This window comes from Kitasatospora sp. NPDC018058 (assembly GCF_044327205.1).
Lineage (GTDB): Bacteria > Actinomycetota > Actinomycetes > Streptomycetales > Streptomycetaceae > Kitasatospora.
Window position 1 is genome coordinate 1 of sequence record NZ_JBIRFA010000021.1, and the last position, 113,743, is coordinate 113,743.

Genomic DNA, 113,743 nt, shown 5'->3' on the forward strand with positions numbered 1-113,743 from the left:
ATTCCGGCAGCGCTGCGAACCCTGTCGTGTGACCTGCCGGAACCCGATCACGCCCTGTGCGGCGGACTGCCGATTCGGCGGCTCCGGCGAATGGGGCGACAGCGTCATCCGCACCAGCAAAGGAGATCAGTCATGGCACCCTTCATCAGCTCCATCTCGCCCACCTCGGGCCACTCGGGCCAAACGATGACCATCACCGGTACCGGTCTGGGGAGCCTGAGCACCACCAAGGTGAACATCGGCAGCACGACGGTCACGCCCACCGCCGCCAGCAGCACCTCCGTCACCTTCACCATCCCGCCGGGGTGCAGCGGGCAGGCCAACATCATCGCGACCGTCTCCGGCGTGAGCAGCAACAGCAAGACCTTCTTCTACGTCGCCGCCCCCACGTGCACGTCGGTGAACCCCAATACCGGTCCTGCTGCACCCGGCGCCGTCGACGTCTTCGGCACCGGTTTCGCGACCGCGACCTCGGTGGCCTTCGGCACGGTCGGCACCGCCGTTCCCACCGTCCTGTCGGACGGCCACCTGACCGTCACCCCGCCGCCCCACGGCGCCTTCAGCGACTGCACCGACGCGGCGGACGTCCTCGTCATCAACACCGGCGGCACCAGCTCCCCGATCGGCGCGCAGGGTCATTTCACCTACTACGATCTGCCGGCGGTCACCGGCGTGACGCCCGGCACGGGAGCGGCGGGCACCACCGGGGTCAACGTCGCCGGCACCTGCTTCGTCGACGTCAGCTCCGTGACCTTCACCCTGACCACCGGTGGCCCGTCCACCCCGGCCGACAACGTCAACGTCACCGGCGTGGGCAGCCTGACCCTCGACGTGCCCGGCACCCTGGCCGCGGGCACCTACGACATCCAGGTCATCAACCCCGGCGGCACCAGCACGGCCGTCGCCGCCGACCAGTTCGTCATCTCCTAAGCCCACCCGTACCACCAGCAGGTTCTGGGCACGACACCGGCCCTCAAGGAGCTGGTGGACCCGGGCTCCGGGGACTCCACCAAGCTCATGGCGTATCCGGGCGGCCTGAGCGGCGGCGAGCGGAAGAAGATCGTGTGCTCGCTGCTGGCCGACGACGCGACCTTGCGTACGTCGGTCCGCCGGGGAAGGATCCACGGCCTGACCGGAGGCCCGCCACGGCGGCCCCACCACAGCACCACGGGGCCGCCGAGCAGAGCAGCCGAGCCGCGGCTCGGCGCTGCTTGCCGGCCCCCCTCCGGCCGGGCCCCGCGGAACACCCCCCTGCTTCCCCGGGACCCGGCCGGGCTTGCGCTCCGTTCCTGGACGCTCGGACACAAGGCACGGGTCTACGGGGCGGTGTGCCTGTGGCGGCGGGAGCGTGCGGCCCGCCGCATCTCGGCCTCGAAGAACCCCGTCTGGACCGAGGGCGACCGGTTCGACTTCCACGACCGGGACTCCACGGTCGACGGGGTCGCAGCCCTCGCCGCCCGCCGCACCGGCCGGGGGCACGTGCCGTGCCTGCCGGCCTGCGAGGTCAACGCCGCGTCAAGGAGACGGGAATGATGCGTCAAGGTCACCACCACGGGCCTCCGACGCGGCGCGTCGTCCGTGCCGACCCGCTAGCGTGGGCAGCTTCCTTTCCCGAGATCCGACCGAGGAGCACAGCGCCGTGTCCGCCAGCTTCACACACCTGCACGTCCACACCGAGTACTCGATGCTGGACGGGGCGGCGAAGAACGGCAAGCTGTTCGCCGAGGCGGAGAGACAGGGCATGCCCGCCATCGCGATGAGCGACCACGGCAACATGTTCGGCGCGTACGAGTTCTTCCACGCGGCCGCGAAGACCGGCGTGAAGCCGATCATCGGCATCGAGGCGTACGTCGCGCCGGGCTCGCGCTTCGAGAAGAAGCAGGTGTTCTGGTCGCCCGGCGGCCAGCGCCCGACCGGTGCCGACGGCGAGGGCGGCAAGGACGTCTCCGGTGGCGGCCGCTACACCCACATGACGATGTGGGCGCGGAATCCGACCGGTCTGCGGAACCTCTTCCGGCTGTCCTCGCTGGCGTCGATGGAGGGCTACTACATGAAGCCCCGGATGGACCGCGAGCTGATCGCCACGCACGCGGACGGCATCATCGCCACCACCGGCTGCCCCTCCGGCGAGGTGCAGACCCGGCTGCGGCTGGGCCAGTACGAGGAGGCGGTCAAGGCCGCGGCCGCCTACCAGGACATCTTCGGCAGGGAGAACTACTTCCTGGAGCTGATGGACCACGGCCTGGACATCGAGCGCGAGGTCCGCGCCGACCTGCTCCGGCTCGCGAAGCAGCTGAACATCCCGCTGCTGGCCACCAACGACTCGCACTACGTGACCGCCGACCAGGCCGACGCCCACGACAGCCTGCTCTGCGTCGGCGTGGGCAAGAACAAGGACGACCCGAACCGGTTCAAGTTCCAGGGCACCGGCTACTACGTGAAGACCGCCGCCGAGATGCGCGAGCTGTTCCGTGAGCTGCCGGAGGCCTGCGACAACACGCTCGCGATCGCCGAGCGGGTCGAGTCGTACGAGGAGGTGTTCACCTACGTCGACCGGATGCCGCAGTTCGACGTGCCCGAGGGCGAGACCCAGGCCTCGTTCCTGCGCAAGAAGATCGAGATCGGTCTGAAGCACCGCTACGGGGACAGCCCCAGCCAGGAGGTGCTGGACCGGATCGAGCTGGAGATGGGCGTGATCACCCCGATGGGGTTCGACGCCTACTTCCTCGTGGTCGCCGACATCTGCCAGTACGGGCGGGACAACGGCATCCCGGTCGGTCCAGGCCGCGGTTCGGCGGCCGGCTCGATGGTCGCCTACCTGACCGGGATCACCCAGCTGGACCCGCTGGAGCACGACCTGCTGTTCGAGCGCTTCCTCAACCCCGAGCGGATCAACCCCCCGGACGTCGACATCGACTTCGACGACCGCCAGCGCGACCAGATGGTCCGCTACGTGACCGAGAAGTACGGCGCCGCTTACACGGCCCAGGTGAACACCTTCGGCACGATCAAGGCCAAGGCCGCCGTGAAGGACGCCAACCGCATCCTCGGCTACCCGTTCTCGATGGGCGACCGGATCACCAAGGCGATGCCCCCGGACGTCATGGGCAAGGGCGTGCCGCTGGCCGACCTGTTCGACGAGAAGCACCCCCGCTACAACGAGGGCACCGAGATCCGGGCGCTGTACGAGAACGAGTCGGACGTCAGGAAGATCATCGACACCGGGCGGGGCATCGAGGGCCTCATCCGCGGCACCGGTGTGCACGCTGCCGCCGTCATCCTGTCCTCCACCCCGCTGCTCGACCTGATCCCGCTGCACATGCGGGACAAGGACGGCGTGATCATCACCGGCTTCGACTACCCGTCCTGCGAAGCCATGGGCCTGATCAAGATGGACTTCCTGGGCCTGCGGAACCTGGGCATCATCGATCACTGCATCAAGATCATCAAGGCCAACCGGGGCATCGACGTCGACATCGAGAAGATCCCGATCGACGACCCCACCACCTACCAGCTGCTCGCCCGCGGCGACACCCTCGGCGTCTTCCAGCTCGACGGCGGGCCCATGCGCGCCCTACTGCGCCTGATGAAGCCCACCGAGTTCGCCGACATCTCCGCCGTCTCGGCGCTGTACCGGCCCGGACCGATGGGCATGAACTCCCACACCAACTACGCCCTGCGCAAGAACGCCCAGCAGGAGATCGTCCCGATCCACCCCGAGCTGGAGGCCCCGCTCGCCGAGGTCCTCGGCCCCACCTACGGCCTGATCGTCTACCAGGAGCAGGTCCAGCGCGCCGCCCAGGTGCTCGCCGGCTACTCGCTCGGCCAGGCCGACCTGCTGCGCCGGGCCATGGGCAAGAAGAAGAAGGAGGTGCTGGAGAAGGAGTTCGTCCCCTTCCACGCCGGCTGCAAGGAGCGCGGCTACTCCGACGAGGCCATCCAGGCCGTCTGGGACGTCCTGGTCCCGTTCGCCGGCTACGCGTTCAACAAGTCGCACTCCGCCGCCTACGGCCTGGTCTCGTACCAGACCGCCTACCTGAAGGCCAACTACCCCGCCGAGTACATGGCCGCGCTGCTCACCTCGGTCGCCGACGACAAGGACAAGATGGCGGTCTACCTGGCCGAGTGCCGGCAGATGGGCATCAAGATCCTCTCCCCCGACGTCAACGAGTCGGTGGTCGACTTCACCGCCGTCGGCAGCGACGTCCGCTTCGGTCTCAAGGCGGTGCGCAACGTCGGCGTGCCGGTGATCGAGTCCCTGGTGCGCACCCGCGAGGAGAAGGGCAAGTACACCTCCTTCGCCGACTTCCTGGACAAGGTCGAACTGGTGGTCTGCAACAAGCGCACCGTCGACTCCCTGGTCAAGGCGGGCGCCTTCGACTCGCTCGGCCACACCCGGCTCTCACTCAGCACCGTGCACGAGAGCGCGATCGACGCCGTCACCGGGGTGAAGAAGCAGCAGGCCATCGGGCAGGACGACCTGTTCGGCGCGCTCGACACCGGCGACGACGGCGGGCCCGGCATCGGGCTGGACTTCCGGCTCACCGAGAACGAATGGCCCCGCCGCCAACTCCTCTCCCTGGAACGCGAGATGCTCGGCCTCTACGTCTCCAGCCACCCGCTCGACGGCGCCGAGCACATCCTCTCCCAGAACCGCGACACCTCGATCGCCGAACTCCTCGGCTCCGGCCGCTCCGAGGGCGAGGTACGGCTGTCCGGCCTGATCACCGCGGTCGACCGGCGGATCAACAAGGCCGGCAACGCATGGGCGATCATCACCGTCGCCGACCGCGACGGCTCGGTCGAGGTGCTGTTCTTCCCGGCGACCTACAACCTGATGGCCGAGCAGATGATCGAGGACAACGTGATCTCGGTCCGCGGCCGCCTCAACGAACGCGACGGGTCGCTGAGCGTCTTCGGGCAGGAGATCACCACCCTCGACGTCTCCTCCGCCGAACTCGGCACCAAGCCACCGGTCCAGATCACCGTCCCGGCCGCCCGGATCACCCCCGAGACGGTCGCCGAACTCAAACTCGCCCTCCAGGCCCACCCCGGCGACGTCCCGGTGCGGCTACTCACCACCAACTGGGACAAGAACACCCTCTACGAGCTCGGCTTCCGGGTGAACCCCGACAACGGGCTCGCCTCGGACATCAAGACCCTCCTCGGCAACCGCGCCTGGGCGGGCACGGCCGTCCGCTCCTGACCGGGGCCGGGCGCACCGGCGCCTCCGGGCTCGTGACGTCGGCGCGGCATCGTGCGAGGGCCCACCGGCCCCGCCCCGGGGCGCCGAACGGCGTTGCGGCCCGGAGCCGCGGAGGGAGACGCTGGTGACGGGACCGTTCACCACCCGACCGCACGATGCGGAGTCCGCCATGCCGACCAGGATCCTGCTGGAGGGACGCCCCGGCAGCGGGAAGACCACCGCGGTCCGCCGCCTTGCCGTGCTGCTGCGTGCCCGGGAGACCGCCGGCTTCACCACCGAGGAGATCCGTACCGGCGGTGCCCGGGTCGGCTTCGCCCTGGAGACGCTGTCGGGCGAGCGGGCCGTGCTCGCCCATGTCGACCTCCCGGGGCCGCCCCGGGTCGGGCGGTACGGCGTCGACCTGCGGGTCATGGAGCGCCTGGCCCTGCCCGCCCTGGCCTGGTCGGCGCGCACCCTCCTGCTCATCGACGAACTCGGACGGATGGAACTGGCCCACCGCCCGTTCGAGGACGCCGTCCGGGCGCTGTTCGCCGCCGACGTCGACGTGGTGGCCACCGTGCAGGCGCAGCACGGCCCGTTCACCGACACCCTCAAACGCCGCGCCGACGTCGAGGTGCTCCAGCTCACCCGGGCGAACCGGGACAGCCTCCCCGGACAGCTGGCGGCACGCCTGGGGCACTGACCGGACCGTACGGGAGGAGAGGAGGCATGACGATGGCGACCCGCCGTGACCGCTGGAGCGCCGCGCTGCTGAGCGCCTCGGCCCGCTGGTCCGAACGCGCCGAACGCCGCGCCCGCTGGACCCGCCGGGGCGTCGCGCGGTGCCGTCGCTGGGCGACCGAGGGCGCCCAGCGGCCCGGTGAGTTGGCGCCCCCGTCGTGGTTCGCCATCGCCCTCCCGTTCGGCATCGCGTGGTACCGGGCTCTCGGCGGCACGGCGCGGGCCTGGTGCCGGGTGGGCAGCCGGTCGTGCCGGGTCCTCGCCCGTGCGCTGGGCGGCCCGGCGCGGACGGGTGGCTGAGCGGGGCGGCAAGCGCGTCAGCGACGCGGTGCGCAGACTGGAGGCAGGCCAGTCGGCACGGAGGTCACGTCGTGGCACCAGATCTACCGGCGGGGTACCCCGACATGCCGGACCCGTGGACGCTCCGCTACCAGGGCTTCGACCCGGACGAGGAGGGGCTGCGGGAGGCCTTGTGCGCGGTCGGCAACGGCTACCTGGTCAGCCGGGGCGCCGCGCCGGAGGCGGTCGCCGACGGCGTCCACTACCCAGGGACGTACCTGGCGGGCTGCTACGACCGGGCGGAGTCGACGGTCGCGGGGCGGGTGGTCACGAACGACGACCTGGTCAACTGCCCGAACTGGCTGCCGCTGACCTTCCGGGCGCCCGGCGGCGCGTGGTTCGCCGGACCGCCCGCCGAGCAGACCGTGGAGCTGGACCTGCGCCGGGGTGTGCTGACCCGCAGGGCGCTGGTGGTCGACGAGCGGGGGCACCGGACCCGGCTGGTGCAGCGCCGCCTCGCCAGCCAGGCCCGGCCGCACCTGCTCGCGCTGGAGAGCACCTTCACCGCGGAGAACTGGTCCGGCCCGCTGGAGGTCCGCTCGGGTCTGGACGGCGATGTCGCCAACACGGGCGTCGACCGCTACCGGGGGCTGACCGAGCGTCATCTCGTCCCGGCCGGTCAGGGAGTGGACGCGGCGGGGCTGCTCCGGTTGGAGGCCGACGCGGCCAGGTCCCCGCTGCGGATCGCCCTGTGCGCCCGGGTGAGCGCGTCCGCGGCGCGGGTGGCGACCGAGTGCCGGGAGGGCTGGGCGGCCCACCTCCTCACCCTGGACGCCGAACCGGACCGACCCCTCACCGTGACGAAGACGGTCGCGGTGCACACCTCCCGCGACCGGGCGATCGAGACCCCGCTGCGCGCCTCCCGCCAACTCGCCGCCGAGGCCGGGAGCTTCGCTGAGCTGCTGGCCGAACACACTCTGCGCTGGGCCGAGTTGTGGCGCCGCTGCCGGATCGAGGCCGACTTCGACGGCTCCGGCCCGCTGCACCTGAACCTGTTCCACCTGCTCCAGACCTACTCCGAGCACTCCGTCGACCTGGACGTCGGGATCCCGGCCCGCGGGCTGCACGGCGAGGCGTACCGGGGGCACGTCTTCTGGGACGAGCTGTTCGTGCTGCGGCTGCTCAACCTGCGCTTCCCCGAGCTGGCCCGCGCGGTCCTGCGCTACCGCCACCGCCGCCTCGACGCCGCCCGCCGCCAGGCCGACGAGCTCGGGCTGCGCGGGGCGGTCTACCCGTGGCAGAGCGCCGCCGACGGGCGGGAGGAGTCCCAGCAACTGCACCTCAACCCGCTGTCCGGCCGCTGGCTGCCCGATCACAGCCACCTGCAACGGCACGTCGGCTCAGCGGTCGCGTACAACATCTGGCAGTACTACCAGGCCAGCGGGGACCGGGAGTTCCTCGCCGAGGCCGGCGCCGAGACGCTGCTGGAGATCGCCCGCTTCTGGTCCTCGACCGCCTCCTACGACCGGGCCCACGGACACTGGTCGATCCGCGGCGTGCTCGGCCCCGACGAGTACCACGACGCCTACCCCGGGGCGGCCCGGCCCGGCCTGGACGACAACGCCTACACCAACGTGCTGGCCTCCTGGGTGCTGGCCCGCGCCCAGGACGCCCTGGACGCCCTGCCCGGCTACCGCCGCGACGAACTGCGCGAGCGTCTGGATCTCGAGGACCTGGAGCTGGACCGCTGGCAGGAGGTCGGGCGGCACCTGCACGTCCCCTTCCACAACGGTGTCCTGAGCCAGTTCGACGGCTACGAACGGCTCGCCGAGCTCGACTGGCGGGCCTACCGGCTCCGCTACCCCGACCTGCGCCGGCTCGACCGGATCCTGGAGGCCGAGGGCGACAGCGTCAACCGCTACAAGGCCTCCAAGCAGGCCGACGCGCTGATGCTCTGGTTCCTGTTCTCCGCCCGCGAGGTCCGCGACCTGCTGCGGCGCCTGGGCCACCCGGCCGGCCACGAGCTGCTGCGCCGGACCACCGACTACTACCTGCGGCGCACCGTGCACGGCTCGACGCTCAGCTCCGTGGTGCACGCCTGGGTGCTCACCCGCTCCGACCGCCGCACCTCCTGGCGGTACTTCCGCGACGCCCTGGTGGCCGACCTTCGCGACACCCAGCACGGCACCACGGCGGAGGGCGTCCACCTCGGCGCCATGGCGGGCGCGGTGGACCTGCTGCAACGCTGCTACACCGGCCTGGAGGTCCGCGCGGACGCCCTCTGGCTCGACCCGTGTCTGCCCTCCGCCCTCGGCCGACTGGAACTCGACCTGCGCTACCGGGGCCACTGGGGTGTCACGATCGCCGTCGACCGCCGTACCGTCACGGTCAGCCTGCGCGAGGACCGCCAGGAGCCGGTCCGGATCCGTCTGCGCGGCACCGAGGCGACGATCCGGCCCGGTGAGACCCGCCGCTTCCACCTGTGAGGGCGCTCACCGGTTGCTGGGGCCGCTCACCGGCGGCCCGGTGCTTGGGCCGGCGGGCCCGCTACCCGGGGACCGTCCGGCCCCTGCCGGGCGCCGTCCGGGGTGGTGCCATGGAGGTACGGGCATGGAAGTGCGGACGACCGGGCGCACCCCGGCCCGGCACCGACCCAGGGAGGACGGCATGAAAGCCGCCGTGGGAGACCGCATCATCGTCCGGGGCATCCGGCCGGGCGCAGCGCGCAGGGACGGCGAGATCGTCGGCCTGCACCATCCGGACGGCAGCCCGCCCTACGACGTGCGCTGGTCCGGCAGCGACCGGGTGACCGAGTACTTCCCCGGCCCGGACGCCCTGATCCACCACTACCACCACGCACCCGAAGACGCCGCGGCGACCCTACCGCCCCACCCGCACCTCTTCGTCGACTGACGGGTCACCGCCGTGCCCGCCTCACGACGTCGATCCGGTCCACCCGACGGCCCGATCCGGGCCGAACGGCCCGTGCGCGGGCCGCGGGCACGGAGCGAGCCTGGGAGTGACGAAAGGTGGAGACCATGCACACCGTGATCGTGTACGAAAGCATGTACGGCAACACCCGGGAGGTCGCCGAGGCGATCGCCGAGGGCGTCCACCAGGCCGACCCCGAGGCGGCCGTCGACTGCCTGCCGGTGGCCGAGGCCGACGCCGCCCTCACCCGGTCCGCGGACCTGCTGGTGGTCGGCGGACCGACGCACCTGCGCGGCATGTCCTCCGGGCTCAGCCGCCGGATGGCCGCCGTCTCCGAGGGCCACAAGGAGGGCCACGAGGACGCCGCCGCCGAAGCCCGGGAGACCGCCGAGGGGCCGGGCCTGCGGTCCTGGTTCCACGACCTGCCGAAGACCGAACCGGGCACCTATGCCGCCGCCTTCGACACCCGGGCTGCCTGGCCAGGGTCCGGCGGTGCCGCCGAGGGCATCGCCCACCGGCTCTCCAGCCACCACTACGACGTGGTCGCCGAGCCCGAGGGCTTCATCGTGGAGGGCACCGACGGCCCGCTGCGCACCGGCGAGCTCGACCGCGCCCGTGCCTGGGGCGCGGGCCTGGTCTGACCGGGGCCACCGGGGAACGCACCACGCGGCGCCCCGGCGCCGAGCCGCCGCGCCGTCGGGCGGGGCCGGATCCCGAGGGGGCCGACCCCGCCCGCTGGAAGGGCCGCCCGCTCACCGCGCGGCGGCGTTCTCCCGTCCGCGTCGGACGTCGAACGCGAAGAACGGGCGGACCGCACGGCCGAGTTCCTCCGGCCCGGAGAATCCCCGTCGGACCATGTCGACCTGCGGGGACGTACCGGGCCGGCGCCAGTGCCGGAGGAAGAGCTTCGCGCACACCGCCGGCGGCGGGACCACGAGGCGGTGCCGGGTCTCCTCCGCGGCCGCGTCCGCGCGGGCGACCAGGTGGCACCACTCGTCCCAGCGTCCGGACCCGCGCAGCCGTGCCAGGACCGCCGGCCTCCAGTCGACCGACTGCCACACCGGCCACACCCGCACCATCAGGAGCCGGTTCCGGTCCGCGGCGGTGAGCCCGGCCGGTTCCGATTCCGTGAACCAGCGGGTGAGGGCTTCCGGCAGCGGCGAGCGGTCGTCGAGTCCCAGCCGGGCCCGCGCGTACGCGTCGGTCGTCGTGCCCTCGGCGCCGGCGAGGTCGTCCAGCAGAGCGGTCAGGACGTCCTCGTGCAGTGCCGGGTAGTCGTCGTCGAACAGGCGGACCGCGTCCAGCACGTCGAGGTCGGACATCCACCGGCCGGGCGCGTGCTCGCGCCGGGTCCGCCGGGCCAGGGCCTGGGTGCGGCTGATGCCGGTGAAGGGCGCGTCCGTCGTGACCGGGCCGGGTGCCGTGGTGCCGCCGCCGCGGACCGCGCGCAGTGCCGACACCGCGTCACGCCGCTTGAGGTCCCAGACCCCCGAGCAGATCATCTCCTCCAGCGTCCGCAGCGCGTCGTGGTCCTCCTCGCCCACGGCCCGTTCGAGGTCCTTCCAGGCGCGGTGGGTGAACGGCAGGGCCTTGGCCGCCGCCACGATCCGCCGCCCGGCCGCCGCCGGGACCAGATCCCCCTCGGCCCCCTCCCGGCAGCCGTGGCGCAGGTTCACCAGCGCCACGGTGCGCGCCGGGTACCCCACGGCGGCGGGCCCGTGCAGGACGCCCACCTCGTCGTCCCCGTCGATCTCGCCCGAGGCGTACATCCCGTAGACGGTGCCGATGCCCCGCATGCCGCACGGGGCCAGTTCGGCGGCCCGCAGCGCGCCCATGCTCGCGGCGCCGATGACGTGCGCGCCCTCGGCGATCACCTGGAGGATCTCCTTGTGGCCGACGGACCTCCGTTCCCGGAAGTAGCCGTCGATGATGACGGCGACGTCCCCCGGGCACCAGCGGTCCGCCAGAAGGTCGCCCCGTCCCGCGGGCGGCCGCACGTCGGCGTCCGGGAGCACCGCGTGGACCTCGGCCGCGGACAGCGTCGGCCCGGTGTAGACCACCACCCTCGATGCGCTCACTACAACACCTCCGGGCAGACGCGGCTTCCGGGCGCCACGACCTTGACGACCGGGACCCCGATCTCCTCCCGCGTCAGGTCGACCAGGAGGGGCGGGTTGGAGAACGCTTCGGCCGCCCGCTGGACCGCGTACCGGAGGTCGTCGACCAGGCCGGCGCGTTCCACGGGCTCCGCGACCAGGTCGCCGATGTCGGCGGCCGGGCCCGGGTCGCGGCTCAGACGGCGGACGTCCACGTGGTCGAAGTCGTCCTGGAGGTCGTCCCGCGCTCCCGAGATGTACGCGAGCCTGGCCTGCGCCGCTTCGGTGATGGCGCGGGTCAGCGCGATCGAGGGGCTGACGTGACAGCCGAACCCGAACATCGCGGCCGGGTAGTCATGGCAGGCGACCCAGGACAGGAAGCAGGGCAGCCCGGTGGGCGACGGCACCAGGCGGACCTCCAGGGTGACGCCGGCCCGTTCGATCAGCGTGCACAGTTCCTCGGCCACCGCCGACCCCGACGTCCTCGGGTCGACTCGCACGCCCCGCTCGCCCCCGGCGGCCACCGCCGCCGTCATCGCGTCCCGCTCGACCACCTCGCACAGCGCGTGGAGCGCCGCCTCCACCAGGGTGTTGCCGCTGGCCAGGCCGTTGGTCGACTCGAAAAAGGCCGGCGGGTTCCAGCCCGCGCGCTCCACCAGCGTCAGCCCCACCACGTCCACGGGGACGAGCGTCCGCGCGCCGTCGACCAGCGATCTGGCCTCCGTCCAGGCCAGGGGCAGGCCGTCGTGCAGCACGCTCGGTTCCGAGGGCGCCAGGGCGTGGACGTCGTAGCCCAGTTCCCGGCCGACGTCGCGGGGTGCGGCCGTCAGGACGGGTTCCAGGGGCTGCTCCACGTGCCAGGTCTCGACGGATTCCATCACCGCCGACAACCGCGCCAGCTCGGCCGTCGCCCCTTTGCCCTGGGAGACGGCGAGGGTCCGGGACAGCGGCCGGACGGCCTGGAAGGTCGGGATGCCGATGGTGTCGAGCCGGGTGATGTCGGCGATCCGGGTGACGCCGACCTTCGCCGCCGCCCGGCGCGCCATCTCCCAGGTGGCCTCCGGGGGCTGCGCCCGGTTCGTCCCGGGCAGCCTGAGCACGGCGCGGTCCTGCCGCGAGGCCGCCCGGAACAGGGGCGAGTCGTCGGTGCGCGCCGTGGCGGCGGCTGCGTCGTCGGTGTGCACGGTGATGGGCCTCCCTGTGGGTCAGAGGTTCTGGGTACGGCGCAGCAGCGCCCGGCCGGCGACGGCGTTGGCGACGAGGGCGACGGCGGCCAGCACCACCAGAGCGGGCCAGGCCTTCCCGAAGCCGAAGATCGCGGCGTCGCGCATCCCGTTGACCGCGTACGTCACCGGGTTCACCGTCGAGATCCACCGGAGCACCTCGGGGAGCTGCTGCGTGGTGGACAGCGACGGGGCGGAGAACACGAGGACCGGTACCGACACGCTGGTGAGCACCATGAAGGTCCGGTAGTCGCTGATCAGGATCGCCGTCGCGAGGTACAGCCCGTTGAAGGCCACCGAGGAGAGCACCAGCGCCACCAGCAGCCAGATCCACTGCGCCGCGTGGAACGGGTAGTCGAAGATGACCGCGGCGACGACCAGGGCCAGCAGGCTCTGCGCCAGGACGAGCGAGACCCCGGCGAGCAGCTTGCCGGCCAGGAAACGCGATCGGCGCAGCGGCCAGCTCCACAGCTGGGTCGACACGCCGCTCATCTCCTCCTGGAACATCGCCATGCCGGTCGTCCCCGACGCGCTGACCACCGACATCGCCAGCACCATGGGGAGGAGGAAGACCGAGAACGGCAGCCGCTCGCCCCGGTAGGTGATGTCCCCGACGACGTTGCCGAGCGAGGTGTTCACCAGCAGCAGGTACACGAGCATGGGTGTCAGGCCGAGGATGAGGTTCACCCGGTTGCGGGCGAGGAGCGCGTACTCGCGGTAGAAGACCGCGGTGAAGTCGGCCGTCCTCCTCGTCGCGACCGGTGCGGTGTTCTCGAATGCGGGCACGGTCACGGTGTCAGCCCTCGCTCCCGGTCATGCGCAGGAACACCTGCTCCAGTGAGTCCGTGACGGTGGAGACTCCCGAGATCGCCACTCCGGCGTCCTGGCAGTGCTTCGACAGTCGCGGCAGCACGTTCCGGACCTGCGCGTTCTCGATGCGCACCTCGGTGTCCTCGACCGCGGCGGTCAGCCCGGCCGCGTCGGCCCACTCCTTGACGACCTTCGCCCCGACCGCGTCGTCCGCCGTCACCAGCACGTGCGCGGCGCCGAACTCCCGGACGAGCTCGCTCGGTTGGGCGAAGCGGACCACCGTGCCGCGGTTGACGACCAGGACGCGCTGGGCGTTTCGCTCCAGTTCCTCGATGATGTGGCTGGTCCAGATCACGGTCATGCCGTTCTCCTCGCGCAGCCACCGCACGAAGCGCTCGATCTGGTGGCGGCCGGCCACGTCCAGTCCGGCGGAGGGCTCGTCGAGGATCAGGAGTCGGGGAATCGTCAGCAGCGCCCGTACGAGCTGCAGGCGCTGGCGCTGACCGCCGGACAGCTGGAAGACGAGCTGCGACAGCGCGTCCTTCAGGCCGAGGTACTCGGCCACCTCCAGCGCCCACGGCCGGGCGGCCCGCCAGGGCAGGCCCCTGAAGCGGGCGGCGATCTGCAGGTTGTCCAGCGCCGACAGCATCTCGTCGTACGGGGCGGACTGGTGCATCGCGCCGATGCCGCTCTTGGCGGCGACCGGGTCGCGGGTCGGGTCCGCGCCGAACACCCGGATCTTCCCGGTGGTGGGAGGGGTGACGCCGCAGATCATCTTCATCAGGGTCGTCTTCCCGGCGCCGTTGGGGCCCAGCAGCCCGATGGTCTCGCCCTCGGCGATGTCGAACGATATACCGTCGACGGCCGGTGTCTTTTTCCCCCGGTAACACTTGGTCAGTTCTTCGGCGTGCACCACAGCATTCGCCACGATCCCTCCCTCCGCATTCCTCACATCGCGCCTCACATTGCGCTCGATCGCTTTCGGGATTGTCGGCCGAGGTGTTCCCGGTGGACCCTACGCCGCCAGGAGGGCACCCAACCGGCTTACATGGAAGCTGCCTTGGAGCTGCCTCCGATCTGCCGCACCGTTCCCGGTCCGGGTGGCTAGCATTCACAGCGTGAGCCGTTCAGGACAGGTGGAGAACCACGACGGAAATGCCGCCGTGGTGCTGGTGGATTGCGCGGGCGGCCGCGAATTGGAGATCGTGCGCGAGATATTGACGGGGCCGCTGGAAACGCCGACGATACTGATCCGGCAGACCGACCTCCCCGCAACGCCCTTGGCGCTCGACGTGGACACCGGCCTGCTGGACGTCGCCGGCCGCCGGGTCAGGCCGGCGGTCGTCTGGGTTCGCCACGTGTCGGCCTGCGCGATGCTGGCGCAGGCCCGGCCGGCGGGCTCGGTGACACCGCTGCAGGCGGCGACCTGGTCCGGGTTCCTCCAACAGGTGGCGTCGACGGCGACCGCCGCCCTGCCCGGTGGCGCGCTCGTCGGGCCGGCCCAGCTGGCGCAGGCCCGGCGGCTGGGCGTGCGGACGCCCCGCACGGTCGTCACCAACCACGTCCCGACGGGCACGCGCGGGCTGGGCGCGCCGAGCGTGATCGTCAAGACGCAGGACTTCCGCCTGTTCGAGCCCGACCGGCGGAACTGGCCGGAGTGGCTGCCGACGGTCATCGGTCCGGAGGCGGGCACGGAGGGCTCCACGCCCGTCGGCGCCGCGGCCGCCGACCATCCGGTCGTCGTCCAGGAGTACCTGGGCGGCACCCGGGAGCTGCGTGTCTACCACCTCGACGGCGCGATCTGCGCCTTCGAGGTCGGCAAGCCGGATCCGTCGAGCCCGATCACGGACCCCGGCCGCGTCACGGTGGGACGGATCGAGTGCCCGCCGCCCGCCGCCGACGCGGTGCGCACCCTGTGCGCCGCGTGGAACCTGCACTACGGGGCGTTCGACCTGCTCGTCTCCGACACCGGGGACCCGGTGTTCCTGGAGGCCAACCCGGACGGCGACTGGCTCTGGTTCGAACGCAGGGCGCGTTGGCACGGCGTCTCGTTCACGGCCGCCGTGATGGTCCGTGAGCTGTTCCTACGGAGTACGTCGTAAGGAGGCCGCGCCGATGACGGCGATTCGGGGTGACGAGGTCTCCGCCCGGGACTTGGTGCTGGTGGCCATGCTGGCGCGGGGGCACACGACCGACCGCGTGGCCCGCGAGCTGCGGCTGAGCAGACACACCGTGGGCGAGGAGATCAGCGTCCTCCTCGGGCGGTTCAACTGCCGGAACCGGGCGGAGCTGGTGGCCTACTGCTACGTCCACCGGTTGTTGCCGATCGGGATCTGGCCGCCTCCGTGCGGCCCTCGTGAAAGGGATGAGTGACATGTTCGATCCGCTGGCCAGCCTGCGCGAAGCGGGGCTCCCGGTCGACCAGTTGAGCGCCGCGCAACGCGAGGTGCTGGCCGGTCTGACCGAGGAGGAGACGGCCGTCGTCGCGTCGGTCCAGCGCCGACTGGCCCGGGCCGAGGCCGAGCCGGACGCCGAGGTGTGGGCGCACGATCTGAAGCTGCTCTGACCCCTGTCCACCACCCGCATCGCCGACCCGCACCACGACCGAGCCCCTGGCGGAGGACCCCGCATGAGTCGCAGGTTGGTGGTCGTTCTCTTCCTCGACCTCGTCGGATGGACGCGACTCGCCGAGCGTGTCGATCCGGAGCCGCTGCAGCAGCTCCTCGACCAGTACTACGAGATCTGCTCGGCCACCGTGGAGGAACACGGCGGAACAGTGGAGAAGTTCATCGGCGACGCCGTCATGGCGGTCTTCGGGGCGGACACCTCGCGGGAGGACGACGCGCTGCGGGCGCTGCGCACGGCCGTGCTGATCCGCACCGAGGTCGGCCGGCTGCGCGCACCGGCCGCCGGCGCCGTACCGGTGGAGATCCACTGCGGCATCGCCGCCGGCGAGGCCCTGGTGACGCGCTCGGCCCGGGCCGGCCTGCGGATCGTCGGCGACGTGGTCAACCTCGCCGCGCGCCTGCAGTCCTCGGCGGTCGCCGGCGAGATCATCGTCAACGAGACCGTGGCCCAACTGGCGGGCCCGCGCTACGCGATGGACCCGGTGCCGCCGCTGACGCTCAAGGGCAAGGCCGAACCCGTCGCCGCGCTGTGCGTGACCGGCGAGGCCGCCCTCGACGGGAGCGGTGACGAGCCGCGCATGGTGGACCGCCGCACCGAACGCCGTCGGCTGCGCCGGATCTACCACCGGGTGGCCGGGGATCGGCGGCCGGCGGTGGTGTCGGTGCTGGGGCCGGCCGGCATCGGCAAGACGCGCCTGGTCAGGGAGACCGTCGAGGGGCTCGTCGCGGCCGGGGCCGGACCAGTCGCCGTGTTCGGCAACTGTCCGTCCTACGGGGCGAAGGGCACGTACGCGGCCCTCGTCGACGTCCTGGACGGGCTGGAGCGACAGGTACCGGCCTGCGCGGAGTTGCTGCGGACCGACCAGCGCATCGCCGGAGTGCTCGCCGGCCTGCGGGAGGCGTCGCCCGCCCGCCCCGCCACCGCCGGACCGGGCCCGGGGGTGGAGGAGGTGTCCTGGGCCGCGCGCGAGCTGCTCGCCGCCGCCGCGGCCACCCGCCCGCTCGTCGTGGTGTGGGACGACCTGGAGTGGGCGGGGCCGTCACTCCTGCAGCTCATCGCCGAGCTGACGGGCGACCTGCGGGACGTCCCGCTCCTGACGCTCTGCGTGGCCGGCCCGGAGATCGACGGGCCCGACGGGCCCCCGTTCCCCGACGGCGAGGTGATCGACCTCGGCGCGCTGGACCCGGTCGACAGCGCCCGGCTGGCGGTCTCGCTGGCGGCGGGCCACGGCCCCGGCGAGGTGCAGCTGCACGACCTCGACCTCGACCTGGCCGACCGGGTCGCGCTGGACAGCGCGGGCAATCCGAGGTTCATCCGGCTGATGGTGGAGTGGCTGGGCACCGGCCGAACCGTCGACGAGGTGCCGCCGACCATCACGGCCATGGTGGGCGCGATGATCGACCGGCTCCCTCCGCCCGCCCGGCGGCTGCTGGGCGCGGCCGCGGTGATCGGTCCCTCGTTCACCCTGGAGCAACTCGCCCTGCTGGACGAGACGGTGCCGGAGCAGACGGTGCCGGCCGCGACCGCCGCCGCGCTGGCGCGGCAGCGGTTCTTCCGTGCCACGACGGACGAGGGCGGATACCGCTTCGTCCAGCAGCCGGTCCACGAGGTCGCGTACGGGCGACTGGAGAAGCAGCAGCGCATCGCGTGGCACCGGCGCCTGGCCGAGCGGGGCTTCAGCCCCGGCTTCCACTTCGAGGCCGCCGCACACCTGCTCGGCGGTCTGCGCCCGGACGACGAGGAGCTGCCGCGGCTGGCGCGGCGGGCGGCCGAGGCGCTGCTGGCCGAGGGAACCGCGGCGCTGCGGCAACGCGATCTGCCGACCGCGATCGAACTGCTCGAACGCGCGCTCGTCCTGGCGGGACGGGGGCCGGGCCGGTGGCGGCAGGTCGCGGCCATCCGCCTCAGCGACGCCCTCATGCTCTCCGGGGACACCCGGCGCGCGCAGGAGGTGGTCGCGGACGCCCTGCGGCACGGTCCCGACGCCCCCGGGCGACGCCTCTGCCTGGTGCAGCAATCCCTGTTGGCGGCGCGCCTCGGTACGGTCGCCGAGGCGGGCGTCGAGGAGCTGCGGGCCGAACTCGACGGCGACGGGACCGACCGGCTCGCCCGGTGCCGGTTCGAGCAGTTGCGAATGCTGCTCCACCTGGCGCGCGGCCGGTTCGGGGCCGCCGAGGAGGCGGCCTGCGCCGCGCTGGAACACGCCCGGGCCGACGGTGACGCGTACGAGGAGGACCGGCTCCTGGTGGCCCTGTGCGAGGTCCGGCAGTGGTCGCCGACCCCGGTGCGCGGGAAGCTGGCGGGCTGCGCCGAGCTCGTGGAGCGGTTCACCGCCGACCGGTTCCTGCTGCTGCCCGCGCTGGCCGCCCGGGCCCGCTGCCTGGCGTTGACCGGGGACGACGCCGGCGCCCGCGCGGCGCTGGCCGAGGCCGGGTCCGTCGTCGAACAGCTCCGGCTGACCATGGGAGGTGTCCTGGTCGACCAGGTGGCCGGGATGGCCTGTTCGCTGCGCGGTGACCACGCCCGGGCCGAACGACACTTCCGCCGCGCGGCCGACGCCCTCGAAAGGGCCGGCTACCTGTCGGTCTCGCTGGGCATGCGGGTGCAGGCGGCACGCGAGTGCGCCCGGCGCGGCCGCCTGGACGAGGCCGCCGGGCGGATCGCCGAACTCCTCGGCCGACGCGGGGAGATGGACGTCCGGGGGCGGATCCTGTGCCTATCGGCGGCGGTCCTGATCGCCGCCGGGTACGGCCGCGCCGATCCGGTGCTCGCCGAGCTGCCGGCCCTGCTCGACGGCGTCGACGACCCGTGCCTGCACGGCGAGGTCCGCTTCGACCTGGCCCGGGCCGCCCGGCTGCTCGGCGACGAGACCGGGGCCCGCACCATGGCCCTGGCGGCCGTCGACAGCTACACCGCCGTCGGTGCGACGAAACCCCTGGAAACGGTGCGGCGATGGATCTGAACGGCGCGCCCTGGCGGCGCGAGCGGCCGCAGCACTTCTCCGGCATGCCCGCCTGGAGCATGCCGACCGACAGTGATCTCGGCGAGCCCGTGCCGACGACCCTGTTCGACGGGATCGACGCCCGGTGGGCGTGGGAGGGCGCGAGCGGTGCGGGCGTCCGGGTCTGCGTGCTGGACAGCGGCGTGGACGCGACCCATCCGCTGGTCGGGTCGGTCGAGCGGGCGTGGCAGGTGGTGACGGCCGAGGGCCGGGCGCCGCGGGTGGCGCAGTGCGAGCCGAACGACGGCGCCGGGCACGGTACCGCGTGCGCGGGGATCATCCGCGCGATCGCGCCGCAGGTCTCGCTCAGTTCGCTGAAGGTCCTCGGTGACGGGCGGTCCGGCAGCGCCGCCGCGCTGGTCGCCGGGCTCGCCTTCGCGATCGAGGAGGGGTTCGACGTGATCAGCATGAGCCTGTCGACGAGCCGGCTGGAGTTCCGCGGCCGGCTCGGCGAGCTGTGCGACCGCGCCTACTTCCGCCGCACGACGGTGGTGGCGGCGGCGCACAACCTGCCGATCGAGAGCTTCCCGTGGAACTTCGCGTCGGTGATCTCGGTCGCCAGCCACGCCGAGCCGGACAGCATGCGCTTCTACTACAACTCCGCGCCGCCGGTGGAGTTCCGCGCCCGGGGGGTGCGCGTCCCGGTGGCCAGGCCGGGCGGCGGCACCGTCCGGAGCACCGGCAACAGCTTCGCGGCACCGCACATCGCCGGGATCGCGGCCCTCGTGCTGAGCAAGCACCCCTGGCTCACGCCGTTCCAGCTCAAGACCGTCCTGTATCACTGCGCAGCGAACCTCTCGGCCCCAGGAGGCGGCGAATGAAGCCCTTGCCACCCGATCCCGCCAGCAGAGCGACCGAGCGTCAACTGCTGCAGTCCGTCGTGTCGGTGGCCCGTTACGTCTACGGCGCCGCCGCGTCCTCGGTCTTCATGGTGAGTCCCGACACCGGTGAGCTGGTCTTCGCGGCGGTCGCCGGCGAGGGCGAACAGGGCCTGGTCGGCAAGCGGTTCGAGCCCGGCACCGGCATCGCCGGCTGGGTGGCGGCCAGCGGCCAGCCGCTGATCACGGACAACGTGGCCGAGAGCGACCGGTTCGCCCACGACGCCGCGGCGTCGACCGGGTACGTCCCCACGAGCATCCTGGCCGCCCCGCTCATCGCGGGCGGGGAGTGCATCGGCGTGATCGAGGTGCTGGACCGCCATGTCCGCGTGGCGAACGATCCCAGCCGGGAGCTCGACGACATCGAGCTGCTGGGCCTGCTCGCCACGCAGGCCGCCCTGAGCCTCGCCCTACTCCGGCGCGGCGAGCGGTCTGCGGACGCCGTGCCGCGGCTGGGCGACCTGGTGGCCCGGCTGTCGGAGCACGCGGTCATGGACTCGTCCGACCCGTTGGCCTCCGCGCTGCTGGGCATCTCGCTGGAACTGCTCGACCGGCGTGCCCACCTGGCCCCGAACTCGGGGTGACGGCCGACGGAGACGGAGTGCAGACGGGCCGGCGACGAACCGGAGACGCGGACGGAACGGGCCTCACCTACCGTCCTGCCCCATGGTGCACAGTGCCGAGTCCGAAGCTCCGTTTCCCGAACTGCTCCGCCACAAGCGGGTCCAAGCCGGACTCACCCAGCGGACGCTCGCCGACCTGTCGACGATCAGCCCGCGGACGATCCGGGACCTCGAATCGGGCCGGGCGCACGCGCGGATGCAGACCGTCCGCCTGCTCGCGGACGCCCTGAGGCTCCACGGCCTGGCCCGCGAGCTCTTCATCAGCGCGGGTGCGGGCGGCCGCCGGGGAAGACCGGAGGCAGCCGACCCCGGCCTCGCCGCGCCACGGGCCGTCAACGCCCTTCTCGGGCGCGAGACCGAGGTGCGGGCGATGGTCGAGGCCCTGGAGTCGGGCCACCGCCGGGCCGTCTCCGTCTCCGGGCTCCCGGGCGTGGGCAAGTCGCGGGTGGCCGCGGAGCTGGCCGCCCGGCTCGGCTCGCGCCGCGGCTGGCCGGTGCTGTGGATCGGCGCGGGCGAGCGCGCCCGGGACGGGATCGGGACGGCGTTCGGCCCGTTGACGAGGTCGCTGCGCCTGCTGATCGAATCGGGGGCGCGGGACGTGTCCGCGGTCTGCCGGCTGATCGGCCACCACGAGGCGCTGCTCGTGCTCGACGGGGTCGCCGACGCCGGGCCCCCGGCCGGGGTGGAGGATCTGCTGACCTACTGCCCGGGCATCCGGGTGGTCAGCACCTCCCGGGTGCCCTGGCCGGTCGCGGGCGTCCAGCCGACGGTGCTCCCGCCGCTGGCCGTGCCGGGAGCGGAGTGGGATGCGACGGGATCGCCGGACGTGCTCACCGCCGTGCCGTCGGTGCGGCTGCTGGTGGACCGGCTCTCGGAGGTCCGGCCGGGGTTCTCGCCCGACCGCGCCGATGCGGACGCGGTGGTCCGCATCTGCCGACGGCTGGACGGCCTGCCGGTCGCGTTGGAGGCCGCGGCCGGGCGGTTCGGGGTGCTGGGCCTGCGTCAGCTGGCGGAGGAGCCCGCACGCAGCCTGCTCGGCCTGCCCGTTCCGACCCGGTCCGCCGGTGTTCCCGGGACGCTCGGCGGTCTGCTCGGGGCCGAGGTCGAGCGACTGGACGCCGCCCATCGCGCGATCCTGCGGGAGCTGGCGAGCTCCGACCGGGCGCCGACCGTACCCGAGGCGGCCGCCGCCGTGGACCGGCCCCGGAACGAAGTGGTCGACGGCGTCGGTCTGTTGATGGGCTGCGGGCTCGTCCGCGCGTCGTACGAGGAGTCGGGGACGCGCCTGCACCTGCCGAACCTGCTGCGCATGCTGCTGCGGGCTCCCCTGGACCTTCGTGGATCGCTGTGACGGACGCCCTCGATCCCACCGCCCCGGAGCACTGCGGCGACCCCTACCCGCTCCTGCACCGGATGCGCGAACTGGCGCCGGTCCACCGCCGGGTGGACCCGGTGCGCGGCCGCGTCTCCTGGTACCTGACCCGTTACGCGGACGTGCAGCGCGCCCTGCTCGACCCGGACCTCGGCCGGCAACTCGACCGGCTCCCCGCCGAGTTGGCCGCCACCCGGCGACGGTGGGACGTCGACCCGCTGGCGATGGCGCGGCGGAACGTCTTCAACCTCGACCCCCCTGATCACACCCGCCTGCGCCGCCTGATCGCGCCCGCGTTCGGCGCCCGCACGGTGGCGGCGGTCCGACGGCGCGTCGAACAGGTCGTCGACGGGCTCGTGGCCGCGGCCCGGGACGCCGGGGACGTGGTCGACGTGATCGAGGCGCTGGCCCTGCCGCTGCCGGTCGTGGTCGTCGCCGAGCTGGTCGGCTTCCCCGTCGACGACCTGGCCGGGCTGCGCCGGTGGAGCGACGAGATGCTGCGGACCGGGGACCCGGTTCGCGTGCGCCGCGCGGGTCTGGAGTTCATCGCGTACGTGGAGGAGAGGATCGACGAGCGGCGGGGCCGTCCGGGCGGGGACCTGCTCTCACGGCTCGTCGCGGAGGAGGACGGCGGCGGGATCAGCCGCGCCGAACTGGTCTCCAGCGTGTTCCAGTTGCTGCTGGCCGGTGACGAGACGACGGTCAACCTCATCGGCAACGCCGTGCTGGAACTGCTGCGCCACCCCGATCAGCTGGCCCGGCTGCGCGAGCGACCCGCCGTGCTGGACTCCGCGGTCGAGGAGGTGATCCGCTTCAACGGCCCCGTGGGGCACACCCGGCCGGTGTACGCCCTCGCCGACGTGGAGATCGGCGGGGTGGTCGTCCCGCGCGGCGACACCGTCGTGCCCGTGCTGTTGGCGGCCAACCGGGACCCGGCCGTCTTCGCCGACCCGGACGCCTTCGACATCACCCGCAGTCCGAACCGGCACCTGGGGTTCGGCCACGGCATCCACTTCTGCCTCGGCGCGGCGTTGGCCCGGCTCCAGGCCCGGGCCGCCGTCGGGGCCCTCGTGCACCGCTTCCCCCGGCTGGCCCTGGCCGTCGACCCGGCCGAGCTGGAATGGACGCCGGATCTGTTCCTGCACGGGGTGCGCCACCTACCGGTTTCGCTGGGAAGGGGATGAGAACGTGATCGATCCGAAGGTGACCGGGGACCTCTCCCGGATGGCGTTCGGCTATGCCACCTCGCAGATCCTCCACGCGGCCGTGCGACTCGGGGTGCCGGAGGCGCTCACGGGCGGGCCGCTGGGGATCGGGGAGTTGGCGCGGGCGGTCGACTGCGACCCGGACGGGCTGACCAGGCTGGTCAGGGCCCTGGCGGTGCTGGGGGTGCTCGACGAGGCCGCGCCGGGCCGGTTCGCGCTGGCCGAGTCGGGCCGGCTGCTGTGCGCGGGCCATCCGCGGTCGATCCGCTCCAGTGTGCTGCTGCTGGGCGACCCGGTGACGTGGCGCGCGTGGGGCGCGCTGACCGACGGCGTACGGACCGGAGGCACGGCGTTCGACCAGGTCCACGGCCGTCCGCTCTTCGACCACCTGGCCGACGATCCCCGGCTGTCGGGCCTCTTCAACGCCGCCATGGGCGAGGGCACCGGGTGGACCGCCCGGGAGGTTCCCCGGGCGTACGACTTCACGGGCGCCCGCACCGTGGTCGACGTCGGCGGCGGGAACGGCACCCTGCTGGCGGCCGTGCTCCGGGCCGTGCCCGACGCCCGGGGGATCCTGTTCGACAGTGCCCAGGGGGCGGCGGCCGCCCCCGAGACGTTCCGGCGCGCCGGGCTCGCCCCGGACCGCTGGTCGATCGAGGCGGGCGACTTCTTCGAGGCGGTGCCGGGGGGCGACGTGCTGCTGGTGAAGGGGATCCTGCACGACTGGGACGACGAGCGCTGCGCCGCGCTGCTGCGCAACTGCCGTGCGGCGCTCGCTCCGGACGGACGCCTGCTGGTGGTGGAGCCCGTCCTGCCCGACCGGCTGGACGCCCCGGAGGCCGCCGGAGTCGTCCTGAGCGACATCGCGATGCTGGTCTACACCGGGGGCCGGGAGCGGAGCCGGGCCGAGTTCCGGGCGCTGCTCGCCGACGGCGGTTTCCGACTCGTCGACGTCACGGGGCGGTTGGCGGCCACGGCGGTCCGGATCCTGGTCGCGGCCCCGGACTGACCGGGGCCGGCGGTCCGGCTGAACGAACCGGCCGGACCGTCACTCCAGGTGCTCGGCGAGGAAGCGTTCCACCGCCGCGTAGTAGGTCTCGCGGTTGCCGGGCCTGGCCAGGCCGTGGCCTTCGTCGGGGAACAGCAGGTACTCGTGCGGCAGCCCCTTGGCGGCCAGCGCCGCGACGATCTGCTCGGCCTCCTCCCGGGGCACCCGGACGTCGTTGGCCCCCTGGGCGACCAGGACGGGGACGCAGATGTCGTCGACCCGCGAGAGCGGGGACCGAGCCCACAGCATGTCGCGCTCGCTCTCCGGGTCCCCGACGTTCGCGGACATGAACGCCCGCAGCGGAGTCCGGTACGGCGCCCCGGCCGCCAGCATCGTCAGCAGGTTCGACGGGCCGCACAGCGCTATCGCGCAGGTGAAGACCGAAGGTGTGAAGGCCGCGCCGACGAGAGCCGCGTACCCCCCGTACGAGCAGCCCATGATCGCGACCCGGCCGGCGTCGATGCCGCCGTCCGCGACCAGGTGGTCGACCGCGTCGAGCAGATCGGTGTGCATCGCGGCGCCCCACTGCTTGGCGCCCAGGTTGCGGAACCGCTTGCCGTAGCCCGTCGAGCCCCGGAAGTTGACCTGGACGCACGCGTAGCCGCGGTTGGCCAGCAGCTGCGCCTCCTCGTCGAAGGCGAAGGTGTGCCGGGCCCACGGTCCGCCGTGCACGTTCACCACCGCCGGCAGGCGCCGGCGGTCCGCACCGGGCGGCCAGGTGACGTAGCCGTGCACGGTGACCCCGTCGCGCGCGGAGAACTCGAAGGGCTCCATCCGTGCGAGCCGGTACCGTTCGAGCTCCGGCTGGTGGCTGAAGAGGTACCGCAGTCGGCCGCCCGCCCGGTCGTAGACGTAGTAGAGGACCGGGCCGGCCCCGGTCACCACCGACACCGTCCACAACCGGTCGGAGCGGTCGGTGCGGTCCACGTAGACCTCGCCGTCGATCGCCTGGAGCGCGAGCTCGCCGCGGATCCGTCCGATGTCCTTGCCGAACTCCTCGTCGAGGAACACCCACTCGTCGCGGTCCTTGGCGAACAGCACCGCCTGCGGTGTCCGGCTCAGCGGGTCCGGCTCCACCTGCTTGACGTCGTAGGTGGGATCCTCGGCGAGCGCCGTCCGCCGCCCGGTCGCGACGTCGACCGCGAACAGCCGGCTGCTGTTGGCCCCGATGGAGGACAGGAGGTAGCAGGTGGCGCCGTCCCGCGCGAAGCCGAGGACCCGGGTCCCCACGACGTCCTCGTAGGGCACGTCCAGCCAGGGCTCGGCGCCGTCCGGACCGCCCGGCGGGTCCAGGTAGACCGCCGTGCCGCCGTCGGGCTTCATCGCCGAGCCGCCGCGGACCCGCAGGTCCGTGTCGACGATCCAGCTCAGGTAGCCGGGGTTCTCCGCGACCTTCGTGAGCAGTCGCGTCGCCAGGTCCAGACGGTAGACGTCGTGCAGGTCGCGCCGGTCCTTGTTCAGCCCGATCAGCATCGTGGTCGGATGCCACCGGTTGTGGGCCAGCACGCGCGCCTGAACGCCCTCGAAGGGTGTGGCGCAGCGTTCCTCGCCGGTGACGAGGTCGAGCAGGTGCAGCCGCCAGCTCTCGTCGCCGTTCTCGTCCCGCAGGGAGAACAGCGTGCGGTCGTCGTGGCACAGGCCGTAGGTCCGGATGCCGCGCCCGCGGTCCCGGGTCAGCGCCCTCGCCTCGTCCGGACGGTCCACCGGGGCAGCCCAGACGTTCATCACCCCGTCGTCCGGGGCGAGGAAGAGCAGTCGGGTCCCGTCGGGTGAGATCCGGGGCAGGAGGTACGACGGGTTGCCGAACAGGACGGAGCGCGGGATCAGGGGTACGGATTCAGCCGTCACGGCTCACTCCCCGGGTAGCTGGCTGGCGTGGGCGCCCGGAGTGCCACCATTGGGAGAGCCCCGGGTACTGCGCGACCGCCTCGTCGGTGTCACGCGGCGGGGTCGGGTCGGCGAACGGCCCCCGCGGGTGGGGCGGGTTCGCGCTCCGCGGCGAGGGGACCAGCGTCTGGGCCCGGAAGAGCTCCGTCATGAGCGCCGGGTCGCCGAGCACGGCCCGGGACATCCCGGCCCCCGCCCGGTGCCCGGGCGCGGAGCCGACCCGCGGCCGGTCCTGATCGGTCGCCATCCGCCACGCCCGCTCGGCCACCTCGGCCATGGCGGCCTGGAGTCCGGGGAAGACGGACGGATCGGCGCCGTGCCGTGTCAGCTCGCGGTCCAGGCGCACCGCGCTGAGCAGGGCGATCGACATCCCGTGCGAGTAGACCGGGTTCATCGCCGTCAACGCGTCGCCGACGGCCAGGAAGCCGTCGGGCCGGGGCCCCCGTTCGAAGAACCGCCTGCGGTTCGCGGTGGCCCGGAACGGCCGGACGCCGCCGAGGGGTTCGGCCGCGGCCATCAGCTCCGCCACGATCGGCGAGCCGAGCCCGTGGGCGCAGTCGGTGAATCCCCGCTGGTCGGTCGGCGGTGCCGCGGCGCGCGTGCCGGTCAGGGTGACGATCCACCGGCCGCCCTCGATGGGGAACAGCGTCGCGCCGTACCCGGGCCGGCCGGCCGCCGGCCGCGGGTGCACCATGATCGCCGGGAGGTCGGCGGCCAGGTCCTCGGGCGCCCGGTAGATCCGCGTGGAGTACGCGAGCCCCGGGTCGACCGTCTCCTCCTCGACGCCGGACCCGGCGATCGCGGCCAGCCACTCCCCCGCCCGCGAGCGCCGGCCCGTCGCGTCCACCACGACGTCGGCGCGGAGGGTCTCGCTGGAGCCGTCCTCCCGTCCGACCACGACTGCGGTCACCCGCGAGGCGTCACCGACGAGTCGCAGCGCACGGGTGCGCTCCCGCACCGCCACCGCGCCGTCGGCCAGGGCCCGCCGCCGGATGACGTGGTCCGTGAGCCACCGGCTGCAGGAGACCAGGAAGGCGCCGGTGTCGTGGCGGCGGAACCAGCCGCCCGACGTCAGGATCAGCGCGTCGCCCGGGAGTCCCCGCCGGTGCGCGCCCTCGGCGAGGAGGTCCTCCAGGGTGCCCGGGAGCACCGTGTCCAGGGCCTGGGCGCCCGCGGTCACCAGCACATGGCTGTGGAACGCCTGGGGCAGCCCCGACCGGACGCCCGGGCCCGCCGGGTACCGGCCGCCCTCGACCAGGGTGACGTCGTCGACGTGCCCGGAGAGCACCTTGGCCATCAGGACGCCCGCGAAGCCCCCGCCGAGGACGACCGCCCGCGTCACGGCCGCGCGGCCGGCGCGGCTCCGGTCTCCTGGAGCAGACCGGCCTCGACCATCGCGCTGATGAACGAGTCCACCTCGGCGCGGATGCGTTCCCCCAGCACGGCGTTGTGACCGGCGAACAGCAGGGACAGCCGCTCGATGACCTCCTCCCGTTCGCCGGCGCTCTCCACCAGCGCCCAGATCTGGGCGGCCGTCTCGTTCAGGGTGCGGAAGTCCCCGGACTCGGTGTGGTAGAGCGAGATCCCGCCCGCGCTCTCCTGCCAGATGACCGCCTCATTGATGTGCAGGGACAACGCCCGACCTCCTGTTCACCGGCGTGATGGGAATGAGCTCACCGACCGTGATCCCGGGCTTGGGTGCCGGGACGTAGGTCTTCCACTGCTCGTGCACCGGGTGCACCTCGCCGGTGGCGACCAGCCGGGGAACCGTCATGTCGAGGCTCCGCTCGGCGAGTTCCGCTCGGCCGACCCCGGCCTCCTGCCACAACTGCGAGGTGACGCCGTGCCGCAGGATCCGGCACAGGTGGCGGCTGTTGCGCCGGACGTCCCCGGACTCCGACAGGTGCGAGGCCCGGCAACCGCCGCCGCAGTTCGCCTTGATGTAGCACTGCTCGCAGTCGGCGTGGAACTCCCCGCCGAACACCGTGCTCCGGCGCATCGCGGCCAGCACCGGACTGGCGAAGACCTCCGCCAGCCGCTGCCGTCTGACGTTGCCCGCGTGCTCCGCCTTGCCCGTGACGAGCTTGCACGGGTAGACGTCGCCGAGGGAGTCGATGTAGATCTCGTTCCCGCCCATCCCGCAGTTGCCCTTGACCGAGCACGGCGTCACCGGCCGCGGCCCGTCCGGCTGGAGCTTTCCGGCCACCGGCGAGGTCCAGACCAGCCGCTGAACCCGCAGGTGGTCCCGCCATCCGAAGTCGTACGCGTCGCCGACGCCCCGGCCGAGGTCGTTGTGGTTCATCAGGCGGATGCTGTGGACCTCGAGCCCGTCGACGAACGAGGCGAAGTCCTCCAGCTCGTCGATGTTGTCCGAGGTGACGATGTGATTGATGGACGGCGCCACGCCGGCGTCGTTGAGCAGCCGGATCGCCTGGTGGGTCCTGGCGAACGCGCCTTTGCCCCGGGTGCGGTCGTGCGTCTCGGCGGTGCCACCGTCGAGGCTCACCGTGACGGCGTTGAACAGCTCGGCGAACCGCCTCGCCGTCGCCGCCGTCCGGATCATCGTCGCGTTGGTGATGATGTTCGCGTTCAGGCCGCTGCGGTTGGCGTGCTCGACGACCTGGAACAGATCCTTGCGGAGCATCGGTTCGCCGCCGGTGAAGACGAGGGTTCGGGCGCCGAGGTCCGCGATCTGCGAGACCAGGTCGAGCGACTCGGCGGTGTCGAGCTCGCCCGGGAGGCATTTCTCGGACGACGCGTAGCAGTAGGGGCAGCGGAGGTTGCAGCCGTCGGTGATGGCGTAGTACACGAAGTTCAGCGGGGCCTCGGCGACCCTGACCGCGGGCCTGTTGCCGTTGTAGTAGACGATCCAGTTCAGGACGAGCTTGGCGAGGACGCGCTCCGTCTCGTCGTCCGGTTCCAGCGTCCGTTCTCCGCGGGCCCGAACGCCGGCCAGGGCTTCGAGGACGCGGAACTCGCGTCCGTCGAGGACGCACCGGGCGCCCACCTCCGGATTGACCACGAGGTGGTCCTCGTCATGCACGAAGTACGTCAGGCCCGTCGGCACCTCGAACAACGACAGGTTCCGGACCAGCTGCCCTCGCATCCCGCCTCCTATCCGGGCTGGCACAGGCGCAACCCGAGACGCCTGAACGCCGGGCCGCGCCTGTGGACTGTCGGGACTACTTCTGCGTCGCGCCGGAGCCGGACCAGGCGCCGCACGCACACAGCATCGCGGCGTCGAAGCCCTCCTGGGTGGACTCGGGCGAGGACCACTCCTGCGAGTGCGCCACCACGTCCGGCAGGACGGCCATGAGACGGGTCTTGGTCGAGATGAGGACCCGGGTCTCCTCGGGCGTCAGGCTCGCGTAGAACTCCTCGAGCTCGGGCGCCATCGTGCCGCCGAGGATCCCGGCTTCACGAAGGGCCTCCAGGGAGTTGAAGGTCATGCCTCCACCTTTCACTGTCGCGGGCTAGCTGGGCTGTCACCGAGACTGCTGCGTGGCGGACTTGTGAAACAACCCCACGATTGTGGGTTGTCGTGGCACCTGCGGGCAGATACTACGCACGGAGTGTGAAGCCCCGTCAACGGTTCGGAATCGGCGTCGCCCCGGCGGCAGGCCCCGTCGTGGGTGTTGACGATCTCGGGCGCGCTGCGGTCTCATCTCTACTCAGAGTTGAGCTGGCATGACACCAAAACCGCTGTGTACAGCGGAGATCGATGACATGTCCAGCCTGACGGTCCCGTCGGACAACCCGAGAGGTGCGATGAGACCCACCGACTTCGGCACCGTGCACGTATCACTCCTGCCGGACTTCGTCTGCCGCATGGACCGGCGAGTCGTCGACCTCAGCGACATCCAGCAGCGGCTCGTCGCGGCTGTGGTGCTCGACGACCGTCCGGTGGGACGCCACGACCTCGCGGCACGCCTGTGGCCCGATGTCCCGCCCGCCCGGGCCTCGGCCCGCCTGCGCCAGACGCTCTGGCGGCTGAACCAGGTGACGGTCGGGGAGCTGTTACGGACCTCGCACACCACCGTCGCCCTGGCCGAGCACGTCGAGGTGGACTACCGGACGGCGGCCGGGCTGGTCTCGGCGGTGTCCCGGGCCGGCGGGGAGGCGTTCTCGGGGGGCGACCGGCTGCCGCAGGCGTGGAGCGTGCTCCGGCATCCGCTGCTGTACGGCTGGGACGACGACTGGCTCGCACCGTTCCAGGGGAAGTGGGAGCTGCAGCGCGTGCAGGCGCTGGAGAACCTCGCGGAGACGTTCCTGCAGCGCCGCCAGCACTCCGCGGTGCTCGAACTGGCCGACGCCGCGGCCCAGGCCGACCCGCTGCGCGAGGGACCCCGGCGGATAGCCGTCCAATCCTGCCTGCGCGCCGGCGAGGTCGCCGACGCGCACCGCCGGTACCGCCGCTACCGGGAGCTGCTCTCGTCGGAACTGGGCGTCTCGCCGAGCAGCGCCATCCCCCGGCTGCTGAAGCAGGACCGCGAACGCCAACTCGCCCTGGCCGCTGACTACTGACCGCGTCTGCCCCCGCGTCCCCGTCGGGCCGGGCCGACGGGGACGCCCGCAGTCCGCTGCACCCGTCGCCGGCCGTCGCGGCCGCGACGGCCCGCGGTGGCGGAGGGACACTGGTCGAGGGGCCGGAGGACGGGAGTGGACGCGATGCCTGACGGCGCGGGCGGCGGGTACCGCGCCCTGCTCGGCGAGCTCGCCGGCCTGGTACGGCTGGCGCGCACCGCGCTGGGCGGCGCGACGACCGCGCTGACCGGTGCGGCGGGCGGCGGCGAGGGGATTCCGGGCGCCGAGAAGGCCCTGGCCGAGCTGCGGGCCCGGATCGAGGAGGACGCCGCCGGGACGCTCGGCGGCCGGGCCGGGATCGTCGTGGGCGTCCACGTCGGGTGCGAGGTGGAGGCCCTCGGGCAGCTGGCGCAGCGGCTGCTGGAGGCGGCCTGGGCGCGCCAGGGGCGCGAGCCGTTCGAGGATCGGCTGCTGGTCCCGCTGCACGGGATCGCCGACGCGGCGCTGGACCTGGTCGGGCGGGCGGCGGACGCCCTGGAGTCCGGGGCGCCGGAGGCCGTGGCGGACGTACTCACCGAGCTGTACGAGGTCGCCCAGCGGCAGCGCCTGCTGTACGAACTGCTGCTGCGCGAGGAGGAGACGGACCCGGTCGACACCGCCGACCTGGTGCTGCTGTCCTGCTGCTACCGGCGGTGTGCCGACCACGCGGGGGCGATCGCCCGTCACGCGGGGCTGTTCGCGCACGCCGCGGTCTGAAAGCCGTCCGTTCTGAGAGCCGTCCGGGTCTGGAAGCTGACAGCCGTCCGGGACCGGGCCCGAGGCGCTACGGCAGGCCGGCGACAGCGGTCACGTCCTGCAGGAACCGCCGGGTGGGCTCGTGCCGCACCGTGCCCCGGTCGGTCACCACCATCGGTCCGAGCACCGGGTCGGCCGCGGGCTCCCCGCCCCGCAGCAGGCGGTCCAGCAGCGCGAGCGCGTTGTGGGCGTACGCGAGCGAGGCGGTCGCGGGCACCTGGGCGGCGAGCTCCCCGGCGCCGACGGCGATCACCCCGTCGCCGACCAGGGTGGTGGTGTCCGGCCGGACACCCTCGATGGTGCCGCCCTCCGGGCCGGCCGCCAGGTCCACCAGCACCGAGCCGGGCCGCATCCGCGCCACCGCCGTCGTGTGGAGCAGCACCGGGGGCATCCGGCCGGGCAGGTCGAGGGCCGTCACCACCATGTCGTGGTCGGCGACGGCCTCGGCGAGGCCGGCCACCCAGGCCAGGCGTTCACGGTCGACGGTCTCCCACAGCTCCGGGTCGTCCGCGACCGGGTGCAGCCCGGGCAGGTCCAGCAGCTCGGCGCCCAGCGCGGCGACCGCCGCACGCTCGCGGTGGCGCAGCTCGACCGCTCTCACGGGTGCGCCCAGGCGGCGGGCCGTGTCGATCGCCTGCAGGCCCGCGTGGCCGGCGCCCACCACCAGCACCCGGACCGGGTCGAACAGCCCGTCCGCCGTGCCCCAGGGTGGCAGGCAGCGGTCCATTCGGGCGGCGGCCAGCAGGACCGCGCGGTAGCCGGCCAGCCTGCTCTGGGAGGCCTCGGCGTCCAGCGGGTAGGCGGCGGGCAGGTCCGGCGCCAGGTCGAGGCCGATCGCCGTCACCCCGTGGTCGGCCCACTGCCGGACCAGGTACGGGATCCGGTGCGGGCGCACCAGCGCGGCCAGCACCTGGCCGGGGCGCAGGTCACGCACCGGGTCGACGTTCGGCGGGTGGATGCCGAGCAGGACGTCCGCGCGGCGGAGCAGCTCGGCCCGTCCGACCACGACGGCGCCCGCTGCGCGGTAGTCGGCGTCGTGGTGGCCGGCCAGGGCGCCGGCGCCGGGCTCGACCAGGGCGGTCGCGCCGAGTCGGCCGACGGCCGGTACCAGCCGGGGCACCAGGGCCACCCGGCGCTCGCCGGGTGCGGTCTCGCGGAGCACTCCTACCGTCGTGGCCGTCATCGCTGCCTCCGTGCCCCCCAGGTCGGCCGACATGCCCAGTATGTCCCGTTTGCCCGCTCACTTCGCCCGGTCGGATACTCGGTCCCAGGACTCGGGGCCTCCCGCGCGCGGGGCGCCACGCGGCACGGCGGAGGGAGCCGGTCATGGCCTCCAAGGGCTGGCAGTTCTGGGTGGACCGGGGCGGGACCTTCACCGATGTGGTCGCGCTGGCCCCCGACGGCCGGCTGCTGACCCACAAACTGCTCTCGCACGACCCGGCCCGCTACCGCGACCCCGCCGTGGCCGGGATCCGGGCCCTGCTCCCCCCGGGAGCGGGCATCGACTCGGTCCGGATGGGCACCACGGTGGCCACCAACGCCCTGCTGGAGCGCACCGGGGAGCCGACCGCACTGTGCATCACCCGCGGTTTCGCGGACGCGCTGCGGATCGGCTACCAGAACCGGCCGCAGATCTTCGCCCGCGGGATCACGCTGCCCGAGCCGCTGTACGCCCGGGTGGTCGAGGTGGACGAGCGGATCGCCGCCGACGGCGAGGTACTGCGCCCGCCCGACCTCGACCGGCTCGCCGAGGACCTGCGCGACTGCCTGCGCGAGGGCATCCGCTCGCTGGCGGTGGTCTGCCTGCACAGCTACCTGCACCCCGCGCACGAACGGGAGATCGGCCGCCTCGCCGAGCGACTCGGCTTCGACCAGGTGTCGTTGTCCAGCGAGACGAGCCCGCTGATGAAGCTGGTGCCGCGCGGGGACACCGCCGTGGTGGACGCCTACCTCGACCCCGGCCTGCGCCGCTACGTCCGGCGGGTGACGGACGAGCTGCCCGGCGTCCGGCTGATGTTCATGCAGTCCAACGGCGGCCTGGCCGAGGCCGGGCACTTCCGGGGCAAGGACGCGATCCTCTCCGGTCCGGCCGGCGGCATCGTCGGCATGGTGCGGATGTCTGAACTGGCCGGCCACGACCGGGTGATCGGCTTCGACATGGGCGGCACCTCCACCGACGTGTCGCACTTCGCCGGCGAGTACGAGCGGGTGGTGACCACCCAGGTCGCCGGGGTGCGACTGCGGGCGCCGATGCTGGCCATCCACACCGTCGCGGCGGGCGGCGGCTCGGTGCTGCGCTTCGACGGCGAGCGCCTGCGGGTCGGACCGGACTCGGCCGGCGCGGACCCCGGCCCCGCCTGCTACCGGAACGGCGGGCCGCTGACCGTCACCGACGCCAACCTGCTGCTCGGCCGGATCCAGGCCGGGCACTTCCCGCACGTCTTCGGGCCGGACGGCGACCAACCGCTCGACACCGAGCTGACGAGACGTCGGTTCACCGAGCTGACCGAGGAGATCGGCGACCGGACCGCGGAGGAGGCGGCGGAGGGCTTCCTGCGGATAGCGGTGGGCAACATCGCCAACGCGATCAAGCGCATCTCCGTCCAGCAGGGCCATGATGTCACCCGCTACGCCCTGACCACCTTCGGCGGCGCGGGCGGCCAGGCCGCCTGCCCGGTGGCCGAGGCGCTGGGCATCCGTACCGTGCTGGTCCCGCCGATGGCCGGGGTGCTCTCCGCCCTCGGTATCGGCCTGGCCGACACCACCGTGCTGCGCGAGCACGCCGTCGAACGGCCGCTGGCGGAGGGGGAGATGGCCGCCGTACGGGCACTCGCCGAGGAACTGGCGGCGGCCGCCACCGCCGAACTGCTCGACCAGGGCACCCCGCCGGAGCGGATCCGGCTGACCCACCGGGCCCGGCTGCGGTACCGGGGAACCGACACCACGATCGGCGTCCCGCTGGGTGAACCGGCCGACATGCGGGCCGAGTTCGAGCGGCGGCACCGGGCCACCTACTCCTTCCTGATGGACCGCCCGCTGGTGATCGAGGCCCTGGCCGTCGAAGGCACCGGCCTCACCGAGCAGCCGGAACTGGACGCCCTCTCCCCCGCCCCCGAGGAGCCGCCGGAGCCCACCGATGTGCCGCTGTACACGGGCGGCCGATGGCGCCGGGCCCCACTGCTGAGACGCGAGTCGATGCGACCGTCCGACACCGTGACCGGCCCGGCCGTGATCGCCGAGGCCAATGCCACCACCGTCGTGGACGACGGCTGGCGGGCGGGGATGACGGACGCCGGGCACCTGCTGCTCGAACACACCGGGACGCGCACCGAGGAGGCCGTCACCACCGCCGCCGACCCCGTCCTGCTGGAGGTCTTCAACAACCTCTTCATGGCGATCGCCCAACAGATGGGCGCCCGGCTGGAGTCCACCGCCCAGTCGGTCAACATCAAGGAGCGGCTGGACTTCTCCTGCGCCCTCTTCGACCCGGACGGCAACCTGGTCGCCAACGCCCCGCACATCCCGGTCCACCTCGGCTCGATGGGCACCACCGTCAAGGAGGTGATCCGTCGCCGCGGCCCGCAGCTGCGCCCGGGCGACACCTACGCGGTCAACGACCCGTACCACGGCGGCACCCACCTGCCCGACATCACCGTGGTGACCCCGGTGTTCGACCCGGACGGCCGCGAGGTGCTGTTCTTCGTCGCCTCGCGCGGCCACCACGCCGAGATCGGCGGCATCACCCCCGGCTCGATGCCCGCCGGCAGCCGGGAGATCCACGAGGAGGGCGTGCTCTTCGACGACTGGCCGCTGGTGGTGGACGGGCGGCTGCGCGAGGAGGAGACCGTACGGCTGCTCACCGGGGCGCCCTACCCGTCCCGCGACCCGGACACCAACCTGGCCGACCTGCGCGCCCAGATCGCCGCCAACCGCAAGGGCGTCGACGAGGTCAACGCGATGATCGACCACTTCGGCCTCGACGTCGTCCAGGCCTACATGCGGCACGTCCAGGACAACGCCGAACAGGCGGTGCGCCGGGCCGTCGACGGTCTGAGCGACGGCGGCTACCGCTACGAGACCGACTCCGGCGCCGTGATCGCCGTCGAGGTCAGGGTGGACCGCGAGGACCGCAGCGCCACCGTCGACTTCACCGGCACCTCGCCCGAGCTCGGGAGCAACCTCAACGCCCCCTCCGCCGTGGTCACCGCCGCCGTCCTGTACGTCTTCCGCACCCTCGTCGCCGACGACATCCCGCTCAACGACGGCTGCCTGCGCCCGCTGCGGATCGTCGTCCCGCCCGGCTCGATGCTGGCGCCGGAGTACCCCGCCGCCGTCGCCGCCGGGAACGTGGAGACCTCACAGGCCATCACCGGAGCGCTCTACGCCGCACTCGGCGTCCAGGCCGAGGGCTCCGGCACGATGAACAACCTCAGCTTCGGCAACGAGCACCACCAGTACTACGAGACCATCGCCTCCGGCTCCGGCGCCGGCCCCGGTTTCCACGGCGCCGACGTCGTCCAGACCCACATGACCAACTCCCGGCTCACCGACCCCGAGGTCCTGGAGTGGCGCCTGCCCGTCCTGGTCGAGGAGTTCGCCGTCCGCCCCGGCAGCGGCGGCGAGGGCCGCTGGCACGGCGGTGACGGCGCACTGCGCCGGTTGCGCTTCCGCGAACCGATGACGGTCAGCCTGCTCTCCAGCCACCGCAGGGTCCCCCCGTACGGCCTGGACGGCGGCTCCCCCGGCGAGCTCGGCGCCAACCGGATCCTGCGCGCCGACGGCACCGTCGAGGATCTGCCCGGCTGCGGCAGCGCCGAGGTGGCGGCCGGGGACGCCCTGGAGATCCGCACCCCCGGCGGGGGCGGCTACGGCGGCTGACTCCGCCGCAGCCCCGACGTCAGGCCGTCGGCCAGGTGCGCAGCAGGGCGTCGAGGGCGTCCAGGATGCGCGACCAGGTGTCCTCCGTGGTGCGCGGGGTGTGCTGGAAGCTCCCCGCCCGCTCCAGGGCCACGTAGCCGTGGAAGGTGCTGCCGAGCAGGCGGACGGCGTCGGTCTCGTCGGGCTCCGCGAGGTCGTAGCCGCGCAGGATCGCGCGGGTCATCTGGGAGTGCCGGACGGCGGCGCTGTTGCGCGCGGTCTCGTAGTCGAGTTCGAGCTGTGCGGCGGCGTAGCGGCCGGGGTGTTCGCGGGCGTAGTCGCGGTAGGCGTTGGCGAAGGCGGCCAGGGCGTCCTTGCCGGCGCGTCCGGCGAGGGCGACGGCGACCCGGTCGGCGAGTTCCTCCAGCGCGAGCAGGGCGATCCTGGTCTTGAGGTCCTGGGAGTTCCTGACGTGCGAGTACAGGCTCGCGTCCTTGACGCCGAAGCGGCGCGCCAGCGCCGAGACCGTGACCTTGTCGAAGCCGACCTCGTCGGCCAGCTCCGCCCCGGCCCGGGTGAGTCGTTCCGCGTTCAGCCCTACGCGTGCCATGTGCATCCCTTCGATCGCCTGGAGCCATTATACGTTTGCCTAATACCTCTAGGTTATTTACTGTGCCTCCTATGAAGCCATTGACCGAGCAAGAGATCCGCACCGCTTTCGTGAACTGCAGCAAGGGCGAGGCGAAGCGCCTGCACATCCCCCGCGACCTGGTCGAACAGCCGTGGGACGACCTGGACTTCCTCGGGTGGCGCGACCCGCAGGCCCCCGATCGCTCCTACCTCGCGGCCGAGCTGGACGGCCGTACGGTGGCGGTCGCGCTGCGCTCCTCCGGGGCCGCCTCCTGGCAGGCCCGCCGCAGCATCTGTTCGCTCTGCGTGACCACCCACACCGGGGGCGTCTCGCTGCTGGTCGCGCCGCTGGCCGGGAAGGCCGGCAAGCAGGGCAACTCCGTCGGCGCGTACATGTGCAGCGACCTCGCCTGCTCGCTCTACGTGCGCGGCAAGCGGGAGGTCGGCACCCGGCTCCACGAGTCGCTCACCGTCGAGGAGAAGATCCAGCGCACGGTGGCCAACCTCGCCGCCTTCGTCGCCAAGGTCACGGCTTGACCGGGGTCGGGGTCTCGCCCTGGGACCTCGCCGTCACCCTGGGCTGGCTCCTGGCGCCGCCGGGCGCCGAGCGCCGCCCCGCCGGGTCGTCACCGCCGGGCCTCCACCGCCCGGCGCACCTCGGCGGCGACGCGCGGCACCGCGTCGGCGACGGCCGGGCTCAGGCCCTCGCCGACGGAGAAGTCCGCGCCCTCGACCGCGAGGATCAGCAGCTCGCGCGGCAGCTTCCCCAGGGCGGCCGCCAGCGCGACTCCGTGGCCGAGGCCCAGGCCGTGGGTGCCGGCCGCCGCCTCCTCGTCGGCGAGGGGGTCGGCGAGCAGGTGGTCGGCGTCGACGGTGATCTGGTGGATCCGGCCCGGTTCGCCGGGATGGCCGTGCACCGCGTCGACCACCACGGCGAGGTCGGCGTCCTCCCAGAGCTCCATCAGCCGGGTGGGCTCGCCGTCGCACAGAGTGAGCCGGTCGACGTCGGGGCCGTCGGCGGCGAGCCGCGCGAGGACGGCCACGGCGGCGCCGTCGTCGTGGCGGTACTCGTTGCCGACGCCGATGACGACGACGCGTTCGCCGCCCATGATCGTCACCTCCGGTCCATGGTGAGGGTGAGGAAGTGCGCCGCGCAGGAGATGCACGGGTCGTAGTTGCGGATCGCCCGCTCGCACTGGCGGGTCAACTCGGCGTCGTCCAGGTGCAGTCGGGACTGGACGAAGGCCCGCAGAGACACGGGGTGCCATGGGCGACGGTGACGCAGGTGGTGCCGCGCAGCTTGCACTCGAAGCAGACGCTGTGGGTGGGGATGTCGGGTTTGCGGTCGGCCAGGTAGGCGGTGATGACCTCCAGCAGCTGCCGCTTGTCGATCGGGCAGCCGCGGAGTTCCAGGTCGACCGGCACGTGGGCGGCGATCGGGGTGGAGTGGTCGAGGCTGTCGATGTACTCGGGCCGGGCGTAGACGACGGCCTGGTACTCGGGCAGGCTCGCCAGGTTGCGCAGCGCCTGGACGCCGCCCGCGGTGGCGCAGGCGCCGATGGTCACCAGGTACCGGGACTGCTCGCGGACCCGCCGGACGCGCTCCAGGTCGGCGGCGGCGATGGAGCCCTCGACCAGGGAGAGGTCGTAGGGCGGCGGCAGTTCGCGGCTGGAGGCCTCCAGGAAGTAGCCGATCTCCACCCGCCCGGCGAGCGCGAGGAGTTCGTCCTCGCAGTCGAGGAGGGTGAGCTGGCAGCCGTCGCAGGAGGAGAACGTCCAGACCGCCAGGCGCGGGGTACCGGCCATGGCGCTCACCGCTCGGGAGTGGAGAGCAGGCCCTCGGCGTGGTCCCAGCCGAACACCGGGCCGTCCCGGCAGACGAGGACCGGGCCGAGCTGGCAGTGGCCGCACCAGGCGGTGGCGCAGCGCATGTTGCGTTCCAGCGAGACCCGGATCCGCTCGGCGGCCACGCCCCGGCGCAGCAGTTCCCGGGCGGTGGCGCGCATCATCACCTCCGGGCCGCACAGGTAGGCGGCGCAGCGCTCGGGCCGGAAGTCGGCGCCCTCCAGCAGGCGGGTGACCAGCCCGACGGCGCCGCGCCAGCCGGGCTCGGGACGGTCCACCGTGGTCCGGACGTCCGCCCGGGAGCGCCAGCGCGGCAGGTCGTCGAGGAACAGCTGCTCGCCCGGGTCGCGGTACCCGGTGAGCACCGAGACCGTCCCGAACTCCCCTACCCGGTCGAGCACTTCCTCGATCAGCGGGCGCAGCGGGGCGAGTCCGATGCCGCCGGAGACGATCAGGACGTCACTACCGGCGGGCGGGGTCTGCCACACCGTGCCGTACGGGCCGCGGGAGCCGACCCAGTCGCCGCGCTCGGCCCGGCAGAGCGCCTCGCTGACCTTGCCGACGGCGCGAACGGTGTGGCCGAGCACGGCGCCGTCGATCCGGCTGGTGGAGAGCGGGATCTCCCCGGTGCCGAAGGCGTACAGCATCGCGTACTGCCCCGGCCGGAACGGGCGCAGCGGGGCGGCGCCGGCGGGCACGAGGTCGAGGGTGACGGTGTCGGCGGTCTCCCGGCGGCGGGCCAGCACCCGGTACGGGGCGGGGGTCATCGGGTGCATCACGGTGCTCCCTCGGGTGGTACGGCCTCGGGTGCTGCGGCCCCGGATGCTGCGCCCTCGGCGCGCAGGGCGGCGAACTCCTCGGTGAGGTCGATGCCGACCGGGCACCAGGCGATGCAGCGGCCGCACCCGACGCACCCGGAGGAGCCGAACTGGTCGTGCCAGGTGCCGAGTTTGTGGGTGAGCCACTGCCGGTAGCGGCTGCGTGCGGAGCTGCGGACCGGGCCGGTGCCGTGCAGGTGGGAGAAGTCGAGGTCGAAGCAGGAGTCCCAGCGGCGCCACCGCTCGGCGTGGTCGCCGGTGAGGTCGGTGGTCTCCTCGGTGGTGGTGCAGAAGCAGGTGGGGCAGACCATGGTGCAGTTGCCGCAGGTCAGGCAGCGGTTCGCGACCTGGTCCCAGCGCTCGGCGGTCATCGTGCCGGCCATCAGCGCACGCAGGTCGGTGGGGTCCGTGGTCCGGCCCATGCGCCCGGCGGCCTCGGCGACGGCACGGCGGGCGTGCTCGCCGTCGGTGGGGCGGGTGGGGAGTGTCGCGAGGACGTCCTCGCCGTCGGGGCTGCCGGCACGGACGGTGTAGCGCGGCCCGCCCCCGGCCTCCGGCCCGGCGGAGCCCCGTGGTTCCACCGTCTCGGTGAGCGCCAGGTCGTACGACGATCCCTGCGGCAGGCCCGGGCCGGTGCCCATCGAGGCGCAGAAGCAGACCGCGCTCGGCTCGGTGCACTCGGCCACGACGACGAACGCGCCGGCCCGTACACCGGATCGGCGTACGCGCCGCCGGTCAGCACCCGGTCCTGGACGGCGATCGCGCGCAGGTCGCAGGGGCGCACGCCGAGGAAGGCGTAGCGGGGCGGCGGGTCGTCGTCCTCGCGGACGGTGACGGTGCCGTCCTCGGCCCGGTCCGCCTGCCAGAGCCGGGCCCGGGGCGGGTGCAGGAAGGTCTTCCAGGACTGCGGCCCGGCGGAGTGGGCGAACGCCGCCCGGTCCTGGCGCCGGTGCAGCCGGTAGGTGCCGGCCTCGGCCGCTATGCCCCACCCGTACGGCAGCTCCTCGGCCGAGGCCAGCTCGGCGAGCACGATCGCGCCGTCCCGCACGGTGGGCCCGATCACGGTGTACCCGCGCTGCCGCAGGGCCTCGACGAGCGCGGCGAGGCCCTGTTCGTCCAGTTCCACGAGCGGTGCGGTGGTGGTGTCCATCGGGCTGTCCTCGGGCCGGTCCCGGGCACCGCCCTGGGTGGGCGGCCCGCTACGTTCCACTGTCCGCCGCGTCCCGGGATTCCGCATGGGCCGCCCGGCCCCACCCCCGGGGGCCGTCGGGGCCGCCCGCGGCCGTGGCCGCACCCGGACCGACCGGATCCGGCGCCCACGCGGCCTGCGCCAGGACCTTCAGTGGGAACTCTCCCGACTCGGCGACGGCCGTCCCGACGACGAGTCGAACGGTGCCGCATCCTGGCCACACACCACCGAGCCGAGAGGGAGACGCCCTTGCGCATCACCGACGCCCGCACCGGGCAACGCACCGAGGTCCACCCGCACCGGGCCGGACTCCTGCACGTGACCGTCGACGTCGGTGAGCAGGGCCACCCGTTCGGCCTCGGGGATCTGCGCGCCCTGGTGGCCGGTGACGTACTGGCCCGCACCTGCGAGGCCCAGGGCCTGCAAGTGATCGTCGAACTCGTCGTCCCGGACACCCCCGGCGAGGAGGCCCGGGCCCTGCTGAAGGCCGCCGACCGGCTCGGCGTCCACCCGCCCGCCCAGCTCAGCACACGGCACGACGGCGACGGCGACGACCGGATGGCGGCCGACCTGTCGATCACCAGCCGCTCACCGTCCCGTCCCGGCCCGCCGTCCGCATCGCTCCTGGTCACCGGTCCGGTGACGGCGCCCCGGCAGGCCCGTCCGGATTCCGGAGCCGAACCGCTCGCCTCGATCACCCTGGACGAGCACGACCCCCTCGCACTGCGCCTCACCTTCCTCGAACACGCCGTCACCGCCCCGATCCGGCTGACCGACGACGACCTGGCGAACGCCGCCGCGCGGCTGGCCCGCTGGCGTGCACTGGTGGCCTACCTCGCCTGCGAGCCTTCCCGCCCGCCGGAAGCCGACATGGTCCAGGGGGGCTTCGACGGCCTGAACGAGGACCTGGACGCCCGGGTCGCGGTGCAGGCCCTGCACGCGCTGGAGGCCCGGGCAGCGCTGCCGGACGGCGCCCGCTTCGAAACCTTCGTGCGCCTTGACCAGATCCTCGCCCTCGAACTCGGCCGCGACATCGGCCGGCCGCCGGGCTGAACCGGCCGGGCGCGGCAGCCGCACCCTCCCGACGGCTGAACCTCCGCCGGACATGCCGGCCCGCCCCGGCAGGCCTGGCCGGTGGACTCGTGCCGCAGCAGGGTCCTCGCCATGCTCGTGCCCGGCGTTCGGGCCGTGCACGGGGGAGATCGACCACAGCGCACCGCAGCACCTCAGAAGGCCGCCCCGCAGAACCCCCGGGCCGGTCGGCCGCTGGGATATTCCGATTGGTCGCGTTCCGTTCAAGCTCCGCTTACCCCATCATGGAACGGTGTCCAGCGCGCCTACGCGCGTAGCACCGCCCCCTGTACCCCCACGGCACAAGGAGCTTGACCGATGCTCAGACACACCCACGCCCTCCGCCCGCTCGCCCTGGGCGCCGTCGTCCTGACCGTGCTCGCCGGCGCGAGCGCCGTACCCCACCGGGCCGCGGCGACTACCGTGACGTCCGCCCCCACCACCACCCAGCACCGCGTCCTGTTCGACAACAGCAAGGCGGAGACCGCCGGCAACGCGGACTGGATCATCAGCACCAGCCAGCCGGACCCGCTCGGCGAGAACGCCGACCCCCAGTCCGAGACCGACTGGACGGGTGCCATCTCCAGCTGGGGCGTCGCTCTCCAGAAGACCGGCCAGTACAGCCTCAAGACCCTGCCGAGCGGCTCCACCATCACCTACGGCACCGGCGGAGCCCTGGACCTCGCCAACTTCGACGAGTTCGTCCTGCCCGAGCCGAACATCCGGCTGAGCGACTCCGAGAAGACCGCGGTCATGACGTTCGTTCAGAACGGTGGCGGGCTGTTCCTGATCTCCGACCACACCGGCAGCGACCGCAACAACGACGGCTGGGACTCCCCCGCCATCATCAACGACCTGATGACCACCAACTCGGTCAACAGCAACGACCCGTTCGGACTCTCGGTCGACCTGCTCAACATCCAGACCGACAACCCGACCGCCGTCAACGACGCCACCGACCCCGTCCTGCACGGCCCCTTCGGCACCGTCACCGGCAGCATCATCCGCAACGGCACCACCTTCACCCTCAAGCCCGCCGACAACCCCTCCGTCAAGGGCATCGTCTACCGCACCGGCTCCTCCGGAACCACCGGCGCCTTCTTCGTCACCAGCAGCTTCGGCAAGGGCCGGGTCGCCCTCTGGGGCGACAGCTCGGCCATCGACGACGGCACGGGCGAACCCGGCAAGACCGTCTACAACGGCTGGAACGACCCGGCCGGCACCGACGCCGCGCTCGGCCTCAACGCCACCGCCTGGCTCGCCGCCGGCAGCGGCGGCAGCACCACCGGCAGCGTCACCCTCACCAACCCCGGTGCCCGGACGGCCACCGCCGGAACCGCCACCAGCCTCCAGCTCTCCGCCACCGACACCGCCGGCGGAAGCCTCGGCTACACCGCGTCCGGCCTGCCCACCGGCCTGAGCGTCAACGCCACGACCGGTCTGATCAGCGGTACCCCCACCACCGCCGGGACCTACTCCGTGACGGCCACCGCGACCGACTCCACCGGCCCGTCCTCCTCCGTCACCTTCACCTGGACCGTCCAGTCCACCGGCGGCGGCTGCACCGCGGCCCAGCTGCTCGCCAACCCCGGCTTCGAGGCCGGTTCGACGGCCGGCTGGACGGAGACCAACACCAGCGGCACCAGCACCGTCAACAGCAGCTCCAGCGAGCCGCCGCACTCCGGCACCTACGACGCCTGGCTGGACGGGTACGGCACCACCAACACCGACACGCTCGCCCAGACGGTGACCCTGCCGGCCGGCTGCAGCAGCTACACCTTCAGCTTCTGGCTGCACATCGACACCGCCGCGAGCAGCACCACCGCCTTCGACACGCTGAAGGTGACCGCGAACGGCACCACCCTGGCGACCTACTCCAACGTCAACGCGGCCGCCGGCTACCAGCAGCACAGCTTCAACCTGTCCGGCTACGCCGGCCAGACCGTGACCCTCAAGTTCACCGGAGCCGAGGACTACACCAAGCAGACCTCCTTCGTCCTCGACGACACCGCCGTCACCATCGCGTGAACCGACGCCGGTCGCCCTCCCCGCGCGGGGAGGGCGACCGGCGTGCCCACGCGGTGAGGCGGCTCCGTGCGGGAGGATCGCAGCGATGACGTCCGGGGCCCGCCCATGGCCCATGCGGCGCAGAGCCGATCACGAGCGGACGGTACGGCGACGGACCGACGTACCGGCCGGCGCCCGCTCAGGCCCAATCGACCGTCAGCCGTCCGTCCCGCTCGCCCACCGGGGTGCCGAACTCGGCGCACGCGTCGGTGAACCGTTCGCGGACCCACTCCCACTCCTCGCCCCGGGCGGGGCGGGTGTGGCAGAACTCCAGGGCCAGCGGCAACGCCTCCAGGCCGACCGGCGCCAGGTGCGCCCGGTCCGGTCCGTCCAGCGTCACCAGGAAGAGCAGTCCGAGATCGTTGCGCAGCACCGGGTCGACCGCGTAGTCGTCGACGAAGTCGCCCAGGTCGTACAGGACGCGGTCGGCGACACCGTGGAAGACGTGCGCGGAGTGCCCGGCGACCAGCGTCGCCCCGGCGGCCAGCAGCCGCGGGGCCGCCGCGCGCACGTGCGAGGGCGGCCGGGACGTCATGTTGGGGCCCCAGTGCGGGGTGACCAGCACCGCGTCGGCCTTCCGGGCGGCCCGGGCCACCAGCGCGGTGAGCCAGCCGGGCACGCCCGCCCACAGGTCGGCCCAGGCCACTCCGGGGCGCCCCGGCCCGGCCGCGTAGTCCCTCGGGTGATCGGTGACACCGACCACCGCCAGCCGCACCCCGCCGGCCTCCAGCACGGCGAACTCCCGTGCCGCCGACACGTCCCGCCCGGCTCCGACCGCGCGGACGCCGGCCTGCGCCAGCAGGGCGCCGGTGTCCACGAGGGCGTCGAACCCGTGGTCCAGGGCGTGGTTGTTGGCCAGCGTCACACAGTCCACCCCCAGCTCCGCGAGGACGGCGGCGGCCGAGGACGGGGCGCGGAAGAAGAACGGCTTGTCCGGGTCCGGCCACCGCTCCCCGCGGTCGGAGACGCAGCACTCCAGGTTCAGCACGACGAGATCGGCCGCCGCCAGTGCCTGCCGCACCTCCGGGGAGAGCAGCGTCCCCGCCGTCGGCGAGCGCCGCAGTTCCTCGGCGACGCCGCGCCCCAGCATCGTGTCGCCGGCCAGTGCCACGGTGAGCGCCATCCTCCGGGGCCACCTCCACTCACGCATGCGGATCGCCGACCACGCCCCGCTCCTCCAGGCTCGGCCCGCACCCCGCCGGCGGCAACCCCCTCCCCCGCGACCACCCGCCGTGACGGCCCTCAGCAGGCGTGGTCACGGCCCCAAACAGCGGCTGCGACTTACGGCCTGGGGCCCTGCGGTGCCGGGTTTACGGCAGGTAGTACATCGGGTTGGGCAGCTTGAAGCCCTTGTCGGCGTGGCCGCCGGCCAGGTCGCTGTTCTGGTCGCCGAAGTTGCCGACGATGTCGTAGCCGAGGCTCTCGATGTGGGCCCGCGTTCCGGACTTGTACTCGGTCACGGTGCAGTCCGCCCCGCAGGGGAGGTAGGGCGCGGGTGCGGTCTTGTTCTTCATGAACAGGTGCTCGCCGTCCGCGACGGGGAATCCGACGGCGGCGAGGTTGGCGGCCGTGGCGGTGCGCTGGGTCTCGGGGCGGCCGGTGATGTAGAAGACCGTGTAGCCCTGCTGCTGGGCCCAGTTCGCCAGGTCGTTCATGCCGAAGACGGCCGGCATGGTCTTGGTGGCGATGTACTGGGCGTTGCCGGTCGGGTTGTAGACGAAGGTGGTCTCCAACTCGTAGTTGTACGTGGACAGCGTGGTGTCGTCGACGTCGAGGACGATGGCCTTCTTGCCGGAGTGGTCGTGCTTGGCGCGCTGGGCCAGGTACTTGCGGGCCTGGGACTCGATGCCCTTGACCTGGGCGGCGTAGTTGCTGTCCGGGGAGGGCCAGTGCTCACCCTTGGCGTCGACGGTGTCGCCGTAGTACGCCTTGATCTTGGCCACCTCGTCCGTCATGTTGGTGATCTGACGGTCCGTCCTGGGCGCGGAGGCGTCCGCCGCGGCCAGTCCGCCGCCGGCCACGACCGCGCCGACGACGACGCCGACGGCGAGGGTGGGAATCTTCCGCGCACGGGACGTCAGGGTCTTTTCGAGCATGAGGGGATCGCTCCTTCTGCCGCAGGCCGGGAGGGCGTGACTCGCCCGTCGAACCGGCGTGGGGGACTGCTGATCCCCCGAACCGTAGGGGCGACCAACCCCACAGGTCAAGCATGGTCTACGCGCATGGTCTACGCGCGATGCCGCTGGGGGCCCACAGGCCCGTCCGCGCCCCGTCGTTCACCACCCGTCACATGCCGAGCGGCCCGGCTGCCGTCGAGGGCGGCCGGGCCCGCTGGAGATGTACCAAGCGGGGTACGCGAAGATCGCCGACAAGATCCGCGAGACCGAGCAGTTCGACGACCCGGAACAGTGGCGGTTCGACTGGGAAAAGCCCTACACGCGCGACCAGTGGCTGGACCTGCTCCCCACTACCGGCGGCCTCACCCGACTCCGTCCCGATCAACTGGCCGACATACTGGGCGCGGTCGGCCATGCCATCGACGCCCTGGGTGGCCGCTTCACGATGCACTACACCACTCTGGCGACCACCGCCGTACGCGCCGACACCCCTTGATCCGCTGGCGCGCGGTCGCGCGGCCCCGCGCATGTCCTGCGAGTTCGCCGGGCCACAGTGGCCGGCAGCGACGACGGCTTCCACGGCTGCGGCTCGGTCGGCTCCCGGGCCCCCAGGACGCGACCCAAGGTCGCGGCAGCGGCTCGCCGACCGAGTGGCACTCCGGGTCCGGGGTGGCGGCCGGACGCGCCACCATCGCCGCCGGCGGCGAGCGTCCGGAGAGGCCGGGGCCTACCGGACGACGGACGTGCCGCCGCGCCGTTGCCGGAGGATCATGAGGACGGCGAACGAACCGGCACCAGCGTCTCCCCCGATCGTCCGGGTCCGCCGGATTCGCCGGATTCGCCGAGCCGGACAGCCCGCTGTCAGCCGTACCTCCTGGAGGTCCCCGTGAACACCACCCCCGCGTCTGGTCCCGCCGCTCCGATCGTGGTCGGTACGGACTGCTCGGAGTCCGCCCGCAGGGCTGTGCTCTTCGCTCTTCGCGAGGCGCAGCTGCGCGGGGTCGGCGTGCGGGCCGTCTGCGCCTACGGCGGCGGACACACCGAGCCGCCCGGCACGGCCCTGACGGGCTGGCGCACGAGCGGCGAGCCGTCGCCGCATCTGCAGGACGCCGTCGCCCGCGACGTGACCGACTCGATCGAGGAACTGCGGCAGCAGGTCGGCGAGCCGTACGTGGAGGTCGAGGTGCGCTGTGACCGCGGCCGGCCCGCTCAGGTCCTGCTGGAAGCGAGCCAGGACGCCAGCCTGCTGGTGGTGGGCACCCGCGGCGCCGGCCTCTGGGGCCGGCTCACGCTCGGCTCGACCAGCACCGAGATCGTCCACCACGCCCACCTCCCCGTCGTCGTCGTGCCGCCTCCGCCCGAGGGTGCCACCGGGTGAGCCCTGTACCCCGCGAACCGGCGGACCTCCCGAGGCGAGCAGGCCGTGCGGTAGCGAACCGTCCAGGACGTCATGACGCACGAGGTCGTCGTCGCCGGCACCTCGACCGGGGCCCGCGATCGCCGTCGGCCACACCGGCGCGGCGCCCGGCGGGCGGCGGCACGCGGGCCGGGCCGAACGTGGCGGGCCGCGCCGGCGGGCCCGTCAGCCGTCGGCCGGGTCGAGGACGTCCTCCACCGGGCGGCGCGGGCTGGCGGCTCCGGACGGACCGTAGCCGAGACGCAGGACGAGCTGGACGTGGGCGGGGCCCTCGGCGGGGTCGCGCAGGCGCCAGCGGGTGTCGGGGATCTCGACGGCCTGGTGCAGGACGGAGGCGCGCAGGCCGTGGACGGTGGCGAGCAGCCAGGCGCGCTGCATCGCCTGTCCGGTGCGCAACCAGTCGGCCTGGCCGTCGAAGTGGGTCTCGAGGATGGCGAGTTGGGGCAGGGCCTCGAAACGGCCGGCCGGAGTGGTGTGGCGCGGCGGGTGGCCGGCGAAGCCGCGCATCGGGACCCGGGCGTCGCGGTCGTGAGAGCCGAGGGCGGCGAGCGGAATGCCGTCGTAGGAGGGTTCGAGGCGCAGCCAGCGGCGGGTCTCGGCCTCACGGGTGACATCGGCGGCGATCCGGGCCTCGGCCTCGGAGGTGAGGGTGAGCACCCGGCGCACGCCGTGCTCCTCCAGCACGGTCAGGGTGACACCTTCGTCCTGGGCCGCTGTGATGAGGTCGGCGACGAGCGCTTCGGGGACGTCCCGGTTGGTGAACGGGTGGCGGCTGGAGTGGCGCTGGGCGATGGCCGGGTAGAGGTCGGCGCCGAAGGGGCGCGGTGAGCGGGCCTGGGCGGAGAGGTCGAGCACGGCGCGCGGCTGCGTGTCTTCCCCTGCGGGGAGCAGTCGGACGGCGGCCTCGCGGCCGAGACGGGCGGCGGCCACCCTCAGGTTGAAGACGGCGGCGCCGATCGAGATGTGCATCGCCCTGCCGTCGGGGTCGGCGGCCGGGACGGCCCGGCCCGGGTCCGCGTGCACCTCCAGGCCGAGCAGGTCGGGGGTGGGGCGGAAGCGCCAGGGCTGGCTGTTGTGCAGCGAGGGTGCCAGGCCTCCGGCTTCGGCCAGCAGGCGCAGGTCGGCGGCGGTGAGGGCGGTTCCGGTGGTCATCGAGATTCACTCCCTGCTGCCTGTTCACTGCCTGCTACCGGCGGGGAGCGCCGGTGATTCAAGGATCCGCCGCCTCGGCGGTGCCCGGCGAGGGCCCAACGACCCGGGTTCGCCGGCCGGGCGGCCTGCCGTGTCGAGGACACCGGTTCCTGGGGCTCTCCGCGGGTCCCCGAGCGCCCGCGCCGGCCCCGTCGGCTCCCGTCGGCCCGCGCTGGCACGGGCGATGGGGACCGCTGGAGGGCCGAACGGCCCTGCCGCCGCGCGCCCGGCGGCGGTCTGCTGGTGGTGGAGGTCCGGCTCACCCGGCCAGGCCCTGAACACCGGAGGCACGGCCGTGCTGACCGACGACTCCCGCACCACCACCCAGCAGCTGATGCCCACCGCCTCCGGGCGGACCCTCGCGGTGTCCCGCTACGCCCCGGAAGTCCTGCCGGACGCCGGTCGCATCGTGCTCGACACGGCCCTCGAACCGTACGACGCCAACCAGGTCTGGATCTCGCTCACCCCGGCCGAGGCCCGGCTGCTGGCCGGGATGCCGCTGCGCCAGGCCGCCGTCCTGGAGCGACCTCAGGCTCCGCGGCCCGGACGGATCGAGGTCGAGCCATGAGGGCCGGAGACCTGATGACCACACCGCCGGTCACCGTCGGTCTCGGCACGACGGCCTTCGAGGCCGCTCTGGTCATGGAGCGGGAGGCCGTCGGCTGCGTCCTCGTCATCGACCGGGGCCGCCTGCTGGGCATCCTCACGGACCGCGACCTCACCGTCCGCGGGCTCGCCCACGGCCCCCACCCCGCGCAACCGGTCACGGACCTCATGACCACCCCGGTCACCACCGTGGAGGCCGACGACGACCTCGACACGGCGTACCGCGTCTTCCGTAACGCCGACGTACGCCGCCTGCCCGTCCTTGACCAGGGCCGCCCCGTCGGCATGCTCACCGTCGACGACCTGCTGCGCGACGTCGTCCAGCGCCTCTTCGACCTGCTCGTCCCGGTCTCGCACAGCGCCCTGCGCGAGACCGCACCCTGACCACACCCCGGAAACCGCACGACCCGTCCCACAGGAGGACACCATGGCCGGCGACCTGCTCAGAAGATTCCCCTTCGGCTACCGGTGGCCATCCCTGCCGGACCTCTTCGAGGACTTCCCCGTCGACCTCCGCATGCCGGTCGGCGAGCACATGATCCGCATCGAGGAGTCCGAGGCCGACGACGTCTACCAGCTCAAGGCCGAACTCCCCGGCGTCGACCCCGACAAGGACATCACCATCAGCGTCGACGACGGTGTGCTGACCGTCCAGGCCCAGCGCAGCGAGGAGAAGAAGGACAAGCAGCGCTCCGAGTTCCGCTACGGCTCCTTCACCCGCAGCGTCCGGCTGCCCGCCGGTGTCCGCGACGAGGACGTCACCGCCGCGTACGACCGGGGCGTCCTGACCGTCCGCGCGCCCATCGGCGAAGCCAAGAAGCCCGCCCGCACCATCGAGATCACCGAGGGCGACTGACCACCGCCACCGCCCGGCCCGGGGCCGCCGCCCCGGGCCCGCCGATCCGGGAGGCCCGGAGATGACCACCCACACCAGGACACCGCTGCGCACCAAGCGGTGGACCCTGCGCCTCGACCTCTTCGAGGAGGGCGACACCACCAAGGTCCATGCCGTCCTCGACACCGGCGACACACGGCTGGAGACCCGCGCCGACGCCCACCGCAACCCCCACGACCCGCCCGTCCCCGAGATCGGCGACGAGTACGCCGCCGCCCGCGCCCTGATCGACCTCGGCCACCGACTCCTGCGCGCCGGCCGCACCGACTCCGCCGCCAACGAGCCCTCCCCGACGGCCTGAGACCGGCGCTCCGCCACGCATATGAGGACTCCGAAGCGGCCGGCGGGCACGGCCGGAGGCCGGTGATCAAGGCGGCGATCTGCACCGCTGGTTCGTCGACACCCGTACGGTCGGCCGGCTGGGCCGGCAGGTTCTGCCGCCGAGGAGGCCACCAGGCCGTCTGCGAGGCAGGCTGAAGGTATGGCGTCGTTCTTCCGCTCACCCTCTCGACCAGGAGCGGGCGGTCAAAGCAGGGGCCTGCTCGCACTGGCGCAGTGCGTGCCGTTCGTCATCGCGCTGGCTGTGCTGATCATCGAGTTGACCCCTGCCCACTTCATCTATACCGGCCCCTTTCTCACGGCGGTGCCGGCGCTGGCGGCGGTGACGATGGAACCCAAGGGCACCGCCATGGCGGTGGCTCTCGCACTCGCGGTCAGTGTGACCACGGCCACCTACAACCAGGCATGGGGCACCCTGCAGGTCTATACCAACTTCCTCGCTCTGGCTCTGGTCTCCGTGGCCGGTTTCATCACGAGCAGCGTCGTGCGTGCCTACCGGAGGAGCGAGCTCGACCAGATCCGCCGGATCGCCGTGCGCGCGCAGGAGGTCATTCTGCGACCGGTCCCCGAGCGCCTGGGCCCGGTGCGGGCGGCCAGCCTGTGTCTCGCGGCCGGGACCGGGGCGCAGGTCGGCGGTGATCTGTACGAGGCCGTGCAGACGCGGTACGGCGTCCGGATGATCGTGGGGGACGTCCGCGGCAAGGGGCTCAACGCCATGCGCGCGGTCGCGGTGGCGCTGGGCGCGTTCCGGGTGGTCGCGCACTATGAGGACGACCTCGTGGGGGTCATGAACCACTGCGCGGCCGCGCTGCGCCGGGAGGCCACCGTGCCGGGCGCCTTCCCCGAGGAAACCCTGATGGAGGGGTTCACCACCGCACTCATCGCCCAGGTGTCGAACGGCGAACCCGTGGTGCGGCTGGTCAACCGCGGCCATCCGCCCCCGCTGCTCCTCCACGAGGGCCGGACTCGGGCTTTGATGCCCACCTCGCCGCGTCCGCCCCTGGGCCTGGAGGACCTGGTCACCGGCCCTCCCGAGACTCCGGAGGGCTATCCGTTCGTACCGGGCGACCGTCTCCTTCTCTACACCGACGGCGTGATCGAAGCCCGCGACCCCGGCAACGGCTTCTTCCCTCTGCCGGAGACCATGGAGTCGATCGGCTTCAACACCACCCCGCAGGAGTTCCTCGAGCAACTGCACCAGGCATTGATCCGCCATACCGAAGGCCACTTGGCGGACGATGTGGCGATGATCATTGTCGACCGGCTCGACGAAGGGGCCGCCATGTCGGTCATCTGAAACCTTGGCCAGTCATCGGGCCGCGTCGTCGGCGGGCTGTGGGGCGGCCGGGCGGGCCGGGGGTCCGGGACGGCGGCGGGGCGGCTGCCGGCGGCCCTGGGCGCCACCGGTACCCGCCGGACGGTTCACGCTGCCCCGGGAGGAATCGCAGAAGCTCGATCCCGGAATCCATCCCCGCCGGCCGGTTCGTCGTGGGTCAGCCGTAGTGGGCGAACACCCGGTCCCTCTCCATCTCCCAGCTCCACCCCGGTTCGTCCCCGCGCCGGAACGGCGCGGTCTTGGCGAGCACCTCGAACTGTTCGGATGGCCGTCGGCTCCGCCTGTTCACCACGATGGCGGTCAGCACGACCGGAACGCCTCTGTCGGCTTCGACCCGGCACGCGGCCTCCAGGAGGTCGCTCATCAGTGTGCCCCGAGGCGGGACCGAGAAGCCTGCGTCTCTCAGCGACCCGCTCAGCGTGCCGTAGTAGTCAGTGCGGCCTTCGGCCGCCCAGCCCTTGATGATCTCGACCATGCTGTCCCGGGCCGCGCACCAGGCGTCGGAGCCGTGCTTCAGCCGGGGGAATTGAGTGTCAGTCATCCCGGTATGGCAGCACAGGAACAGCCCGGGGCGGAAGGGCGCCGGCCGGGCCGGCTGGCGGGGTCTTCCTCCAGCCACCAGGCGCGGGGACCGCGCCCGGCCCGCGCCGCACTGGCGACAGTGCGGCGCGGGCGGTTCCGGCAGACGGGCTGCGCGCTGTTCAGGACAGTGCGCGGACACCGAGTTGCTGCACGAACAGCAGGCTGTCGGCGTTGGCCCAGTACTCGGCGAGCATGCCGTCCTTGATCAGCAGGGTGTCGGTGCCGGTGAAGCGGACGCGGTTGCCCACGGCGTCGTCGGACGCGCCCGGGAAGCCTCCGGCGTAGGTGCCCTCGGCTGCCCAGCGGACCACCAGGTAGTCGTCAGTGGCGATCGGGCCGACCGTGATCTCGAAGCTGAGGTCGCGCAGGATGGTGTGGATGCCGGCCACCCAGCCGTTCAGGCCCTCGCGGCCGTGCACGGTGTCGTCGCCGGAGCCGGTGATGGGGGCGGCGTGTGCGACGAAGTCGGGGGCGATGATCTTGTCGGTCTGGGACAGGTCGTTGTTCCACAGGGCCTTCCACGGCTCGGCGAGCAGGGCGTTGGCGGAAGCGGACATGACGGTTCTCCTTCGTGGTCATGGGTTTCTTGCGGGACATGCGGCGCGCGGATGCGCCGGCAGGGTCAGGCAGGCAGTTCGGCGTCGGGGATCCAGTGGCCGTGGATGCCGGCGGGCACCCTGCGGGGGAGTTCGACGGCGGCCACGGTGCTCAGGTCGCTCGCGTCCAGGACGAGCAGCTCCGAGGCGTCGGACGTGAGGTCGCTGACGATGGTGAGCAGGTAGCCGTCGTCCTCGGCGGTCCCGCCCTCGGCGGGCGCGAAGACGGCCTCGCCGGGCATCCGGCCCTCGCCGTGTGCAAGCAGCTTCTGCCCGCCGGTCCGTGAGTCCAGCTTGACGGTGTGGTAGCCGGCCAGGCCCGCGCCGGGGAAGGCGATGGCGTAGCTGTAGCGGTAGTCCGAACCGGTGTGGGCGTCGTTGATCGACGGGAACTCGGTGACCAGGTCGTTGAGGGACTCCGTGGTGACCGTGCCCTTGGCCGGGTCGATGATCCAGCGGTGGAAGGTCGAGCCGGTGGCGGGGCTGGTGCCGTAGCCGGGAGCGCCGACCCACCACTTCCACGAGCTCTCCCAGGCGGAACGGTCGAAGCACGGCGCTTCGAGGACGATCCGGCCCTGCGCGTCGGTGTGAGCGTTGGTGACGTGCAACAGCGCTGCCTGGTCGGCCACGTCGAACCAGGTGGTCCTGCTCCCGGCGCGCGGCATCACGCCGATGCGCAGCGGGACGTCGTCGTGCCAGCGGTAGGGGATGCCGGAGTGCTCGGCGTGGTCGAAGACCACCGGCGAGTTGATGAAGACGACGTGCTCGCGGGTGATGGCGAAGTCATGCATGAGCGACGGGCCGGAGCCATCGATGACCTCCGACCTGACGATGTCGCCGGAGGCGTCGGCCACGTAGTAGGTCAGGTACGGCGGGAAGGGGCTGTAGCTGAAGAAGTGCAGCTCGCCGGTCTCCGGGTCTTCCTTGGGGTGGGCGGTCATCGCGCTGGTGAGCTTGCCGCCGAAGTCGTGGACGCCGATCGTGTCGAGGTCGGCGCTGACCTCCCAGGGCAGGTTGGCCTCCTGCAGGGCCAGATAGCGGCCCCCGTGGAAGATGATGTTGGTGGCGGCGGCGCTGACCTCGAGCTCGGTTCCGGTGAACGGCACGCCGTCCAGGAAGGGGGTGCGCACCCAGCGGTTGCGGTACCACTCGGCCCGGCCGCCGGTGAGGCGGACGCCGTGGATCATGCCCTCGCCGCGGAACCAGTGGGTGGGGGTGATGCCCGGCTTGGGATTGTGACCGTTGCGGAAGTAGCGGCCGTTCAGCTCGGGCGGGAGGGTGCCGCGCACTGTCAGCTCGCGGCCGGTGATCTCGTCGGTGACGGGGGTGAAGTGGCCGCTGATGTACGGCTTGTCCAGGGTCATGGTCATGCCTTTCGCGTCGAGAGAGCCGAGATGAGCAAGGTCAGGGCGGCGCAGGCCAGGAAGGCCGTGCCGGAGGAGGGGAGCAGGGTCAGGAAGGACAGGCCGACGGCTCCGCCGATCTGCCGGGTGGCGTTGACCAGCCCGCCGGCCAGACCGTTGTCGGCTGCCGGGACGCCCGTGGAGGACATCGCGGTGAGCCGGACGAACGCCACCCCCAGCCCGATGCCGATGAGGAGCGTCGGGCCGAGCAGGTCCACCGGGAAGGTGCCGTCGGCCGGGGTTCGGGACAGCCAGGCCAGTCCCCCCGCGAGGACCAGCAGGCCCCCGGGGAGCACACGGCGGCCGGCGACTTTGCCGGTGGCCCACGACGAGAGGGTGATCATGAGGGCGAGGGGAAGCTGGGTCAGCCCGGCCTCCAGGGGCGAGTAGCCAAGGACGCGTTGCTGGTAGAGGGGCAGGAAGTAGAACAGACCGAGCCAGACCGCGCCGAGCAGGGCCATCAGCACGTTGGGCACCGCCACCACGCTCATGCGCGCAGGCAGCAGCGGGTCGGCGGTTCGGCGCTGGAGCACCACGAACAGGCCGAGCAGCGCCAGACCGATCACCGCCAGCGGCAAAGGCCCTGACAGGCCGTAGGTGAGCGAGACCAGCGCCGCCGTCACCGTCACTGCGCCCGGCGCGTCCAGGCTTCCGCCGCGCGGCCGGTCGGCGCCGACCAGCAGCCGGGTGGCCACCAGGACGGCCAGGGCGAGGGGCACCATCACGACGAACACCGCGCGCCAGCCGTACAGGCTGGTGAGCATCCCGCTCAGCAGCACGCCCGCCGCCCCGCCGGCCCCGGAGACCGCGCCCCAGACTCCGAGCGCGGTACCACGCCGCTCCCTGTCGGGATAGACCGTCAGCACGAGGGCCAGCGCCGTGGGCGCCAGCAGCGCGGCGCCGAATCCCTGCACCGCCCTGCAGGCGATCAGCACGATCGCCGTGGGCGCCAGCGCCGCACCCAGGGAGGAGAGGGCGAACAGGCCGATGCCGAGCAGGAACACACGACGAAGGCCGTAGACGTCGCCTGCGCGCCCGCCCGGCAGCAACAGCGCGCCGAAGACCAGTACGTAGGCGTTGACCGTCCACGCCTGGCCGGTGTCGGACAGGTCGAGCCCGGCCCGGATCTGCGGCAGGGCGACGTTCACGATCGACGTGCTCAGCACGACCAGGAACTGGGCCGTGGCCAGAACCACCAGCGCTGTCCAGCCGGTGGTGATCGGTTGCCTTGCGGTGCGGGTCATGGCTCGACACTCGCAGCGGGCGCCCGCCGCTCGCGTCGGTAGTCATCGCCTATACGGCTCCCGGTGGGACGGCCTTCCGGTCGGCTGGGGTCCGTTCCGGATTCCCCTGCGGCGCACAACCGCATAGGTTTTCGGACATGCCCGAGACATACACGGATGAGCTGATCGGTCGTCATGCCGAGATACGGCGGCTCGACGCCCTGCTCGAAGCGGCGCGGGAGAGCCGGGGCGGCGCCCTGGTCCTGCGCGGTGAGGCGGGCATCGGCAAGAGCGCGCTGCTGCGGCACCTGGACGAGGCCGCGACCGGATTCCTCGTCATGCGGGCGTCCGGCGCGGAGTTCGAGACGGAGCTGCCGTTCGCCGCGCTGCACCAGTTGCTCGCGCCCGTCACCGACCGGCTGATCGCGTTGCCTGCGCCGCACCGCAAGGCGCTGGAGATCGCCTTCGGCCTCGACACCGGCACCCCCGATCCGTTCCTGGTCGGCGTCGCGTCGCTGGGCCTCCTGGTGGAGACCGTGCGGGAACGCCCGCTGCTGTGCGTCGTCGACGACGCACAGTGGCTGGACCGGGCATCGGCCAAGGCGCTGGCCTTCCTGGCCCGCCGGATCCCGGCCGAGTCGATCGCCCTCGTGTTCGCGGTGCGCGAGCCGAGCCGCCTTCCCGAGCTGGACGGACTGACCGGCCATTCGCTTCAGGGCCTCGGCGCATCGGATGCCCGGACGCTGCTGGCCGCGGCGGTCCGCGCCCCGTTGGACGAGCGGGTGCGCGACCGAATCCTGGCCGAGGCGCGCGGCAATCCCCTCGCGCTGGTGGAGCTTCCCAGGACCGCCGGACTCGCCGGAATGGCGGGCGGTTTCGCCCAGCCCGACTCGGTACCCGCAGTGATCGAGCAGAGCTTCAGGTCCCGGCTGGAACTCCTGCCGCCGGCGGCCCGGCTGCTGGTGACCGTCGCCGCCGCCGACCCGATCGGCGACCCCGGCCTGCTGTGGCGCGCGGCCGAATTCCTGGGCATCGACGCGGCCGCCGCCGCGGAGTCCTCCGCGCTGGTCGAGTCCGGCACCCGGATCCGATTCAGCCACCCCCTCGCCCGCTCGGCCGCCTACCACGCCGCGACGCCGCAGGAGCGGCGCAGGGCGCACGGGGCGCTGGCCGCCGTGACCGACCCGGTCGCCGACCCCGACCGGCGGGCCTGGCATCGCGCCCAGGCCAGTGCCGGCCCGGACGAGCAGGTCGCCGCCGAGCTCGAAGCCTCCGCCACCCGCGCCCGGGAACGTGGTGGTGTCGCGGCGGCGGCGGCCTTCCTCGAACGCTCGGCCGCGCTCACGATCAGCCCGGTCCAACGCGCCGAGCGGGTCCTCGCCGCGGTCCAGGCCAAGCTCTCGGTGGGCGACTTCGACACCGCGGCCGACCTGCTCACCACCGTGGCGACCGACGATCCGAGCCGTGCTGCCAGGGCCGACCTGCTCCGCGGCAGGCTGTCGTTCGTCCGCCGCCGCGGGGACGAAGGCCCCACGAAGTACCTCCTGCGTGCCGCAGCCCGGCTGGCGGCCACCGACCCCGGCTGGTCGCGGGAATGCTATCTGGACGCCTTCGAGATGGGCCTTCTGCTCGGCGGTCTCGACCACGTGGTGGAGGCCGTCGGAAAGGCCCCGCCGTCGGGTGAGCCGGTATCCGGCGCGGCGGCGGTGCTGACCGGTCTGATCGACCTGGTCAGCGACGGGCACCGGGCGGCGGCGGAGAGCCTCGGGCCGGTCGTCGGCGACGCCGACGACGAGGTGTGGGCCAGGCGGCCGTCACTGGGCTTCATGGTGGCCACCGAGCTGTGGAACTTCGACGCCATGAACGGCATCGCCGCGCGTGCCGTCGCGGCCGGGCGAGAGTCGGGTTCCTTCCACGCGCTGCCCATCGGACTGGCCATGCAGGCCGCCGTGACCGTGCACACCGGCGACTTCGGTGCCGCGATGGAGCTGATCTCCGAGGAGGAGGCGATCGCCGATGCCACCGGCGCGGCACCGTTGGTCTATCCGCGCCTCCACCTGGCCGCGCTGCGCGGGCGGCGCGAGGAGGCCGTCGAACTGTTCGCGTCGGTGGACCAGCGGATGAGCCTGAGTGTGCACTGGGCGACGGCCGTGCTCAGCAATGGCCTGGCCGACTACCCGGCCGCGTTGAAGGCGGCGAGGGAAGCGGTCGAGTACGGTGCCGTCGGCACGGCAGGCCTCGCCCTGCCCGAGCTGGTCGAGGCGGCCGTGCGGTGCGGCGAGACCGAGGTCGCCGTCGCGGCCCTCGCGTCCCTCCGGGAACGTACGCAGGCGGGCCGGCAGGCGTGGGGTCTTGGCGTCGAGGCCTACGCGCGGGCCCTGGTGACCGAGGACGAGTCCGCCTACGAGGAGGCGATCGGCCTGCTCGACGACGGCGCACTGGTCGTCTACCGCGCCCGGGCCCATCTGTTGTACGGGGAGTGGCTGCGCCGCCAGGGCCGACGGCGTGACGCCCGGTCGGCGCTGCGGCTCGCGCACGAGTCGCTGTCCGACCTCGGTGTGGAGGCGTTCGCCGAGCGCGCCGCCGGCGAGTTGCGCGCCACGGGCGAGCAGGCCCGCAGCCGCACGTCGAAGGCGTCGGACCGGCTGACGATGCAGGAGGTGCACATCGCACGCCTGGTCGCCGACGGCGCCACCTCCAAGGAGGTGGCGGCGAAGCTGTTCCTCAGCCCGCGGACTGTCGACGCGCACCTGCGCAACATCTTCCGCAAGCTCGGACTCACCTCACGCAGGCAACTGCGAGACCTGCCCGACATTCGTTAGCCGCATGGTGGTGGCCGCGGACTCGGGCCCGTTCATCGACTCCACGGGGCCGGGCCAGCTCAACCCGTACTTGGCCCGGTAGGCACCGGAGACGCGCTGCACGAGCTCGGGGTCGTCCACTGGCCGGAGGGTGGCGGACAGCCGGACCCCGGCCGCCTCCACCTCCGTGTCCGCATGCCGCAGGACCCGGCGGTACCAGGCACTGCGTCGGCCGAAAGCCGAGCGGACGTACGCCTCCCCGTCGAGCACCACCACCCAGACCGTCCTGGCCGACCACCGGCCGTCCGCATGCCGTACCCACAAAACGATCTCCGCGCGATCCATGGAAGCGTTCATGGACCAACTTTCACCGCGGCGGCACTACGGACGCGTCGGTGGTCTTCACCTAGATAGGCGGGCTTCACCGACGCGAGAGCGGCGCTCTCCCGACAAGGCTGAGCGTCATGACGACCATCGACGCGAAGAAGCCCGAAACCACAATCGACGCCGACACCGACACACACACCCTTGAGGCGGCCACTGCCGCAGCGGCGCCTCACCACAAGGGTTCCAAGAAGAACAAGGGTACGAAGAACAAGGCCAAGCGCCGCGTCGCCAAGGCGCTGGCGTACTTCGCCCTGCTCTTCACCGGGCTCCTGGTCCTGGCCGAGCCGTGGCTGCTGATCCCGGTCGTCGCCCTGGTCCTGGCGATCTCCCTCTGGGACTGAACCCGGCGCCGCCGACACCTACCGCGCGGACGCCGAGGCCTCCGGTGGCGCCCTCGCGGTCCGGGGCACCTTCACCCTCACCCGCTGACGCCGCCGTCGAAGAAGCTGCGGCTGTCCGGAAGAAATTCACGCGTGCACGGCAACCTTCCGCCGCGCAGCGGCAACTGATGGGCGACCGGGCCTGCTGCCCGCAGGCCGACGCTCCAGAAGGACAAGCCGTTGCCAGACCAGAACCACCCCACCCATCGCCGCCGCCCGGCGACCCGCCGGGTGCTCGCCGCCGCTGGAGTCCTCGCCGCCGTGGGCACCGCCGTTCCGCTGATCGCCCAGGCCGCCCAGCCCGCGAAGGCCCGCACGCTGACGGTGGCCGCCGACGGCAGCGGCCGGTACCGCACCGTCCAGGCGGCCGTGGACGCCGCACGCCCCGGCGACCGGATCCGGATAGCCAAGGGCACCTACCACGAGGTGGTGCGGGTGCCGGCCGGCAAGAACGGACTGACCGTCACCGGCGCCACCGGCAACCCCGCCGACGTCGTCATCAGCTACGGCAACTCCGCCGGCACCGCCAAGCCCGGCGGCGGCCAGCTCGGCACCGAGGGCAGCGCCACCGCCACCTTCGCCGCCGCCGGCCTGACGGTCGAGAACCTGACCGTCGAGAACACCTTCGACCGGGCCGCCGCACACGGGCAGACCGGCACCCAGGCCGTCGCGGTGGCGGCGGAAGGGGATCGCCAGGTCTACCGCAACGACCGCATCATCGGCCACCAGGACACCCTGCTCGCCTGGTCCCCGAACGCCACCGCGCAGACTCGCCAGTACTTCACCGACGACTACGTCGAGGGCGACGTCGACATGATCTTCGGCAACGCCACCGCCGTCCTCGACCACGGCACCATCCAGCTGGACGACGACGGAGCCCCCGCCGGCGGCCTCAACGGCTTCCTCACCGCCGCCAACACGGAGGCCTCGCACAAGTACGGCCTCCTGATCACCGACAGCACCGTCCGCTCCACCGCGAAGGACGCCACCTACCACCTCGGTCGGCCCTGGCACCCCACCGCCTCAGCCGTCGCCCAGGTCGTCATCCGCGACACGGTGCTCCCAGCCGCGATCAAGAGCGCCACCCCCTGGACCGACATGAGCGGCTACGCCTGGCGCTCCGCACGTCTCACCTCGTACGGCAACACCGGACCCGGCGCCGACACGAGCGCCGACAGTCCCCAGCTGCCGGCGGCCCAGGCCGGCGACTACACCGCGCAGGCGTACCTGGCGGGCACCGACGGCTGGAACCCGGTCGCCCCCTCCGCCCAGCACGGCGACAGCCCCGGTGCGACCTCCTCGGTCCCGGCCACCGGCGACACCCGGCAGGTCAGCGAGCCCCGCCTGCCCGCCACCACCTGCGCCACGGTCCCGGCCGGCCTGACGATGCCCTCCCGCACCGCCGACCCGGGCGCAGAACACACCCCACCGGACACCGCCCGCATCCAGCACGCGCTCGACACCTGCGCCCAGACCGGCGCCGGAACGGTCGCGGTCAAGCTCACCGCCGACAGCGCCCACGACTCCTTCCTCACCGGACCGCTGACCATCCATCAAGGCGAAACGCTGCTACTCGACAGCGGCGTCACCCTGTACGGCTCCCGCAACCCCGCCGACTACCAGCTCACCGGCAAACCGACCTGCGGCACCCTCGCCACCTCCTCCGGCGGCTGCAAACCGCTGATCGGCGTCGCCGGGGCCAACGCCGGCATCGAAACCGTCCGCGCCGCCGACGGCGGCCAGGGCCGGATCGACGGCCGCGGCGACCAGAGCATCCTCGGCACCACCACCAACTGGTGGCAGCTCGCCACCGACGCCCAGAAGACCGGCTCCAACCAGAACAACCCCCGCCTGATCCAGGCCGACAACTCCGACAACTTCACCCTCTACCACGTCGACCTGCTCAACTCCCCCAACTTCCACGTCGTCTACAACGGCGGCAACGGCTTCACCGCCTGGGGCGTACGGATCAAGACCCCGGCCACCGCCCGCAACACCGACGGCATCGACCCGGCCGGCGCCACCAACGTCACCATCACCGACTCCTTCATCATGGACGGCGACGACGGCATCGCCATCAAGGCCGGCAACAAGCCCAGCAGCAACATCACCGTCAGCGGCAACCACTTCTACGGCACCCACGGCATCTCCATCGGCAGCGAGACCAGTGCCGGCGTGACCAACGTGCTGTTCCGCGACAACACCCTCACCGGCACCGACGCCCTCGGCAACGCCAGCGGCTCCAGCACCGGCATCCGGATCAAGAGCTCGCCCGCCAACGGCGGCAAGGTCACCGACATCGGCTACCAGAACACCTGCCTGGACGCCGTCCGCGCCCCGCTCGTCCTCGACACCCACTACGCCTCGGGCAGCGGTTCGCACATCCCGTGGTTCACCGGCATCGTCATCGACGGCGTCACCGCCGTGCACTCCCCCAACGGCGCCAAGTCCACCCTGGTCGGCTGGGACAGCGCGCAGCCGCTCGGCCTGACCCTGCGCCAGGTGAACCTCGACGTCACCACCGTCACCGCCGCCGACGCCCACCTCACCGTCGCCGGCGGCAGCCTCCTCCCCAGCGGCCCCGACGTCACCGTGACCAAGGCCGCCCCCACCGCAACCTCCCCCAGCTGCACCTTCCCCGCCTACCCGACGCTGTGATCCGTCGCGTGCCCTCCCGATCCCACCGATCCGGAGGGCACGCTCTCTGTGGCGGAGCGGTCAATCGACGATGACCGCCATGTCGCCGTAGCTGGCGTACCCGGCCTCGAAGTCCGCCCCGCTCATCTGCAGCTGCCCGCGGGCCGGGTCGTTGACCAGATACTGTCCGTCGCTGACCGCGGTCACGACGACGGTGTGCTCGGACGGGCCGGCGTAGGGCACCACGCGGCCGTCGTACGCGGTGTACGAGCCCGCCGCGACGTCACGCCAGTTGTAGTCGACCCAGACGATCGCCAGGTGTCCCGCGGCGACCGCGCTGCGCAGCTGGGAGGGGGAGATCCCCTGTCCGGCCGCCGCCACGGACAGGCCGTAGAACTGCGCGGCCTGGGCGATCGGCGGATAGTACACGCCGAAGCCGGTCCCGGCCGCTTCCGAGCCGTCGGGGTCTCCCACGAAGGCCTGGAACGGGTCCCCGGACAGCGCCCCGGAGACCCCTGCCTGGGGATGTGCCAGGTCGACGCCGATGTGCCCGAGCACGTCCTGGTCCGACGCCTGCACCCCCCGTGCGGCCAGCACCATGCGCAGGGAGGACGCCTCGCAGTCGTTGCCCAGTTGCTGCTGGTAGGCCGGGACAGCGGCGGAGACGGCGCTCGACGAGGGCGCGCCGACCACCATGACAGCGCCGGTCAGGACGGCGGTGACGGCCGCTACCAGCCTGCCGCGCCTCTTCCTCGGCAGCGGGCCCGGCACTGGGCGCATCCCGGCGCTCGGTGCGGTTGCGGGTGACGAGGCCTCGGGTGGAACCGGCCGTCGCGGGCTCGGGTGCGGGCACCGCCCGCCGTTCAGGACCTCCTCGTGGCTCTCCATGGCTCATCTCCTTCCCATGGCAGCTCATCGCCTGAGGACCGGACATCCGCCGCCGGCCACCGTCGGCCTGGACGCGGGCCGGCGGCGGCCCCGGACGTCCCCTCCATCGAACCTCGGCTTCGCCCGCTTCGCCTCCGGTGACGCCAGCGCTGGCGGAGCCGGCCGTCATGGTGTAGGCGGCAGGAGTCGCCCGGACGACTGCGGTCCGTCAACTCCCCGCCGCCCGGGCGCAGCTGCGTCACTGTGGGCGGCCACGGAGCCGGAATCCACGGTCCGGGCGGTCGTCTCCCACGCGAAGAGATCGCGGCCCCGGCCGCGCAGTGGTTCACCGCCCACCTCGCACCGGTGTCGGACCGCGCACGCTGAGCCCGACGTCCCGAGGCCGACCCGACGGAGGGCGCCGGCGGCGGGAGAACAGCACCAGCAGGAACCCGCCGACGTACAACGCGAGGACGCCCCAGGCCAAGCGCCCGTCCGGGGCGAAACCGCCGATGGCCAGCCGGGCGAGCGCGGGCAGGACCACGGCCAGACCGCAGACGAGCGGAACGGCCGACCTGCGCCCGCCGTCTCCCGGGTCGGCGGCAAGGCGGCGCAGCGGTCGCTGCGCCCGTTGCACGGCCAGGGTCAGTGGGGCGAGCAGAAGGGCCAGGACGGCGAGCCAGAGCGGGCGCAGTGCCCACCACTGCCAGGAGCCGACGGCGGGCTGGGGCACGAGCCCGGGCGGGTAGAGCGTGATCGTGACGATCACCACCGGGACGGGGTGCCACAGGTAGACCGTCATCACCGACCGGTTGAGGCGGGCGAGCCGGTTCTGCCGCTTCGCCGTGGCGAGCAGACGCCGCCCCGAGGGCTCCGCCGCCAGGAGGAGGCCGCACTGGGTCGCGGCGAAGGCGAGCAGGGCGATGGACGGCGGCGTGGTGTTGCCGGCGCGGCCGCCGGTACCGACCATGTCCATCGGGAACGGGCCCCAGGCCAGCAGGCCCGCAAGGAGAGCCGCACCGGCCGCGACCATAACGAACGGGCGCCGGCCGCCGGTGAGTTGACCGTCGTGCCAGGCGAATCCCCACTGGTGCACGGAGCCCCACACCAGCAGGTAGTTGGCGAAGCCGACCGCTGGCAGACGCGGGCCGAGTACCGCGAGATCCACGGCCGCGGCGGCGATCGCCATCGCGAACGGCAGCCGGAGACCCCACCGGTGATGCGCGGCGAGGAGCACGGGAGTGAGGGCGATCAGCAGCAGGTAGACCGGCAGGAACCACAGGTGCAGGGCGATGTACCAACCGGTCCGCGCCAGTTCACTCGTACCTGCGCCGCTCGCCCGGGCCGTGGTGACCCCGAGGAAGGCCGCGGCCAGATACACCGTGGTGGGCCAGAGCAGCCGGAGGGCGCGTCGGCGCAACCAGCTCACCCAGTCCCCGCCGTGGCCGCGGTGCTCGGTCCACGAGGCCGCGTTGGCGAAGCCTCCGACCAGGAAGACGACCGGCATCACCTGGAACAGCAGTGTCAGCCAGCGCCCCCAGCCGACGTACTGCAACGCGTCCTGGCCCGAGAGCCGCCCGTCGCGGTAGCTGGGGTTCGTCAGCAGCCAGTGGCCGAGGACGACCGTGCCGATCGCCCCCACGCGTAGCAGGTCCGCGTAGCGGTTGCGTTCCACGGTTCGGCTCTCCCGGCTGGAATGTTCGGGGTCCTCCGCGCGAGGTCAGGTCCTAGGCACCGACGTAGAGACGCGGGAGATCGACCAGGATCAGCTCGCCGTGGGCTTCGGCGGACCGCAGGCGCGCGCTGAATCCGGCCGCTCCGTACAGGGCGGGCCGGGTGCGGCTCACGTCCTCGCCCAGCTCGGCGAGTGCGGCCACGATCCGCTGGACTTCGTGGAGGTGGGGCAGATCCAGTGTCTCGGTCCAGCGCGCCAGCCCGACCGACAGCAGCGCCTGCCGGCGGCCGTGGGCCGCTCCGGCCGCTCCGCGGACCACCACGTCGGCCACTGACGGCCCGAGGCCACGTGCCACGGGCACGGTGCCGGGCGAGACCGCCGCCGGGACCGCGCCGAAGGTGTCGGGGGCCGCGAAGCCGAACGCCCACTCCCGGCACACCTGGGCGAAGTGCCGTTCCAGCGTGGAGGAGTGGAAGGCCGCGCGGGCGGAGCGCCACACCTCGGCGGCCTCCCGCCGTTCGAGGGCGTCGTGGTGGGGCCGGATGACGGTGTGATCGAAGGCGAGCAACGGTTCGGCGATGCGGTGGTGCGTGACGCCGGGACGGAAGGCGTCCGGCAGGCCCGCCACGAGACCGCTCTCGCTCAACCTGGTCAGGACCCGCAGGACGTCGGTGGCGGGACGGGCCAGCCGGTCGGCGATGGCCCCGGTGGTCGAGCAGCCGTCGGCGACGGCGGTCACGGTGGAGTGACACAGGGCTCGGTCCCAGCCGTCGGGCTCCCGCTCGATCAGGTGACCCGCCCGCCAGAACAAGGGCAGCCGGGGGTTGAGGACGGTCCGGCACACCCAGGAGTCGAACTCGTCCCGGTGGACGGGCCTGTCCTCGCCCGCCGCGTCGTACCGGAAGACCGGGCTCGAACCGACGACGGCATGGACCAGCAGGGCGAGACCGGGGTCGTCCAGGCCCCACAGCAGCGCGCCCTGCCGATGGTCGAGCCGCCTGACCTCGAGCTGGAAGTCGATCGCCGTCGAGGCGCTCCCGAGCAGCCGGCGCATCACCGACATGGCACTGCCGCACAGCAGCAGCCTCGCCCGGTTCGACCGGTTCCCACTGCGGAGCCGGTGACAGGCGGCGACGACGGCCGCCGGTAGCGCGGGGCTCTGCCGCACCAGTTCCGGGAACCCGTCGAGCACGATCGGAACGGGACGGTCCGCGCCGAGGGCCAGCAGAGCGTCCAGGGCCTCCCCCCAGCCCTGCCGGCGAACGGGTGGGCCTTCTCCGGCGTGGTGGGCCAGCTCCTCGGAGAGCCGGCGCAGGGACTCCGCCTCCACCGCCTCCGGCCCACCGAAGTAGAAGCCGCCGGTCGCCCGGACGATCTCCTGGAGCAGGTGGGTCTTGCCCTGACCGCGCGGCCCGGTCACCATGCCGACGGCAGGGCCCGGACGCGCGTCGCCCGCGAACGCGACGAGTGCTTCCCATGCGTCCGCGCGGTCGAAGAGCGTCTTCGGCCGGATGACTGTGGCAGTGGCGGTTCGCACAGCTGCACCGTCCATTCGCTCGACGGCCCCAGCCCCAGTACACGTCCGAACGGGCCGGTCCGCCTCCCGAACGGCGGGGCTCGTCGGGCAGTGGCCGAGCCCCTCCCGGCCCTCGGCGCTCGACCGCGGGATCCAGCGCTGCCGCAGGATTCACGGATGCGTGACTCCGCCCGCACGGTGCAGAGGCCGGGCGCGGGCGACGAGGAGTGCGACGTCGTCGTTGCCGCTCAGGTGGTACAGGGCGCCGAGGAGGAGGTCGCAGGTCTCCTCCGGGGAGCGGCGGGGTCGGCCGAGGAGGTCGGTGAGGGCTGCGAGGCGGGTGTCGATGTCGTGGTCGCGGGTCTCCACGAGCCCGTCGGTGTAGAGGACCAGTTCGTCACCGATCGCGAAGTCGAGCGGGGTCTCGTGGAAGGCCACGCCGCCGACGCCCAGGGGCGCTCCGGCGGGCAGGTCGAGCAGGACCGGCACAGCGCCGGGGCGGGTGTGGACCGGGGGCAGATGGCCGGCCGTGGCGATGAGGCAGCGGTGGCGGCGGGGGTCGTAAACGGCGTAGACACAGGTGGCGATGGACTCGCCGAGGCTGGCGGCGATCCCGTCGAGGTGGGTCAGCACAGCGGCCGGATCCAGGTCGAGGACGGCCAGGGTTCGTGCCGCGGTGCGGAGTTGGCCCATGGTGGCGGCCGCGTTGATTCCGCTGCCCATGACGTCACCGACCACCAGCGCGGTCCGGTCGGCGGTCAGCGGGATGACATCGAACCAGTCGCCGCCGACCTCGCCGACGCTGGAGGCCGGCTGATAGCGGGAGGCGACCTCCAGCCCGGGCGGCTGCGGGGTCGGACCGGGCAGGAGGTGACGCTGGAGGGCGAGCGCGGCGTGGCGCTGACGCTGGTACCAGCGGGCGTTGTCGATGGCGACGGCCGCGCGGGCGGCGAGCTCGCCGGCCAGTACCAGGTCGTCGTGATCGAACGGCTGATCGTTGCGGGCACGCTTGAGGTCGAGCGCGCCGAGGACCTGGCCGCGGGCGCGCAACGGTACGGCGAGGTAGGAGTGGATCGCGGCCTGCCTGAGCAGTTCGACAGCCTGTTCGTCGCGGGCGATGCGTGGCAGGTCGAGGTCGGTGACGTGGGCCAACAGGATCGGGCGGCCGGTGCGGGCGCAGCGGGTGACCAGGCGGGTGGCGTCGTAGCGGGTGATCCGGCCGACCTGGTCGGCGGCCTCGGTGGCGGGGGTGGGGTAGGCCGCCTTGACCGCGAGGGCCCGGAACACGGCCGGGCTGCCCTTGGTGTCCTGGGGCGGGGTGTCGGTGAGGACGGCTTCGAGAACGTCGACGGCGGCGATGTCGGCGAATTCGGGGACCAGCACATCGGCGAGTTCGCGGGCGGTGGTGTCGAGGTCGAGGGTGGTGCCGATGCGTTCGGAGGCGTCGGCGATCACGGTGAGGCGGCGGCGGGCCGCCCCCGCGGCGGTGGCGGCCCGGTGCTGCTCGGTCACGTCGACGACCGAGATGGCGACGCCGATCACGCGATGGGCGGGGTCCTCCAGACGGTAGAAGGACGCCGACCACGCGTGCTCGGTCTCGGGGTCGGCGTGGGTGCGTCCGGTGGTGAACTGGTTCAGCAGCGGGGTTCCGGTGGCCAGTACCTCTCGCATCGCCGTCTCGATCGCCTCGGTGTCCAGGGACGGCAGGGCCTCCGGGACGGTGCGGCCCAGGCACTCGGCGGCGGACAGTCCGTTGAGGCGCTCCAGCTCCGGGTTGACCAGGACGTAGCGCAGGTCGGTGTCCATCACCGCCAGTCCGATCGGGGACTGCTCCACCAGGCGCAGCGACAGGGCGAGGTCCCGTTCGAGGCGCCGAAGCGTGGCCTGGTCCAAGGCCAGGCCGAGCGCGTAGTACTGGCCGCTCTCGTCCTCCAGGCGCATGTTGCGGAACTCGGCCAGCAGCGTGGACCCGTTCTTGTGCCGCACCGGGAAGACCCCGGCCCAGGCCCCGCCCCCGGACATCACCTTCGTGAACAGCGACACCACCAGCTCCAGGTGCTGCTCGTCGACCAGCACCTGGGCGGCAGGGCGGCCGAGGGCCTCGCTCGCGCGGTAGCCGAACAGGTCCTCGGCCTGCGGGCTCCACAGCACGATCCGCCCCTGCGCGTTCAGCACCACCGCGGCGACGCCCAGGACGTCAAGCAGTCCGCCCGGCTCCATCGCGGGATCCCGGCCCGACGAGACCGCTCCCGACGGCACCGCGTGCCCGGCCTCCATCCGGCCACCTCCTCCCGCCGACGCACGCCCACCCGCGGACGACGGCGTCGGTTCACTCCATCGTCCCGCCCCGGCCCGATGCCGCCAGCCGAGCGGCCCCGCGCCCAGCGGACCGTCGATCATCCGGATCGCGTGCGGCGGATGCCACGCCGTCGCCCCTCCTGGCGATCCCGGCAACGGCGGCGACGGCGTCGGCAGGAGAGCTCCGATTCAGCCTCGCGAAGGACCTTGGCCTGGCAGATGGGGTCGAAGGGCCCCAGACGCAGCCGGTCGGGCAAACCTACGCTTGCGTAACCTACGCAAGCGTAGGTTCTGTCACTCCGTTCGGAAGCTGGAGCACGTGAGCACCATCGCCGCCCGCCCCCCGTTGACCGATGCCCGTTTGCTGCACGACCTGGAGGAGGTGGTCGAACGGGAGCTCAACCGCCACCTGCGGGTCTTCAAGGAGTGGATGCCGCACGAGTACGTGCCCTGGAGCCGGGGGCGGGACTTCGACGGGCCGCTCGGCGGAGACCCCTGGTCGGCCGAGCAGTCCCCGCTCACCGACGTGGGCCGCGTGGCGCTGGTGGTGAACCTGCTGACCGAGGACAACCTGCCCAGTTACCACCACGAGATCGCCACGCTGTTCGGCCGCGACGGCGCCTGGGGCACCTGGGTGCACCAGTGGACCGCCGAGGAGGCCCGGCACTCCATGGCGCTGCGCGACTACCTGGTCGCCTCGCGCGCGGTGGACCCGGTGGCGCTGGAGCGCGCGCGCATGACCCACATGAGCGGCGGCTTCGTCTCCGACAACCGGCACTCCCCGCTCCACACGGTCGCCTACGTCGCGTTCCAGGAACTGGCCACCCGCGTCTCGCACCGCAACACCGGCCACGAGTCCGGGGATCCCGTCTGCGACCGGATGCTGGCCCAGGTCGCCAACGACGAGAACCTGCACATGATCTTCTACCGCAACCTGCTCAAGGCCGCCTTCGAACTCGCGCCCGACCAGGCCATGCAGGCGGTCAACGAGGTCGTGACCGACTTCCGCATGCCCGGCCACGGCATGCCCGGCTTCGAACGCGCCGCCGTGCAGATCGCCCTCGGCGGTGTCTACAACCTGCGCGTCCACCACGACGACGTCCTCCAACCGGTCCTGCGCCACCTCAAGATCATGGACATCGGCGGGCTCGGCCCCGACGGGCTCAAGGCCCAGCAGGAACTGGGCGCACACCTCGCCGGCCTGGCCGCCCAGGCCGGCAGGTTCGACGAGCGCCGGGCCGCGATCCTCGCCCGCCGCGCCAAGGCCAACGGCTGAGCATCACCTCGGTGCGGCACCCGACGGGACATCGCCGGGTGCCGCACCTGAGTTCGCAGGCCCGGGTGTCAGCCATCACCGGGTGGCTCGCGCCCGGCGTCGCGGCGTTCCGTGCCGGCCGCCCGGGCGCGGGTTCGGGCGACGTGGGTCGCGATCGAGACCGCCAACTGCTGGGGGCGGCGCACGTGGACCAGGACCAGGGGCTCCGGCTGGTCGCGGACCATCAGGGCCACCGCCGCGTGATGGACCGTCACCTGGCCGCGACCGGCGCCGATCCGCCGATCCTCGACGCGGCCGGCGACATGGGCGACGTCGAGGATGTCGGCCCAGCCGAACACGACCGACCCCGGCACGTCCGCGTACCGCAGCCGCAGACCCTCCGGGCGCACCTCGACGGCCCGCAGGCCCGAGCCCGGCGGGAGTCGGCCGACGGCCAGCTGGCCGCCGATCGCCAGCGCATCCACGACCAGGCCCTGCCACCAGATGCCCTTCGCCATCAGCGCCCAGAAGAGCACCACCAGGGCGACGAGGGTCCACTTCCACACCACCATCGGTACGTAGCGGTGGACCCGGTGCACGCTGACATCCCCGTCGCTCGGCCCCGCTCCTGCCATCGATGCCCCCAACCCAAACGTTTGGCCCAATCGTTTGGGTTGGATGATAGGCACGGCCCGGCCGTGGCACCATAGGGCAGGAGCAGGCGGGATCAGAGAAGTGACGGACCGACGGGGCGGCCGCTGGAGGCCCGCTCCACCAGCTCGGGCGCGAGCCGCCGGGACCGGGCCGGCTCACCGGCGATCCGGCGCAGCAGTTCCCGCACCGCGACCCGGCCCTGCTCCGCCATCGGCGACCGGACCGTGGTGAGCGCGACCGGCAGCTCCGCGGCGACCGGGGTGTCGTTGAACCCCGCCAGCGCGAGGTCCCGCCCCGGGCCCAGGCCCAGGTCCCGGGCCGCGCCCAGGACGCCGATGGCGGCCAGGTCGTTGACGGCGAACAGGGCGGTGGGGCGGCGGGCGGCGGTCAGCAGAGCCGTCGCCGCCCCACGGCCGCCCGCGGTGTCGAAGGCGCAGTGCCGCACCAGCTCGGTCGGCACCGGCAGACCCGCCTCGGCGTACCGGTCGACGAATCCGGCGGTGCGGTCGGTGCCGGTGCTGGCGAAGGGCTCGCCCGCGACGCAGCCGACCCTGGTGTGCCCCAGCCCCAGGAAGTGCTCGGCCACCAGGCGCCCGCCCTCGTAGTCGTCGCAGGTGACGGCCGGGCGGTCGCCCTCCGTACGGCGGTTGACCAGGACGTGGGGCGTGCGCTGGAGCGCCGGGTCCGCCAGGGCGGCGCCGTCCAGGTGCGCGTCGCCGATGATGATGCCGTCCACCCGCCGGCCGAGGACCATCGCGATCCGCTCGCGCTGGCGGGCCGGATCGTCCTGGGTGTTGGTGACGAAGGCGGCGAGCCCGTGCCGGGCGGCCTCCTCCTCGATGCCCTCGTAGATGGTCGCGACCACGATCTCGGACAGCCGGGCGAACACGACCCCGATCAGGTTGCTGCGCCGGGTGCGCAGGCTCACGGCGGCGGGGTTCCGGCGGTAGCCCAACTCCGCCGCGAGTTCCCGGACCCGACGCGCCGTCGGCCCGGACGCGGCACGCCGTCCGTCACCGTCGCTCCCGTTCAGGACCCGGGAGACGGTGGAGACGTCCAGCCCCAACTGGTCGGCGATCGCCCTCAGCGTCACCGGGCGGCTCTCGATACCCACGACCGACTCCTTCCTCCACGACCGCCCATTGTGCGCCACCGCGCCCGTCCGGTCGTTCAGGGCTGCGGTACGACGGCGACCGCGCACTCGGCGTGGTGCAGGACGGCGTGGGCCACCGGCCCGAGCCGTCCGACGGGTGCGGGCCCGCGTCGGCCCAGCACCAGGGACCGGGCCTTCGCGGACGCCTCGACGAGCAGCTGCCCGGCGCTGCCGGGTTCGCTGTCCTGGATCAGCGGCACGTCCGGGTGCGCGGCCCGCCAGGGGGCGAGCGCGGCGGCCAGCAGTTCGCCCTCGGTGCGCCGCTGGCGCCCTGCCCGGCTCGGTTCGGCGGGCGGCCAGGCGTGCAGCGCGCGCAGCGGCAGGCCGTGCCGACGGGCCAGGTCGAAGGCGAAGTCGAGGGCGGCCTCGGCCGGACGGCGGGCGTCCACGCCGACCAGGACGTGGTCCCGCGGTGCCGGGTCCTCCACCACCGGCGACACGATGACCGGGCAGCCGGCCCGGGCCGCGACGTGGAGGGCGGTCGCGCCCACGCGCAGCCCGGGGAAGCCGCCGTCCCCGCGCGCGGCCAGGACCAGCAGTTCGCTCTCCTCCCCCGCCGCCACCAGCGCCGCCGTGGCGAGGTCGTGCGCCTCCTGCGTCCGTACGGGCAGTTCCGGATGACGGACGGCCAGGGTGTGCCGCACCTCCGTCAGCGCGCTCCGCCCGCCGCACCGCGGGCGGGTGTCCCGGCCGGCCAGTAGGTGCGGCATGAGCGGCAGCGCGTGCAGGACGCGCAGGTCGCACCCTCTCAGCAGCGCCTCCTGCGCGGCGAGGTCGGCCGCCCGCAGGCTCGCGGAGGAGCCGTCGACCCCGACCGTGACGGGGAGTTCCATGACCACCATCTCCTTCAGGCCCGGCGAACCGGCTCGGTGTGTGCGCACCGTCCATCGTCCGGTCGGCGGCCGGCCGGCGACAGGACCGGGCGGGCCCGTCGGGCCGGGACCAGCGGCCCCTGAACGGGGGCCGCCCGTCCCGGCCGGGGGCTCCCTCTCACTCCTCCGCGGGGGTGATGAGCCCGTAGTGGCCGTCGTAGCGGTGGTACAGGACGTTGCCCCGCCCGGTCGCCGTGTCGGTGAAGAAGACGAACGGGCCACCGGCGAGGCCGAGGCGGTCGGCCGCTTCGGCGACCGTGAGCTCCGGCACGGCCCCGGTGCACACCGCGAGTCCAGGTACGGGCTCGGCCAGCACGCCGACCGAGGTGATCCGGTGGGCTCCGGTGGCCTCGTCGCGGTGGACCACGCTGTCGCGGCCGGTCGCGTCGTCGGTGAACAGGTGGAAGGCGTAGTCCATGGTCTCCAGGTCGAGCACCGCCGCCAAGGGGCTCTGCCGGCGCAGGCCGTAGGACTTGCGCCGCACGATCCGCCGCTCCTGCGGCGGTCGGTCGGCGTGCTGCGGACGGTGGTCGTCCCGGACTCGCTCGACCCACGCGCCGTGCGGGGCGTGGTGGCGCTGCCGGGCCTTGGCGAGCCGGGCCAGGAGGCGGTCCTGGAGCAGGTCGACGGCCTCCTGCATGGTCGCGGCGGCCACGTGGGCGCGCACCGGGCGGCCGCCGAGGTCCACCACGGCCTGGGCGGCGGACGGACGGGCGACCGAGTGGTGGGATTCCTGGGTCAGCTTCACGCGGGCCGCGAGCACGGGTTCGTGGATCCGGCCGAGCACGGCCGCCAGCTTGGCCCGCGCGTAGTCGGGCGCGGCGAGGCTCACCGCGCCGCGCGTCGTCACCTCGACGTCGACGGCGGGGGCGGGGGCGGGGGCGGTCTGCAGCGGGTTCATGGGGGTGGTCCTTTCAGGAGGTCCGGCCGGGCGTCGCGGCGGCGGGTACGACCGCCGCCACGGTGGTGCCGGTGGTGCCGAGGAGGATGCCGAGGGCGTTGTCGAGCGGGCCGATCGCCGCGAGGCCGCCGGTCCGTTCGACGAAGGAGGCCGCGGCCTCGGCCTTGGGCCGCATCGAGCCCTCGGGCAGGTCCAGCGCGCGCAGCCGCGCCGGGGTGGCGGTGAGCAGCGGGCGGGGGCGGGAGGTGCCGAAGGCGGTGAACACGTGGGTGACGTCGGTGAGAATCAACAGCGCGTCCGCGTCGAGCTGTTCGGCCAGCAGCGCGGCCGTGCGGTCCTTGTCGACGACCGCCTCGACGCCGGTCACCAGGCCGGTGACGGGGTCGCGGACGACCGGCACCCCGCCGCCGCCCGCGCAGATCACCACCGTCCGGCCGCCCAGGAGTTGGCGGACGACCGGTGCTTCGAGCACCGCCCTCGGCTCGGGCGAGGGGACGACGCGGCGGCGCACCGGCCCGTCCTGTGCGGTGGACCAGCCGAGTTCGCGGGAGAGCCGGACGGCCTGGCGGTCGGTGAGCGGCTGCCCGATGAACTTGGAGGGGTGGGTGAACGCCGGGTCGTGCGGGTCGACTTCGGTGTGGGTGACGACTGCGGCCACCGCCCTGCTCGGCAGGCGGGCGATGAGTTCCCGGGCGAGCAGGGTGCCGATCATGCCCTGGGTCTGGGCGCCGAGAACGTCCAGCGGGTAGGGCACGGTGAGGGCCGGGTCGGTCTCGCTCTCGACGGCGAGCAGGCCGATCTGCGGGCCGTTGCCGTGGGTGACGACCACCTCGTGCCCGGCCTCGACGAGTTCGGCCAGCGACCTGGCGGCCTCGCGGACGTGGTGCAACTGGACGTCGGCGTCGGGGTGTTCGCCCCTGCGGAGCAGGGCGTTCCCGCCGAGTGCGGCGACGATGCGCATGATCAGTCCCTTCCGAGGGTGGCGACCAGGATCGCCTTGATGGTGTGCATCCGGTTCTCCGCCTGCTCGAAGACCAGGCTCGCGGGCGACCGGAAGACCTCGTCGGTGACTTCGAGGCCGTCGAGCCCGTGTTCCTCGGCGAGTTCCGCGCCCAGGTCGGTGCGGCGGTCGTGCAGGGCGGGCAGGCAGTGCAGGAAGGCGGTGTCCGGATTCCCGGTGGCCGCGAGGGTCTTGGCGTTCACCTGGTAGGGCAGGAGCAGTTCGACCCGCTCCCGCCACTTCGCCGGCTCCTCCCCCATCGAGACCCATACGTCGGTGTAGAGGTAGTCGGCGCCGCGCACGGCCTCCGCGACGTCCTCGACGAGGGTGATCCGGGCGCCGCTGTCCAGCGCGAGCCGTCGGCTCGCGGCGACCACCCGCGGCTCCGGCCACAGCGCGCGCGGTGCGGCGATCCGCACGTCCATGCCCAGCAGACTCCCCATGGTGAGCAGGGAGTTGGCGGTGTTGTTGCGGGCGTCGCCCACGTAGCAGAAGGAGATGTCGGTGAGCGGACGGCGGCTGTGCTCACGCATGGTGAAGACGTCGCACAGGCTCTGGGTGGGGTGGCAGGCGTCGGTCAGGCCGTTGTACACGGGCACGCCGGCGTGGTCGGCGAGTTCGGTGACGGCGTCCTGCTCGAAGCCCCGGTACTCGATGGCGTCGTACATCCGGCCGAGGACGCGGGCGGTGTCGGCGATGCTCTCCTTGTGGCCGATGTGCGAGCCGTCCGGGCCGAGGTAGGTGGTCATGGCGCCCTGGTCGGCGGCGGCGACCTCGAAGGCGCAGCGGGTCCGGGTGGAGTTCTTCTCGAAGATCAGGGCGATCCTGCGGCCGGTCAGCCGGGGCGTCTCGGTGCCCGCCCGTCGGGCGGCCTTCAGCTCGGCGGCGAGGTCGAGGAGGTGGTGGATCTCGGCGGCGGTGAAGTGCGGTTCGCTGAGGTAGTGCCGGCCGCGCAGGTCGATGCTCATGGCTGTTGCTCCTCGGGTGGGTTGCTTCGCGGACGGGGTCAGCGGACGGCGTCGCGCTGGATCGGGCAGCTCATGCAGCGCGGTCCGCCCCGGCCGCGGCCGAGCTCGGAACCAGCGACGGTGACGATCTCGACGCCCTGCTTGCGCAGGTAGGTGTTGGTGGTGGTGTTGCGCTCGTAGCCGACGACGACGCCGGGCTCCAGGGCGAGGAAGTTGCTGCCGTCGTCCCACTGCTCGCGTTCGGCGGCGCGGACGTCCTGGTCGGCGGAGAGGAACCGGACCCGCTCCAGGCCGAGGCCCTCGGCGAGGGAGCGGGCGAGGTCGGTGTCGGGGCGGGCGTCGAAGCCGGTGGGCCGGTCGGGGGCGGGCACCAGGGTCCACGACCGCAGCGGCTCGGCCAGGCCGGGGTAGCGGGCGAAGGTGTCCCGGTCGATCATCGTCAGGACGGTGTCGAGGTGCATGAAGGCCCGGCTCGCGGGCAGGCGCACGGCGATCACCCGCCGCGCGGCGCCGTACTGGAACAGCTTCTGGGTGAGCTGTTCGACGGCCTGCGGCGTGGTCCGCTCGCCCATGCCGACCATGACCACGCCCTCGCCGACCACGTGGACGTCGCCGCCCTCGATGGTGGTGCCCGTCTCGGGGGCGGTGCCGTCGAGCATCGGAGGGGCGGTCTCGGCGAACAGCGGGTGGAAGCGGTAGATCGCGGCGGTGTGCAGGGTCTCCCGGCGCCGGGCCGGGTGGGCCATCGGGTTGAGGCTGTACCGGGCCCCGATCCAGCAGGAGTTGTCGCGCGGGAAGAGGTGGTTGGGCAGCGGCGGGAGGGCGAAGTCCTGCTCGCCGAGGGTGTGCCAGCGCAGGCTGTGCGGGTTGCGCAGCGGCAGGTCGTCCTTGAGCACGCCGCCGATCAGGTACTCGGCCAGCGTCCGGCCGTCGAGTTCCCCGCACAGCTCCCGGACCGGGTCGACCAGGGCCGGGCCCACGGTGGCCGGGGTGACCACCTGTCCCAGCAACCAGGCCCGGGCCGGCGGCAGTTCGAGGGTCTCGCCGAGCAGGTCGGCGTAGTGGTGGACGCGGACGCCGTGGTCGCGCAGCGCCTGGGCGAAGGCGTCGTGCTCCTCGCGGGCGCGCTTGGCCCACAGGATGTCGTCGAACAGCAGCTCGTCGACGTTGCGCGGGGTCAGCCGGGACAGCTCCAGGCCGGGGCGGTGCAGGATCACCTGGTGCAGGCGGCCGGTCTCGGAATCGACTCGCAGGGCGGACATGGGCGGTACTCCTTCGTACTCGGTGCGGGTGGCGCGTTCCCGCCGGTGGCGCGCACTCAGTGCAGGTGGCGCGGGGAGAGCGTGCGGCGCAGGGCGGCGGCCAGGCCGGTCGGTCGGGGGGCGGCGGCCCGGTCCGTACCGCTCGGGGCGGCGTGCGGCCGCTTGAGCCAGATGTAGCCGGGGATGCCGAGCAGGACGGTGAACAGGCCGTAGTAGACGGTCTGGTAGCCGCTGCCCTGGATGGACCAGTACGAGAAGGCCAGGGCGAGGAGCGCGACGGTGACGTCCCGGGCGAACCTGCGCCGGTCGAGTTCGGCGCGGCCCTGGCGGACCAGCCAGTACAGCTGGGCGGCGGCCGACACCAGGTACGGGATGACGGCGGTGAGCACGCTGAGCAGCACGATCTCGGTGAAGACCTGGGTGAACCGGGTGTAGCTGACGACGGTGAGCACCGAGGCGAGGACCGTCGCGGAGACGATGCCGAAGACGGGCACCTCGCGCCGGGTCCTGGTGAAGGCGGCCGGGAAGAGCCCGTCCCGGGCCGCCGCCATCGGCATCTCGGCGCAGATCAGCGTCCAGCCGTTGAGGGCGCCGAGCCCGGAGATGATCGCCGCGGCCGCGACCAGGTTCCCGGCCCAGGTGCCGCCGGCGATGTTGTTCACGGCGTCGGTGAACGGCGCGGTCGAGCCGACGAGCCGGTCGTGCGGGACGGTCCCGAACACCGCGAGGGTGCCCAGCAGGTAGATGCCGGCGCAGGCGAGCGTGCCGTAGAGCGTCGCGCGCGGCACGTTGCGCCGCGGATCCCGGACCCGGCCGGCCGCCACCGAGGCGGTCTCCAGCCCGATGTAGCTGAACAGGGCGATCGCCCCGGCCGCCGAGACCGCCCCGAGCGCCGAGGTGCCCGAGGAGTTGAAGGCGCCGAAGTTGCCGGAGCTGATGAACAGCAGACCGGCCGTCGCCATGAACGCCAGCGGCAGGAACTTCAGGACGGTGGTGACCACCTGGAAGGCCCCGATGCTGCGCACGCCGGCGAGGTTGACGGCGGCGGGCACCCACAGACCGGCCAGCGCGATCGCCACGGACCCCCAGGTGTGGTGGCCCTTGTTCACGAACACCTCGACGTAGCCGACCCAGGCCACCGCGATGGCCGCGTTGCCCGCCCAGGCGGTGATCCAGTACGACCAGGCGGTCAGGAAGCCCGTGAACTCGCCGAACGCCTCGCGGGCGTAGACGTACGGGCCGCCGCTGCCGGGGGTCCGCTCGGCCAGGCGCCCGAACGTGGCCGCGAGCGCCAGCGCGCCGACGGTCACCAGCGCGAACGCCACCAGTGCGACCGGTCCGTAGGGTGCCAGGGCGGACGGCAGGGCGAACACCCCGGTGCCGATGATGCTGCCGACGACGAGCGCCGTCGCGGCCGGCAGTCCGAAGGATCCGCTCTGCCGCGGCGGCCGGTCGGCCGGCGCTCTTCTGTGCTCGGCTGTGGACATGAGGGGGCTCCTTCGTGACGGGCCAAAGGACTGGAGCGACTGCGGTTTCCGCGTTCGCTGAGGTTGATCCTCGAAGGGCGGGGCCTCGCGCAGCAGGGGTCAACGGTCCCTCCCGTGGTTGCCGCACGTCCCGGTGTGGACGTCCCGAGAGTCCCGGCAGGGCGCGCCGGACGACGGTGTACTCCCGGTGCTCGACGTGTGCGCCCCGCGCTCACCACCGTGTCTCGCGCCCGCTCGGGACCAGTGGCCCCGCCCCGGGTCCCGTCGGGCCCTGGGCCGCCGTCACATCCGGCCGCGAGAGTGGCGTCCGGCCACCCACCGGGCGGCGACCGTCCCCGGGACCCGGTCCCCCACGAAGGAGTTGACGGACATGCCCAGCACTTCCGGACTCGTACGGCCCGTCAAGCGCGCACGGTCGCTGCGCCACCATCTGCGCAGCGCCTGCGGCTCCGCGCGCAACCCGCTGAGCCGCCCGCTGGACCGGGCCCGGAGCCGCGCACTGCTCCTGGCCGCGCTCGCCCTGGTGGTGGCCGCCCTCGCGGGCACCGGCGTCGCGCTCACCGACCTCGCGGCCGGGCAGCGCGGGGCCGCGCTGGCGGCGGCGCACCACCACCGGCCGGACGCCGTCCTGCTGGCGCCCGCGTACCAGGTGGCCGGTCTGCCCGACGGCATCACCCGGGCCCGGTACCAGGCCTTCGCCGAGTGGACCGCACCCTCCGGGCAGCGCGTCAGCGCCACGGTGGACGTCGACCGGCCGACATCCGCCGGCAGCGTCACCCGGATCTGGGTGGACGACGACGGCCGCCCCTCCGCCGCCCCGCCCGGTGCGGTCGACGTCACCGCCCACGCCGTGCTCCTCGGGCTGTTCGTCCTCGCCGCCCTCGCCGCCCCGACCGGCACGCTCCTCGGCATCCGTCTGCGTGCCCTCGACCGCCGGGCCGACCGGCTCTGGCAGCACTCCTGGACCCGGCTCGAACCGCTCTGGACCGGCCGCACCGCCCACTGACGTCCACCAGGGCTTCCCGGCGCCGGCCGGGCGCACCGCCACCCTCGAGACCGGCCGGCTTCCCCACCCCGCGGCGCCCCACGACCGTCCTCCTCGAACGGCCCGGAGTCCTGGCACCCGCTCGGTGACCGGTCGGCCACCGTCCGGAACAGTGGGGTCGTTCGGCCCTGGCGGAAGCCCGGCCCGGCGCCACAGACTGGCCGTCGGCCCCGTCCGCCCCGCTCCCGCAGCGGGTCCAGGATTTCGGAGAAGTCAATGGCGGAAACCGCTCCGGCCCCGACACCCACGCCCGTCCGCGTGTTCCTGCTCGACGACCACGAGGTGGTCCGCCGGGGTGTGCGCGAACTCATCGACACCGAGCCGGACCTGACGGTGATCGGCGAGGCCGCCACCGCCGAGCAGGCGCTGGCACGGGTGCCCGCGCTGCGTCCCGACGTCGCCGTGCTCGACATGCGCCTGGGCGACGGGGACGGCGTCACCGTCTGCCGCGAACTGCGCACGCGCATGCCGCGCTTGGCCTGCCTGATGCTCACCTCCTTCGACGACGAGGACGCCCTCCTCGACTCGATCATGGCGGGCGCCGCCGGCTACGCGTTGAAGCAGATCAGCGGGACCGACCTGGTCACCGCGATCCGCACCGTCGCCGCCGGCCAGTCCATGCTCGATCCCGGCGTCACCGGCCGCGTGATGGCCCGACTGCGCCGCGACCACGCTCCGCTGGAGCCCGGCCTGCCGGAACTCACCGAGCGGGAACGGGAGATCCTGGCCCTGGTCGGCGAGGGGCTGACGAACCGGCAGATCGGCGAGCGGCTGTACCTCGCCGAGAAGACGGTGAAGAACCACATCTCCCGGCTGCTCGCCAAACTCGGCGTCGAGCGGCGCGTCCAGGCCGCCCTGATCGCCAACCGGACCCTCACGGCCGCGTAGCGCCGGGCCCTCGGCCCCCCGGTCCCGGTCCGCTCGGCGGTCGGGCAGGGACCGAACGGCCCTCCCCCGTTCCGCGTGCGACGCGAACAATCGAAGGCATGGAACCCGACCGCATCCCCACCGCGCACGCGGCCCTGGACGAGCAGCACTGCTTCCGCCTGCTGGCTGGCAGCTCGGTCGGCCGCGTGGTCTACACGGTCGGCGCCCTACCGGCCGTCCTGCCCGTCCCCTACCGGATCGGCGGGGACGGCAGCGTGCTGCTGCGCGTCGCGGCCCGCTCCGAGCTGGTCCGCGCGGTCTCCGGGGCGCTGGTGGCGTTCGAGGCGGGCGAGATCGACGGAACGGACGGAACCGGCTGGAGCGTGACCGTGCTGGGACGGGCCGACGTCTCGGAGGTCTCCGACGAGGAGGCCCCGTCCCACGAGGAGGCCCCGGCCGACGACAAAACCCCGTCCGGCGAAAGGACCCCGTCCGGCCGGGAGGTTCGCGTCACGGAGGTGCCGTCCGCCCCGGCGGTCCGACTGTCGCGCCAGGTCTCGATCCGGATCCGGCCCGAACTGGTCACCGGCCGCCTGCTGCCGGACACCCGGCCCTGACCGCCGGAACACTACGGCCGACCGGTCAGACCGGCAGCGGGACCGACCAGACCACCCGGGTGCCACCCTCCGCCGGGCGGACCAGCTCGAACGACCCGCCCAGCGTCTCCGCCCGCTCCGCCAGATTCCGCAGCCCGCTGCGCCGCCCCTGCTCGGGAACGCCGACCCCGTCGTCCTGCACGGACACCACCACCCGACCCGCCGCCGCCTGGAGCGCGACCTCGACCCGGCCCGCCCCCGCGTGCCGGGCCGTGTTACTCAGTGCCTCGGCCAGGACGGCGAGGACGTGCTCGGCCACCTCCGACGGGACATCCGTGTCCAACAGGCCCTCCATGCTCAGCCGCGGCGCGAACCCGAGCACCGCCTGCGCCTGCTCCACCGTACGGACGGCCCTGGCCCGCAGGCCGTGGCCGGTGGCATCCTCCCTGGCCCGGAGGCCGAAGATGGTCGACCTGATGATCTTGATGGTCTCGTCCAGGTCCCCCACCGCACGCAGCACCCGGTCCGAGGCGGTGGCGTGATCGATGAACCGGGCGGCGCTCTGCAGCGTCATCCCCGTGGCGAACAGCCGCTGGATGGCCAGGTCGTGCAGGTCGCGGGCGATCCGGTCGCGGTCCTCCAGCATCGCCAGCTGCTCGGCGTCCCGGCGGCGTTCCGCCAGCTCCAGGGCCAGCGCGGCCTGGTCGGCGAAGCCCAGCAGCGGGCCGATCTCCCACTCCGTGAACTCGGGCCGGCCCGCCTCCCTGGCCAGCATCAGCACGCCGTCGATCTGCCCCTCGGCCCGGCCCAGCGGCACCGCGACCGCCGGTCCGAGCCCGGCGAAGCGGCTCGGCCCGGCGGAGAGCCGGGGATCGCCGGCCAGGTCCACCGTGGTCACCGGCACCCCCGAGGCGCAGGCCGCACCCGACAGCGACCCCTCCAACGGCACCACCAGGCCCGACCGGCCGGCCGCGTCGCCGCCGAGCGCCAGTTCCACCCGGACCGTTCCCGTCCCCGGCACCGGAACGGAGACGTCCGCCAGGTCCGCGCCGGTGATCTCCCGCGCCCGCTGGGCGATCAGCTCCAGCACCTCGGAGCGGGATCCGCCGGACAGCAGGGCACGGGTGATCTCCGCACTCGCGCTCAGCCAGTGCTGCTGGCGCTGGGCCTCCTCGTACAGCCGGGCGTTGTCGACCGCCACCCCGGCCGCCACGGCCAGCGTGGAGATCACCGCCTCGTCGTCGGCGTCGAACTCCTCCCCGCCCTGCTTGTCGGTCAGGTAGAGGTTGCCGAACACCTCCTCCCGCACGCGCACCGGCACCCCGAGAAAGGTCCGCATCACGGGGTGGTGCGCCGGGCAGCCCACCGACGAGGCGTGCTCGGAGAGGTCAGCCAGCCGCAGCGGCGCCGGGTGGCGGATCAGCTCGCCGAGCAGGCCCCGGCCGGTCGGGTAGGGGCCGATCCGTTCGATGTCCTCGTCCGACAGGCCGACCGTGTGGAACTGCGAGAGGGTCTCCCCATCCGGCCCGATCACCCCGAGCGCCGCGTAGCGGGCGTCCACCAGGACGGCCGCGGCCTCCACGATCCTGCGCAGCACCTGCGTCAGATCCAGCTCCCGGCCGACCGACAGCACCGCCTCCAGCAGGCTGTGCACCCGGTCCCGGGTGCCCCGGGCCGCGTCGATCCGGGCCTGGAGCTCCTCCAGCAGCTCGTCCAGCCGCAATTGCGGCATCCGTGACCGAACCGTCTCGCTGCTCACGGGCACCCTCCTGATCGCCGTGGTCGCCGCCGATTCTCGCAGATGGCGCCGACCGGCGGGTGGCCAGCACACCACTTCCGCCCCCTCCCCACGGCCCCTGGTCCCGGGACCTTCGGTTCGCGACCGGGGCTGGTCGGCCCCTGTGCCCGGGCACCGACCCGGCGGGAGTCTGGTCGCCGGACGGGACCGCGGCCGCCGGTGCCGCGGCCGTCCGCTGACCAGGGAGGTCACTGACATGCCGCACGACGTGGTGGTGGGGATCGACGGCTCGACGCAGAGCGCGGCGGCGGCCGGATGGGCCGCCCGGGAGGCCCGGCGGAACGGGCTCGCGCTGCGGATGGTCCACGTCGCCGGGGGCGAGGTCGACGCCCTGGAGTGCGACCTCGGCGGCGGGAGCGCACTGCCGCGGCCGGTGGCCGCGATCCGGGACCGGATCACGGCCGCGCTGCCGGAGCTGGCGGTCTCCTGCGAGATCGTCCCCGGGAACCCGGCCTACGCACTGGCCGCCACGTCCCGGCGGTCCTCGGTGCTGGTCCTCGGGTCGCGTGGCCTCGGCGGCTTCACCGGGCTGCTGGTCGGCTCGGTCGGGCTGCGCGCCGCCGCCCGGACCGACTGCCCGGTGGTGCTGGTCCCCGCAGGAGCGGGCGGCCCCGCCGAGTCGGGCGGACCCGCCGGGCCGGACGTGACGGACGAACCGGCCGCAGCGCCCGGCGAGGTCGTCGTCGGCGTGCAGGGCGACCGGCCCTGCGACGCCGTACTCGCCTTCGCCTTCCAGCACGCGGCCGCCACGGGCGCCCGTCTGCGGGTGATGGAGAGCCGCGACACCTACCACGGCCCGTACACCACCGAGGCGCCAGTGGGCGTGCGGGAGATCGGGGAGTCGCTGGCGGCCTCCGAACAGGTGCGGCTCCAGGACGCGCTGGCGCGTTGGCGGGACAAGTTCCCCGGGGTCCGCACCGAGGCGCAGGTGTGCGCCTGGAGCCCGGGCCGGATGCTCGTGGAGGCCTCCCGCACCGCCTCGCTGGTCGTGCTCGGGCGGCGCGCGCCCGCGCACCCGATGGCCGGGCCCCGGCTGGGGGCGGTGGCCCAGTCGGTGCTGCACCACACCCACTGCCCGGTCGCCGTCGTACCGCACCGGTGAACCACCGATCGCACCCGGGTCCCTGACACGGGACCAACCGCGCAGCGGACCCGGGACCTTCGGCCGCGAGCGGGTCCCATTGGGCCGATCCCCCGGCGCCCCGCACGAGGAAGCCTGGAGGGGACGGCGCGCACGGCACCCGCCCGGCGCGCCCTGACATCGGACGATGATCCGGAAAGGCAGTCCAGCATGGCCCGTCGACCGCAGCACGAGTCGAAGGCGGCTCCCGAGAGCAGCAGCCTTCCCACCCCCGAGCCGACCGCCGTCGACCGCCTGGTGCGCAACGCGCTCGACGCGCTGGCCGCGTACGCCTCCTTCACCCAGGAACAGGTCGACCACATCGTCAAGAAGGCCTCGCTGGCCGCGCTGGAACGGCACACCGCGCTCGCGGTGCTGGCCGTGGAGGAGACCGGCCGCGGGGTCTTCGAGGACAAGGCGGTCAAGAACGTCTTCGCCTGCGAGAACGTCACCCATGTGATGGCCCGGACCAGGACGGTCGGGGTGGTGCACCGGGACGAGATCGACGGCATCGTGGAGATCGCCGAGCCGGTCGGCGTGGTCGCGGGCATCACCCCGGTGACCAACCCGACCTCGACCACGATCTTCAAGTGTCTGCTGGCCCTCAAGACCCGCAACCCGATCGTCTTCTCCTTCCACCCCTCGGCCCAGCGCTGCTCCGCCGAAGCGGCCCGGATCGTCCGGGACGCGGCGGTGGCGGCCGGCGCGCCGGAGCACTGCATCCAGTGGATCGAGGAGCCGTCGATGGCGGCCACCGAGGCGCTGATGCGCCACCCCGGTGTGGCCACGATCCTCGCCACCGGCGGCAACGCGATGGTCCGGGCTGCGTACTCGTGCGGGAAGCCCGCGCTCGGCGTGGGCGCGGGCAATGTCCCCGCGTACATCGAGCGCAGCGCGGACCTGAGGCGGGCGGTCAACGACGTGGTCCTGTCCAAGTCCTTCGACAACGGGATGATCTGCGCCTCCGAACAGGCGGTGATCCTGGACGCGGACATCCGCGACGCGGCGCTCGCGGAGTTCCGCCAGCTGAAGGCGCACCACGCGAGCGCTGAGGAGAAGGCGCTGCTGGAGCGGTACCTGTTCGGGGTGGGCGGGGGGACGTCGTGCGCGGGTGCGAGGCTGAACGCCGCGGTGGTGGGCCGCTCCGCCGCCGAGATCGCGGCAGAGGCGGGCTTCGAGGTGCCCGCGGACACCTCGGTGATCCTGGCCGACTGCGAGCGGGTCGGGCCGGCCGAGCCGCTGACCCGGGAGAAGCTGTGTCCGGTGCTCGCCGTGCTCACCGCGCACTCCCGCCGCGAGGGCGTGGAACTGGCCTCCGCGATGGTGGAGTTCGACGGCCTCGGCCACTCGGCCGCGGTCCACACCGAGGACGCGGCGTTCACCGAGGAGTTCGGGCACGCGGTGAAGGCCTGCCGGATCATCTGGAACGCGCCGAGCTCGCAGGGCGGGATCGGCGACGTCTACAACGCCTTCATGCCCTCGCTGACCCTCGGCTGCGGCAGCTACGGGCGCAACTCGGTGTCCGGGAACGTCTCGGCGCTGAACCTCGTCAACATCAAGCGGATCGGGCGGCGGAACACCAACATGCAGTGGTTCAAGGTCCCGCCGAAGATCTACTTCGAGCGCAACTCGATCAGGTACCTGGCGAGCATGCCGAACCCGCACCGGATCGTCGTCGTCACCGACCACACGATGGTCCGGATCGGGCACCTGGAGCGGATCCGCGGCGTCCTGGACCGGCGTCGGGAGCCGGTCGAGGTGCGGGTGGTCGACTACGTCGAGCCGAACCCGAGCATCGACACGGTGCGCCGGGGTGCCGCGCTGATGCGGGAGTTCGAGCCGGACACGATCATCGCGGTGGGCGGTGGCTCGCCGATGGACGCCGCCAAGGTGATGTGGCTGATGTACGAGCACCCGGAGGTGGAGTTCGCCGACCTGAAGGAGAAGTTCTTCGACATCCGCAAGCGTGCCTTCACCTTCCCCGACCTCGGCGAGAAGGCGAAACTGGTGTGCGTCCCGACCACCTCGGGCACCGGCAGCGAGGTCACCCCCTTCGCGGTGATCACCGACACCGCCACCGGCCAGAAGTACCCGCTCGCCGACTACGCGCTCACCCCGAGCGTGGCCATCGTGGACCCCGCGCTGACCACCGGGCTGCCGAAGGACGTCACCGCGGACACCGGCTTCGACGCCCTGACCCACTGCATCGAGACCTACGTCTCCGTCTACGCCAACGACTTCACCGACGGACTCGCCCTCCAGGGCATCCGGCTGATCTTCGACCACCTGGAACGGGCCGTCACCGCGGGCGCGGACGACCCCGTCGCCCGGGAGAAGATGCACAACGCCGGCACGATCGCCGGGATGGCCTTCGGCTCCGCCTTCCTCGGCGCCGTCCACGCCATGGCCCACACCCTCGGCGCCACCTTCCACGTCGCCCACGGCCGCACCAACGCCCTCCTGCTGCCGCACGTGATCCGCTGGAACGGCACCGCCCCGGCCAAGGTCACCGGCTGGCCCAAGTACCAGTACTACACCGCCCCGGAGCGCTACCAGGCCGTCGCCCGGATGCTCGGCCTGCCGGCCGCCACCCCCGAACAGGGCGTCGAGTCCCTCGCCTCCGCCGTGGAGGAACTGCGCGACAAGGTCGGCATTCCGCGCTCCTTCAAGGCCGTCGGCGTGGACGAGGAGGCTTTCCTGGCGGCCCTGCCGCAGCAGGCGATGAACGCCTACGAGGACCAGTGCGCCCCCGCCAACCCCCGCATGCCGATGACCGCCGACATGCAGCAGCTGATGCGCCGGGCCTACTACGGCGACCAGGCCTGAGAAGAGGACACCGACATGACCACCTCGCAGCAGGAAAACACCACGAGCGCCTGGGCCGGCTTCAAGGGCGGACTCTGGCGGGACGCGATCGACGTCCGCGACTTCGTCCAGCACAACTACACCCCGTACGAGGGCGACGCCGCCTTCCTGGCCGGCCCCACCGAGCGCACCCTCGCGGTGTGGCGGCGGATCACCGACCGCTTCCCCGAGGAGCGCGCCAAGGGGGTCCTCGACATCGCGTACGACGTCCCGTCGAGCATCACCGCGCACGCGCCCGGATACATCGACCGCGAGCGGGAGCTGATCGTCGGCCTGCAGACCGACGCCCCGCTCAAGCGCGCGATCATGCCCAACGGCGGCTGGCGGATGGTCGCCGGAGCCCTGAAGACATACGGCTACCCGGTCGACCCGGTTCTGGAGAAGGTCTTCACCGAGTACCGCAAGACCCACAACGACGGCGTCTTCGACGCCTACACCCCCGAGATCCGGGCCGCCCGCAAGGCCGGCATGATCACCGGCCTGCCGGACGCCTACGGGCGCGGCCGCATCATCGGCGACTACCGCCGGGTCGCCCTCTACGGCGTGGACCGGCTGGTCGAGGCCAAGCTCGCCGAGAAGGCCGAACTCGACCCTGCCCCGACCGACCCGGCGCGGCTGGAGGAGACCATCCGCGAGCGCGAGGAACTCGCCGAACAGATCCGGGCGTTGGGCGAGCTCAAGGAGATGGCCTCGGCGTACGGGTACGACGTCTCGGGCCCGGCCGCGACCGCCCGCGAGGCGATCCAGTGGCTCTACTTCGCCTACCTGGCGGCGGTCAAGGAGCAGAACGGCGCGGCGATGTCGCTCGGCCGCACCTCGACCTTCCTCGACGTCTACCTCCAGCGCGACCTGGCCGGTGGCATCCTGACGGAACGCCAGGCCCAGGAGCTGGTGGACGACTTCATCATCAAGCTGCGGATCGTCCGCTTCCTGCGCACCCCCGAGTACGACGAGCTGTTCTCCGGGGACCCGACCTGGGTCACCGAGTCGATCGGCGGCATGGGCGCGGACGGGCGGACGCTGGTCACCCGGACGTCCTTCCGCTACCTGCAGACCCTCCACAACCTGGGCCCGGCGCCCGAACCCAACATGACGGTCTTCTGGTCGCCGCAACTGCCCGCGGGATTCAAGGAGTTCTGCGCCCGGGTGTCGATCGACACCTCCTCGGTGCAGTACGAGTCCGACGAGCTGATGCGCCCGCGCTTCGGCGACGACACCGCGATCGCCTGCTGCGTCTCCGCCATGGAGGTCGGCAAGCAGATGCAGTTCTTCGGCGCCCGGGTCAACCTCGCCAAGACCCTCCTCTACGCGATCAACGGCGGCCGGGACGAGCTGACCGGCGCCCAGGTCGGCCCGGCCACCGAGCCGGTCGGCGGAGCGGTGCTCGGCTACGACGAGGTACTGGCCCGCCTCGAGGAGCAGTTGGAGTGGCTGGCCGGGACGTACGTCCACGCGCTGAACGTCATCCACTACATGCACGACAGGTACGCCTACGAGCGGATCGAGATGGCGCTGCACGACCGGGACGTCCGGCGCACCATGGCCTGCGGCATCGCCGGACTCGCGGTGGCCGCCGACTCGCTGTCCGCGATCAGGTACGCCGAGGTCAGGCCGGTACGGGACGAGACCGGCCTGGTCACCGACTACCTGGTCGACGGCGACTACCCGGCGTACGGCAACAACGACGACCGGGCGGACGAGATCGCGGTCCGGCTGGTCGAGGACTTCATGGCGAAGGTGCGCAAGCACCCCACCTATCGGGGCGCCGAACACACCCAGTCCGTCCTGACCATCACCTCCAACGTCGTCTACGGCAAGAAGACCGGCAACACCCCGGACGGACGGAGGGCCGGCGAGCCCTTCTCCCCCGGCGCCAACCCGATGAACGGGCGTGACGCCCACGGCTACGTGGCGAGCGCGCTGTCCGTCGCCAAACTGCCGTACGAGCACGCCGAGGACGGCATCTCGCTCACCAACACCGTCACCCCGGACGCGCTCGGCCGCACCCCCGAGGAGAGGATCCGCAACCTGGTCGGCGTGCTGGACGGCTACACCACCTGCCACGGCTTCCACATGAACGTCAACGTCCTCGACCGGGACACCCTGCTGGACGCCATGGACCACCCGGAGAAGTACCCGCAGCTCACCATCCGGGTCAGCGGCTACGCGGTCAACTTCGTCCGGCTCACCCGGGAGCAGCAACTCGACGTGATCGGCCGCACCTTCCACGACGCCCTGTAGTCCTCGCCCCCGCTCGCGGTGCCGACGCCTCCCCGACCGAGGGCGTCGGCACCGCGCCCCCGCAGGAAGAGCCCCCATGCCCCCCACCGCCAAGCCCCCGGTCACCGGCGTGCTGCACTCCTGGGACCTGTCCACCGGCGTCGACGGCCCCGGCACCCGCTTCGTCGCCTTCCTGGCCGGCTGCCCGCTGCGCTGCCTCTACTGCCACAACCCCGACACCCGGTCGATGCGGCACGGACGGCCCTGCACGGCCGACGAGATCGTCCGGGAGGCCGCCAAGTACACCGCCTTCATCCACGCCTCCGGCGGCGGCGCCACCATCAGCGGCGGCGAACCGCTGCTCCAACCCGCCCTCACCGGCGAGCTGTTGCACCGCCTCAAGCACGAACTCGGTCTGCACACCGCGCTGGACACCTCCGGCTTCCTCGGTGCCCGTGCCACCGGCGCGCTGCTCGCCGACACCGACCTCGTCCTGCTCGACATCAAGTCCTGGGACCGCGCCCGCTACCGCCACCTGACCGGGCAACGGCTCGCCCCCACCCTGGACTTCGCCCGCCGCCTCGCCGACCTCGGCACCGAGGTCTGGGTCCGCTTCGTCCTCGTCCCGCACCTGACCGACCTCGCCGCCGACGTCGAGGGCGTCGCCGCCTTCGCCGCCTCGCTCGGCAACGTCACCCGGGTCGACGTCCTGCCCTTCCACAAGCTGGGCGCCCCCAAGTGGCGCGCACTCGGCCTCGACTTCCCCCTGGCCGAGACCCCGGTGCCCACCCCGGCGCAGGTCGCCGAGGCCCGATCGGTGTTCGCCGCACACGGACTGCACGCGGTCTGAACATCGGTGCCGGCCCGGAGCCCGCGCGGCGCATCGCCGCTCGCCGTCCTCGTTCACCCCGACGTGGCCGGGCGCAGGCGCCTGCGGATGTGGCGAGGAACTCGACGCCCGGATCGACGCCGACGGCCTCACCCCGCCGCAGGCCGCCGACCGCTACCTCACGGCCCGCCCGTAGGCGGCGCGCCGACCGGGCGGTCCGAGACGAGACCCGCTCTGCCGCAGGTTCCGTCGGGGCGCCTACGACGACAGCGGTGGGGACTGCGCAGGAGCGTCGGCACCTCCGTGGCGCAGCGTCTCCAGGGACGAGCCGCGTCGGCGCCGGACCAGCTCGCGCAGGGTGCTGACGTTGCGGTAGCCGACCCGGCCGGCGATGGCCTCGGCGCTGAGCGTGGTGGTGCGCAGCAGGAAGGTGGCCTCGTCCAGTCGGATGTCCTGGACGAAGTCCAGGGGTGATCTGCCCAGGACGGTCTGCGCGGTGCGCTGCAGGGTCCGCTGGCTCACGCCGAGCGTGCGGGCGGCTTCGGCCAGCGGGGGCGGATCGGCCAGGTGTGCGCGGGCCCACCGTTCGAAGGCGGCCATCAGCGGGTCAGCCTGGGCCAGCTGGGTGGGGAGCGCGAAGGCGGCCTGCGACGGCCGGTCCCCGATCAGCAGGTACCGGGCGACGAGGGCGGCGAGGGCGGGGCTGTACCGCTGCACCGCCCACAAGGCGAGGTCGATGTGGGCGAAGGCCGCACCCGCGGTGGTGACCGGGCCGTCCTGGATCAGCGTCCGTGAGTCCTCCAGCACCACACCGGGGTACCGGGCGCGGAAGGCGGGGCCCAACCACCAACTCGTCGTCGCACGCTTGCGTTCGAGCGTGCCCGACTCGGCCAGGAAGAACGCTCCGCTGCACGCGGCGGCCAGCGGGGTTCCGGCGGCGGCGGAGGCGGCGGCGAGGTCGAGCAGCCAGGCGTTGGCGGGCTCGCGGACCGCCGCGACCACCCGGTCGGGGGCCTGGAAGCCCACCGCCGGCATCAGCAACAGGTCCGTCCCGTGCGGGAGTTCCCCGACCGGAACGGTCGCCAGGCTCAGCCCGTTCCCGGTGCGGACCTGCGGTTCGCCGCCGACCACGGTCATCGAGAACGGCGGCGCGCCACCGTCCCGCGCGCTCAGCGAGTTCGCCGCGCCGAGCACGTCCATGATCGCCGAAAGCCCCGAGTCGAAGACACCGTCCACCGCCGCCATCACAATCCGCATGGCGCAAACGGTACTCGAAACGTCGTTTCCGCCGCTCGCGGCAGATCGACCGTGGCCATAGCGTCTTTCCCGGGCCGGAATTCCACTCTCCGGCCCGCCACCGCGAAGCCACCCGAGGCATCGCGGACTCCCACCTCACCATGGAGATCCCGTCATGACCCTGAAGCTCGGAGTCCTCGCACTGCTGACCGCCAAGCCGGGCAAGGAAGCGGACCTGGCCGCCTTCCTGGACGCCGGCCGCGCCGTCGTCGAGGACGAACCCGGCACCCGGGTCTGGTACGCGTTCCAGGTCGACGGCGCGACCTTCGGCATCTTCGACGCCTTCGCCGACGAGGACGCGCGCCAGGCCCACCTCACCGGTCGCATCCCCGCGGCCCTGTCCGAGGTCGGCCCGGAGCTGCTCGCCGCCGCGCCCGACATCCGCCTGGTCGACGTCCTCGCGGTCAAGAACGCCTCCTGAAGGCGCTGCCGCCGCGGCCGGCCCCTGCGCCGGGCGCGGCGGCGACCCGAAGGCCCGTGCGACGTCCCGCGCCCGGCCGCGACGGTGACTTCCCGGCCGGGAGCGGCTACACGGATCGCGGAGGTGCGGCCGTCGGTCACGGCGCGATGCCGGCACCGGAGCCGTCGGCAGGCAACGGCTGCGACACCACCCGTTCGCTCAGCGGGAGTTCGACGCCGCAGGAGTTCGGCACTGCGACGTCGGTGGACGGCTTTGCGGCGACCGTCGCCCCCTCGCGTGCCCCTCGCGCGAGACGGTTCATGCGCTCTTGAGGTGCGCCAGCGTGGCGATGAGGCGGTCGGCGATGTCCGGAGGCCACGGGAAGGCGACCGTCACGGCCCTCTGGTGCGCCAGTCCGTGCAGGCCCAGCCAGAGGGCGACGGTGTCCGCGTGGACGTCGGTGCTGGCGGCCTGGCCGGCGGTGACGCACGCGCCCAGGGTCTCGGTGAACAGTTGCAGGGATGCCTGGCCGACGGCTTCCACGTCGCCCGCCGTCACGGTGGTGCCCTGCAGCGCGGGCACCCAGAGGCCGCCGAACATGGTGCGGTACCGCTCGGGGTGGTCCTGGGAGAACCCCAGGTAGGCGCGGCACACGGCGAACAGTCGCTGCCGGGGGTCGGCGCCGGCCGCGTCCAGGGCCGCGCGCAGCTGCGCCTCCAGTTGATCGAAGGCCTGCCTCACCACGGCCAGCATGATGGCCGGTTGATCGGGGAAGTGCCGGTAGATCGAGGGCGCAGCGATCCCGACGCGGCGGGCGACGGCTCGCAGGGTGACGGCGGTTTCGCTGCCGGCCTCGTCGAGGAGTTCGACCGCCGCGGCCACGATGTCGTCGCGCAGGCGGGCGCCTTCCCCTCGGCGGTTGCGGGGGCGGGTGGGTGTCGCGCTCGGTTCGTTGCCCATGGCGTGAGCTTACAGGTGAAAACTTACAGAGCCAAGCTCTTGTACGACCTAGGATTACATGTGTAACTTTACGGCCGTACCCACAGTTGAGCCGATACGGAGCACGTCATGAACCACACTGTCGTCACCCATGCCACCGAGGTCGTCCTGCCCGGCACCGTCGACGCGAGCGGCCTCCGGGTGCGCACCCGCGACCTCCCGCCGCCCGCCGCGGGCCGGGTCCTGCTGCGGATGGACGCGACCGGCGTGTCCTTCGCCGAGCAGCAGATGCGTCGCGGCAAGTACTACGACCAGCCGCCCTTCCCCTTCGTGCCCGGATACGACGTGGTCGGCACGGTGGTCGCCACCGGCCCGGACGTCGACACCGCGATGATCGGACGGCGGTTCGCCGCCGTCACCAAGACCGGCGCCTGGGCCAGCTTCCTGCTGCTCGACGCCGCCGATCTGGTGCCCGTGCCGGACGGCGTGACGGCCGCCGACGCGGAGACCGTCGTGGTCAACGGGGTGACGGCCTGGCAGATGCTGCACCGGACCGCGAAGGTGCCCGGAGGCGCGACGATCGTGGTCCTCGGCGCCAACGGCGGAGTCGGGTCGACACTCGTGCAACTGGCCCGGCGCGCGGGGATCACGGTGATCGGCACGGCGTCGGTGCGACACCACGACACGGTCCGCGCGTTGGGCGCGATCCCGGTCGACTACCGTGACCCGTCCGTGTACCAGCGCATCCGGGAGCTCGCGCCGCACGGCGTGGACGCGGTGTTCGACCACGTCGGCGGCGCCGGACTGAAGGACTCGTGGCGGCTCCTTCGCCGCGGCGGGGTGCTGGTGTCCTACGGCACCGCCGCCACCAAGGACGAGGACGGCAACTCGCGGCTCCCGGTGCTGAAACTGTTCACCCGGCTGGCACTGTGGAACTTCCTGCCCAACGGCAAGTCCGCGCACTTCTACAACTTCTGGGCGGGCAAGCGGCGCCCGGACGCCTTCCGCACCCGACTGCGCGAGGACCTCACCCAGGTGCTGGCGCTTCTGGCCGACGGTACGCTCACCGCGCAGGTCGCCGCGCGGTTCCCGCTGGACGAAGCCGCGGCGGCGCTCGCACTGGCCGAATCACGCACCGTCGCAGGCAAGGTCGTCATCGTTCCGTAGGTATGCCGGTCGCGGACGCGCCGCGGCCCCGACGGGCGGACGTCCACGTTCCGCCCCCCGGGCCCGCGCGCGGGATCGCGCACTGTCCCGATCCCGGCCTCCTACGCCGCGACGGGGTCGCCCAGCGGTCTCCCGCCACAAGTCGCCTTCTACATGCTGAGACCTGCCCTCGCCGCATGGACGAGCAACCCGGCGAACCCATGCGGTCACAGCACCGACCCCTGTCAGGCCTTCAGGGCGCCGAGCGGCAGGTACCGGGCCGACCCCTCCTCGGCGAAGAAGTCCAGCAGCAACCTGCTGACCAGCTCGGGCTTCTCGATCGGCGCCGCGTGCGAAGTGCCGGGCAGCACCGCGAGTTGGGCGTCGGGCAGCGCCTTGACCATGGCGGCGCTGTGCTCGATCCGCACACCGTCGTCGTCACCCTGCATCACCAGCACCGGCATGGGCAGCCCGGCCAGGGCGTCGAGCCCGATGTCGGGCTCCTCGCGCCACATCTGCAGCCACTTCTCGAAGACCACCGGGAAGTGCCCGGGCCCGTCCGGCGAGAGCGGCTCGTACTGCGGGCGGAACATCGACTCCAGCAACCCTGTGTTGGCCTCGTCGACCAACGCCAGGTCCGCCTCAGTCCCGCCGTCGCGGCAGACTCCGGTGCTGATCAGCACCAGCTTGCGGACCAGGTCCGGGCGGCGCAGTGCGAGCCGCAGAGCGACCGTGCCACCGGCGCTCCAGCCGACCAGATGCACCGGCCCGACACCCAGGGCCGCCAGCAGGGCCTCGGTGTCCTCGGCCATCAGCTCGCTGCTGACCGGCCCCGGCAGGTCGTGGGTCCGCCCATGCCCGCGCCGCTCGGGCGCGTAGACCCGGTACCGCTCAGCCAGCGCGGCGAGTTGACCGAACCAGCTGTCGGCGGTCACCCCGCCGCCGTGCAGCAGCACGACGGGGTCGCCCTCGCCGAGCACCTCGCAGTAGGTCCGCAGACCGTTGACCGTCACGTACTCCCCCATGCCCCGCGCCCTTTCCCGGTGACCACTTGAGCTTTGCTCGGGTACAGCCTACTCAAGACACTTGAGCTAAGCTCAAGTCCCGTGCGACTCAATCGGGAAGACGTCATTCGCAACGCGGTCGAACTCCTCGACGAGGTCGGGCTGGATCGGCTGACCACGCGCGCCCTGACCACCCGGCTCGGTGTGGCCCCCGGTGCGCTCTACTGGCACGTGCGGAGCAAGGCCGAGCTGCTGGGCGCGATCGCGGCCGAGATCATGCGGCCAGCGTTCACCGATCCGCATCGAGGGCAGGGTGATTGGGCGGAGCAGACCGCCGCGTTCGCACACCGCACCCGCCGAGCCATGCTCGCCCACCGTGACGGCGCCCGGGTGGTCGCGGGCCATCTCCCGCTCACCCCGGATTCCCTGGAAGCCACCGAGGCGGGCCTGGCCCTGCTGCGCGCCACCGGCCTGCCACTCGCCCGAGCAGCTCACTTCGGGCATACCGTGGCCTGCTACGTGACCGGCTTCGTCCTCCAGGAGCAGGCCGCACCGCCCATGGCAGCCCCGATGCCCGAGATCACCAAGGAGCACCACCCCAACCTGGCGCGGTGGACGGCCGAGAAGCCGTCTGACAGCGAGCAGTCCTTCATCGCCGGCCTTGACCTCATCCTGGGCGGCCTGCGGGCGAGCGGTTCAGCTCGGCCGCAGGAATTCCCGGATCCGGGCCAGGGTGTCGCTGGTGCTCGTGTGCACGTGACCGGCCATGCCGAGTGACCGCGCGGTCGCGACGTGTCCCGGAGTGTCGTCGATGAAGAGGGTCTGGGTGGGACGGGTGCCCAGTCGGCAGGCACTTCACCTGCCCGTCCGGCGTCGGGCTCCCTCGGCATCCTGCGTCTCGGCTCCGGCCGGCCGCCCCTTCGTCCCGTCCCCGGCGGCGACGGCTTCAGGCCGGGTCTGCGGGGGTGTCCGCGAGGCGGGACTCGATCTCTTCCAGGATCGGCCGGTAGGCCTCCTCGGCCGCCCGCATCCGGGCCCGGCACTCGGCGAACAGCCGCCGGGAGCGGGTCTTGCGGCCGGGCATCAGGTCCTAGCGACGCAGGCGCACCGTGCGGTGGTCCACCATGAAGCCGACCTTGCAGCACCCCGCGACATCGCCGGTTCAACCTCGGCAGTCGGCCTCCGGCAGCGGGGATTCGCCGTGCCGACGTCGTGCGGAGGCTTCCGTGCCTGGTTTCCCGGGGCGGTTTCGCTCGGCCCATGCGGCCACCGGAGGCCCGGCCGCGCCCAGGCCCGCGAAGAACGCTCCGAGGAAGAGCCATCCCGTGTGTCCGAGCGCGAGGACCGCTCCGGTCAGGATCACCGGGGCGAGGGCTTGGCCGGCGTCGAAGCCGATACCGAAGAGGCCCTGGTATTGCCCTTGGGCGTGGTCGGGTGCGAGACCGAAGCCGAGCGCGAAGCCGCCCGACGACTCCCACACCTCTCCGACGCTGTGGACGCACACGGCGAGGACGGCGAGCGCCGGTGCGACCCACGCGGGAACATCGGCGGTCAGTGCCATCAACGGACAGCTGATGAGGAACAGCAGCCCGGCGAGGCGGAAGGCGCGGCCGCCCTGCCGTGGGGTCTCCACCTTGGCGCCGAGTCTGCTCTGGAGCAGCGCGCAGACGCCGCTGTTGATCGCGTAGACCGCTGCCACGGTCCAGCGCGGTGCGTCGGTGTGGGCGGTGAGCCAGATCGGCAGCAGTAGGGAGACGGTCTGGTACTGCAGGCCCATGGCGCTGTAGAGCGCGACGAAGGACAGGTACGGCCGGTCGGCCAGGACGGACCACTGCCGGTGCTCCTCGGGCCGGGGCAGAGGCCGGTAGTCCGGGACGCCCAGGAACGCGATCAGTCCGGCACAGGCGAAGCTGGCGGCGTTCGCGAGGATCAGCCCGGTGTAGGCAGGGCGCGTGTTGATCTGGATGGCGCAGGCCGCGCCCAGGGTGCCCACGACGACGCCGAGATTGACGAAGGTCCGGAGTCTGGCCCGGAAGGCGGCGGGGCGTTCACCGCCGGCTCTCGCGATGAGCGCCCCGCCCGCGGCGCCGCCTGCCGTGGCAGCCAGCCGGTCCACAGTGGCGACGAGCGTGAACGCGAGCCAACTGTCGATGAGGACGAAAGCCGCCATGGTGGCGGCCTGCAGGGCGAGGGCCGTCAGCCAGATCGTGCGTGGCCCGTACCGGTCGGCCAGATTCCCCGCCGGTACGCCGGCCGCCAAGCCGCTGAGGCCGGCGATCGTCAGACCCGCTCCCACCTGTGTGGCGGGCAGGTGCACCACGCACGTGAAGTAGAGGACGGCAGCGGTGTTGAAGAGACCATTGCCCACCCTGTTGACGAAACTGGCGGTGATCAGCGCTCGCTGCGGACCGAAAGTCGGCTCGCCGCGCACCCGCCGCCCGGACCCCCTCCTGATCATGTCGCTCAGGCTAGCAGGGGCACATCGTGTGCGGTCGACCTGACCCGGCCCGTGTGTCCGCTCCGCACGATACGGTTCATAGTCTCGCAACTGGAGGTGGGGCATGGGTCGTTGGGGAATCGGGACGGGGCACGCCAAGCTGCGCCGGCGTCGGGCCGAACGGCAGCGTCTGGCCGCCGAACAGGGCTGGGACTTTCGCGAGGAGAGCCCGGAACTGGCCGAGCGCTGGCGCGGCGCGGTGCTCTCCGACGGCCGCGACGCCGTGCCCCGGGCCCGGTTCGCGGTCAGCGGCACGCTCGACGGCCACCGGGTCACCGTGTTCGACTGGGTCGACGGTCAGCCCGGCCAGGACACACGCGCCGTCTCCTTAGTCGAACTCCCCTGCCCGCTCCCCCTGGTGGTGGTCTCCCGCCACACGCTGGGCGTCGACACACTGCTGCCGCTGCTGCGCCGTCAGGTCCGGGAGACACCCGGCCACCACCTGTACGAGAGCGGCGACCCCGAGTACGACGCCGTCCACCTGGTCGACACCACCGACCTCGACGTCGCCGGACGCCTGCTGACCCACGCCGTCCGGGAGTTCGCCGACGACCGCCGCTGGCTGGAGTGGCGTGTGGACGACCGCTGGCTCTGCCACGTCGGCAGCCCGGGACTCGCCGCGGAGACCGAGCAGCCCCTGCCCGTCCTGCGCTCCCTGATCCGGCTCGTCGAACTCGCCGACCCGGCCTTGTGGGGGGAGCACCGCCTTGCGCGGACGCCCACCGCCTTGACCACCCCGACCGACGAAGCGCCCCGGCCCACGGTCACCGGCCCGACCGCCATGTACCTCGGTGGGCCCGCCCACACCGGCGTCTACCCCGAGGCCGCGACCCCGCCCGGCTTCCGGCCCTGGAGCGTCCGCCTGCCCGACCGCCCCAGCTCGGCCCCCGCCGTCTGCGCCGGGACCGTCTACCAGACCGCCGGCCAGCACTGCTACGCCCTGGACGCCCTCACCGGCGAGCTGCGCTGGAGGCATCACGTACCGGACCGGCTGATCACCACCCCGGCCGTCGCGGGCGACACCGTCTACCTGGTCGGCGAGGACGGCCTGCTGCGTGCGGTCGGTACGTCCGACGGCGTCGAGCGCTGGAACACCCGCGTCGGCGCCTCGTCCGCGCCCACCGTCGCCGACGGCGTGGTCTACACCGTGACCACGTCGGTGTTCACGCTCCGTCACACCCCCTCCAGCACGCTGGTCGCGACGGACGCGCGCACCGGCCGGCCGCGGTGGCAGCAGCACCTGCGGGACGGCTCCTGCTCCGCGGCCACGGTGGCCGAGGGCCGGGTCTACGTGACGGGTGTCAAGGGGCAGTTGGGCGCCTTCAGGGTGGAGGACGGCGAGCGGGTCTGGTACGACGACAACGCCGAGCGCTACCTGGCCTTCTGCGCACCCAGCGTCGCGGACGGCACCGTGTACATCGGCACCGGCGCCGGCCTGGCCCACGCCTTCGACGCGGCCACCGGCAAGCAGCGCTGGGGTATGGAGGTGGGTGGCAGCGCGATCGACCGCAGCCCGGCGATCACGGACGACCTGCTCCTCATCGGCGACTTCCAGACCGGCGTCCACGCCCTGGAGAGGGCCACCGGCATCCGGCGCTGGTACCTCCCGGGACCGCACGGGGCCTCCGCGGTCACGGTCAGCGGCGCCAACGCCTGGGTGGTCAGCTCGGCCCGCAACCGCGGGCTGCTGCGGATCGACCCCGCCACGGGCACGGTGCGCTGGCGACGGACTCTGGACGCCACGGCCAGCAGCCCGGTCTACGCGGACGGCGTGGTGTACGTGGCCACCGTCAAGGGCACGGTCCTGGCGGTCGACGCCCTGACCGGCCGCCGCCCCGCCCGGCGGCAGCGCAGGCGGCGGATCGCCTGACGACTCCCCGACCTCCTCGACGCCCTGTCCGCACCGGCGAGGCGGGCGCCCCGGCGGCGCCGGTCACCATGCGCTGATGACCGGCGCGTCGGGTTCGCGCTGCCGCCAGGCCTCGTTGAGGCGCGCGAGCCGGTCCGCGGCGGCGATGCCGCGGAGGGACGCGACCTTGCCGTCGCTGACGTCGAACACCACGGCGCCCACGACCCGGCCGCCGACGACGGCGAGGACGGCCGGGGAGCCGTTGACCAGTGCGATGTGCATCGCGGGGGAGCCGCCGGCCAGCCGCCGCTTCGCCGGAGTCGGCTTGAAGCCGGCGCGCACGCACACGGCGACGCGCTCGCGCGTCTCGTACCGCAGCAGCCGCCTCGCCAGTCCGGCGCCGTCCGAGACCATGGTCACGTCGGTGGTGAGCATCGCCACCAGTCGTTCGGTGCGCCCCGACGTGGCGGCGGCGAGGAACTCCTCGACGATCCGACGCGCGGACGCCGGGTCCACCTCGTCGCCGCCGCGGCGCTCGGCGGCGACCCGGCGTCGGGCCCGGTGGACGTGCTGCTGGCTCGCGGACTCGGTGATGCCGAGGATCCCGGCGATCTCGGCGTGGGGGTACGAGAACGCCTCGCGCAGGACGTAGGCGGCCCGCTCGACCGGCGAGAGGCGCTCCATGAGGGTCAGTACGGCCAGGGACACCGATTCGCGCTGCTCGAAGGTATCGGCGGGGCCGAGCATCGGGTCGCCCGCGAGGAGGGGCTCGGGCAGCCAGTCTCCGACCGCGCGCTCATGGCGCGCCTGCGCCGAGCGGAGCCGGTCGAGGCAGAGGTTGGTGACGACCTTGGTCAGCCACGCCTCCGGCACCTCGACCCGGTCGCGGTCCGCGGCCTGCCAGCGCAGGAAAGCGTCCTGCACGGCGTCCTCGGCATCGGCCGCCGAGCCGAGCAGGCGGTACGCGAGCGAGGCCAGCCGGTCCCGGCCGGCCTCGAACCTGTCGATGGCTGCACTGTCCATGCGGAACAACCTACGCGGCGACCGTCACACCGGCCCGGCCGGGCACGATGACCAGGCGGCGCCTGCGAGTCGGGATGCCGAAGGTCGGGTGGGCGACGCTCCATCCGGACCCCTTGAGCACACCCGACTTGAGCCGCGCGGCCGTCCGCCCGCCCAGGTACCAGGACTTCGACCGGACGTCCCCGTCCACCATCTGGAAGATCGCGTCCCGCCGCCCCAGGCTGATGTGGTTGCCGTAGTACTTCAGCCCGACGGTCGGGACCTTGCTGTCCGTCAGGCGCGCGATGATCGCGGCTGTCGCCTGCATGTTGGTGAAGCCGGCCGAGGCGCAGGACATCGGCAACGGACGGCCGTTCTCGCCGATCGCGTAGGCGCAGTCGCCGGCGGCGTAGACGTCCGGGTGCGAGACCGAGCGCATGGTGCGGTCGACGACGATCTGGCCGGTCCCGGCGACCTCCAGGCCGCTGGCGGCCGCGATGGGGTGCACGGCGAATCCGGCGGACCACACGGTCACGTCGGCCGGGATGGACCTACCGTCGGCGGCGATCGCCCGTGTCGGCTCGACCGCTTCGACACCGGTGTGCTCGTGGACGACGATGCCGAGCCGGTCGAAGGCCTGGCGCAGGTGACGGCGGGCCTTCGGGGAGAGCCAGGCGCCCAGCTCGCCGCGGGCGGCGAGCGCGACCGAGAGGTCGGGCCGGGACTCGGCGAACTCGGCGGCGGTCTCGATGCCGGTCAGCCCCTCGCCGACGACCAGCACGGTGCCGCCCTCGCCCAGTTGCGCCAGACGCTCGCGCAGACGCAGTGCCGAGGAGAGGCCCGTCACGTCGAAGGCGTACTCGGCCACGCCGGGGACGCCGTGGTGGGCCACGGAGCTGCCGAGCGTGTAGAGCAGCGTGTCGTACGCGAGCTCGTCGTCCCCGCCCTCACCGCCCTCGCCGCCCTCGTCCGTCACGGCGACGGTCCTGGCGTCGGAGTCGACGCCGGTGACGCGCGCCAGGCGCAGCCGCACCCCGGTGCCCGCGAACACGTCGGCGAGCTTGCGGAACGCGAGGTCCTGGCCGACCGCGAGCTGGTGGAGCCGCATCCGCTCGACGAAGTCGGGCGCGGCATTGACGACGGTGATCTCGGTGTCGTCGGGCAAGAGCCGGCGGGCCAGGTTTCCGGCGGCGAAGGCCCCGGCGTATCCGGCGCCGAGGACGACGATGCGGTGCTTCATGGTGTTGCTCCTGTCTCGTTCGCGTGCCCCTTGAGTTCGCGCGCCCCTTGAACGAGACAGCGCCCCGATTGCTGACAGGGGCCGGGTGTGACGCCGGTCACCGAACTGGGACGAGCGGCCGGGGGTTACGGCCGGTCGGCCCAGCGCGCCGGTGAGCCGTGGGCCCGGCCGGGTGGCGCGCCTATCGTGGGCTGGTGACCGATCATCGCGCTGTTCGGCCCGTTGCCGCCCGGACGGACTACCTCCTGGCCGCCTTCGCCTTCGCCGTCTGCATGATCGGCACCACCCTGCCCACTCCGCTGTACGGGCTGTACCAGGAACGGATCGGCTTCTCCGAGCTGACGGTGACGGTGGTGTTCACCGTCTACGCCTTCGGCGTCATCGGTGTCCTGCTGCTGGTCGGCAATGTCTCGGACACCGTCGGGCGCCGCCCCGTCCTGCTCTGCGGGCTCGTCTTCGCGGCCTGCAGCGCCGTCGCCTTCCTGGCCGCGGACAGCGTGCCGCTGCTCTGCCTCGGCCGTCTGCTGTCCGGCCTGTCCGCGGGCCTGTTCACCGGCACCGCCACGGCGTATGTGCTGGAGCTCGCCCCGCCACGGCACCAGGGCCGCGCGGGCTTCGTCACGACCGCCGCCAACATGGGCGGCCTCGGCTGCGGACCGCTGCTGTCGGGTCTGCTCGCCCAGTACGCGCCCCACCCCCTGGTGCTGCCGTTCGCCGTGCACCTGGTGCTGATCGCCGCGTCCTTCGGTCTCCTCCTGGTGTTGCCGGAGACCGTCGCCGGCGCCCGCCCGCTGCACACCGCGCGGCCCGACCGGCCCGACTTGCCGCCGGAGGTCCGGCAGGTGTTCGTCCCGGCCGGGATCGCCGCCTTCGCCGGATTCTCCCTCCTGGGCCTGTTCACCTCGGTCAGTCCCGCGTTCCTCGCCGAGGGCCTGAACATCCACAACCGCGCAGTCGTCGGTCTCATCGTCTTCGTGACCTTCCTCGCCTCCACCCTCGGCCAGCTCCTCGTCCCCCGACTGGGCACCGCACGGGCGGTCCCCCTGGGCTGCCTGGTGCTGATCGCCGGGCTGGCGCTGCTGGCGAGCTCGCTCGCCTGGGCCACTCTCCCGCCCCTGGTGCTCGCTGCGCTGGTGGGCGGCGCCGGCCAGGGCATGGGCCTGCGTGGCGCGGTGGGCGAGGTCGCCGCCGCGAGCCCCGCCGAGCACCGCGGCGGCGCGCTCTCGGCACTCTTCGTGGTCGCCTACTTCGGCATCTCGATCCCCGTCATCGGCGTCGGCCTGCTCGCCGCGCCGCTCGGCCTGGCCGACGCAGGCCTGGTCTTCGCCGCCTGCATGGCCCTCCTCGCCGCCGCCTCCGGCGCCTACCTGCTGCACCGGGCGAGCACCGACGCCTGAGCCGCGACCTGAACCGTGGCCGCCGGGAGTCCCCCACCGGGCAGCGAGGCGGACTGTTCATTTTTCAACTATACTGCGGCGAGTCACCGGCCAGGCGATACGCCGCATCCGAGGAGGAACCATGGAGCAGTCCGTCACCGACAACACCGAGAAGTCCCGCTTCGAGATCCACGACGCCGGAGAACTCGCCGGTTTCGCCGAGTACCACCGCTCCGAGGGCGAGATCGCCTTCATCCACACCGAGATCGACCCGCGCTTCGAGGGCCGCGGACTGGGCGGCCGACTCGCCCGAGCAGCCCTGGACACGGCCCGCGACCAGCACCTCGCCGTCCTGCCCTACTGCCCCTTCATCCGTGGCTGGATCACCAAGCACCCCGAGTACACCGACCTCGTCCCCACCTCCCACCGGGCCCGCTTCGGCCTCTGAGCCTCGTCGACCGGCCAACCGCCCCACCGGTTCCGGGAGTCGGGCCTCCCGACCGCGCATCGCCCCGACGTGCGGGGCGAGGGCGGCGGGGGCCGAGCCGATGGGCGGCGGACCCTCGACCCCGCCGGGGACGCTCACCCCCGGCAGGGTCGTCGTTCCTTGCGACATCCATGGAGGCGGTGCACTGGAACGGCCCTGCGTGGCTGATTGACTCCCCCTGGGCGGACCCGGAGGCTGAGTCGATCTGACATCACGTCAGATCACTTCGCTGAGGAGGTTTGCTGTGGGACAGAGGTCCACTCCCCGACGCACCGGACTCCTGCTGGCCCTGCTCGGAACGCTGGCGTACCCGTGGTCGTAGGCGTAGACGTGGTTGAAGCGCACGTCGGTGAGCGTGCCCGCGCGGGCCAGTTGCACGGCCGCGTCGGTGATCGCCTTGTGGGTGTCGGTGGCCTCGAGCCAACCTGCGGTGAACTTGTGCGAGGCGCGCACACTGCACAGACGCGATCGGGTAGCCCGTCGGGCTGGTCTGAGTACCCGTACTCAGGCCGGCCCGGCCGTGGCCGCCGGAGCATGGGGGCATGCAACCAGCAGCGACACCGAGGATCGGCATCACCGCCGTCGGCTCCCACCTTCCGGCCCGGCGGATCACCTCCCAGCAGCTCCAGGACGAGGTCACCGCGGGCGGCCGACTCGCCCTGCCGGAGCGGATGTTCGAGAAGGCGACCGGCATCCGTACCCGGCGCTTCGCCGCCGAGGAGGAGTACGCCTCCACCCTCGCCCTCGGCGCCGCCCGGCGCGCCCTCGACGCCCGCGGCCTCGACCCGCAGGACGTGGATCTGCTGTTGTTCGCCTCCGCCACCCGGGACGTCTGCGAGCCCGCGACCGCCCACATCGTGCAGGCCGAACTCGGCACCCGGGCCCACGCGTTGGATGTCAGCAACGCCTGCAACAGCTTCCTCAACGGGATCGACCTGGCCCGCGCGATGATCCTGGCCGGACGGGCCCGGCGCGCCCTGGTCGTCACCGGCGAGACGCCCAGCCGCGCGATGCGTCGCGACCCGTCCGGCGCCGCCGAGTTCCGTGACGGCTTCGCCGGCTACACCTTCGGCGACGCCGGGGCGGCCGTCGTCGTGGAGGCGGTCGAGCGCGGGGGCATCCTCCACGTCGAGACCGAGACCGCCTCCGAGCACTGGGAGGCCGGCGGCATCCCCGGCGGCGGATCGCGCCACCCGCGCGGCGACGAGTACAGCTACTTCCGGGGCGGCGGCAAGGAGTTGCGCGGGATCTTCGAGCAGATCGGCCCCGCCGTCCTGGCCCGCCTCGCCGCCCGTACCGGCCTCGGCTGGGACGACTACGCCCGGGTGCTGGTGCACCAGGTGACCGTCCCGTACCTGGAGCGCTTCGTCGAGCTGACCGGGGTGCCGGCCGGGAAGCTGGTGCTCACCGTGCCCGAGCTGGGCAACATCGCCAGCGCCACGCTCGGCGTCCAACTCGACAGGATACGAGCGGAGTTGCTTCCCGGCGACAAGGTGCTACTGATCGGCCTCGGCGGCGGCGTCAGCCTGATGACCATGGTCTGGGAGGCGTCGTGACGCTCTGGGTGATCATCCCCGCGTACCAGGAGGAAGCCCGGATCGGCGCCACCCTGCGGGCCCTCGCCGCCCAGCGGGACCGGGAGTTCACGCTGCTCGTCGCCGACAACGGCTCCACCGACGGCACGGTGGACACGGTCCGCGCCTTCGCCGCCGACGCGCCGTTCCCCGTCGAGGTGTTGGTCGAACCGGAGAAGGGCGTCGGCTCGGCGGTCGACACCGCCTTCCGGTACGCCATCGCGCACGGCGCCACCCTGCTCGCCCGCACCGACGCCGACTGTCTGCCCGAGCAGGGCTGGACGGCCGCCGCCCGGGCCGGCCTGCGCGCCTGCGGCGGGCTGGTCTGTGGCCGCGTCACCGCCCGGCGGGACGAGCACGGACCGGCAGGGCGGGCGGTGTTCCGGCTGCTCGTCGCGCTCGGCGCGCTCTTCGGCCGGATCCGACCCGCCCACCGCCGACGGCACGGCTACCTCGCCCCGTACCGGATGCACGCCGGGAACAACATGGCGATCACCGCCGAGCTCTACCAGGCCGTCGGCGGCATGCCCCGGCGTCCCTCGCCCACCGACCGGGCATTCCTCAACCGGGTCCGCCGGCACACCACGGCGGTCGTCCGCCGCCCCGACATGGTCGTCCAGAACTCCACCCGCCGGATCCGCGCGTACGGCGTCCTCGGCACCGCCCGCTGGTACCTGGAGCGCGGCGCCGGCCCGCACGCCGTCGACGTCCGCTGACGCCACACACGCCACTGAGGAAGCCCATCATGCTCGACCGGCTCGCCCACGCCCTGCGCACCGACCACCCCGACCGGCCCGCCGTGCTGCACCACACCCGCACCGGCGCCACCAGGACCGCGATCCGCCGCGGCGAACTCGCCGACCTCGCCGACGGCTACGCCGCCGCCCTGCACGCCCGCGGCCTCTCCCCCGGCGCCACGGTCGGCGTCGCCGTCCGGCCGGGCCCGCGCGCACTCGCCGTGATGCTCGCCGCACACCGGCTCGGCCTGCGCATCGCCGTCCTCGACCCGACCGCGGGCCCGGACGTGCTCGCCGCCCGGCTCGGCCTCGCCCGGCCCGACCTGGTCCTGGCCGACGCCGCCGCCCAGGCCCTGGCCGGCTGGGCCGGACCGCTCGCCCGGCGCGCCGACCTCGCACTGCCCCGACTCGCCGCCCTCGGCCCGGTCGCCACCCTCGGCCGCCGGCTGCCCGGCTGCGCGCCCCGGCTCCGGCCCGCCACCGCCCCCGTGCCGGCCGGGCGCGACGAACGCGACGGCGACGCCGTGATCGTCTTCACCTCCGGCACCACCGCCCGCCCGCGCGCCGTCGTCCACACCCGCGAGGGCCTCGCCGCCGGGCTGCGCACCGTCGCCGACCTGGTCGCGCCGCAGCCCGGGACGAGCGTCCTCGGCGGCACCTTCTTCGTCCTCGTCCCCGCCCTCGCCGCCGGCGCCACCGTCGCCCTCCCGGCCCGCAGACCCGAAGCCCTCGCCCGCCAACTGGCCCGACTCGCCCCCGCCCACACCTACCTCACCCCGCCCCAGCTGCGCACCGCCCTCTCCGCCGGAGCCCGCTTCAGCGGCCGGGTCTGGACGGGCTCCGCACCCGCCGACGCCGCCCTGCTGCACCGCGTCAAGCAGGCCGGTGCCGAACAGGCCTGGAGCGTCTACGCGTTGACCGAGCTCTTCCCCGCGGCCGCCGTCGAGGAATCGGACAAGAGCGCCCACGACGGGGACGGCGACCTCGTCGGCCACCCGCTGCCCGGCATCCGCGCCCGCCTCGCCGACGACCGCGAACTCCTGCTCACCGGACCCGGCGCCCGCCACCGCTACCTCGGCGAGGAACCCGACCCCTGGATCCGCACCGGCGACCGCGCCGCCCTCACCCCCGACGGCCGGATCGTGCTCGCCGGCCGTCTCAAGGACATGGTGCTGCGCCGCGCCGAGAACATCTACCCAGGCCTGTACGAGCCGGCGCTGCACGTCCCGGGCGTCGAACTCGCCCTGCTCGTGGGCGTTCCGGACGGGCACGGCGACGAACGGCTGGTCGCGCTCGTGCAGCCCGGGCCCGGGGCGGATCCGCGGCAGCTGCGCGCCGCGCTGAGCATCCCGCTCGACCGCATGGGCTCCGCCCGGCCGGACGCCGTCCTGTTCGGCACCGTCCCGCTCGCGGGCCGCTCCCGCAAGCCCGACCGGAGCGCCGCGTCCGCCCACTGCGCACGGGAGTTGGCCCGATGAACCCGCCCGACCGCACACCCGCCGCTTCCAGGGCCGCCGCTCCCGGGGCCGCCGCTCACCGCGACGCCGCTTCCCGGGACGTCGCGGCCCTGGCCGCCGCCTCCCGCCGGGCCCGCCGCCGCGACCGCCGCGTCTACCTGCGCAGTCACCCCGTACTCTTCGCCCTGCTCTGCGCCACCCGCCACCGCCCGGTCCTGCGGCTCGGCCGCACCCTGCTGGTCCACGGCACCGACGCCTTCCACGAGGCTCTCACCCGCGTCCCGATGCAACGCACCGCACCCGGCACCACCGGCGGCGCGGCCGCCCGGCTCACCGACGGCGGCCTGCTGTTCGACCAGGACGGCGGCGACCACCGCGCCGCCCGCCGCACCCTGGCCGCCGACCTCGACACCGCCGCCCGCGCCCGCATCCGCCCGCTCTGGCAGGCCGTCCTCGCCGCACGCGTCCCCGATCTCGCCACCGGGCACCTCGAACTCGTCGACCTCGTACGGGAGCTGGCCGGGACCACCGCCGCCGCCCTGACCGGTGCGGACACCCCGGCACGTCGACTCGCCCACGCAGCGGCCGAAGCCGCCGCGACAGCAGCCCGTGACCACTTGCCCGGCCCGCGCGCGGGCCGTGCCCGTGCCGCGGCCGACGCCGTCGACGCCGCGGCCCGTCTCACCGCCCTGCTGCCCGACGCACGCGACGCCATGGTCGCCGTCGCCGCCGTCAACACCACCCTCGCCGCCGTGCCCCGCGCCGTCGCCTGGTGCGCCGACGCCCGCCTGTGGCCCGCCGTCGACGAGACCAGCGCACCCCGCCTGGCCGCCGAACTCCTGCGTCTGACCGCGCCCTCACCGCTGCTGCCCAGGGCGGCCGCGGCCGACGCCACCCTCGCCGGACACCCGGTACGGGCCGGTGACCGGCTGATCCTCGTCGCCCGGCACGCCGCCCACGCCCACCGCAGCGTCCCGGCCGGCCATCCCGCCGCCACCCAGGCCGTCTTCGGCGCCGGACCGCACGCCTGCCCCGGCGCGGGCCTGGCCCGCACCCAACTCGCCGACGTGCTCCTCGCGCTGGCCCCCCACCGCCCGGTCGTCGCCCGCGCCCGGGTCGACCGCCGATCCGCCCTGCCCGGCTACGCCGAACTCACCCTCCGACGGGGAAGGTCCTGATGCGCATCGCCGTCACCGGCGCCACCGGCTTCTGCGGCGCCCACCTCGCCCGCACCGCCGCCGCCCTCGGCCTGGACGTCACCTGCCACGGCCGCCGCCCCGGACCGGTCGGCCACCACCGTCCCTGGGACGCCACCACCACCGACCCCGACTTCACCGGCACCGACCTCGTCGTCCACTGCGCCGCCGCCGTCGCCGACCTGCCCCCGGGCCACCCCGCCGAAGCCCACCAGCACGCCGTCAACGTCACCGGCACCGAGCGCGTCCTGCGCGCCGCCGCCGGCCGACCCGTCGTCCACGTCAGCAGCGCCAGCGTCTACGACCCGCGCGCCACCGCCCCCGTCCTCACCGAGGACCACCCCACCGCCACCGGCCACCTCAACGCGTACGGCCGCACCAAGGCCGCCGCCGAACGACTCGCCCTCGCGGCCGGCGCCGTCGTCCTGCGCCCCCGCGCCGTCTACGGCCCCGGCGACCCGCACCTCCTCCCGCAGCTGCTCGCCCGCGTCCGGCACGGCCTACTGGCGCTGCCCGGCCGCGACATCCCACTCAGCCTGACCGCCGTCGCCAACCTCACCGACGCCTGCCTGGCCGCCCTCGGCCTCACCGGCACCCCGCCCTGGCCGCCCGGCGCCTACAACATCGCCGACGCCACCCCCTACCGCCGCGACGACGCCCTGCGCCACGTCCTCACCGTCCACCGCCTCCCCGCCCGCATCGCCCACCTCCCCGCACCGCTCGCCCGCCTCGCCGCCCGCACCACCCGCATCCCCGGCCTCACCCCCTACACCGTCGACCTCCTCACCCGCAGCGTCGTCCTCGACCTCACCCGCGCCCACACCCAGGGCTGGCAGCCCGCCCACGGCCTCGCCGGGTACCGCCCGTGACACCCGGCCGGAGCGAACCGCCACGCGCTCGCCCCGCGCGTGAACGTTCCTGTGACACCCCGACATGCGACCGGTCGTCAGCTCGCCGACCGCACGAGCGCACCGAGGAGACGGCCTGTCCCCGACGCAGGCCCACCCGAGCACCAGCACCTCGACGCCGCCGGCCTCGACACGCCCGCCACCCGAAACCTGATCGAGCAACCGTCCAGCCGAACGGGTGAAATGGGCGACGGGTCCGCGCTGCGCGACCTCCTCGCCCACCAGGGCGTCCACGACCGCCTCGAACCCGGCCGGACGGCCGCGCTCGAACAGGCTCTCGCCGCCTGCGCACTGGGCTCCGCCGTCCTACCCGAGCCCGCTCGCGACCAACTGGAGGACGCCCTTGCCGGCGCCCGCATGGTGCCCGAAAAGTCCCCGTTCGACCCGGGCTCGCCCGGAGGTAATCCGCTTGAACGGCGCACTCGAACAGCACCATCATCGGACGCCGACGCCGCCCGTGGAACTTCCATGAACTCGGCTTCCGAGTAAGCCACTTGGTGATCGGAGTATCCCGTCCAGCATCCCGCGCGCCCGCGCACCGACCCGCGCCTGGAGGACCTATGACGAAGACCGACACCGACCGGCGGGCCGTTCCCGCCCGAGAGATCGAGGAGTCCGCCCGGTGATCGACTTCGACGTGCTGACCGACCTGGCCTTCAGCGAGGGCATCGAGCGGATCGGCGTCGGCGTGGTGGTCCGCGACCCCTCCGGCCGGGTCCTGATGATCCGCCGGGCACCGCACGACGTCCTGCCCGGCCGGTGGGAGTACCCGGGCGGTTATGACAAGGGTCTGCACATGTCTCAGCGTTTGCAGGAAGGGATGTTGTAGGTCCACGATCTTGGTTAGGTTCACTGCTCACCTCTTGTCTCAAGGAGAGCAGTGGACTACTTCTTCACATCGCGCGACCGAGTCCGACGCAGCTTCGAGCCGATCGCCGGCGTCGATCTCGACGCAGTTCGGTACGTCAGCGGCCCCCGGGCCCTGGCGGACGGGACACCGTTCTTCCTCGGCCCGGACATGCGGCCGCTGGAGCCGCACTCCTCCTTCTTCCACGAGATGGCCAAGACGCTCAAGGCGTCATCGCTGCAGGACTACGCGTACGACTTCCTTGCCCTCGATGACTTCCTGACCAGCCTGGACCCGCCGAGCGATGTCCTGGCGGCCACTGAGGACGACCTGCTCGCCTACCGCAGGTACTGCACGGAGCATCGGGACGAGCCGATGGCGCCGGCCACGTGGAAGCGCCACCGGGCGGTGATCAACAACTTCTACGACTGGGCTGTGGAGACGAAGCTGCTGACTGAGCGGCCGTACTTCCGCAAGGCCAATGGTCGGGACGTCCTGAGCTGGGGGTCGACGTCCGAGCTGGATATCCGTCACTTGACCTTCGACCAGTGGTCGTTCCTGGACAGGGTGGGACTGCGTGGTCTGCTGCCGGACGGGACGGTGGACCGGTCCTTTCGCAATGCCCATCCACTGCGTAACAGTGGGGGCGGTAACCTGGCCATCACCACCGGGTTGCGGCTGCGCGAGTTCCGAGCCCTGCTCGACGTCGAAGTCGGGGTGCCGCGGCGCGATGGTGCAGCGGGAGAGGTCGAGCTTCAGGCGATAGCCAAGTTCGGTCTGCCCCGGACCGTGGAGATCCAGGACCGGACGCTGCGTGAACTCGACTGGTATCGCAGGAGCGAGCGGGCCGTAGCGGTCCGCAAGGCGGCGAAGAACCTCGCGGGCCGCCGGGACGAGCTGTATGTCGTCGACGACATCGATCTGCGGCTGATGAAGGTCCGCGGTCGGCAGTTCGGCCAGCGTAAGACCTGGACGATCAAGGCCATGCCGGCGGAGGTGCGGCGGATCGCCGTAACCGAGGGCGACCATGGCCTGGAGCCGATGGCACTGTTCGTGGGTCGGAGCGGGCTGATGATCAGTGCCCAGCGGTGGGAGCAGATTTTCGGTGACGCCCACGCGCGCGCCCTGCGGATCATCGCCGAGTACGAGCTGCCGCTGGAGATGCCGCGCAGGGTCAGAATCCACGACACGCGGCACACCTTCGCCGTCTACATGCTGGAGCTGCTGACCGAACTGCAGCGGGCGAAGGACGCCGAGGAGTACGCCCGCAGTGGGCGGGTGGCACCGTACGCGGCTGACCACATCGCGCGCAACCCGTTCCTGACAGTCATGCGGCTGCTCGGTCACCGAAGTCCCGGTTCGACGATGCGGTACCTGACCTACAAGCGCTCGACGAACTTGCTGGTCACACAGGCTATCAGTCAGTGGAATGAACAGGACTCCACCTATGGGCAGTTGGCCAGCCAGCACGCCGGGCGGTGGAGCTGATGCCACGCCGAGGCGACCGACGTCCCCGCTCCAGCACCAACCCGCCTGTTGCTCAACCTGCCCCTGTGGCGCGCGTGGGTATTCGCGAGATCACCTTTGTCAGCCGCGGCCGGCCCAGCAATCGGCGTGTCGATCCGGCCGCCTTCGCCTGCCGGGCACTGGCGGCTGAACTCGCGGACGTGTGGATCGACTACCACCACAAAAACTCCTTGAAGACGCAAGGCTCCTACCCCAAGGCCGTCAAGTCCTTCGCGGCGTTCGTCTCCACCCACCTGCCGACGATCGGGCTGGACCCCGCCGAGATCCAGTTGGCCGACGAGCGGTTCGATGTGCCCGCGCTGATCTACGCCTGGGAACAGGACCAGCTCAGCCGATACCCCGAGCAGTCGGGGGAGCCCTGGGCACAATCCCGCGGTCTGCTCTCGCTCCTTGGCCACTGGGCGGCGCGGGCGCCTCGGGTCCCCGAACGGCTGCGCCGACGTATCGAGGCGCCACCTGGTATGCGTAAGGCGACCTACCAGGTGCTGGACGAGTTCAGCAACGCGGAACGCGCGGCACTGCAGAAGGCCGCGCAGAGCGACATCCGTGAGCTGGAGGCTCGGCTGGACCGCGGCCGAGAGCTTCTCGCTGCCGGGCTCGACCCGAACGGGGCCGGCTGGAGGGAGTTGCCGAACCTGGTGTGGGCCGCCCGGCACGGCCTGGCCAGGATCGACGTTCTGCGGCAGCACCTGCCTGCCCACACGAAGAGCTGGCCCAGACAGCTGCGGGACTTCCTTGCGGAGGTACCCGGTGACCTCGGTTTTTCCGGCCTGGTCCGGGCGCTGCACCGGATGCTGTTCCCCCAGGAGATCGACCTGCACCCCTTTCGGGTGTTGCTGTTGCTCGCGATGTCCGACTGCACGCCGGAGGAACTGCACGTGCTCCAGGTGCCCGATGTGGAGTTCAGCTCGGAGGGGGCCAGGCTCGTCCAGGCGAAGCACCGCGCCGAGCGGGTCCGCGCGGACTTCCACCTCACCGACCCATCAGTCACCTCTGCGGCCACCGAGGACATGGTCTTCGCGGGCCGGGGCCGATGGGACGTCCCCGGCCTGTTGCGGCGATTGATCCATGTCAACGCACTGACGCGGGAGACCTTTCGGTTCGAGCCGTGGCTGTTCACGGCGGTGGAGTACCGGCAGAGCCAGGGCATGGAACCCCGTCACGCTCCGTTGCGCGACCCAGGGCGCCGCTTCACCGACTGGATCGCCTCGCACACCGGCCCCGGAGCGTCGTTCCCGAACGGGATCTCTCTTCCGCACGATGCGCGGCGGCTGCGCAAGACCGTCAAGACGGCCCGGGTGGTGGCCCTGGGAGGCACGCTGGCCGACCTGGCCGGCGACGACCACAGCATCCGCGTCTTCCGCGACCACTACGCGCACGGCACCACCGCCCACGTCCTGGCCGGCAGAGCGATGAACCGTGCTCAGGCCAAGGTCTTCGCCAAGGTCACCCAGCAGCCGACTCTGATCCTGCCCGACGCACAGGCACAGCTCGGTGAGCCGGCGGTCGCCGCGGCCCTCGGAGTCACCCCGGAGCAGGGCGTCGAGCTGCGCGACGGCGAGCTCGACATGGGGGTCAGCAACTGCAAGGACCCGCACAATTCGCCGCACAGCGTGCCGGGCAAGCTCTGCCACGTCGCTCCGGCCATGTGCATGGCCTGCGGCAACGCGGTGGTCTTCGTCTCGCAGCTGCCACAGCAGCTCCTGCTGCACGATCACATCGAGCACATGCGTCAGGTCCTGACGCCGCCGACCTGGGAGGCCGTCTGGGGCCGCCAGTCCCGCGCCCTCGCTGAGGTGTTCGAGGAGTGTGCTGACCATCTTCCTGCCGCTCGGCAACTCATCGCGGAACGCGCGGTGACCTTGAACCTGCCGCTGGGCATGCGAACGGAGTACCACCGATGACCCTCCCCGTCCCCACCCTGGTGCTCCGGTCGGCGACCTTCGCCGACGACGAGCCGGTGTACGCCAACATGCCCGGCCGGCTCGCACACAAGGAAATGCCGGTCTTCGGCCGCGCCGACATGTGGCCCGGCGACTGCATCCGTCGGCCGGCGAACAAGGCGCCCGGAGCGTGGCTCTGCTCCTTTCCTGCTGACCCGCGATGGAACCTGCTGGCCAGAGAGACCTCCTTCGCCATGCTGAACCCCCAGCACCCCGCCCTGCAGGCCGCTGGCATCTTCCTTCCTCCGGGCACCTGGGGGCTGAGCACCACGAGGGCCTTCGGCTCCGCGCTAAACAAGCTGCGGCTCTGGGCCGACGAGCAGCAGATGCCAGCCGACTTCGGCCTGTGGCAGGTGGAGGACTGGCAAGGGTTCATCGCGGCCAGGGCGGAGATCACCGCCCCCGGGTCAGTGCGCCGCATGGTTGACGCAGTCCGCCACCTGATCGTCTTCTCGCCCGTCCTGACCGGGGTGCCAACGCTGGAGGACCCCTGGCCGGGCCAGTCGGCTTCCGCGGTCGCCCAGTGCCCCTGGACCGACGAACTGTCCACCGCGGCGATCGCGCCCGAGGTGTGGTGGCCCCTTCTACGGGCCGCCTGGGCCTACATCGACCGGTTCGCTCCCGAGATCCTCGCCCGCCATGACCACGCGACACAACCGAAGCGAGAACGTTGGATGCGAACCCAGGGGCAACTCGATGCCCTGCTGGAGGAATGGCTCGCCGCCCCCGGCTCTCGCGTCCCGATCAACGCGCACCTGGCGGGAACCCCTGACGAAGGCCGCCCCCTGTGGGCGACGCTGAGCCACGAGGTGTCGAAGAGCCCCAACCCGAGCCTCTTCGTTCCAAGGAGTGCTGCCGGGCGAGCACGCCGCCAACGGGTCGAGCTCTGGATCCAACAGACCAACCGGACCGTCTCCCAGAGCCCGCGCCAGCGCAAGGACCGTGCCGTCGAAGTGCGTCCCCCGCAGCGCCTCTCGCCAGCGGAGCAGGACGAGATCCTGCGTCGCTGGCTCGACGCCCCCGCCAACCTCATCCCGCTCCGATCCCCCGACACACAGACCGGTGAGCCCGCAGAGCCGGACTGGAACGAGGTGGCCAGGCTGGTGTACGAGGCGGAGTATTCCGATGCCCTGAGCCTCGGCGGCAGCCACCACCGGGCCGCCGCACGACGCGCCTGGATACGCCAGGTCGTGGCCTCAGCTCCCGAGCGCACACGCCCGGTGGACACCAGCCAGACCCCGCGGGTACTCAGAGCAGCCGGGTACATCTGGGTAGCCGCGTTGACCGCGATGCGCGACAGCGAGATCTTCGAAATCACCCGCGGAGCCGTCACCCAGTACTACGGCGCCCCCGCCGTCGCCTCCCGGCAAGTCAAGCACGACGATTCCCGCCCACGGTCCCACTGGTGGATCATCGAGGCCGTCGCCCAGGCGATCGCAGTCGCCGAGGCGCTGTCC

97 protein-coding genes and 6 pseudogenes (1 of these 103 cut by a window edge) are annotated in these 113,743 nt (G+C 72.9%); 57 read left to right on the forward strand and 46 right to left on the reverse strand.

What is annotated here, in order from left to right; genetic code table 11:
• Positions 1-132: 132 nt before the first annotated feature.
• From ACH4E7_RS27385 to ACH4E7_RS27420, 8 genes are all read left to right on the forward strand, one after another.
• Entirely contained in the window at positions 133-930 is a 798-nt protein-coding gene (locus ACH4E7_RS27385; RefSeq protein WP_396251710.1) for an IPT/TIG domain-containing protein, read from the forward strand.
• Positions 931-984: 54 nt separating this feature from the next.
• A complete protein-coding gene (locus tag ACH4E7_RS27390; RefSeq protein WP_396251711.1) occupies positions 985-1,533 on the forward strand; it encodes a hypothetical protein in 549 nt (182 codons plus the stop codon).
• A gap of 106 nt (positions 1,534-1,639) precedes the next feature.
• Positions 1,640-5,206 carry a DNA polymerase III subunit alpha gene (gene dnaE, locus ACH4E7_RS27395; protein ID WP_396251712.1) on the forward strand — a complete coding sequence of 1,189 codons (3,567 nt, stop codon included), beginning with the start codon at positions 1,640-1,642 and terminating at the stop codon, positions 5,204-5,206.
• A 169-nt stretch (positions 5,207-5,375) separates the two neighbouring features.
• Positions 5,376-5,888 carry a nucleoside-triphosphatase gene (locus ACH4E7_RS27400; RefSeq protein ID WP_396251713.1) on the forward strand — a complete coding sequence of 171 codons (513 nt, stop codon included), beginning with the start codon at positions 5,376-5,378 and terminating at the stop codon, positions 5,886-5,888.
• Between the two features lie 26 nt (positions 5,889-5,914).
• Positions 5,915-6,226, forward strand: coding sequence for a hypothetical protein (locus ACH4E7_RS27405; RefSeq protein ID WP_396251714.1), 312 nt, complete (start codon positions 5,915-5,917; stop codon positions 6,224-6,226).
• A 104-nt stretch (positions 6,227-6,330) separates the two neighbouring features.
• On the forward strand, positions 6,331-8,691 hold the full coding sequence (locus ACH4E7_RS27410; RefSeq protein WP_396251715.1) for a glycoside hydrolase family 65 protein: 2,361 nt from the start codon (positions 6,331-6,333) through the stop codon (positions 8,689-8,691).
• Positions 8,692-8,872: 181 nt separating this feature from the next.
• The gene (locus ACH4E7_RS27415) at positions 8,873-9,118 is read left to right on the forward strand and encodes a DUF1918 domain-containing protein (RefSeq protein ID WP_396251716.1); all 246 of its coding nucleotides are present in this window, start codon (positions 8,873-8,875) and stop codon (positions 9,116-9,118) included.
• A gap of 125 nt (positions 9,119-9,243) precedes the next feature.
• The gene (locus ACH4E7_RS27420; RefSeq protein WP_396251717.1) at positions 9,244-9,777 is read left to right on the forward strand and encodes a flavodoxin family protein; all 534 of its coding nucleotides are present in this window, start codon (positions 9,244-9,246) and stop codon (positions 9,775-9,777) included.
• Positions 9,778-9,888: 111 nt separating this feature from the next.
• Here the strand turns inward: ACH4E7_RS27420 and ACH4E7_RS27425 are convergent, their stop codons facing one another.
• Genes ACH4E7_RS27425 through ACH4E7_RS27440 form a run of 4 tightly spaced genes read right to left on the reverse strand, consistent with a single transcriptional unit; the run spans position 9,889 to position 14,193 of the window.
• Positions 9,889-11,214 carry a TfuA-like protein gene (locus ACH4E7_RS27425; RefSeq protein ID WP_396251718.1) on the reverse strand — a complete coding sequence of 442 codons (1,326 nt, stop codon included), beginning with the start codon at positions 11,212-11,214 and terminating at the stop codon, positions 9,889-9,891.
• Positions 11,214-12,416 carry a YcaO-like family protein gene (locus tag ACH4E7_RS27430; RefSeq protein WP_396251719.1) on the reverse strand — a complete coding sequence of 401 codons (1,203 nt, stop codon included), beginning with the start codon at positions 12,414-12,416 and terminating at the stop codon, positions 11,214-11,216. Before ACH4E7_RS27430 ends, ACH4E7_RS27425 begins: the two co-directional genes overlap by 1 nt.
• A 21-nt stretch (positions 12,417-12,437) precedes the next feature.
• Entirely contained in the window at positions 12,438-13,247 is an 810-nt protein-coding gene (locus ACH4E7_RS27435; protein ID WP_396251720.1) for an ABC transporter permease, read from the reverse strand.
• 4 nt (positions 13,248-13,251) lie between these two features.
• Positions 13,252-14,193 carry an ABC transporter ATP-binding protein gene (locus tag ACH4E7_RS27440; RefSeq protein ID WP_396251721.1) on the reverse strand — a complete coding sequence of 314 codons (942 nt, stop codon included), beginning with the start codon at positions 14,191-14,193 and terminating at the stop codon, positions 13,252-13,254.
• 190 nt (positions 14,194-14,383) lie between these two features.
• Here ACH4E7_RS27440 and ACH4E7_RS27445 point away from each other — a divergent pair, with 190 nt between their 5' ends.
• The 9 genes from ACH4E7_RS27445 (at position 14,384) to ACH4E7_RS27485 (ending at position 23,981) form a co-directional block, all read left to right on the forward strand.
• Positions 14,384-15,367, forward strand: a complete 984-nt coding sequence (locus ACH4E7_RS27445) for a hypothetical protein (protein WP_396251722.1) — start codon at positions 14,384-14,386, stop codon at positions 15,365-15,367.
• A gap of 13 nt (positions 15,368-15,380) precedes the next feature.
• Positions 15,381-15,638 (forward strand): LuxR C-terminal-related transcriptional regulator, encoded by a 258-nt coding sequence (locus ACH4E7_RS27450; RefSeq protein ID WP_396251723.1) that lies wholly within the window; start codon positions 15,381-15,383, stop codon positions 15,636-15,638.
• Positions 15,631-15,831 (forward strand): aroma-sacti cluster domain-containing protein, encoded by a 201-nt coding sequence (locus tag ACH4E7_RS27455; protein WP_396251724.1) that lies wholly within the window; start codon positions 15,631-15,633, stop codon positions 15,829-15,831. The genes ACH4E7_RS27450 and ACH4E7_RS27455 overlap by 8 nt, the downstream gene beginning before the upstream one ends.
• A 63-nt stretch (positions 15,832-15,894) precedes the next feature.
• Positions 15,895-18,855, forward strand: a complete 2,961-nt coding sequence (locus ACH4E7_RS27460; protein WP_396251725.1) for an AAA family ATPase — start codon at positions 15,895-15,897, stop codon at positions 18,853-18,855.
• Positions 18,846-19,715 carry a S8 family serine peptidase gene (locus ACH4E7_RS27465; protein WP_396251726.1) on the forward strand — a complete coding sequence of 290 codons (870 nt, stop codon included), beginning with the start codon at positions 18,846-18,848 and terminating at the stop codon, positions 19,713-19,715. Before ACH4E7_RS27460 ends, ACH4E7_RS27465 begins: the two co-directional genes overlap by 10 nt.
• Entirely contained in the window at positions 19,712-20,356 is a 645-nt protein-coding gene (locus tag ACH4E7_RS27470) for a GAF domain-containing protein (RefSeq protein WP_396251727.1), read from the forward strand. Before ACH4E7_RS27465 ends, ACH4E7_RS27470 begins: the two co-directional genes overlap by 4 nt.
• A gap of 82 nt (positions 20,357-20,438) precedes the next feature.
• Positions 20,439-21,746, forward strand: coding sequence for a helix-turn-helix domain-containing protein (locus ACH4E7_RS27475; RefSeq protein ID WP_396251728.1), 1,308 nt, complete (start codon positions 20,439-20,441; stop codon positions 21,744-21,746).
• Positions 21,743-22,951, forward strand: coding sequence for a cytochrome P450 (locus ACH4E7_RS27480; RefSeq protein WP_396251729.1), 1,209 nt, complete (start codon positions 21,743-21,745; stop codon positions 22,949-22,951). Before ACH4E7_RS27475 ends, ACH4E7_RS27480 begins: the two co-directional genes overlap by 4 nt.
• Before the next feature lie 4 nt (positions 22,952-22,955).
• On the forward strand, positions 22,956-23,981 hold the full coding sequence (locus tag ACH4E7_RS27485) for a methyltransferase (RefSeq protein WP_396251730.1): 1,026 nt from the start codon (positions 22,956-22,958) through the stop codon (positions 23,979-23,981).
• Positions 23,982-24,020: 39 nt separating this feature from the next.
• Here the strand turns inward: ACH4E7_RS27485 and ACH4E7_RS27490 are convergent, their stop codons facing one another.
• The 5 genes from ACH4E7_RS27490 to ACH4E7_RS27510 all read right to left on the reverse strand — a co-directional run bounded on the left by ACH4E7_RS27490 (position 24,021) and on the right by ACH4E7_RS27510 (position 29,356).
• Entirely contained in the window at positions 24,021-25,868 is a 1,848-nt protein-coding gene (locus ACH4E7_RS27490; protein WP_396251731.1) for a prolyl oligopeptidase family serine peptidase, read from the reverse strand.
• Positions 25,858-27,249 (reverse strand): NAD(P)/FAD-dependent oxidoreductase, encoded by a 1,392-nt coding sequence (locus ACH4E7_RS27495; protein ID WP_396251732.1) that lies wholly within the window; start codon positions 27,247-27,249, stop codon positions 25,858-25,860. The genes ACH4E7_RS27490 and ACH4E7_RS27495 overlap by 11 nt, the downstream gene beginning before the upstream one ends.
• Positions 27,246-27,542: a PqqD family protein gene (locus ACH4E7_RS27500; RefSeq protein ID WP_396251733.1), complete on the reverse strand. Its 297-nt coding sequence runs from the start codon at positions 27,540-27,542 to the stop codon at positions 27,246-27,248. The genes ACH4E7_RS27495 and ACH4E7_RS27500 overlap by 4 nt, the downstream gene beginning before the upstream one ends.
• On the reverse strand, positions 27,523-29,013 hold the full coding sequence (gene stsB / locus ACH4E7_RS27505) for a StsB family radical SAM/SPASM domain sactipeptide maturase (RefSeq protein ID WP_396251734.1): 1,491 nt from the start codon (positions 29,011-29,013) through the stop codon (positions 27,523-27,525). Before stsB ends, ACH4E7_RS27500 begins: the two co-directional genes overlap by 20 nt.
• A gap of 76 nt (positions 29,014-29,089) precedes the next feature.
• Positions 29,090-29,356 (reverse strand): StsA-related sactipeptide RiPP, encoded by a 267-nt coding sequence (locus tag ACH4E7_RS27510; RefSeq protein WP_396251735.1) that lies wholly within the window; start codon positions 29,354-29,356, stop codon positions 29,090-29,092.
• A gap of 277 nt (positions 29,357-29,633) precedes the next feature.
• Here ACH4E7_RS27510 and ACH4E7_RS27515 point away from each other — a divergent pair, with 277 nt between their 5' ends.
• On the forward strand, positions 29,634-30,431 hold the full coding sequence (locus tag ACH4E7_RS27515) for a BTAD domain-containing putative transcriptional regulator (RefSeq protein WP_396251736.1): 798 nt from the start codon (positions 29,634-29,636) through the stop codon (positions 30,429-30,431).
• Positions 30,432-30,575: 144 nt separating this feature from the next.
• Complete coding sequence (locus tag ACH4E7_RS27520; protein ID WP_396251737.1) at positions 30,576-31,187, forward strand: hypothetical protein; 612 nt, start codon at positions 30,576-30,578, stop codon at positions 31,185-31,187.
• Positions 31,188-31,254: 67 nt separating this feature from the next.
• On the opposite strand, the gene ACH4E7_RS27525 is transcribed toward ACH4E7_RS27520, so the two are convergent.
• Positions 31,255-32,409 (reverse strand): NAD(P) transhydrogenase subunit alpha, encoded by a 1,155-nt coding sequence (locus tag ACH4E7_RS27525; RefSeq protein WP_396251738.1) that lies wholly within the window; start codon positions 32,407-32,409, stop codon positions 31,255-31,257.
• A 143-nt stretch (positions 32,410-32,552) separates the two neighbouring features.
• On the opposite strand from ACH4E7_RS27525, the gene ACH4E7_RS27530 reads away from it, so the two are divergent.
• Entirely contained in the window at positions 32,553-36,104 is a 3,552-nt protein-coding gene (locus ACH4E7_RS27530; protein ID WP_396251739.1) for a hydantoinase B/oxoprolinase family protein, read from the forward strand.
• A gap of 19 nt (positions 36,105-36,123) precedes the next feature.
• On the opposite strand, the gene ACH4E7_RS27535 is transcribed toward ACH4E7_RS27530, so the two are convergent.
• Positions 36,124-36,693 (reverse strand): TetR/AcrR family transcriptional regulator, encoded by a 570-nt coding sequence (locus ACH4E7_RS27535; protein ID WP_396251740.1) that lies wholly within the window; start codon positions 36,691-36,693, stop codon positions 36,124-36,126.
• 71 nt (positions 36,694-36,764) lie between these two features.
• Here ACH4E7_RS27535 and ACH4E7_RS27540 point away from each other — a divergent pair, with 71 nt between their 5' ends.
• Positions 36,765-37,250: an FBP domain-containing protein gene (locus tag ACH4E7_RS27540; RefSeq protein ID WP_396251741.1), complete on the forward strand. Its 486-nt coding sequence runs from the start codon at positions 36,765-36,767 to the stop codon at positions 37,248-37,250.
• An 89-nt stretch (positions 37,251-37,339) separates the two neighbouring features.
• Here the strand turns inward: ACH4E7_RS27540 and ACH4E7_RS27545 are convergent, their stop codons facing one another.
• The 4 genes and pseudogenes from ACH4E7_RS27545 to ACH4E7_RS27560 all read right to left on the reverse strand — a co-directional run bounded on the left by ACH4E7_RS27545 (position 37,340) and on the right by ACH4E7_RS27560 (position 40,526).
• Positions 37,340-37,822, reverse strand: coding sequence for a hydrogenase maturation protease (locus ACH4E7_RS27545; RefSeq protein WP_355675540.1), 483 nt, complete (start codon positions 37,820-37,822; stop codon positions 37,340-37,342).
• A 97-nt stretch (positions 37,823-37,919) separates the two neighbouring features.
• Positions 37,920-38,519: pseudogene (locus tag ACH4E7_RS27550) on the reverse strand (oxidoreductase); the annotation flags it as partial.
• Positions 38,520-38,524: 5 nt separating this feature from the next.
• Positions 38,525-39,334: an FAD/NAD(P)-binding protein gene (locus ACH4E7_RS27555; RefSeq protein ID WP_396251742.1), complete on the reverse strand. Its 810-nt coding sequence runs from the start codon at positions 39,332-39,334 to the stop codon at positions 38,525-38,527.
• Positions 39,334-40,526: pseudogene (locus tag ACH4E7_RS27560) on the reverse strand (4Fe-4S dicluster domain-containing protein). Before ACH4E7_RS27560 ends, ACH4E7_RS27555 begins: the two are co-directional and overlap by 1 nt.
• A 288-nt stretch (positions 40,527-40,814) precedes the next feature.
• On the opposite strand from ACH4E7_RS27560, the gene ACH4E7_RS27565 reads away from it, so the two are divergent.
• Positions 40,815-41,618, forward strand: coding sequence for a hypothetical protein (locus tag ACH4E7_RS27565; protein WP_396251743.1), 804 nt, complete (start codon positions 40,815-40,817; stop codon positions 41,616-41,618).
• Between the two features lie 336 nt (positions 41,619-41,954).
• Positions 41,955-43,664, forward strand: a complete 1,710-nt coding sequence (locus ACH4E7_RS27570; protein WP_396251744.1) for a putative Ig domain-containing protein — start codon at positions 41,955-41,957, stop codon at positions 43,662-43,664.
• 178 nt (positions 43,665-43,842) lie between these two features.
• Here ACH4E7_RS27570 and ACH4E7_RS27575 read toward each other — a convergent pair whose 3' ends face one another.
• A complete protein-coding gene (locus tag ACH4E7_RS27575; RefSeq protein ID WP_396251745.1) occupies positions 43,843-44,826 on the reverse strand; it encodes a CapA family protein in 984 nt (327 codons plus the stop codon).
• A 187-nt stretch (positions 44,827-45,013) separates the two neighbouring features.
• Positions 45,014-45,799 (reverse strand): HAD family acid phosphatase, encoded by a 786-nt coding sequence (locus tag ACH4E7_RS27580; protein ID WP_396251746.1) that lies wholly within the window; start codon positions 45,797-45,799, stop codon positions 45,014-45,016.
• A 232-nt stretch (positions 45,800-46,031) separates the two neighbouring features.
• Here ACH4E7_RS27580 and ACH4E7_RS27585 point away from each other — a divergent pair.
• Positions 46,032-46,316: pseudogene (locus tag ACH4E7_RS27585) on the forward strand (SAM-dependent methyltransferase); the annotation flags it as partial.
• A 390-nt stretch (positions 46,317-46,706) separates the two neighbouring features.
• Positions 46,707-47,198 carry a universal stress protein gene (locus ACH4E7_RS27590; RefSeq protein WP_396251747.1) on the forward strand — a complete coding sequence of 164 codons (492 nt, stop codon included), beginning with the start codon at positions 46,707-46,709 and terminating at the stop codon, positions 47,196-47,198.
• A 204-nt stretch (positions 47,199-47,402) separates the two neighbouring features.
• Here the strand turns inward: ACH4E7_RS27590 and ACH4E7_RS27595 are convergent, their stop codons facing one another.
• Positions 47,403-48,389, reverse strand: a complete 987-nt coding sequence (locus tag ACH4E7_RS27595) for an Acg family FMN-binding oxidoreductase (RefSeq protein WP_396251748.1) — start codon at positions 48,387-48,389, stop codon at positions 47,403-47,405.
• A 334-nt stretch (positions 48,390-48,723) separates the two neighbouring features.
• Here ACH4E7_RS27595 and ACH4E7_RS27600 point away from each other — a divergent pair, with 334 nt between their 5' ends.
• From ACH4E7_RS27600 to ACH4E7_RS27620, 5 genes are all read left to right on the forward strand, one after another.
• Positions 48,724-48,996 carry a hypothetical protein gene (locus ACH4E7_RS27600; protein ID WP_396251749.1) on the forward strand — a complete coding sequence of 91 codons (273 nt, stop codon included), beginning with the start codon at positions 48,724-48,726 and terminating at the stop codon, positions 48,994-48,996.
• A gap of 14 nt (positions 48,997-49,010) precedes the next feature.
• Positions 49,011-49,418 carry a CBS domain-containing protein gene (locus ACH4E7_RS27605; protein WP_396251750.1) on the forward strand — a complete coding sequence of 136 codons (408 nt, stop codon included), beginning with the start codon at positions 49,011-49,013 and terminating at the stop codon, positions 49,416-49,418.
• 43 nt (positions 49,419-49,461) lie between these two features.
• Positions 49,462-49,890: an Hsp20/alpha crystallin family protein gene (locus ACH4E7_RS27610; protein WP_396251751.1), complete on the forward strand. Its 429-nt coding sequence runs from the start codon at positions 49,462-49,464 to the stop codon at positions 49,888-49,890.
• Positions 49,891-49,951: 61 nt separating this feature from the next.
• On the forward strand, positions 49,952-50,230 hold the full coding sequence (locus ACH4E7_RS27615; RefSeq protein WP_396251752.1) for a dsRBD fold-containing protein: 279 nt from the start codon (positions 49,952-49,954) through the stop codon (positions 50,228-50,230).
• A gap of 258 nt (positions 50,231-50,488) precedes the next feature.
• A complete protein-coding gene (locus ACH4E7_RS27620; protein WP_396251753.1) occupies positions 50,489-51,565 on the forward strand; it encodes a PP2C family protein-serine/threonine phosphatase in 1,077 nt (358 codons plus the stop codon).
• A 196-nt stretch (positions 51,566-51,761) separates the two neighbouring features.
• Here the strand turns inward: ACH4E7_RS27620 and ACH4E7_RS27625 are convergent, their stop codons facing one another.
• The 4 genes from ACH4E7_RS27625 to ACH4E7_RS27640 form a co-directional block, all read right to left on the reverse strand.
• The gene (locus tag ACH4E7_RS27625) at positions 51,762-52,145 is read right to left on the reverse strand and encodes a hypothetical protein (protein WP_396251754.1); all 384 of its coding nucleotides are present in this window, start codon (positions 52,143-52,145) and stop codon (positions 51,762-51,764) included.
• Positions 52,146-52,305: 160 nt separating this feature from the next.
• Positions 52,306-52,743, reverse strand: coding sequence for an ester cyclase (locus tag ACH4E7_RS27630; RefSeq protein WP_396251755.1), 438 nt, complete (start codon positions 52,741-52,743; stop codon positions 52,306-52,308).
• A 65-nt stretch (positions 52,744-52,808) separates the two neighbouring features.
• A complete protein-coding gene (locus tag ACH4E7_RS27635) occupies positions 52,809-54,152 on the reverse strand; it encodes a carotenoid oxygenase family protein (protein ID WP_396251756.1) in 1,344 nt (447 codons plus the stop codon).
• Complete coding sequence (locus ACH4E7_RS27640) at positions 54,149-55,429, reverse strand: MFS transporter (protein WP_396251757.1); 1,281 nt, start codon at positions 55,427-55,429, stop codon at positions 54,149-54,151. Before ACH4E7_RS27640 ends, ACH4E7_RS27635 begins: the two co-directional genes overlap by 4 nt.
• 137 nt (positions 55,430-55,566) lie before the next feature.
• Here ACH4E7_RS27640 and ACH4E7_RS27645 point away from each other — a divergent pair, with 137 nt between their 5' ends.
• On the forward strand, positions 55,567-58,230 hold the full coding sequence (locus ACH4E7_RS27645; RefSeq protein WP_396251758.1) for an AAA family ATPase: 2,664 nt from the start codon (positions 55,567-55,569) through the stop codon (positions 58,228-58,230).
• On the opposite strand, the gene ACH4E7_RS27650 is transcribed toward ACH4E7_RS27645, so the two are convergent.
• Complete coding sequence (locus tag ACH4E7_RS27650) at positions 58,192-58,566, reverse strand: DUF2255 family protein (RefSeq protein WP_396251759.1); 375 nt, start codon at positions 58,564-58,566, stop codon at positions 58,192-58,194. The two genes, ACH4E7_RS27645 and ACH4E7_RS27650, sit on opposite strands and share 39 nt — an antisense overlap.
• A gap of 107 nt (positions 58,567-58,673) precedes the next feature.
• Here ACH4E7_RS27650 and ACH4E7_RS27655 point away from each other — a divergent pair, with 107 nt between their 5' ends.
• Together ACH4E7_RS27655 and ACH4E7_RS27660 are read left to right on the forward strand one after the other, a co-directional pair.
• The gene (locus ACH4E7_RS27655; protein WP_396251760.1) at positions 58,674-58,937 is read left to right on the forward strand and encodes a hypothetical protein; all 264 of its coding nucleotides are present in this window, start codon (positions 58,674-58,676) and stop codon (positions 58,935-58,937) included.
• Between the two features lie 219 nt (positions 58,938-59,156).
• Positions 59,157-61,634: a pectinesterase family protein gene (locus tag ACH4E7_RS27660; RefSeq protein ID WP_396251761.1), complete on the forward strand. Its 2,478-nt coding sequence runs from the start codon at positions 59,157-59,159 to the stop codon at positions 61,632-61,634.
• 60 nt (positions 61,635-61,694) lie between these two features.
• Here ACH4E7_RS27660 and ACH4E7_RS27665 read toward each other — a convergent pair whose 3' ends face one another.
• The 4 genes from ACH4E7_RS27665 to ACH4E7_RS27680 form a co-directional block, all read right to left on the reverse strand.
• The gene (locus ACH4E7_RS27665; protein ID WP_396251762.1) at positions 61,695-62,501 is read right to left on the reverse strand and encodes a C39 family peptidase; all 807 of its coding nucleotides are present in this window, start codon (positions 62,499-62,501) and stop codon (positions 61,695-61,697) included.
• Between the two features lie 325 nt (positions 62,502-62,826).
• A complete protein-coding gene (locus ACH4E7_RS27670) occupies positions 62,827-64,155 on the reverse strand; it encodes an acyltransferase (protein WP_396251763.1) in 1,329 nt (442 codons plus the stop codon).
• 52 nt (positions 64,156-64,207) lie between these two features.
• Entirely contained in the window at positions 64,208-65,692 is a 1,485-nt protein-coding gene (locus ACH4E7_RS27675; RefSeq protein WP_396251764.1) for an ArsR family transcriptional regulator, read from the reverse strand.
• Between the two features lie 150 nt (positions 65,693-65,842).
• A complete protein-coding gene (locus tag ACH4E7_RS27680; protein ID WP_396251765.1) occupies positions 65,843-67,948 on the reverse strand; it encodes a SpoIIE family protein phosphatase in 2,106 nt (701 codons plus the stop codon).
• 340 nt (positions 67,949-68,288) lie between these two features.
• On the opposite strand from ACH4E7_RS27680, the gene ACH4E7_RS27685 reads away from it, so the two are divergent.
• A complete protein-coding gene (locus ACH4E7_RS27685; protein ID WP_396251766.1) occupies positions 68,289-69,245 on the forward strand; it encodes an acyl-ACP desaturase in 957 nt (318 codons plus the stop codon).
• Positions 69,246-69,313: 68 nt separating this feature from the next.
• Here the strand turns inward: ACH4E7_RS27685 and ACH4E7_RS27690 are convergent, their stop codons facing one another.
• The 8 genes from ACH4E7_RS27690 to ACH4E7_RS27725 all read right to left on the reverse strand — a co-directional run bounded on the left by ACH4E7_RS27690 (position 69,314) and on the right by ACH4E7_RS27725 (position 77,521).
• Positions 69,314-69,823, reverse strand: coding sequence for a hypothetical protein (locus ACH4E7_RS27690; RefSeq protein ID WP_396251767.1), 510 nt, complete (start codon positions 69,821-69,823; stop codon positions 69,314-69,316).
• A gap of 128 nt (positions 69,824-69,951) precedes the next feature.
• Positions 69,952-70,992 (reverse strand): LacI family DNA-binding transcriptional regulator, encoded by a 1,041-nt coding sequence (locus tag ACH4E7_RS27695; protein ID WP_396251768.1) that lies wholly within the window; start codon positions 70,990-70,992, stop codon positions 69,952-69,954.
• Between the two features lie 56 nt (positions 70,993-71,048).
• On the reverse strand, positions 71,049-71,864 hold the full coding sequence (locus ACH4E7_RS27700; RefSeq protein WP_396251769.1) for a universal stress protein: 816 nt from the start codon (positions 71,862-71,864) through the stop codon (positions 71,049-71,051).
• A 157-nt stretch (positions 71,865-72,021) separates the two neighbouring features.
• Entirely contained in the window at positions 72,022-72,804 is a 783-nt protein-coding gene (locus ACH4E7_RS27705) for an HPF/RaiA family ribosome-associated protein (protein WP_396251770.1), read from the reverse strand.
• 13 nt (positions 72,805-72,817) lie between these two features.
• Positions 72,818-73,765, reverse strand: a complete 948-nt coding sequence (locus tag ACH4E7_RS27710) for a carbamate kinase (protein ID WP_396251771.1) — start codon at positions 73,763-73,765, stop codon at positions 72,818-72,820.
• Positions 73,766-73,767: 2 nt separating this feature from the next.
• Positions 73,768-74,772 carry an ornithine carbamoyltransferase gene (argF, locus tag ACH4E7_RS27715; RefSeq protein WP_396251772.1) on the reverse strand — a complete coding sequence of 335 codons (1,005 nt, stop codon included), beginning with the start codon at positions 74,770-74,772 and terminating at the stop codon, positions 73,768-73,770.
• A gap of 38 nt (positions 74,773-74,810) precedes the next feature.
• Entirely contained in the window at positions 74,811-76,034 is a 1,224-nt protein-coding gene (locus ACH4E7_RS27720) for an arginine deiminase (protein ID WP_396251773.1), read from the reverse strand.
• 56 nt (positions 76,035-76,090) lie between these two features.
• Positions 76,091-77,521, reverse strand: coding sequence for an amino acid permease (locus ACH4E7_RS27725; RefSeq protein ID WP_396251774.1), 1,431 nt, complete (start codon positions 77,519-77,521; stop codon positions 76,091-76,093).
• Positions 77,522-77,891: 370 nt separating this feature from the next.
• Here ACH4E7_RS27725 and ACH4E7_RS27730 point away from each other — a divergent pair, with 370 nt between their 5' ends.
• From ACH4E7_RS27730 to ACH4E7_RS27740, 3 genes are all read left to right on the forward strand, one after another.
• A complete protein-coding gene (locus ACH4E7_RS27730; RefSeq protein WP_396251775.1) occupies positions 77,892-78,527 on the forward strand; it encodes a hypothetical protein in 636 nt (211 codons plus the stop codon).
• Between the two features lie 255 nt (positions 78,528-78,782).
• A complete protein-coding gene (locus ACH4E7_RS27735; RefSeq protein ID WP_396251776.1) occupies positions 78,783-79,454 on the forward strand; it encodes a response regulator in 672 nt (223 codons plus the stop codon).
• Between the two features lie 98 nt (positions 79,455-79,552).
• Positions 79,553-80,050 (forward strand): pyridoxamine 5'-phosphate oxidase family protein, encoded by a 498-nt coding sequence (locus ACH4E7_RS27740; RefSeq protein ID WP_396251777.1) that lies wholly within the window; start codon positions 79,553-79,555, stop codon positions 80,048-80,050.
• 25 nt (positions 80,051-80,075) lie between these two features.
• On the opposite strand, the gene ACH4E7_RS27745 is transcribed toward ACH4E7_RS27740, so the two are convergent.
• Entirely contained in the window at positions 80,076-81,761 is a 1,686-nt protein-coding gene (locus tag ACH4E7_RS27745) for a GAF domain-containing protein (protein ID WP_396251836.1), read from the reverse strand.
• 262 nt (positions 81,762-82,023) lie between these two features.
• On the opposite strand from ACH4E7_RS27745, the gene ACH4E7_RS27750 reads away from it, so the two are divergent.
• The 4 genes from ACH4E7_RS27750 to pflA all read left to right on the forward strand — a co-directional run bounded on the left by ACH4E7_RS27750 (position 82,024) and on the right by pflA (position 88,882).
• A complete protein-coding gene (locus ACH4E7_RS27750; protein WP_396251778.1) occupies positions 82,024-82,929 on the forward strand; it encodes a universal stress protein in 906 nt (301 codons plus the stop codon).
• Between the two features lie 189 nt (positions 82,930-83,118).
• On the forward strand, positions 83,119-85,773 hold the full coding sequence (gene adhE / locus ACH4E7_RS27755; protein ID WP_396251779.1) for a bifunctional acetaldehyde-CoA/alcohol dehydrogenase: 2,655 nt from the start codon (positions 83,119-83,121) through the stop codon (positions 85,771-85,773).
• 15 nt (positions 85,774-85,788) lie between these two features.
• Positions 85,789-88,053: a formate C-acetyltransferase gene (pflB, locus tag ACH4E7_RS27760; RefSeq protein WP_396251780.1), complete on the forward strand. Its 2,265-nt coding sequence runs from the start codon at positions 85,789-85,791 to the stop codon at positions 88,051-88,053.
• Positions 88,054-88,129: 76 nt separating this feature from the next.
• Complete coding sequence (pflA, locus tag ACH4E7_RS27765; RefSeq protein WP_396251781.1) at positions 88,130-88,882, forward strand: pyruvate formate-lyase-activating protein; 753 nt, start codon at positions 88,130-88,132, stop codon at positions 88,880-88,882.
• 237 nt (positions 88,883-89,119) lie between these two features.
• Here pflA and ACH4E7_RS27770 read toward each other — a convergent pair whose 3' ends face one another.
• Positions 89,120-90,118 (reverse strand): GlxA family transcriptional regulator, encoded by a 999-nt coding sequence (locus ACH4E7_RS27770; RefSeq protein WP_396251782.1) that lies wholly within the window; start codon positions 90,116-90,118, stop codon positions 89,120-89,122.
• Positions 90,119-90,272: 154 nt separating this feature from the next.
• Between ACH4E7_RS27770 and ACH4E7_RS27775 the strand changes: the two genes are divergently transcribed.
• Positions 90,273-90,578: a putative quinol monooxygenase gene (locus tag ACH4E7_RS27775; protein WP_396251783.1), complete on the forward strand. Its 306-nt coding sequence runs from the start codon at positions 90,273-90,275 to the stop codon at positions 90,576-90,578.
• A gap of 136 nt (positions 90,579-90,714) precedes the next feature.
• On the opposite strand, the gene ACH4E7_RS27780 is transcribed toward ACH4E7_RS27775, so the two are convergent.
• Both ACH4E7_RS27780 and ACH4E7_RS27785 read right to left on the reverse strand, forming a co-directional pair.
• Positions 90,715-90,879, reverse strand: a complete 165-nt coding sequence (locus ACH4E7_RS27780; protein WP_396251784.1) for a hypothetical protein — start codon at positions 90,877-90,879, stop codon at positions 90,715-90,717.
• Positions 90,876-91,517 (reverse strand): TetR/AcrR family transcriptional regulator, encoded by a 642-nt coding sequence (locus ACH4E7_RS27785; protein ID WP_396251785.1) that lies wholly within the window; start codon positions 91,515-91,517, stop codon positions 90,876-90,878. Before ACH4E7_RS27785 ends, ACH4E7_RS27780 begins: the two co-directional genes overlap by 4 nt.
• A gap of 108 nt (positions 91,518-91,625) precedes the next feature.
• On the opposite strand from ACH4E7_RS27785, the pseudogene ACH4E7_RS27790 reads away from it, so the two are divergent.
• Positions 91,626-91,967 (forward strand): annotated as a pseudogene (locus ACH4E7_RS27790) (alcohol dehydrogenase catalytic domain-containing protein); the annotation flags it as partial.
• An 83-nt stretch (positions 91,968-92,050) separates the two neighbouring features.
• On the opposite strand, the pseudogene ACH4E7_RS27795 reads toward ACH4E7_RS27790, so the two are convergent.
• Positions 92,051-92,158: pseudogene (locus ACH4E7_RS27795) on the reverse strand (hypothetical protein); the annotation flags it as partial.
• Between ACH4E7_RS27795 and ACH4E7_RS27800 the strand changes: the two are divergent.
• Positions 92,112-92,663: pseudogene (locus ACH4E7_RS27800) on the forward strand (zinc-binding dehydrogenase); the annotation flags it as partial. The pseudogenes ACH4E7_RS27795 and ACH4E7_RS27800 overlap by 47 nt on opposite strands.
• A gap of 224 nt (positions 92,664-92,887) precedes the next feature.
• Here the strand turns inward: ACH4E7_RS27800 and ACH4E7_RS27805 are convergent.
• The gene (locus ACH4E7_RS27805; protein ID WP_396251786.1) at positions 92,888-93,667 is read right to left on the reverse strand and encodes an alpha/beta fold hydrolase; all 780 of its coding nucleotides are present in this window, start codon (positions 93,665-93,667) and stop codon (positions 92,888-92,890) included.
• A gap of 81 nt (positions 93,668-93,748) precedes the next feature.
• Here ACH4E7_RS27805 and ACH4E7_RS27810 point away from each other — a divergent pair, with 81 nt between their 5' ends.
• Entirely contained in the window at positions 93,749-94,423 is a 675-nt protein-coding gene (locus ACH4E7_RS27810) for a TetR/AcrR family transcriptional regulator C-terminal domain-containing protein (RefSeq protein WP_396251787.1), read from the forward strand.
• 169 nt (positions 94,424-94,592) lie between these two features.
• Here ACH4E7_RS27810 and ACH4E7_RS27815 read toward each other — a convergent pair whose 3' ends face one another.
• Positions 94,593-94,730, reverse strand: a complete 138-nt coding sequence (locus ACH4E7_RS27815) for a hypothetical protein (protein WP_396251788.1) — start codon at positions 94,728-94,730, stop codon at positions 94,593-94,595.
• 78 nt (positions 94,731-94,808) lie between these two features.
• Positions 94,809-96,209: an MFS transporter gene (locus ACH4E7_RS27820; RefSeq protein ID WP_396251789.1), complete on the reverse strand. Its 1,401-nt coding sequence runs from the start codon at positions 96,207-96,209 to the stop codon at positions 94,809-94,811.
• On the opposite strand from ACH4E7_RS27820, the gene ACH4E7_RS27825 reads away from it, so the two are divergent.
• Complete coding sequence (locus ACH4E7_RS27825; RefSeq protein ID WP_396251790.1) at positions 96,208-98,013, forward strand: PQQ-binding-like beta-propeller repeat protein; 1,806 nt, start codon at positions 96,208-96,210, stop codon at positions 98,011-98,013. The two genes, ACH4E7_RS27820 and ACH4E7_RS27825, sit on opposite strands and share 2 nt — an antisense overlap.
• Before the next feature lie 63 nt (positions 98,014-98,076).
• Here ACH4E7_RS27825 and ACH4E7_RS27830 read toward each other — a convergent pair whose 3' ends face one another.
• Positions 98,077-99,015 (reverse strand): sigma-70 family RNA polymerase sigma factor, encoded by a 939-nt coding sequence (locus ACH4E7_RS27830; protein WP_396251791.1) that lies wholly within the window; start codon positions 99,013-99,015, stop codon positions 98,077-98,079.
• Between the two features lie 10 nt (positions 99,016-99,025).
• Complete coding sequence (locus ACH4E7_RS27835; RefSeq protein ID WP_396251792.1) at positions 99,026-100,234, reverse strand: NAD(P)/FAD-dependent oxidoreductase; 1,209 nt, start codon at positions 100,232-100,234, stop codon at positions 99,026-99,028.
• A gap of 191 nt (positions 100,235-100,425) precedes the next feature.
• On the opposite strand from ACH4E7_RS27835, the gene ACH4E7_RS27840 reads away from it, so the two are divergent.
• On the forward strand, positions 100,426-101,631 hold the full coding sequence (locus ACH4E7_RS27840; protein ID WP_396251837.1) for an MFS transporter: 1,206 nt from the start codon (positions 100,426-100,428) through the stop codon (positions 101,629-101,631).
• Positions 101,632-101,752: 121 nt separating this feature from the next.
• The gene (locus ACH4E7_RS27845) at positions 101,753-102,058 is read left to right on the forward strand and encodes a GNAT family N-acetyltransferase (RefSeq protein ID WP_396251793.1); all 306 of its coding nucleotides are present in this window, start codon (positions 101,753-101,755) and stop codon (positions 102,056-102,058) included.
• Between the two features lie 255 nt (positions 102,059-102,313).
• Here the strand turns inward: ACH4E7_RS27845 and ACH4E7_RS27850 are convergent, their stop codons facing one another.
• Complete coding sequence (locus ACH4E7_RS27850; protein WP_396251794.1) at positions 102,314-102,550, reverse strand: hypothetical protein; 237 nt, start codon at positions 102,548-102,550, stop codon at positions 102,314-102,316.
• 89 nt (positions 102,551-102,639) lie between these two features.
• Between ACH4E7_RS27850 and ACH4E7_RS27855 the strand changes: the two genes are divergently transcribed.
• The 9 genes from ACH4E7_RS27855 to ACH4E7_RS27895 all read left to right on the forward strand — a co-directional run.
• On the forward strand, positions 102,640-103,653 hold the full coding sequence (locus ACH4E7_RS27855) for a 3-oxoacyl-ACP synthase III family protein (protein WP_396251795.1): 1,014 nt from the start codon (positions 102,640-102,642) through the stop codon (positions 103,651-103,653).
• The gene (locus tag ACH4E7_RS27860) at positions 103,650-104,387 is read left to right on the forward strand and encodes a glycosyltransferase family A protein (protein ID WP_396251796.1); all 738 of its coding nucleotides are present in this window, start codon (positions 103,650-103,652) and stop codon (positions 104,385-104,387) included. Before ACH4E7_RS27855 ends, ACH4E7_RS27860 begins: the two co-directional genes overlap by 4 nt.
• A gap of 29 nt (positions 104,388-104,416) precedes the next feature.
• A complete protein-coding gene (locus ACH4E7_RS27865; protein ID WP_396251797.1) occupies positions 104,417-105,886 on the forward strand; it encodes a class I adenylate-forming enzyme family protein in 1,470 nt (489 codons plus the stop codon).
• Positions 105,883-107,043 (forward strand): cytochrome P450, encoded by a 1,161-nt coding sequence (locus tag ACH4E7_RS27870; RefSeq protein WP_396251798.1) that lies wholly within the window; start codon positions 105,883-105,885, stop codon positions 107,041-107,043. The genes ACH4E7_RS27865 and ACH4E7_RS27870 overlap by 4 nt, the downstream gene beginning before the upstream one ends.
• The gene (locus ACH4E7_RS27875; RefSeq protein ID WP_396251799.1) at positions 107,043-107,930 is read left to right on the forward strand and encodes an NAD-dependent epimerase/dehydratase family protein; all 888 of its coding nucleotides are present in this window, start codon (positions 107,043-107,045) and stop codon (positions 107,928-107,930) included. The genes ACH4E7_RS27870 and ACH4E7_RS27875 overlap by 1 nt, the downstream gene beginning before the upstream one ends.
• 661 nt (positions 107,931-108,591) lie before the next feature.
• Entirely contained in the window at positions 108,592-108,798 is a 207-nt protein-coding gene (locus ACH4E7_RS27880) for an NUDIX hydrolase (protein WP_396251800.1), read from the forward strand.
• A gap of 51 nt (positions 108,799-108,849) precedes the next feature.
• Positions 108,850-110,304, forward strand: coding sequence for a site-specific integrase (locus ACH4E7_RS27885; protein ID WP_396251801.1), 1,455 nt, complete (start codon positions 108,850-108,852; stop codon positions 110,302-110,304).
• Positions 110,305-110,513: 209 nt separating this feature from the next.
• A complete protein-coding gene (locus ACH4E7_RS27890) occupies positions 110,514-112,247 on the forward strand; it encodes a hypothetical protein (RefSeq protein ID WP_396251802.1) in 1,734 nt (577 codons plus the stop codon).
• Positions 112,244-113,743, forward strand: the 5' portion of a protein-coding gene (locus ACH4E7_RS27895) for a hypothetical protein (RefSeq protein ID WP_396251803.1). 816 nt of this gene lie beyond the right edge of the window; only the first 1,500 of its 2,316 coding nucleotides appear in the window; the start codon lies at positions 112,244-112,246; its stop codon lies beyond the right edge, outside the window. Before ACH4E7_RS27890 ends, ACH4E7_RS27895 begins: the two co-directional genes overlap by 4 nt.

Excerpts from the sequence above, each read along its gene's own strand:
- ACH4E7_RS27385 (WP_396251710.1), top strand. The coding sequence starts at position 133 with ATGGCACCCTTCATCAGCTCCATCTCGCCCACCTCGGGCCACTCGGGC.
- ACH4E7_RS27400 (WP_396251713.1), top strand. The coding sequence starts at position 5,376 with ATGCCGACCAGGATCCTGCTGGAGGGACGCCCCGGCAGCGGGAAGACC.
- ACH4E7_RS27405 (WP_396251714.1), top strand. The coding sequence starts at position 5,915 with ATGACGATGGCGACCCGCCGTGACCGCTGGAGCGCCGCGCTGCTGAGC.
- ACH4E7_RS27410 (WP_396251715.1), top strand. The coding sequence starts at position 6,331 with ATGCCGGACCCGTGGACGCTCCGCTACCAGGGCTTCGACCCGGACGAG.
- ACH4E7_RS27415 (WP_396251716.1), top strand. The coding sequence starts at position 8,873 with ATGAAAGCCGCCGTGGGAGACCGCATCATCGTCCGGGGCATCCGGCCG.
- ACH4E7_RS27420 (WP_396251717.1), top strand. The coding sequence starts at position 9,244 with ATGCACACCGTGATCGTGTACGAAAGCATGTACGGCAACACCCGGGAG.
- ACH4E7_RS27450 (WP_396251723.1), top strand. The coding sequence starts at position 15,381 with ATGACGGCGATTCGGGGTGACGAGGTCTCCGCCCGGGACTTGGTGCTG.
- ACH4E7_RS27455 (WP_396251724.1), top strand. The coding sequence starts at position 15,631 with ATGAGTGACATGTTCGATCCGCTGGCCAGCCTGCGCGAAGCGGGGCTC.
- ACH4E7_RS27460 (WP_396251725.1), top strand. The coding sequence starts at position 15,895 with ATGAGTCGCAGGTTGGTGGTCGTTCTCTTCCTCGACCTCGTCGGATGG.
- ACH4E7_RS27465 (WP_396251726.1), top strand. The coding sequence starts at position 18,846 with ATGGATCTGAACGGCGCGCCCTGGCGGCGCGAGCGGCCGCAGCACTTC.
- ACH4E7_RS27470 (WP_396251727.1), top strand. The coding sequence starts at position 19,712 with ATGAAGCCCTTGCCACCCGATCCCGCCAGCAGAGCGACCGAGCGTCAA.
- ACH4E7_RS27475 (WP_396251728.1), top strand. The coding sequence starts at position 20,439 with ATGGTGCACAGTGCCGAGTCCGAAGCTCCGTTTCCCGAACTGCTCCGC.
- stsB (WP_396251734.1), bottom strand. The coding sequence starts at position 29,013 with ATGCGAGGGCAGCTGGTCCGGAACCTGTCGTTGTTCGAGGTGCCGACG.
- ACH4E7_RS27510 (WP_396251735.1), bottom strand. The coding sequence starts at position 29,356 with ATGACCTTCAACTCCCTGGAGGCCCTTCGTGAAGCCGGGATCCTCGGC.
- ACH4E7_RS27515 (WP_396251736.1), top strand. The coding sequence starts at position 29,634 with ATGTCCAGCCTGACGGTCCCGTCGGACAACCCGAGAGGTGCGATGAGA.
- ACH4E7_RS27520 (WP_396251737.1), top strand. The coding sequence starts at position 30,576 with ATGCCTGACGGCGCGGGCGGCGGGTACCGCGCCCTGCTCGGCGAGCTC.
- ACH4E7_RS27525 (WP_396251738.1), bottom strand. The coding sequence starts at position 32,409 with ATGACGGCCACGACGGTAGGAGTGCTCCGCGAGACCGCACCCGGCGAG.
- ACH4E7_RS27530 (WP_396251739.1), top strand. The coding sequence starts at position 32,553 with ATGGCCTCCAAGGGCTGGCAGTTCTGGGTGGACCGGGGCGGGACCTTC.
- ACH4E7_RS27535 (WP_396251740.1), bottom strand. The coding sequence starts at position 36,693 with ATGGCACGCGTAGGGCTGAACGCGGAACGACTCACCCGGGCCGGGGCG.
- ACH4E7_RS27540 (WP_396251741.1), top strand. The coding sequence starts at position 36,765 with ATGAAGCCATTGACCGAGCAAGAGATCCGCACCGCTTTCGTGAACTGC.
- ACH4E7_RS27545 (WP_355675540.1), bottom strand. The coding sequence starts at position 37,822 with ATGGGCGGCGAACGCGTCGTCGTCATCGGCGTCGGCAACGAGTACCGC.
- ACH4E7_RS27555 (WP_396251742.1), bottom strand. The coding sequence starts at position 39,334 with ATGCACCCGATGACCCCCGCCCCGTACCGGGTGCTGGCCCGCCGCCGG.
- ACH4E7_RS27570 (WP_396251744.1), top strand. The coding sequence starts at position 41,955 with ATGCTCAGACACACCCACGCCCTCCGCCCGCTCGCCCTGGGCGCCGTC.
- ACH4E7_RS27575 (WP_396251745.1), bottom strand. The coding sequence starts at position 44,826 with ATGGCGCTCACCGTGGCACTGGCCGGCGACACGATGCTGGGGCGCGGC.
- ACH4E7_RS27580 (WP_396251746.1), bottom strand. The coding sequence starts at position 45,799 with ATGCTCGAAAAGACCCTGACGTCCCGTGCGCGGAAGATTCCCACCCTC.
- ACH4E7_RS27595 (WP_396251748.1), bottom strand. The coding sequence starts at position 48,389 with ATGACCACCGGAACCGCCCTCACCGCCGCCGACCTGCGCCTGCTGGCC.
- ACH4E7_RS27605 (WP_396251750.1), top strand. The coding sequence starts at position 49,011 with ATGACCACACCGCCGGTCACCGTCGGTCTCGGCACGACGGCCTTCGAG.
- ACH4E7_RS27610 (WP_396251751.1), top strand. The coding sequence starts at position 49,462 with ATGGCCGGCGACCTGCTCAGAAGATTCCCCTTCGGCTACCGGTGGCCA.
- ACH4E7_RS27615 (WP_396251752.1), top strand. The coding sequence starts at position 49,952 with ATGACCACCCACACCAGGACACCGCTGCGCACCAAGCGGTGGACCCTG.
- ACH4E7_RS27625 (WP_396251754.1), bottom strand. The coding sequence starts at position 52,145 with ATGACTGACACTCAATTCCCCCGGCTGAAGCACGGCTCCGACGCCTGG.
- ACH4E7_RS27630 (WP_396251755.1), bottom strand. The coding sequence starts at position 52,743 with ATGTCCGCTTCCGCCAACGCCCTGCTCGCCGAGCCGTGGAAGGCCCTG.
- ACH4E7_RS27635 (WP_396251756.1), bottom strand. The coding sequence starts at position 54,152 with ATGACCATGACCCTGGACAAGCCGTACATCAGCGGCCACTTCACCCCC.
- ACH4E7_RS27640 (WP_396251757.1), bottom strand. The coding sequence starts at position 55,429 with ATGACCCGCACCGCAAGGCAACCGATCACCACCGGCTGGACAGCGCTG.
- ACH4E7_RS27645 (WP_396251758.1), top strand. The coding sequence starts at position 55,567 with ATGCCCGAGACATACACGGATGAGCTGATCGGTCGTCATGCCGAGATA.
- ACH4E7_RS27650 (WP_396251759.1), bottom strand. The coding sequence starts at position 58,566 with ATGAACGCTTCCATGGATCGCGCGGAGATCGTTTTGTGGGTACGGCAT.
- ACH4E7_RS27655 (WP_396251760.1), top strand. The coding sequence starts at position 58,674 with ATGACGACCATCGACGCGAAGAAGCCCGAAACCACAATCGACGCCGAC.
- ACH4E7_RS27665 (WP_396251762.1), bottom strand. The coding sequence starts at position 62,501 with ATGGAGAGCCACGAGGAGGTCCTGAACGGCGGGCGGTGCCCGCACCCG.
- ACH4E7_RS27680 (WP_396251765.1), bottom strand. The coding sequence starts at position 67,948 with ATGGAGGCCGGGCACGCGGTGCCGTCGGGAGCGGTCTCGTCGGGCCGG.
- ACH4E7_RS27700 (WP_396251769.1), bottom strand. The coding sequence starts at position 71,864 with ATGGAACTCCCCGTCACGGTCGGGGTCGACGGCTCCTCCGCGAGCCTG.
- ACH4E7_RS27705 (WP_396251770.1), bottom strand. The coding sequence starts at position 72,804 with ATGAACCCGCTGCAGACCGCCCCCGCCCCCGCCCCCGCCGTCGACGTC.
- ACH4E7_RS27710 (WP_396251771.1), bottom strand. The coding sequence starts at position 73,765 with ATGCGCATCGTCGCCGCACTCGGCGGGAACGCCCTGCTCCGCAGGGGC.
- argF (WP_396251772.1), bottom strand. The coding sequence starts at position 74,772 with ATGAGCATCGACCTGCGCGGCCGGCACTACCTCAGCGAACCGCACTTC.
- ACH4E7_RS27720 (WP_396251773.1), bottom strand. The coding sequence starts at position 76,034 with ATGTCCGCCCTGCGAGTCGATTCCGAGACCGGCCGCCTGCACCAGGTG.
- ACH4E7_RS27725 (WP_396251774.1), bottom strand. The coding sequence starts at position 77,521 with ATGTCCACAGCCGAGCACAGAAGAGCGCCGGCCGACCGGCCGCCGCGG.
- ACH4E7_RS27730 (WP_396251775.1), top strand. The coding sequence starts at position 77,892 with ATGCCCAGCACTTCCGGACTCGTACGGCCCGTCAAGCGCGCACGGTCG.
- ACH4E7_RS27735 (WP_396251776.1), top strand. The coding sequence starts at position 78,783 with ATGGCGGAAACCGCTCCGGCCCCGACACCCACGCCCGTCCGCGTGTTC.
- ACH4E7_RS27740 (WP_396251777.1), top strand. The coding sequence starts at position 79,553 with ATGGAACCCGACCGCATCCCCACCGCGCACGCGGCCCTGGACGAGCAG.
- ACH4E7_RS27745 (WP_396251836.1), bottom strand. The coding sequence starts at position 81,761 with ATGCCGCAATTGCGGCTGGACGAGCTGCTGGAGGAGCTCCAGGCCCGG.
- ACH4E7_RS27750 (WP_396251778.1), top strand. The coding sequence starts at position 82,024 with ATGCCGCACGACGTGGTGGTGGGGATCGACGGCTCGACGCAGAGCGCG.
- adhE (WP_396251779.1), top strand. The coding sequence starts at position 83,119 with ATGGCCCGTCGACCGCAGCACGAGTCGAAGGCGGCTCCCGAGAGCAGC.
- pflB (WP_396251780.1), top strand. The coding sequence starts at position 85,789 with ATGACCACCTCGCAGCAGGAAAACACCACGAGCGCCTGGGCCGGCTTC.
- pflA (WP_396251781.1), top strand. The coding sequence starts at position 88,130 with ATGCCCCCCACCGCCAAGCCCCCGGTCACCGGCGTGCTGCACTCCTGG.
- ACH4E7_RS27770 (WP_396251782.1), bottom strand. The coding sequence starts at position 90,118 with ATGCGGATTGTGATGGCGGCGGTGGACGGTGTCTTCGACTCGGGGCTT.
- ACH4E7_RS27775 (WP_396251783.1), top strand. The coding sequence starts at position 90,273 with ATGACCCTGAAGCTCGGAGTCCTCGCACTGCTGACCGCCAAGCCGGGC.
- ACH4E7_RS27780 (WP_396251784.1), bottom strand. The coding sequence starts at position 90,879 with ATGAACCGTCTCGCGCGAGGGGCACGCGAGGGGGCGACGGTCGCCGCA.
- ACH4E7_RS27785 (WP_396251785.1), bottom strand. The coding sequence starts at position 91,517 with ATGGGCAACGAACCGAGCGCGACACCCACCCGCCCCCGCAACCGCCGA.
- ACH4E7_RS27805 (WP_396251786.1), bottom strand. The coding sequence starts at position 93,667 with ATGGGGGAGTACGTGACGGTCAACGGTCTGCGGACCTACTGCGAGGTG.
- ACH4E7_RS27815 (WP_396251788.1), bottom strand. The coding sequence starts at position 94,730 with ATGCCCGGCCGCAAGACCCGCTCCCGGCGGCTGTTCGCCGAGTGCCGG.
- ACH4E7_RS27825 (WP_396251790.1), top strand. The coding sequence starts at position 96,208 with ATGGGTCGTTGGGGAATCGGGACGGGGCACGCCAAGCTGCGCCGGCGT.
- ACH4E7_RS27820 (WP_396251789.1), bottom strand. The coding sequence starts at position 96,209 with ATGCCCCACCTCCAGTTGCGAGACTATGAACCGTATCGTGCGGAGCGG.
- ACH4E7_RS27830 (WP_396251791.1), bottom strand. The coding sequence starts at position 99,015 with ATGGACAGTGCAGCCATCGACAGGTTCGAGGCCGGCCGGGACCGGCTG.
- ACH4E7_RS27835 (WP_396251792.1), bottom strand. The coding sequence starts at position 100,234 with ATGAAGCACCGCATCGTCGTCCTCGGCGCCGGATACGCCGGGGCCTTC.
- ACH4E7_RS27845 (WP_396251793.1), top strand. The coding sequence starts at position 101,753 with ATGGAGCAGTCCGTCACCGACAACACCGAGAAGTCCCGCTTCGAGATC.
- ACH4E7_RS27855 (WP_396251795.1), top strand. The coding sequence starts at position 102,640 with ATGCAACCAGCAGCGACACCGAGGATCGGCATCACCGCCGTCGGCTCC.
- ACH4E7_RS27865 (WP_396251797.1), top strand. The coding sequence starts at position 104,417 with ATGCTCGACCGGCTCGCCCACGCCCTGCGCACCGACCACCCCGACCGG.
- ACH4E7_RS27870 (WP_396251798.1), top strand. The coding sequence starts at position 105,883 with ATGAACCCGCCCGACCGCACACCCGCCGCTTCCAGGGCCGCCGCTCCC.
- ACH4E7_RS27875 (WP_396251799.1), top strand. The coding sequence starts at position 107,043 with ATGCGCATCGCCGTCACCGGCGCCACCGGCTTCTGCGGCGCCCACCTC.